The organism is Ancylobacter rudongensis (assembly GCF_900100155.1).
Classification (GTDB): domain Bacteria; phylum Pseudomonadota; class Alphaproteobacteria; order Rhizobiales; family Xanthobacteraceae; genus Ancylobacter; species Ancylobacter rudongensis.
In genome coordinates, this window is record NZ_FMTP01000001.1 from 733964 (window position 1) to 847824 (window position 113861).

A 113861-nucleotide genomic window follows, 5' to 3' on the forward strand; every position below is an offset into this window, starting at 1 on the left:
CTCACGGCTGAGCTGCCCGATCTCGATCTGGTGCTGCCGACCCTGCCGGGCCGGCGGGCGCAGGTCGAGGAGATGGTGGCGTCCTGGCCGGTCAAATCCCGCATTCTGGTCGAGGATGAGGACAAGCGTGCCGCCTTCCGGGTGGCACGGGCGGCGCTGGCCGCCTCCGGCACTGTAACGCTGGAACTGGCGCTGGCCGGTGTTCCGACGGTGGCGGCCTATCGGGTGCCGTGGCTGGAAGGGCGCATCGCGCCCTTCTTCATCCGGGTGAAGACGGCGATCCTGCCCAATCTCATTCTCGATGAACCCGCGATGCCGGAATATCTGCAATGGCACATCGACCCGCCGGCGATGGCCGCGCAACTGGCGCGGCTGATCGTAGGCGGGCCGGAGCGCGAGGCCCAACTCTCCGCCTTCGCGCGGCTCGACGCTGTCATGGGCGAGGGTGAGCCGCCGAGCCGGCGGGCGGCGAGGGCGGTGCTGGAGACGCTGGCGGCAAGGCGCAGCGTCGCGTGAAGCGCGCAGCAAGCCTCAAATGAAAATCCCCGCCAATCCGGTCCGGATGGCGGGGATTTTGGTTTCTGGCGGTCTGCCGGCGCTCAGGCGCTCACTTGCGGCGGGCGATCGGCACGTAGTCGCGCTGGGTGGCGCCGGTGTAGAGCTGGCGCGGGCGGCCGATGCGCTGGCTCGGGTCCTCGATCATCTCCTTCCACTGGCCGATCCAGCCCACGGTGCGGGCGAGGGCGAACAGCACGGTGAACATGGAGGTGGGGAAGCCGAGGGCGCGCAGGGTGATGCCCGAATAGAAGTCGATATTCGGGTAAAGCTTGCGCTCGACGAAATACTCGTCCTGCAGCGCGATGCGCTCCAGCTCGATGGCGATGTCGAGCAGCGGATCGTCCTTGATGCCAAGCTCGCCGAGCACTTCGTGGCAGGTGCGCTGCATGATCTTGGCGCGCGGGTCGTAGTTCTTGTAGACGCGATGGCCGAAGCCCATCAGCCGGAACGGGTCGTTCTTGTCCTTGGCGCGGTTGATGAACTCGGGGATGCGGTCCACCGAGCCGATCTCGCCGAGCATCTTCAGGGCGGCCTCATTGGCGCCGCCATGGGCAGGGCCCCAGAGGCAGGCAATGCCGGCGGCGATGCAGGCGAAGGGGTTGGCGCCCGACGAGCCGGCGAGCCGCACGGTCGAGGTCGAGGCGTTCTGCTCGTGGTCAGCGTGCAGGATGAAGATGCGGTCGATGGCGCGCGAGAGGATCGGGTTGACCTTGTACTCCTCGCAGGGCACCGAGAAGCACATGCGCAGGAAATTCGAGGCGTAGTCGAGATCGTTCTTCGGGTACACGAAGGGCTGGCCGATCGAGTACTTATAGGCCATCGCCGCCAGGGTCGGGATCTTCGCGATCATGCGGATCGAGGCGATCATGCGTTGCTGCGGGTCGGAAATGTCGGTGCTGTCGTGGTAGAACGCCGACAGCGCGCCGACCGAGGCGACCAGCACGGACATGGGATGCGCGTCGCGACGGAAGCCGTGGAAGAAGCGGCTCATCTGCTCATGCACCATGGTGTGGCGCGTGACGCGGTAGTCGAAATCGGCCTTCTGGGCGGCGGTCGGCAGTTCGCCGTAGAGCAGCAGGTAACAGGTCTCGAGGAAGTCGCTTTCGGCCAGCTGTTCGATCGGGTAGCCGCGATACAGAAGGACGCCCTCGTCGCCGTCGATATAGGTGATCTGGCTTTCGCAGGAGGCGGTGGAGGTGAAGCCGGGATCGTAGGTGAACTTGCCGGTCTGGCCGTAGAGCTTGGCGATGTCGATGACATCCGGCCCGATCGTGCCGTTCAGGATCGGAAGCTCCCAGCTTTCATCGCCAATGGTGAGCGTAGCGGATTTTGGCGCGTTGCTTTGGCTGGCGTCCATGCGGGGTCTCCCTAAACCTTGAGAACCGGATCTGAAACGGATCGCGTCTTTTGCGGGGGCCGCGCCTGCCTTGCGGCAATGTGCAGCGGAGACCGGGGGGGTCCCACGGCGGCCCATGGTCAAAGTCGTAGCGGTTTCGATCCGCCCTCGCAAGCGCAGCGAAACCGCTCCCGCATTGCGGCCGGCAGGCCGGGCAGCCGCCTTTTCCGGCGGGCTCGGCTACCTCGGGGAAGGCGTCACGCCGGCGCGGAAGCACCCGTCTGGTCGGCGATCCGTGCCAGCGATTCCTCCCGACCCAGCACGGCGAGGACATCGAAAATGCCGGGCGAGGTGGTCTTGCCGGTCACGGCGGCACGCAGCGGCTGGGCCAGCATGCCGAGCTTCACCCCCTGCGCCTCCGCCACCGCCCGCACGGCCGCCTCGGTCTCGGACGCGCTCCATTCCGCTACCTCGGCAAGCGCCGCCGCCGCCGCCGCGAGCAGGCGGCGCGCCTCGTCGGTCAGCAGGGCCTGCGCCTTCTCCTCCAGCGGCAGAGGCCGCTCCCGCCAGATATAGGCCGAACTTTCAATGAGTTCGAGAAGGGTCTTAGCGCGCTCCTTCAGTCCCGGCATGGCGGCGAGCAGCTGGGCGCGGCGCTCGGGCGTCAGCGCGGCGGCGATGGCGGCGCCGTCGGGAATATGCGGCAGCAGGGCGTCGATGGCCTCGATCAGCTCGGCATCGGGGGCCGAGCGGATATACAGGCCGTTGATGTTCTCCAGCTTGGCGAAGTCGAAGCGTGCCGCCGAGCGGCCGACCCGGTCGAGATCGAACAGGCGGGTCATCTCTTCGGTGGAGAAGATCTCCTGGTCGCCATGGCTCCAGCCAAGGCGCACGAGGTAGTTGCGCAGCGCCGCGGGCAGGTAGCCCATGGCGCGATAAGCATCGACGCCCAGCGCGCCGTGGCGCTTGGAGAGCTTCGCCCCGTCCGGCCCATGGATCAGCGGGATGTGCGCCATCTTCGGCACCCCCCAGCCCAACGCATGGTAGATCTGCGTCTGGCGCGCAGCATTGGTGAGGTGATCGTCGCCCCGGATGATGTGGGTGACGTTCATGTCGTGGTCGTCCACCACCACCGAGAGCATGTAGGTGGGGGTGCCATCGGAGCGAAGCAGGACGAGGTCGTCGAGGTCCTTATTGGGAATCACCACGCGGCCCTGGACGAGATCGTCGATGACGGTCTCGCCCTCGGTCGGCGCCTTCAGCCGGAACACCGGCTTGCGGTCGGCCGGTGCCTCCGCCGGGTCGCGGTCGCGCCAGCGCCCATCATAGCGCGGCGGGCGGCCTTCCTTGCGGGCGGTCTCGCGCATCTCCTCAAGCTCCGCCGCGCTGGCGTAGCAGGGATAGGCGCGGCCGGCGGCGATCATCTGCTCCACCGCCTCGCGGTGCCGCTCGGCCCTGGCGAACTGGTAGATGACCTCGCCGGACCAGTCGATGCCGAGCCATTTCAGCCCGTCGATGATGGCGTCGATCGCCTCCGGGGTGGAGCGCTGGCGGTCGGTGTCCTCGATGCGCAGCAGCATGGTGCCGCCCTTGGCGCGGGCATAGAGCCAGTTGAACAGCGCGGTACGGGCGCCGCCAATGTGCAGGAAGCCGGTGGGCGAGGGGGCGAAGCGGGTAACGACGGTCTCGGACATATCTCTTCCGTCTGCGCCGGAGGGACGGCGGCGAAGCGTGGCGGGCGCGGAGCGTGCGTGTACCATAGGTGTGCGACGCGGGAAAAGCGGGCCTTCCGCCGGGGCCGGACCGCAAGGGGCCGCGCGCCGCACGACAAGGCAGCAGGGCAGGGCAGCGAAACACGCGCAAGGGGCATCGGGGGATGCACGAGCCGCCGCAGCTGGGGCCGGGAGACGCGCCGCGTCCGCGCGCGCGGACGGTTGTGCTCGGCCAGCGACAGGCGAGGGGGCATCCGGACAAGTGGCGCCTGCCGGATCTGTCTCTGGCAGGGCTCTGGCAGGGCGCGGCGACGGCGCTGACGCGCGAGCTCGACGACCGGCGCGGCTTCCTGTTCCTGCCGATCGGCTTCGCCGCCGGGGCCGCGCTCTATTTCGCCGCGCCGCAGGAGCCGCTGCCCTCTGCCGGCTTCGTGCCGGCCCTCGCCTTTGCCGGTCTCGCCCTTCTGGCGCGGGCGCGGCCCTTCGCCTTCCACCTGCTGGCGCTACTGGCGGTGATCGCGGCCGGTTTCGCCGTGGCGGCGCTGCAGGTTCAGCTCATGGCGCATCCGGTGCTCGGCACGACGCTGAACGCGGTCGAGGTGCGCGGCTATGTCGAGGCGGCGGAACTGCGCCCGCGCGGCAGCCGCATCACCCTGGCCGTCACCGGGATGGAGCGTGCCCGGGAGGTGCCGACGCGCGTTCGTGTGACGCTCGCCGGGCGCGAACCGCCCGCGGTGGGCAGCCATGTGACGCTGCGCGCCACGCTCGGTCCCCCGCCCGGGCCGTCCTATCCCGGCGGCTTCGATTTCGGCCGGGCGATCTGGCTCGATGGCATCGGCGCCACCGGCTATGCGCTCGGCCGGCCGCAGCTGCGCCCCGCATCTGTCGCGCCGCCGCCAGGGTTGGCCCTGACCACCTGGCTCGACGGTACGCGGCGCGCCATCGCGGCGCGCATCCGCGCGGCGCTGCCGGGGGAGGAGGGCGGCGTCGCGGTCGCCCTCGTAACCGGCCTGCGCGATGCAGTGCCGGAATCGATCGAGGAGAGCATGCGGATCTCCGGCCTGTCCCATGTGCTGTCGATCTCCGGCCTGCACATGGCGCTGGTGGCGAGCACCGTGTTCTTCCTGGCGCGGGCGCTGCTGGCGTTGATGCCCGATCTCGCGCTCCACCGCCCGATCAAGGCCTGGGCCGCGCTGCCGGCCATGTTGTCCGCCAGTTTCTACCTCCTGCTCTCCGGGGCCGAGGTGCCGACCCAGCGTGCCTATCTGATGACTTTGCTGGTGCTCGCCGGCATTGTGCTCGGCCGGCCGGCGCTGACGCTGCGGACGCTGGCGGTGGCGGCGCTGGTGCTGCTGGCGCTGTCGCCCCGGGCGGTGCTCGATCCCGGCGCGCAGATGTCGTTCGCCGCGACGCTCGGGCTGATCGCGGCCTATGAGCGCTTCGGCTTCCTCATCACCCTGCCCTCCGCCAGGGCGGGGCGCTGGCTCGGGATGCCGGCGCGCTATGTCATGGCGCTGGTGCTGGCCTCGCTGGCGGCGGGCCTGGCGACGGCGCCCTATGCCGCCTACCATTTCCAGCGGCTGGCGCCGCTCAGCCTACTGGCCAATCTCGCGGCCATGCCGGTGGTGTCGTTCATCGTCATGCCGGCGGGACTTGCCGGCTCGATCCTGATGCCGTTCGGCTGGGACGATCCGGCTTGGCGGCTGATGGGCTGGGGCCTCGCCCGCATGCGCGACATTTCCGACCTGGTCGCCGCGCTGCCCGGCGCCGACCGCGGCGTGCCGGCCATGCCGGCGGCGAGCCTGGTGCTGGTCAGTCTCGGGCTCATCGTGCTGTGCCTCGCGCGGACAAGGCTGGTCCTCGTCGCGCCGTTGCTGGCGCTCGCCGGCATCGTCACGGCCGCGACAGCGCCGCGTCCCGACCTTCTGGTCGATGCCGAGGCGCGTACGGTGGCGGTGCGGGGCAGGGACGGCGCGCTCGCCTTCATGGGCGACCGCGACACGGGGGTGGCCGGGCGCTTCGCGGTCGAGCAATGGCTGAGCGCGGACGGGCAGCGAGGGCGTTTCGGCGCCAGGGACCTGACCGCAGCGGCCGCCTGCGATCCGCTCGGCTGCACGCTTCCCCTGCCCGATGGGCGGCTGGTGGCTCTGTCCCGCGATCGGGATTCGCTGGAGGATGATTGCCGCCTGGCAGCGGTGCTGGTGACGCCCTTCGCGCCGCCGCTCGACTGCGCGGCGACGGTGGTCCACCGCGATGCGCGCACCGCCATTGGCGGCGTGGCCGGCACATTGATGCCGGATGGCAGCCTCGCTCTCGCCAGCGCCCGCCCAGTGCAGGGAACGCGGCCCTGGGAGCCGAAAGCCCCGCGTCCGCCGCCGCTCACTTCCGAGCCGGGCGTAGGTGCCTTCTCGTCGCCCGGGAGCAAAAAACCATCCTGGCAAGTCGCTACGCCGCCACCCGGAGCCTCTGGCCTTGCCGAGGCGAATGCCGCACCGCCCTTGTCCTCGTCCGAAACGGCGCCGGCCGACGACGATGCTCAGTAACGGCGGAACAGGCCGACCAGCTTGCCCTGGATGCGCACCCGGTCCGGTCCGAAAATGCGGGTCTCATAGGCCGGGTTGGCGGCCTCAAGCGCCACCGAGGCGCCCTTGCGGCGCAGGCGCTTGAGCGTGGCTTCCTCGTCATCGATCAACGCGACGACGATCTCGCCGGTGCTGGCGGCGTCGCATTTGCGGATCAGCGCCAGATCGCCATCGAGAATGCCGGCCTCGATCATCGAATCGCCGCGCACTTCCAGCGCGTAATGCTCACCGCCCGACAGCATTTCCGGCGGCATGCCGATGGTGTGGTCGCGCGACTGGATGGCGGAAATCGGTGTGCCGGCGGCGATACGGCCCATAACCGGGATCGATACCACGCGGCGGTCCCCATCATCGTCCGAGGACGGGCGCACCTTGCCGAGATTGCCCTCGATGACATTGGGGGAAAAGCTGCGGGCAGGCTTTGGCGGCTGCGCATCCTCGGGCAGGCGGACCACTTCCAGGGCGCGGGCCCGGTTCGGCAGGCGGCGGATAAAGCCGCGCTCTTCCAGTGCCGTGATCAGCCGGTGGATGCCGGACTTCGAGCGCAGGTCCAGTGCTTCCTTCATTTCCTCGAATGAAGGGGGCACGCCGTCCTGCTGGAGGCGTTCATTGATGAACAGGAGCAGCTCATGCTGTTTGCGGGTGAGCATCAAGAGAACCCCGTCTGCCGGCCGATGCCGGAACGAAACAAATCACGAACAAAGACTAGCCGTTCTTATTGTGTTCCACAATGGGTAAAGGGAGGCTAAACGCCCGCCGGAGCGCTGCAATCACGCAGCTGGCTGACGAATCGCGGCGTCGGAGGCGCACTTCGAGCCGCTGGCAGGTTCGATGCGAGGGGCTAGCCAGTGCAGGGCGAATCGGTGGGGGCTGTCACAGCGTCTGGGCGTATTGCTCATAGGCGTCGTGGACGATGGCGATGTGGTCGCGCATCGCGGCGGCCGCACCGTCGCGATCGCCGCGCAGGATCGCCGTCGTCACCCGCTCATGCTCAGAATGCGAGAGTGCCAGCCGTCCCAGCGCGCGGAACTGGGCCCGGCGGAAGGGCGAGAGCCGGCGGCGCGTGCCGAGCGTCAGCTCGATCAGATAGTCATTGTGGCTACCGGCATAGATCGAGGTGTGAAAAAGCTCATTGGCCTCGCGATAGGCTGAGAAATCGCCCAGTCGCATGAGTTCGCCCATGTCGGCGTGCAGGCGTTCCAGTTGCTGGCGCTCCGGCGGGGTCATGTTGAGCGCGCTGAGGCCGGCGCACAGGGCTTCCAGCTCGGCCATCACCTCGAACATGTTCTGCAGACGCGCCACGCTGGGGCGTGCCACCACGGCGCCGCGATGGGGGCGGGCATCGACCAGGCCGGAGGCGACCAACTCGCGCAGCGCTTCGCGCACGGGGGTGCGCGAGACGCCGAAGCGGGCGGCGAGGGCGGTCTCGTCGAGGGCGGTGCCGGGTGGCAGCGTGCCGCGCGTGATCTCGTCGGCCAGCTGCATGCGCAGCTCCTCGGCGCGCGTCATGCGCAAGGGGCGTGCGCCGGTGGGTCGTGCGCCGGTGGTTGGCCGATTTAGGGGCAGGCGGACAGGCAGCACCGACATGAGCAACACACGGATAGTCGGGCGCGCCCGAACACCGGACGGCCGGTGGCATCTTTAGCCGCCGCGCCGGTCATCACCAAGAGGTCATAGGGGATCGTCAATCACGCTGACATGGGCGGCGACGACCTTCCAGCCGTCGGGGGTCCGCATCCAGGTCTGCATCTGCCGGCCGACACGGCCGGGCGCCCGCCGGAACAGGGTGGAGGCCACCGCCATGTCACGGCCATAGGTGGTGATGACGGTACCGTCCAGCGCGCGCTCCAGCCCGGCGGGCGAGCGCGCGGCGCGAAAGGCGCGGATGGCCTCAATGCCATAGAGGTTCTCAGCCCCGCCATAGCGGATGGTGCGGGCATCGTCCCAGAACAGCGCGTCGAGTTCGGCCACATCATTGCCGACCAGCGCCCGCTCATAGCGTTCGAAGGCGGCGCCTACCTCGGCCATCACCTCGGGAAGATCGATCTCCATGCGCGGCCCCTTGTCTCGCTGGCGAAGGCCTGAGCACACAGGCGCGCAGTGGCCGCGTCAATCCTCCAGCCGCAGAATCTCACACATCTCGCCAGCCGCGGCCGCCGGGGCGTGCGGGCGGCGGACGAGGAGGACATCGGCGCGGGCGAGATTGCGCAGCATGGAGCTGTCCTGCACCGGCAGCGCCCGCACCAGCGGCACGCCCTCGGCATGGCCGACGATCTCCGCGCGCTGGAAGTCCATGCGCTGCTCGTTCGCCTTCACATCTCCCGCCAGCCGCGCCGGCTCCAGCTCGGGATGCGCCGGCACCTCCAGCCCCTGCAGCGCCTTGATGAGCGGCACCAGGAACAGCAGCGCGCAGACATGCGCCGAGACCGGGTTGCCGGGAAGCCCGAGCACCTGCGTGCGCGTCGCGGCAGAGCGGCCGAACATCAGCGGCTTGCCGGGACGCAGCGCGATGCGGTGGACCGCGAGGTCGACCCCTTGGGCGGTCAGGGCCGGGGCGATCAGGTCATGGTCGCCGACCGAGGCGCCGCCCGTCGTCACCAGCACGTCGAAGCCGCCATCGAGGGCGGCGCGCACGCCCGCCTGCGTGGCCTCCATCGTGTCGGGCAAGATGCCGAGATCCGTCACCTCAGCCCCGGCGGCGCGGGCTAGCGCGGCGACCGAATAGAGATTGGAGACGATGACCTGGTGGGCGGCGGCGCCTGTGCCCGGTCGCACCAGCTCGTCGCCGGTGGAGAGCATGGCGACGCGCGGGCGGCGGGCGACACTTACCGTGTCGACATCGCCAGCCGCGACCAGAGCGAGATCGCGGGCGCGCAGGCGGTGTCCGGGCGCCAGCAGCACCTCACCGGCGGCGAAGTCGCCCCCGGCGCGGCGGATGTGGCGGCCGGGCGTGGCGGCCTCGGTGAGGGTGATGGCATTGCCCTCGCGGCGCGTATCTTCCTGGATGATGATGGAATCGGCGCCCTCGGGCAGCACGGCGCCGGTGAAGATGCGGACCGTGGTGCCGGGCGCGACGCGGCCGGCATAGGGCCGACCGGCGGCGGATTCGCCAATAAGCTCAAGAGTGGCGGGCACGCTCGATGCGTCCAGTGCCCGTAGGGCGTAGCCGTCCATGGCGGAGACATCGGCGCCCGGCGTGGTGCGGCGGGCAATCACCGGGGCGGCCAGCACCCGACCGTCGGCCTGCTCCAGCAGGACGGTCTCACTGCCCAGTGGCGCGGCGGTGGAGAGCAGGAGGGCCAGCGCCTCCTCGACCGGGATCAGCGCCATGGCTTTCTCCTCAGTCCGCCTGCCAATGGCCGGAGCGTCCACCGGATTTTTCCAGCAGCCGCACCTTCTCGATCCGCATGAAGCGATCGACCGCCTTGGCCATGTCGTAGACGGTGAGGCAGGCGACGGTGACGGCGGTCAGTGCTTCCATCTCGACGCCGGTCTGGCCGCTGGTGCGGACCGTGGCGCGGACGACGAGGCCGGGCAGGGCCGGGGCGGGCTCGATCTCCACTGCGACCTTGGAGAGCAGGAGGGCGTGGCAGAGCGGGATCAGTTCATGGGTACGCTTGGCCGCCATGATGCCGGCAAGGCGCGCGGTGCCGATCACGTCGCCCTTTTTGGCATTGCCGGAGAGGATGAGGTCGAGCGTCTCCGCCCGCATCACCACCTCGCCCTCGGCAACCGCAACGCGATCCGTGACCTGCTTGTCGGCGACATCGACCATGTTGGCGGCGCCGGCGGCGTCGAGATGGGTCAGGCGGGGCGCGTCGGACATGGATCAGCCGGCCGCGCGCGCGGGCAAGGTGGGGGCGAGCAGGGTGCGCGTCGCGTCCGCCACATCCGCCTGCCGCATCAGGCTCTCGCCGACAAGGATGCAGTTGATGTTCACCTGCGCCAGCCGGGCGATATCGTCCGGCGTGAAGATGCCGCTTTCGCCGACGATGATGCGGTCGGCGGGGATGCGCGGGGCGAGGCGCTCGGACGTTTCCAGCGTCACCTCGAAATTGCGCAGGTTGCGGTTGTTGATGCCGACGAGCCGCGCCGGCAGCTTCAAGGCCCGGTCGAGCTCGGCGTCGTCATGCACCTCCACCAGCGCGTCCATGCCGAGGCCGTGCGCGGTCTCGACGAGGTCGAGCGCCAGCGCATCTTCGACCGAGGCCATGATGACGAGGATGCAATCGGCGCCCCAGCTGCGCGCCTCGAACACCTGGTAGGTGTCGTAGAGGAAATCCTTGCGCAGCGCCGGCAGCGAACAGGCGGCCCGGGCGGCGACGAGGAACTCCGGCGCGCCCTGGAAGGAGGGGCGGTCGGTAAGCACGGACAGACACGCCGCCCCGCCTTCCTCATAGGCCCGGGCCAGAGAGGGCGGGGCGAAATCGGCGCGGATCAGCCCCTTGGAGGGGCTGGCTTTCTTGATCTCGGCGATCAGCGCGGTGGTGCCGGCGGCGATCTTCGCCTCGATCGCCTTGAGGAATCCACGCGCCGGGGGCTGCGCCTCGGCAGCAGCGCGCACGCCGGCGAAAGGCCGCTCGCGTTTGGCGGTGGCGATCTCCTCGCGCTTATAGGCGCCGATCTTCTCCAGAATGTCGGCCATGCCGCGCTCCTATTCCGCCGCTGCGAGGGCGGAGGCCGCGACCAGCCGGTCGAGCGCCGCCGCCGCATGGCCGCCCGTCAGGCTGGCGCGCGCCAGTTCCAGTCCGGCGCCGAGTTCGTCGACCTTGCCGGCAACGACCAGCGCGGCGGCGGCGTTGAGCAGGGCGACATCGGCATAGGCGCTCGGCTCGCCATTGAGCACCGCGCGCAATGCCAGCGCATTGGCGGCGCCGTCGCCGCCCTTCAGCGCTTCCGGCGTGGCGCGGGTGAGGCCGAACGTCTCCGGCGCGATCTCAAAGCTGCGAATGGCGCCGTCCTTCAGTTCGGCGACATGGGTCGGGCCTGTGGTGGTGATCTCGTCGAGGCCGTCGGAGCCGTGGACCACCCAGGCGCGGGTCGAGCCGAGCGTGCGCAGCACCTCGGCGATGGGCTCGACCCAGCCTCGGGCGAACACGCCGACCATCTGCCGGGTGACGCCAGCGGGGTTGGACAGCGGGCCGATCAGGTTGAAGATGGTGCGCGTGCCCATTTCCACCCGGGTCGGGCCGACATGCTTCATCGCCGGGTGATGGGCGGGGGCGAACATGAAGCCGATGCCGGCCTCGCTGATGCACCGGGAGATGGCGGCTGGCGACAGGTCGATCGTCACGCCAAGCGCCATCAGTACGTCGGCGGCGCCGGACTTCGAGGAGAGCGCGCGGTTGCCATGCTTGGCCACCGGCACGCCCGCGCCGGCGACGATGAAGGCGGCGCAGGTGGAGATGTTGTAGGAGCCGGAGGCGTCGCCCCCGGTGCCGACCACGTCCACAGCGTCGGCCGGCGCGTCCACCCGCAGCATCTTGGCGCGCATGGTGGAAACGGCGCCGGCGATTTCCTCGATCGCCTCGCCCCGCACCCTGAGCGCCATGAGGATGGCGCCGATCTGCGAGGGCGTCGCCTCGCCCGACATCATCACGTCGAAGGCGGCGGCGGCTTCCGCCCGCGTCAGAGTGGTGCCGGTCGCCAGCTTGCCGATGATGGGCTTGAGGTTGTCCATGTGGCCCTGCGTCCCCGCCTGTTGTGCCGCGCTCACGCCGCCCGCTTCCGGCCGGGGCCGGCATTCCAGGCGCGCGCGAGGTCGAGGAAGTTCTTGAGGATGGTCCGGCCGTGCTCGGAGGCGATGCTCTCCGGGTGGAACTGCACCCCGTGCACGGGCAGCGTCTTGTGCGAAAGACCCATGATGAGCCCGTCATCGGTCTGGGCGGTGACGGCGAGCGCGTCGGGCAGCGTGTCGCGCTTCACCACCAGCGAGTGGTAGCGCGTTGCCCGCAGCGTGCCGTTGATGCCGTGGAAGACGCCCTCATTGCTGTGGCTGATGTTGGAGAGCTTGCCGTGAATGGGCTGCGGCGCGCGCACCACGTCGCCGCCGAACACCTGACCGATGGCCTGGTGGCCCAGGCACACGCCGAACACCGGCACGCCCTCGGCCGCCGCCCGCGCAATCAGCGCGCAGGAAATGCCGGCCTCGTTCGGCGTCGCCGGTCCCGGCGAGATGACGATGGCCTCGGGCTTCAGCGCCATGGCCTCATCGACGGTGAGGGTGTCGTTGCGGCGTACCTCGACCTCGGCGCCGAGGCCACCGATATAGTGGACGAGGTTCCAGGTGAAGCTGTCGTAATTGTCGATGAGCAGGATCATCGTGCGTCCATCCGCCGGCCTGATGCGGCTGTGAAAAGGTCTAGGTTGTGTTCCGGCGCAGGGTCAAGCCGCACCGTCCGGCGATCGTCTCTATCGCCAGCCCCGCCATCGCGCGTGACGCCGCTCCCCGCCCATGGCCTTACTGCCCACGTCCGGCCCGGGCGGCGAAGCGCACGGCTTCCTCGCCGGCGCGGAACAGCGCCTTGGCCTTGTTGACGCATTCCTGCAATTCGCTCTCGGGCACGGAATCATAGACGATGCCCGCGCCCGCCTGCACATACATCCGCCCGTCCTTCACCACGGCGGTGCGCAGCACGATGCAGGTGTCCATTTCGCCATCGGCGCCGAAATAGCCGATGGCCCCGGCATAGATGCCGCGCTTGTCGCGCTCCAGCTCGTCGATGATCTCCATCGCCCTCACCTTCGGCGCGCCCGAGACGGTGCCGGCAGGAAAACCGGCGGCGAGGGCGTCGAGCGCGTCGCGGCGCGGGTCGAGCGTGCCCTCGACATTGGAGACGATGTGCATGACCTGGCTGTAGCGCTCGACGAAGAAGCTGTCGGTAACATGCACCGAGCCAATGGTGGCGACGCGGCCGACATCGTTGCGCCCGAGGTCAAGCAGCATCAGGTGCTCTGCGCGCTCCTTCGGGTCGGCGAGGAGTTCCTCCTCCAGCGCCTTGTCCTCATGCGGGGTTGCGCCCCGCCGACGGGTGCCGGCGATGGGACGGATGGTGACGGTGTCGGCGCGCAGCCGCACCAGAATCTCCGGGCTGGAGCAGACCAGCGAGAAGCCGCCGAAGTTGAAATAGACCAGGAACGGCGCCGGGTTGATCCGCCGCAGCGCCCGGTAGAGCGAGAAGGGCGGCAGGTTGAACGGTGCCTCGAAGCGCTGCGACAGCACCACCTGGAAGATGTCGCCGGCGCGGATGTACTCCTTGGCCCGCTCGACCATGTCGAGATAGGCCGCCGGCTCGGTGTTGGACTGCGGCTCCACCGCCTGGTGGAAGGCATCCTCGGAGGGCAGGTTGGGCAGCGCGCTGTCGAGCGCCGCCACCACCTTCTCCAGCCGCACGCGCGCCGCCTCATAGGCCGCGGCCGCCGGCACGCCGGCATCGGGACGCACCGGGGTGACGACGGTGATCTCGTCGCGCACGGCGTCGAACACCACCATGACCGTCGGGCGGATGAAGATCGCGTCCGGCACGCCGAACACGTCCGGCTTGGGCGCCGGCAGGCGCTCCATCTGCCGCACCATGTCGTAGCCGAGATAGCCGAACACGCCGGCCGCCATCGGCGGGGCGCCTTCCGGCAGGTGGATGCGCGATTCCTCGACAAGCGCGCGCAGCGCCAGCAGCGGCGGCTGCGCGCAGGGCTCGAAGGCCTCGGCGTCGGTGGCGGCGCGGCGGTTGATCTCGGCGCGGTCGCCATGGCAGCGCCAGATCACGTCCGGGTCGATGCCGATCATCGAGTAGCGCCCGCGCGTGGCGCCGCCCTCGACCGATTCGAGCAGGAAGCTGTTGGGCCGCTCGCCGGCGATCTTGAGGAAGGCCGAGACCGGGGTTTCGAGATCGGCGATCAGCGTGGTGGTGACGACCTGCGCCTCGCCGCGCTGATAGGTGGCGGCGAAGGCGTCCGCTTCAGGAGTGAGGCTCATGACCCGCGTTCCGCCTCAGTTCACCGCGTCGGTGCCGACGATCTGGTCGAGCGCGGCGCGGTTGATGCGGGCGCCGAGGCGCGCCTGCAGCTCGACCAGATATTCGGTCATCAGGTCGTTCTGCAGGTTCTGGCGCAGGTCTGAGACCAGCTTCTCGTCAGTGGCGGCCGTCGTGCTGGGCACGCTGGCGCGCAGCACCTGGAACAGCAGGCGGCTCTCGCCGGCCTCCGCCATCGCGCTGCCGACCCCGCCCTCGGGCGTCTCGAACACGGCGGCCATGATGTCCTGCGGCACGCCATCGGCGGTGCGGCCACGGCGCAGGCCATTGGCGGCGCGCAGTTCGAGCCCGGCCTCGCTCACGGCCTGGTCGAAGGGCGTGCCGGCGGCGATCTTCGCTTTGATCTCCTCAACCCGGGCGTCGAGCGCCTGGGCGGCCTGGTCCTGCTTCCAGCGGTCGAGAACCTGGGCGCGGGCCTCCTCGAAGGAACGCTCGCGCGGCGGGGTGATCTCGTCGACCTGGTACCAGACATAGCCGCCATTCTGCGGCAGCTGGACCGGGTCGTTCTCCGCCCCGACCTCGGAGGAGAAGGCGCCGCGCAGGACCTCCGAGCGGGCCGGGAAGGTGGCGATCGCCGTGCCGCCGGGCGCCTGGCCCTGGATGCTGGTGTCAAAATTCTGCAGCTTCAGCCCGACCTTGCCGGCGATCTCGGCCAGCTGGGCGCCGCCGGCGCGCTCATCCTCGATGCTGTCATAGGTGGTCAGCATCGCCCGCCGGGCGGCGTTGACCTGCAGCGCGGCGCGAATCGCCGGCGCCACCTCCGCCAGCGGCTGGACGCTGCCCGGGGTGATGGCGCCGATATGGACGATGACCGGGCCGAAGCGGCCGGCGATGACGCCGCTGGTGCCCTCGGCCGGGAGCGAGAAGGCGGCATCTGCGACCTGGCGGTCGATGATGTCGGCGCGGGAGACGTTGCCGAGATCGACATCTTTGGCGCTCAGCTTGCGCTCGGTGACGATGTCGGTGAAGGGCGTGCCGGCGGCAATGCGCGCGGCGGCAGCCTCGGCCTCATCCTGCGAGGGGAAGACGAGCTGCTGGACGACGCGCTTCTCCGGCGTGCCGTAGGTGGAAAGGTTGGCGTTGTAGGCGGCCTCGACCTCGGCGTCGGAAACCGACTCGCTCGACGCCAGTGCTTCCGGCGTCAGCACCAGCACGCCGATCGTGCGGAATTCCGGCGCGCGGAAGGCGACCTTGCGCGCCTCGAAGAACTTCTGCAGCTCCTCGTCCGAGGGGGCGGCCGGGGCGGTAAGGGCGGCCGGTGTCAGCATCGCGTAATTGACCGAGCGCTCCTCGCCCTCATAGCGGGCGAGGGCGTCCTTCAACACCTGCGGCACCTCGATGCCGCCACCCAGCGACTGGATCAGCTGCTGGCGCAGGGCGAGCCCGCGTTCCGCCGCGACGAAACGGGCCTCTGTGAAGCCGTTGGAGCGCAGGAGCTGATTGAAATAGGCGGGATCGAAGCTGCCGCTCGGGCCGTGGAACGCCGGGTTGGCCTGCACCCGCCGCGCGATCTCCTCATCGGAGAGCGCCAGGCCAAGCGACTTCGCCTGGTCGTTGAGCGCTGCCTCGGCGAGCTGTTCGTTCAGGAGCTGGTCGGGAATGCCGAAGGCGCGGGCCTGGCCGGGCGTGATGCCGCGCTTGAGCTGCTGGCTGATCTGCTGGAGCCGCTCCTGATAGGCCTGGCGGAATTCCGGCACGGTGATCTCGCTGTCGCCGATCGTCGCCAGCGTCTGGCCGCCGAAGCCGCGAAACACATCGGCGATGCCCCAGACCGCGAAGCTGAGGATGAGGAGACCCATCAGGATCTTGGCGACAATTCCGGTAGAGCTCTTGCGCAGCGACTCAAGCATTTCATTCTCGTCTGGCGTCGGACGGGCAACGGCCCGGGGCGCGAAAGGCGCGCATAATAGGGAGGCGTCCCCGCCGCCGCAACGGCACTGATGCGTCCTTTCTGCAGCGAAAGCCGCTGCGCCGGCCCACCCGGTCTGTTATGAGGCGATGGCGCGGAGCTTTACAGTGCAGGAGCTTGGAACGGTATGAAGATGCGTCGTCCGCTGGTCGCCGGCAATTGGAAGATGAACGGTCTGACGGCCTCGCTCGCCGAGTTCGATCGGATCGTCGAAGGATATGACGGCGCGCTGAAGGCGAAGACCGACCTGCTCGTGTGCCCGCCGGCGACGCTGCTCGCCGCCTTTGCCGCCGGCCGGGGCGATGTCGGCATCGGCGGGCAGGACTGCCATGCCAAGCCGTTCGGTGCCCATACCGGCGATATCGCCGCCGAGATGCTGGCCGATGCGGGTGCCAGCGCCGTGATCGTCGGCCATTCCGAGCGGCGGCAGGACCATCGCGAGAGCAATGGCCAGGTGCGGGCCAAGGCCGAGGCGGCTCGCCGTGCCGGGCTCGTCGCCATCCTCTGCGTCGGCGAGACGCGGGCCGAGCGCGAGGCGGGGCAGGCGCTGGATGTGGTGCGCGGCCAGCTGGAGGGATCGATTCCCGACGGCGCCACGGCGGCCGACCTCGTGGTCGCCTATGAGCCGGTCTGGGCGATCGGCACCGGCCTGACGCCGACCATTGAGGACATCGCCGAAATGCACTCGGCGCTGCGGGCCGCGCTCAAGGCGCGCTTCGGCGCGGAGGGCGACGGGTTCCGGCTGCTTTATGGCGGCTCGGTGAAGCCGGACAATGCCACGGAGATTCTCGCCGTGGCCGATGTGGACGGCGCTCTGGTCGGCGGGGCGAGCCTCAAGGCCGAGTCTTTTCTCGCCATCGCCCGCGCCTATCTCTAGGCGCAGCGCGTCCTTCCGGTGCGCGGCGAGGGGTGTTCGTCCTCCGGCGTAGGCGCGGTGGCTGGAAACCCCGGCCGCAATCGTGTAGGAACGCGCCCAAAGATGGCGGCGCGTCGAGTCCGGGACAGGGCTCGTGTGCCGCTGCATGAGCATTTTGAAGGCGTCAGATGCAAACCGTACTCATCGTCATCCATCTCATGGTCGTGCTGGCCCTGATCGGCGTGGTGCTGATTCAGCGTTCCGAAGGGGGCGGCCTCGGCATCGGTGGTGGCGGCGGGGGAGGCGGCGGTGGCGGCTTCTTCAGCGCGCGCGGCACGGCCAATGTGCTGACCCGCGCCACAGCGGTGCTCGCCGGGATGTTCTTCATCACCAGCCTGTCGCTCACCATTCTGGCTGGCTGGGGCCGTGGCCCGACCACCATCTTCAATGCGCCGACGGCGGTGCCGGGCGTGCCGTCGGCCCCCGCACCGGGCAGCTCGGTGCTCGACCAGCTCAATGCCGCCCAGCCCGCGCCGCCGGCCGCCCCGGCCGCGCCGCAGGCTCCGCAGTCGCAGTGACATCGGCGCCGCGTCGGACCTTCCCGGCGCGGCATTCGGTTTAGCCACAGGCGAGCGCCCGTTCGGCAAGGCGGGCCCTCGTCGAATCGCGTTTTTGCCGGTAGAAACCAAATTCCATGGCGCGCTATATCTTCATCACCGGCGGCGTCGTGTCCTCGCTTGGCAAGGGCCTCGCCTCCGCCGCACTCGGTGCATTGCTGCAGGCCCGTGGGTACAAGACCCGGCTGCGCAAGCTCGACCCCTATCTGAACGTCGATCCGGGTACGATGAGCCCGTATCAGCACGGCGAGGTCTTCGTCACCGATGACGGCGCCGAGACCGATCTCGACCTCGGCCACTATGAGCGCTTCACCGGCCGTCCCGCGACCAAGCAGGACAACATCACCACCGGGCGCATCTACCAGGACATTCTCACCAAGGAGCGGCGCGGCGATTATCTCGGCGCCACCATCCAGGTGATTCCGCACGTCACCAACGCCATCAAGGACTTCGTGCTGTCCGGCAATGAGGGCTACGACTTCGTGCTGGTGGAGATCGGCGGCACGGTCGGCGACATCGAGGCGATGCCGTTCCTGGAGGCGATCCGCCAGATCGGCAACGACCTGCCGCGCAAGCACTGCATCTATATCCACCTCACCTTGCTGCCGTTCATCCCTTCCGCCGGCGAATTGAAGACCAAGCCGACGCAGCATTCGGTGAAGGAGCTGCGCTCGATTGGTATCGCGCCGGACATTCTGCTCTGCCGCACCGACCGCGAGATTCCGCGCGAGGAGCGCCGCAAGCTCGGCCTGTTCTGCAATGTGCGCGAGAGCGCCGTGATCGAGGCCCGCGACGCCGACAGCATCTATGCCGTGCCCTCCGCCTATCACGAGGCCGGGCTCGACACGGAAGTGCTGGCTGCCTTCGGCATCGAGCCGGCGCCGGAGCCGGACCTGACGCGCTGGAAGCGGGTCGAGGCGGGTATCCGTAACCCGGAAGGCTCCGTCACCATTGCTATCGTCGGCAAGTATACGGGGATGAAGGACGCCTATAAATCCCTGATCGAAGCGCTGACCCATGGCGGGCTCGCCAACAATATGCGGGTCAATCTCGACTGGATCGAGAGCGAGATCTTCGAGCGCGAGGACCCTTCGCCCTTCCTCGAACATGTGCATGGCATTCTGGTGCCGGGCGGCTTCGGCCAGCGTGGCGCCGAGGGCAAGATCCGCGCGGCGCAGTTCGCCCGCGAGCGGCGCGTTCCCTATCTCGGCATCTGCTTCGGCATGCAGATGGCTGTGATCGAGGCGAGCCGTAATCTCGCCGGTGTCGACAAGGCCAATTCGACCGAGTTCGGCCCCACCGACGAGCCGGTGGTCGGCCTGCTCACCGAATGGCTGCGCGGCAATGAGCTGGAGCGGCGCGGCCTCAGCGGCGATCTCGGCGGCACCATGCGGCTCGGCGCCTATCCCGCGGCTCTGGCCGAGGGCAGCCGTGTGGCCGAGATCTATGGCGACACCACGATTTCCGAGCGTCACCGCCACCGCTACGAGGTCAACATGGCCTATCGCGAGCGGCTGGAAGCCTGCGGCATGCTGTTCTCCGGCCTGTCGCCGGACGGGCTGCTGCCGGAAATCATCGAATATCCCGACCATCCCTGGTTCGTCGGCGTGCAGTTCCATCCCGAGCTGAAGTCGCGTCCGTTCGAGCCGCACCCGCTCTTCGCCTCCTTCATCGGCGCGGCGGCGGTGCAGAGCCGGCTGTTCTGAGCCTGCGGGCGCGCCGGCGGCGCGCCCGGCCGTCTGGACTCTGTCTTTCCGATCAAGCGGTTGGGCGGCTGTGCTGGCAGGTTGATTCCGCCGGTCGCGGGCGGGCGTGCTGGGAGTGGCCGCCGCTGGCGTCAGTCGAGGCTGGATTAACCTGCTGCCGCCGTGCTCTCATGGCGCTGTGGGGAAACCAGGCCGGGGCCTCGCGTGCCGGCCGAACGGGGAGAGGTGCTGGTGGAGCGCGGTCTTGATCACGTCGTCCATGTCGTCCGCGATCTGGAGGCGGCCGGCGAACTCTACGACATGCTGGGCTTCACGGTCGGCACCCGCAATCGGCATCCCTGGGGGACCGACAACCGGATCATCCAGCTGCCGGGCTTCTTCGTCGAACTGCTTGAGATCGCCGAGCCGGACCGTATCCCGCCGCCGGGCGAGGCGAGCTTTTCCTTCGGCGCCTTCAACCGCGATTTCCTGGCCGATGTCGGGCCCGGCCTGTCCATGCTGGTGCTAGAGGGGCGCGACCCCGCCGGCGACAAGGCGGAATTCGACGCTGCCGGCTTCGGCGGGCTCGATCTGTTCGATTTCGAGCGCGAGGGCAAGCGGCTGGACGGGACCGACGTCAAGGTCGCCTTCTCGCTGGCCTATGCCCGCGACCCGGGCTCGCCGCATGCCGGCTTCTTCACCTGCCAGCAGCGCTACCCCGAGAATTTCTGGTCCCCGGACCTGCAGCGCCACATGAACGGTACCGATGGCGTGGTCGGCGTGGTGTTCACCGCCGCCGATCCGGCCGCCCATACCGGCTTTCTCAGCGCCTTCGCCGGCAGCGAGGCGCGCCGGGCGGTGGATGGCTGGTACATCGTCAAGACCCCGCGCGGCGACATCGACGTGATGAGCGACGCGCTGTTCACCCAGCGCTTCGGCGCGGCGGCACCGGCCGGGCCGGGGCTGCGCCTTGCCGCCGTGCGCTTCGCGGTCGGCGATATGGACCGGCTGCGCCGGCGGGTCTCCTCCTCCCGCATGTCGGTGGAGGATATCGAGGGCGTGGTGGTGGTCGGCCCGAAGTCCGCGCTCGGGGCAACGCTGGTGTTCGAGGCGGCGCGCTGAGGGCGAGGCCCGGCTGCAAACGGCAGAAAACAAAAGCCCCGGAATCGCTTCCGGGGCTTTTTTCATGTCGCCTGCGAAGCGGCAGCCGGGCGAGGCCTCAGCCGATCTTCTCCGGAATCGCCTGCGGCTGCGCGGTACGGCCCGGCAGAAGCGCCAGCGCGCGGCCGCGCAGGGCGCTCCAGGTGGCGAAGGAATTGAGGGTCGATCCCTCAAGCCAGCCAATGCCGGCTGCCGCCAGGAAGGGCAGGCTCTGGATGGCGAGGGCGATGGCGAACAGGTCGACCTCTACCACGGCGTGCCAGTTGGTCAGGCGCAGGCCCACTGCCGAGAGCATCAGCCCGGCACCGATGATCGCCTCCGGCAGGGCCGGGAAGGCCCGGGCGGCGTCGGCCAGCCAGGAGCCCTTGGCGGTGCGAGCGAAGGCGAGGTCCTTGTAGCGGAAGCTGTCATACACCGCCTTGGCGACGGTGAACTGCACCGCCATCGCCGCAAAGGCCGCCCCCAGCATGCGCACCGGCGTGGTCGCCACCCGCAGCCGGTAGAGGGCGATGAAGTGCAGGAGATAGATGCCGAAGCAGAACACGATCGGGATGGTGAGGATGCGCTGCGGCACGGCGATGCCGAGGCCGAGCACGAAGGGCACCCAGAGCAGCGACAGGATCGCCACCAGCGCGCCGACGCTCTCCGAGCCGAGCCAGCTGACCCAGCCGATGCTGAATTCGCGGCGCTGCGCCGGGGTGAGGCGGGTGCCGGCGTTGGGCAGCATGCGGCGCCAGTGCTTCTTGATGATCTGCATGCCGCCATAGGCCCAGCGGTGGCGCTGCTTCTTGAACGAGGCGAAGTCGTCCGGCAGCAGGCCCCAGCCATAGCGGGTGCTGGTGTAGTGGCTCTTCCAGCCGCGCTCGACGATGGCGAGGCCGAGATCGGTGTCCTCGCAGATTGTGTCGCTCGACCAGTCGCCGGCTTCGACCATGGCGGCGCGGCGCATCAGGCACATGGTGCCGTGCACGACGATGGCGTCATGCTCGTTGCGCTGGACCATGCCGATGTCGAAGAAGCCGGCATATTCGGTGTTCATCGCCTCGTGTAGCAGGCTGCGGTCGGCGTCGCGGTGGTCCTGCGGCGCCTGCACGATGCCCACTGTCGGGTCTTCGAAGGTGGGGACGAGGTCCATCAGCCAGTTGGCATCGACGACATAGTCGGCGTCGATGATGCCGATGATCTCGGCATCCGGCGCGGTCTGCAGCATGGCGGCGCGCAGGGCACCGGCCTTGAAGCCCGCCACCTTGGGCAGGTTGATGAACTTGAAGCGCTCGCCGAGCGTGCGGCAGTGAGCCTCGATCGGCTCCCAGAATGCCGGGTCCGGCGTGTTGTTGATGATGACTAGGCACTCGAAATTCGGCCAGTTGAGCCGCGCGACGCTGTCGAGCGTCTGCTTCAGCATCTCCGGCGGTTCCTTGTAGGCCGGAATGTGAATCGAGACCTTGGGCGTGCGTGAGGGAGCGGTCACAGTGTCGCGGCGCAGCAGGCGGCTCGGGGTGCGGCCGAAGGCGATGGTGGCCAGTTCCTCCACCCGGTAGAGCATCACCACCACGAGCGGCACCAGCAGCACTAGGCACACCACCATGGTCACCATGTTGCCGCCGACGACGTAATGGGTCAGCCAGTGATCGGTGACGGTGGCGATCCAGGCGCCGACGAGGTTTGCCGCGCCGACCATCACCAGCGCCTGCGTCAGGGTCAGGCGGGCGAAGCGGAATACCGGCAGCGAGAAGGCGATGCCAAGTAGCAGGGCGATGGCGGCGGTGGCGTTGTAGGTCGAGGGCGTGATCGGGCCGGCGAGCGGGAACTTCGCCACCCGGTCGGCATCGAGAATGCCCCAGTACTGGCCTACGCTGCCCTCGAAGCTCTTCCACGGCGCGTCGAACGCCTCGATGAGGTTGTATTCGATGCCGAGCGCGTCGGCGCGGGCGGCGAAGCTGCGGATGATCTGGGCCTGGGTGAGTTCGCCGGGCACTGCGTTGTCGCGGTTGTAGCCCTGGCTCGGCCAGCCGAATTCGGCGATGACGATGCGCTTGCCGGGATAGGTGGCGCGCAGACGGTCATAGATGGCGATGGTGTGGTCGACCACCTGCTCGGGCGAGACGCCTTCCCAATAGGGCAGCATGTGGGCGGCAATGTAGTCGACGGCGGAGACCAGCTCGGGATGGTCCAGCCACACGTCCCAGGTCTCGCCGGTCGTTACCGGCACGTTGGTCTCGCGCTTCACCCGGCGAATGGTCTCGATCAACTGCTCGGGCGTGCGCTCGGCGCGCAGGATCGACTCATTGCCGACCACGATGCCGACGACGTTGGAGTTCTTTTTCGCGACGTCGATGGCGTTGGTGATTTCGCGCTCGTTGCGCGCCTCATCCTCGTCCAGCCAGGCGCCAACCGTGGTCTTCAGCCCCTTTTCGCCGGCGAGCCGGGCGACGAGGTCGAGATTGCCGGTCGAGGCATAGGTGCGGACGGCGCGCGTATAGGGCGCCACCGCCTCCACATCGGCGCGGATCTGCGCCTCGGTGGTGGGCTCGCCCTTGTCAGGGTTGGCGTCCCGGCCATAGGGCGCGAACGACATGCTCTGGAATCGGTCGGGTGCGGCGGGAGCGGAAACCTCCTGACGCAGAGCCAGCCAGACAAAGACATGGACGCACGTCACAACCGCAACAGCTGCGGCGGCGACACGAATGGCGGGGCGCATGAGACAAACCCACGATAAAAGGGAGGCTGACGGACGGATTATAATACAGTTTCCACGCATGTGCAGCACGATCTTTGCCGCACCGCGCCACAGCGCGCCACGTCTGTCGATAATGCCGCTATGCCGCGGAAAATGCGTCAGAACGAGAATGGTTCCGCACTATGGCGGCCCCATGACGCGCCGATGACGCGGGAGGGGCCGGGGCGCGGATTCATTGCGCGGGGGCAGCGGCAGGGGCGGGCGTCGCGACCGCCGGCGGTGCGTCCGGGTTGACCCAGCAGGCATGCACGCGCTCGGACAGCCGCTCCTGTGCCTTGCTGTCGATATTGCCCTGCCGGACCAGGCAGCGGAACGCGATCTTCAGGTGCTCGGTCGGGCAGCCGAAGCGCTCATAGAGCTCCAGATGCCGGCGCGCCGTGTCGATGTCGTCGCGCCAGAGCAGCATGGCGATGCGGCGTCCGCTCCACACGCATTCCGGCAGGCCGGCATTGCCCGGCAGCTTGGCCGCCTCGGCATATTCCTCGACAGAGCGGCGCAGCGCCTCTTCCTTCGCCTGCTCCTCCGGCGACTTCTGCTCGGCGGGCTTCTGTTCCTGCGTGGCGCTCTGGGCCCACGCGCCGCCGGGGGCGACGGTCATCAGCATCATGCCGCCGAACAGGGCGGCGGCGAGGGGACGTACGGAGCACAACATGGGGGAAACGTCACACGCAAAAGAGGAAACACCGGACCGGCCAGGACAGTAGGAGAAGCAATCGAATTTGTCAGCATGACGGCACGTCTCCCGGGGGCCCGCCGGCGCAAAATTCCGCCGCTTTGCACACGCCTCTTGCCGTGGCGGCCAAGCCCCGTTACCCGGCAGGGTGAAACCCATCAGACTGCCCCTCGCGACCGAGCCCTCGGCGACCGACCCCTGGCGGAGATTCCTCGCATGCGACTGCCCCTCGCTCTCGCCGCCCTCGTCTGCGCGGCGATCGTCGCTGTCTGGGCATGGCTCGGCCAGCCGGTGCCGGCGCCGTTCGCGCCGATGGCGGCCGGCGAGAAGCTGCCCTGCGTCTCCTATGCGCCGTTTCGTCCCGGCCAGAGCCCGTTCAGCGAGGATGTGGCTTTCTCGCAGGCGCAGATCGACGACGATCTCGCCCGGTTGTCCAAGATCACCCATTGCGTGCGGACCTACTCCTCGATCCAGGCCGGGCTCGCCGCCGTGCCGGAACTCGCCCGCAAGCATGGGCTGACCGTGCTCCAGGGCATCTGGATCGCCGCCGACCCGGTGCGCAACCGGGCGGAGATCGAGGGCGGCATCAAGGCGGCGCAGGAAAACCCCGATGTCGTCACGGCGGTCATCGTCGGCAATGAGGTGCTGCTGCGCGGTGAGCAGTCGGCCAATGACATTGCCGGCTTTCTGAAAGAGGTGAAGGCCAAGGTCCCGCCCAGCGTCGATGTCACCTATGCCGATGTGTGGGAGTTCTGGGAGCGCAACCGCTCGCTGGCGGATTCGGTGGATTTCGTCACCGTGCACATCCTGCCCTTCTGGGAGGACATGCCGGTCCCGGCCGAGGATTCGGTCGCCCATCTCGGCGAGATCCGCGAGCATGTCGGCGAGATCTTCGCCGGCAAGGAGATCCTCATTGGCGAAACCGGATGGCCGAGCGAGGGGCGCATGCGCGAGGGCGCGCTGCCCTCGCCCTCCAACCAGGCCAATGTGATTCAGGAACTACTCACGCTCGCCAAGGCGAAGAACTACCGGCTTAATGTCATCGAGGCGTTCGACCAGCCGTGGAAGCGGGTGCTGGAAGGCACCGTCGGCGGCCATTGGGGCTTCCTCGACGCCTATACGAGGGACTTCAAGTTCCGCTGGGGCGAGCCGGTGTCCGACCATCCCTTTTGGATGGCGCAGGCGCTGGCCGGCAGTCTCTTCGCCGTTGCCGTCTTCGCGGTGGCGGGGTGGGCCGGCCGGCGGGCCGGCGGGCGCCCGCTGGGGATGCGGGAATGGTTGGCGGTGGGCGGCATCGCCTTTTTCGCCGGGCTGATGATCGGCCGGCTTCTCGCCTCGGTGCCGGTGGAGAGCCTCGGCATCGGCGGCTGGATACGCGGCGGCGCGCTGGTCGGGCTGGCGCTGCTGGTGCCGCTCGCCTGCGCGGCGGCGATCGGCCGGCGCACCAGGCTGGTGACGCTGACGCTGGCGCTTAACAGCGAGGCGACGCCGGGGGCGCCGTTCTTCGACCGCTGCCTCGCTTTGCTGCTCGCCGCGTCGATCGTGCTGGTGGCGCAGATCGGCTTCGGGCTGGTGTTCGATCCGCGCTACAAGGATTTCCAGTTCGCCGGGCTGACGCCGATCATCACCGCCTTCGCCTTCTACGCGGCGGTGGCCAGCCCGGGGCGCTTCACCGAGGGGCGGCAGGCGGAGACCATCGCCGCCGGCCTGTTCCTCGCCGCCGGGGCCTATGTGGCGTTGAACGAGACGATGGCGAACTGGCAGGCGCTGTGGACCGGCAGCCTGTTCGTGGTGCTGGCCTTCACCCTCTGGCGCCTCGCCACGGCCGGGCGAAGGATATGAGCAGCAGGCCGCCGGCCACGCCGGCAAGGCTGTTATTGTAGATTACCAGCCCCATGCAGGTGGCCATCAGCGCCAGTGTGAACATCACGAGCGAGGGCCGGATCAACTGGACCAGCGCGGTGACGAGGGCGACGATGCCGAATGCCGACTGGCTGAACAGCGCGATCACCAGCGCCCGCGTTTCGCAGGTCATGGTTTCCAGCGTCCGGCAGGCGAGGCCGACGGAGGACTGCTCCAGCAGTGCATAGCGCACATAGATCGCCCAGCCGAGGGCGAAGGCCCCGAGCGCGATGATGACATTGGCGGCGCGGGCGCCGGGCAGGAAGCTGCGATGGGCCAAAGGGGCGGTCCTTGTTCGATGGGGTTGCCCTGATGGCGCTGCATCGCACGCCGCGACGGGACGATCAATCCGCCGGGCGGGCGAGCGGTTCCCGCCGGCGGGTGGCGAGGATGACGCCGCCGAGGATCAGCACGAAGCCGACGCCATGATAGAGGTGCAGTTCCTCGCCGAGCAGCAGCACCGCCAGCAGCACGCCATAGACCGGCATGAGATAGAGGAAGTTCGCCGTCACCGGCGCGCCGGCGGCCTTGATGGCGAACTGGAACAGGCCGAAGGCGAGCACCGAGGGGAAGATCGCCAGGAAGGCGATGGCGCCCCAGGCTTCCAGCGTCGCCGGGGTGGTGGCCCCGCTCGCCGCCTCCCAGAGCGCCAGCGGCGCGAGGAGCAGCGTGCCGGCAAGGGCATTGGCGGCAAACGCCGTCTGCCCGCCGAGCTGAGTCAGCGGCTCCTGCCGCAGCAGCAGCGAATAGGCCGCCCAGGCGATCGCCGCCACCAATATGCCGAGATCGCCGCTGTTGAATTCGAGGCCAAGCAGCCGGCCCGGCTCGCCATGCACGGTGATCAGCGCGATGCCGGCAAAACCCGCCAGCGAGCCGATGAGCTGGATCTTCGGCAGCCGCCGCCGCTTCAGCAGCGCGTCGAGCACCACGACCATCAGGGTCGACGTGGTGTAGATCAGCGTCGCATTGGTGGCAGTGGTATGTCCGAGGGCGACATAGACATTGCCCCCGCACAGCACCATGCCGAGACAGCCGAGCAGCAGGATGCGCGCCCACTCCCGGCGCAGCAGCGCGCGATGACGCACCAGCGCGCCAGCGGTGAGTGGTAGCAGCACCGCCACCGCCAGCAGCCAGCGCCAGAAGGCGAGCGACCAGGGCGGCACCAGGTCGACCACCGCCCGGCCGACGATCAGGTTGGTCGAGAAGAACAGCGGCATCGCCAGCAGCGCCGCCAGCGCCCACGGGTCGTGCAGAAGGCCGGGCTGGGAATCGTGGCTGACGTCTTGGCGGTGCTCCATGGCGCGGGGTGATACACGCTTTGCCGATCGGCGTCGCGCCGTCGCACCGCCGGCTCGGGCCGCCCGCCCGCTCTTTTCGCCCCGCCCGTGGCAGGCTAGAACGCGGCGTCCCTGGGCGGGCCCGTCCCGGGCCGTTCCTTGCGTCCAGATTCGGGAGTCCGCCGATGCGCCAGCTTCTCGTCATCGTCCTCGCCGCCGGGGAGGGGACACGCATGCGCTCCGCCCTGCCGAAGGTGCTGCACGCGGTGGCCGGCCGGCCGATGGTCGCGCATGTGCTCGACGCGGCGCTGGCCGCGGGCGCGGCGCAGATCGCTGTTGTGATCGGCCCCGACCACGACAAGGTGGCCGCCGAGGTGCGCCGTGTGGCGCCGCAGGCCGAAGTGTTCGTGCAGGCCGAGCGACGCGGCACCGCCCATGCGGTGCTGGCGGCGCGGGCGGCGCTGGAGCGTGGCTATGACGATGTGGTTGTCATGTATGGCGACACGCCGCTGGTGCGGCCGGACACTCTCGCCGCGCTGCGCGTGCCGCTCGCTGAGGGCGCGGGCGTCGCCGTTCTCGGCTTCCGCCCGGCCGATCCCACCGGCTATGGCCGCCTCGTGACCGAGGGCGGCGAGCTTCTCGCCATTCGCGAGGAGAAGGAGGCGAGTGCCGAGGAGCGGGCGATCGGCCTGTGCAATGCCGGGCTGATGGCACTGGACGGGCGGGCGGCGCTCGATCTGCTCGATCGTGTCGACGACGCTAACGCCAAGAAGGAATTCTACCTCACCGACGTGGTGGCGATCGCCCGCACGCTCGGCCGCACGGCGGGCGTGTGCGAGGTGGCGGCGGAGGATGTGGCCGGCGTCAACAGCCGCGCCCAGCTTGCCGAGGCCGAGGCGATTCTTCAGCAGCGCCTGCGCGCCAGGGCGCTGGAAGCCGGGGTGACGCTGGTGGCGCCGGAGACGGTGTTCCTCTCGGCCGATACAAGCTTCGGCCGCGATGTCGTTGTGGAACCGAATGTGTTCTTCGGCGCCGGGGTGCGGGTGGAGGAGGGCGCCACCATCCGCGCTTTCAGCCATGTCGAGGGTGCCCATGTCGGGCCGGGCGCCATTGTCGGGCCCTTCGCCCGGCTGCGTCCGGGCGCGGCGCTGGGGCAGGGGGTGCATGTCGGCAATTTCGTTGAGATCAAGGCCTCCGACCTCGCCTCGGGGGTGAAGGTGAACCACCTTTCCTATGTCGGGGATTCGAGCGTCGGGGCGAACACCAATATCGGCGCCGGCACCATCACCTGCAATTATGACGGCTTCCGCAAGCACCGCACCACCATCGGCGCCAATGCCTTCATCGGCACAAATAGCCTGCTGGTCGCGCCGGTGAGTGTCGGCGACGGCGCCTATCTCGCCACCGGCTCGGTCATCACCGACGACGTGCCGGCGGATGCGCTGGCCATCGGCCGGGCGCGGCAGGTCAACAAGCCGGGGCTAGCGGCGCGGCTGCGGGCCCGGCTCTCGTCCGGGGTGGCGCCCAAGGCGTGATGCCGCACTGCGATACGAAGCGACACCGGAATTGATTTCGACACTTCGGTTACGGGCGGTTAAACCCGCCTGCGTAGCCTCGCGGATCGTCGCTTCACGAAAGGGCCCGGCTCATGTGTGGAATCATCGGCATCGTCGGTACGGCACCTGTCGCCGAGCGGCTGGTCGACTCGCTGCGGCGGCTGGAATATCGCGGCTATGATTCCGCCGGCATCGCCGCGTTGGAAGGGGGCCACATCGCCCGCCGCCGCGCCGAGGGCAAGCTGCGCAATCTGGAAGAGGTGCTGCGCCAGTCGCCGCTCATCGGGAATATCGGCATCGGCCACACGCGCTGGGCCACCCATGGCCGGCCGAGCGTCGCCAATGCCCACCCCCACGCGACGACGGAAGTGGCGGTGGTGCACAACGGCATCATCGAGAATTTCCGCCAGCTGCGCGACGAACTGCTGGCGTCAGGCGCCAATTTCGAGAGCGAGACCGACACCGAAGTCGTCGCTCATCTGGTGACGCGCGAACTGCGCGCCGGCCTCAGCCCGACGGATGCGGTGGCGGCTGCGCTGCCGCGCCTGCAGGGTGCCTTCGCGCTGGCCTTCCTGTTCGACGGCGACGAGGACCTGCTGATCGGCGCCCGCAAGGGCAGCCCGCTGGCCATCGGCTATGGCAAGGGCGAGATGTATCTCGGCTCGGACGCCATCGCGCTGGCGCCGTTCACCGACACCATCGCCTATCTCGACGATGGCGACTGGGCGGTGCTGCGCGCCAAGGGCATCGAAATCCGCGATGCCGCCAATCATCGGGTCGAGCGCGCGGTGCAGAAGACCACCGCCACCGCCTTCCTGGTCGAGAAGGGCAATTTCCGCCACTTCATGGCCAAGGAGATGCACGAGCAGCCCGAAGTCGTGGCGCACACGCTGGCGCATTATCTCGACATGGCCAACGAGACCGTGCAGCTGCCGGAACTGCCATTCGACCTCGCCAAGCTGGAGCGCGTCTCCATCGCCGCCTGCGGCACCGCCTATTATGCCGGGCTGATCGCCAAATACTGGTTCGAGCGCTATGCGCGCCTCTCGGTGGAAATCGACGTGGCGTCCGAGTTCCGTTACCGTGAGGCGCCGCTGCCGGCCGATGGCCTTGCCATCGTCATCTCGCAATCGGGCGAGACCGCCGACACCCTCGCCTCGCTGCGTTATGCCGGGCAGGAGAAGCAGCATTTGCTCGCGGTGGTGAACGTGCCGACCTCGACCATCGCCCGCGAGGCGCATGCGGTGCTGCCGACGCTGGCTGGGCCGGAAATCGGCGTCGCCTCGACCAAGGCATTCACCTGCCAGCTGGCGACGCTGGCCGCTCTCGCCGTGGCGGCGGGGCGCGCGCGCGGCGTGATCTCCGCCGAGGAGGAGCGCGGCCTCGTCCACGCTCTGGTGGAAGTGCCGCGCCTGATGAACCGGGCGCTCGATCTCGGCCCGGAAATCGAGCACCTCGCCCGTTCCTTCGCCAAGACCAAGGACGTGCTCTATCTCGGCCGCGGCACCTCCTTCCCGCTGGCAATGGAAGGCGCGCTGAAGCTCAAGGAGATTTCCTATATCCACGCCGAGGGCTACGCCGCCGGCGAGCTGAAGCACGGGCCGATCGCGCTGATCGACGAGAACATGCCTGTTGTGGTGATCGCTCCCCATGATGCCGTGTTCGAGAAGACCATGTCGAACATGCAGGAGGTGGCGGCGCGCGGCGGGCGCATCATCCTGATCACCGACGAGACCGGCGCCAAGCACGCGGCGCTGGAGACCGAGGCGACGCTGGTGATGCCGGACATGAACCCGTTCATCACGCCGCTGGTCTACGCCATCCCGATCCAGCTGCTCGCCTACCACACGGCGGTGGTGATGGGCACGGATGTGGACCAGCCGCGCAATCTCGCCAAATCCGTCACCGTGGAATAGGGCGATACTCTCCGTGTGTCCCGGACGAGCTGCGCGAAGCGCCGCGACGATCCGGGATCCAGAATCGACTCGCGAAGCGCCGAACCCTTTGAGTGGTGCCTCCGGCAGAGTCTTGCGCTGGTCCCCGCTCTGCGCTCCGCCTGCGGCTCCGCTTGTCGGGGACACGGTTACTCACCCCCGGCCACGATAGGGCGCCACGCCCTGGTCCGGCAGCCACACGCCGTCCAGCGGGGCGCCGCTCTGCCAGAACACGTCGATCGGGATGCCGCCGCGCGGGTACCAGTAGCCGCCGATGCGCAGCCAGCGCGGGCTGAGCAGTTCGTGCAGCCGCAGGCCGATGGCGACCGTGCAGTCCTCATGGAAGGCGCCATGGTTGCGGAAGCTGCCGAGATAGAGCTTCAGCGATTTCGATTCGACCAGCCAGCCGTCGGGCACATAGTCGATCACCAGTTGGGCGAAGTCCGGCTGGCCGGTCACCGGGCACAGCGAGGTGAATTCCGGGGCGGTGAAGCGGGCGACATAGTTCGTGCCGGGATGCGGGTTCGGCACCCGCTCCAGCACCGCTTCTTCCGGGCTGGCGGGCAGGGCGGTGGCGCGGCCGAGCTGGGTCGTGCCGTCGGCAATATCGTTCATGGCGGGCTCCTGAGGGGCGGGGAGGTCGGGCGATATGTCGCTGGCACCTCTTTCGCATGTCACATGGCCGGAGTAGAAGCGCCTCGACCATCCTGACCGAGTTGAGCATTGGGGAAACGCATGACCGCCATCGTCGATATTGTTGGGCGTGAAATCCTGGACAGCCGCGGCAATCCCACCGTCGAGGTGGATGTGATGCTGGAAGACGGCTCGCAGGGCCGCGCCGCCGTTCCCTCCGGCGCCTCCACCGGCGCGCATGAGGCGGTCGAGCTGCGCGACGGCGACAAGTCGCGTTATCTCGGCAAGGGCGTCCTCAAGGCGGTCGAGGCGGTGAATGGCGAGATCTTCGACGCCATTGGCGGCATGGACGCCGAGGATCAGCCGGCGCTGGACCAGATCCTGATCGAGCTGGACGGCACGCCGAACAAGGCCCGCCTCGGCGCCAACGCCATTCTCGGCGTCTCGCTAGCCATCGCCAAGGCCGCCGCCGCCGCCCGCGACCTGCCGCTCTACCGCTATGTCGGCGGCGTCAATGCCCGCACCCTGCCGGTGCCGATGATGAACATCATCAATGGTGGCGCCCATGCCGACAACCCGATCGACTTCCAGGAATTCATGATCCTGCCCGTCGGCGCCCCCAGCTTCGCCGAAGGCCTGCGCACCGGCGCGGAGATCTTCCACACGCTGAAGAAGGCGCTGAAGGATGCCGGCCACAACACCAATGTCGGCGACGAGGGCGGCTTCGCCCCGAACCTGCCCTCCGCCGATGCCGCGCTCGCCTTCGTGGTGAAGGCGATCGAGACCGCCGGCTACACGCCGGGCGAGGACGTGTTCATTGGCCTCGACTGCGCCTCGACCGAGTTCTTCAAGAACGGCAAGTACGACTATGAGGGCGAAGGCGCCGTGCGCGATATCGAGGCGCAGGTGAAGTACCTCGCCGACCTTGTCGGCCGCTACCCGATCTGCACCATCGAGGACGGCATGGGCGAGGATGACTGGGAGGGCTGGAAGCTGCTCACCGACACCATCGGCTCCAAGTGCCAGCTGGTGGGCGACGACCTGTTCGTCACCAACGTCACCCGTCTGTCGACCGGCATCAAGCAGGGCGTCGCCAACTCGATCCTGGTCAAGGTCAACCAGATCGGCTCGCTGACCGAGACGCTGAACGCGGTCGAGATGGCGCACAAGGCCGGCTACACCGCCGTCATGTCGCACCGCTCGGGCGAGACCGAGGATTCGACCATCGCCGACCTCGCGGTGGCGACCAATTGCGGGCAGATCAAGACCGGCTCGCTGGCCCGTTCGGACCGCACCGCCAAGTACAACCAGCTGCTGCGCATCGAGCAGGAGCTGGGCCCGCAGGCGATCTATGCCGGCCGTTCGGCGATCAAGTCGCTCGCCTGAACCTGGGTCCTGAGCCCCAATTAGAGAGGCCCCCGTCGTCGCGGCGGGGGCCTTTTTTATGCGACGTGTCGGTCGCCGGAGGGGGATGGTTCAGCGCGCGCCGAGATGTCCCCCACCTCAGCGCTTCAGGCGCTCATATTCGGCGGCGAGGCGCGGCAGGTCCGGCACCTGCGGCGTGTCGGGCTCCATCAGGCCGCCGCTGATCTCCAGCGCGGCGACGGGCCAGAGTCGCTCCACCAGGGCAGGAATCTGCGCCGGAGGCACGTCCGCCATGCGCGCATCGACGGCGCACAGGGCGCGGGCGCGCTCCTCGATATTTCTGTTCATGCGTCGGCCTCCGTGTGTCCGGCGGGACGCCGGAACCACCGGGGAAGCTGCTCCGGTTCAGAGCGCGGCACCGAGCCACGCCGGCTTCAGGGCAAGACGATAGCACCGGCCGCCGGCGCACATTGTCCACAACAGTACATTGGGCCGTGACGTTGGCGGCTCGTCAGCCTCACATTCGCGCGACCGCGCTACCTTTGCCCGCCAGGCCTGCAGCCTCCCGAAAGGCGCGTGCGCTGCGGTATCGGGGAATGTTGGCGTTAGCGTTAACCGCGCCTCAACCGGCGGGCTCTAGGCTGTGCCCATGATCATTCGCACGCGCTGGCGCTCCTTTCTCCAGACCGTCACCCTGCATCTCGGGGCGGCGGCCCTCGTCGGCTATTTCGCCTTCCAGGGCTATAATGGCCAATATGGCCTGCTGGCCCGTCGCACCTTCGAGCAGCAGCATGCCGAGCTCACCCAGGAGCGGGACAGGCTGCAGGCCCAGCGCAAGGCGCTGCAGGCCAAGGTGGCGCTGATGTCGCCCGACCTCGTCGACGCCGACATGCTCGACGAGCAGGCGCGTGCCCTGCTGAACCTCGTTCATCCCAAGGATCTGGTGCTGCTCAGGGTTCCGGGCGGTCCGCAGGCCAATTGAACGAAAATTCATTCGGACAGCGAATCCGTGGCATGCCAGACGGGTTCCGATAGGAAACCACGTTATTCCAGAGCCTTAACTTGATTTGAGCTAAATCAAGTTCTAAACTGAAATCCGGTTGATCGGCGGAAACCATTGCGCCGGCAACATGTTGTGCGTCGCAGCATTGCGTCCAGCGCGTAGCGCGGCGGGGAAAGGTGCGTTATTAACGTGCCGACTTTGTCCCCGAGCTGAGGATGCGCCATGGTAGTCGCCGCCAACAAATCGGCCGTCGGAAGAGCCCCCACCGCGAAAGCGCCGGCACGGGCCGCGGCCAAGAGTCCGGCCCGGCGTTCGGACAGGATGGCGGCGGTTCCCGAGTTCACCAAGGCCGAAGAACTCGACGCCTATCGTCGGATGCTGGAGATTCGCCGCTTCGAGGAGAAGGCCGGCCAGCTCTACGGCATGGGCCTCATCGGCGGCTTCTGTCATCTCTATATCGGCCAGGAGGCGGTCGTCGTCGGCATGCAGGCCGCTCTGAAGCAGGGCGACCAGGTCATCACCGGCTACCGCGACCATGGCCACATGCTGGCCTGCGGCATGGACCCCAAGGGCGTCATGGCCGAGCTTACCGGCCGACGCGGGGGCTACTCCAAGGGCAAGGGCGGCTCGATGCACATGTTCAGCACCGAGAAGGGCTTCTTCGGTGGTCATGGCATTGTCGGCGCCCAGGTGTCGCTTGGCACCGGCCTCGCCTTCGCCAACCACTACCGTGACAATGGCAATGTCACCCTGGCCTATTTCGGCGACGGCGCCGCCAATCAGGGGCAGGTCTATGAGAGCTTCAACATGGCGGAGCTCTGGAAGCTGCCGGTCGTCTACATCATCGAGAACAACAAATACGCCATGGGCACCGCGGTGAACCGCGCCTCCGCCCAGACCGATTTCTCCAAGCGCGGCTCCTCGTTCAACATTCCCGGCGAGCAGGTCGACGGCATGGATGTGCGGGCGGTGAAGGCCGCCGGCGAGCGCGCCGTCGAATTCGCCCGCTCCGGCAAGGGCCCCTACATCCTCGAAATGCTCACCTACCGCTATCGCGGCCACTCCATGTCCGATCCGGCCAAGTATCGGTCGAAGGAGGAGGTGCAGAAGATGCGGACCGAGCACGACCCGATCGAGCAGGTGCGCAACCGCCTGCTGGAAAAGAAGTGGGCCACCGAGGAAGAGCTGAAGGCGATCGACGCTGAGCTGCGCGACCAGATGAACGCGGCAGCCGATTTCGCCAGTGCCGACCCGGAGCCGGACCCGTCCGAGCTCTACACCGACATCCTGCGCTGAGCGCGGGCTGATGCTGGTCGAATTTTTCTGGGTCGCGGTCGTCGCAGGCGCCTCTGCGGCGGCGGTCATCTGGGTCCTCGCGACCCGGACCGCGCTGGGCATCCTGCGCGCCACGAATGCGGGCGGGCTGCGTTATCTGCTCGCCCTGCTGTGGCCGTTCGGCACCCGTCTGGTGCCGGGCGCCGCGCCGGCCGAGGCGACCCGGCTCAACAAGATGCTGGTCGGCTTCTTTGCCGCCCTCCTCATCGCCATCGCCTCGATGGCCGTCTACAGCAATCTGACGTTCGTGCTTCCGGCACCGACGCCGTGACGCGCGATCTTAGACGCACGTTTCTCTGGGGAACGCCGCCATGCCGACCGAAGTTCTGATGCCTGCCCTGTCTCCCACCATGGAGAAGGGAAACCTCGCCAAGTGGCTCAAGAAAGAGGGCGACCAGGTCAGGTCCGGCGACGTCATCGCCGAGATCGAGACCGACAAGGCCACGATGGAAGTCGAGGCCATTGACGAGGGCACGCTCGGCAAGATCCTGGTGCCCGAGGGCACGCAGGACGTCGCGGTGAACACGCCGATCGCCGTCATTCTCGCCGAGGGCGAGGACGCGAGCGCGGTCAGCGCGTCGCGCCCGCAGGCGGCCGAATCGGCCCCGCCGGTTGCTGCCGCGCCGATGGAGCCCTCGCCGGTGGCGGCCTCTGCGCCGGCCACGCCGGCAGTGGTCAATTCCGCCGTCGCCGCCCCGCCCCAGCCCGAGACGGTGCCCGAGCCGGACGTTCCCGAGGGCACGGAATTCGTCAGCCAGACCATGCGCGAGGCGCTGCGCGACGCCATGGCCGAGGAAATGCGCCGCGACGGCGATGTCTTCGTCATGGGCGAGGAAGTCGCCGAGTATCAGGGCGCCTACAAGATCACCCAGGGGCTGCTGCAGGAGTTCGGCGCGCGCCGCGTGATCGATACGCCGATCACCGAGCACGGCTTTGCCGGCGTCGGCGTCGGCGCTGCCATGGCGGGGCTGAAGCCCATCGTCGAGTTCATGACCTTCAACTTCGCCATGCAGGCGATCGACCAGATCATCAACTCCGCCGCCAAGACGCTCTATATGTCCGGCGGGCAGATCACCTCCTCCATCGTGTTCCGTGGCCCCAACGGCGCCGCCGCCCGCGTCGCCGCCCAGCACAGCCAGGACTACACCTCCTGGTACAGCCACATTCCCGGCCTCAAGGTGGTGGCGCCCTACACGGCGGCCGATGCCAAGGGCCTGCTGAAGTCGGCGATCCGCGATCCCAACCCGATCATCTTCCTTGAGAACGAGATCCTGTACGGCCACTCCTCGCCGGTGCCGAAGCTCGACGATTTCACCGTGCCGATCGGCAAGGCGAAGATCGCCCGCCCGGGCAAGGACGTGACGCTGGTGGCGTGGTCGATCGGCATGAACTACGCGCTGAAGGCGGCCGAGGAGCTCTCCAAGCTCGGCATCGAGGCCGAGGTGATCGACCTGCGCACCATCCGCCCGATGGACGTTCCCGCCATCGTCGCCTCGGTGCAGAAGACCGGGCGCTGCGTGACGGTGGAAGAAGGCTGGCACCAGTCCGGCGTCGGCGCGGAAATCGTCGCCCAGCTGATGGAGAAGGCGTTCGACTATCTCGACGCCCCGGTGCTGCGCGTGACCGGCAAGGATGTGCCCATGCCCTACGCCGCCAATCTCGAAAAGCTGGCCTTGCCGTCGGTGCAGGACGTCATCGACGCCGCCCGCGCCGTCACCTATCGCTGAGGTCGGAGAAGCGCCATGCCCGTCGAAATCCTGATGCCGGCCCTGTCTCCCACCATGGAGAAGGGCAATCTGGCGAAATGGCTGAAGAAGGAGGGCGACAAGGTCGCCCCCGGCGACGTCATCGCCGAAATCGAGACCGACAAGGCCACGATGGAAGTCGAGGCCATCGACGAGGGCACGCTGGCGAAGATCCTGGTGCCTGAGGGCACCGCCGACGTGCCGGTGAACCAGCTTATCGCTATCCTCGCTACCGAGGGCGAGGATGTAAAGGCGGTCGCCGCCGGTGGCGGGGCCGCTCCCGCCCAGACGGAGGCGCCGAAGGAGGCGCCCAAGGCTGAGGCCGCTCCGGCGGAGCCTGCCAAGGCCGAAGCTCCCAAGGCCGAGACCGCGCCGGCGCCGGCCGCGTCTGCGCCCGCCGCCGCTCCCGCCGCGTCCGGCGAGCGGGTGTTCGCCTCGCCGCTGGCGCGTCGCCTCGCTAAGGAAAAGGGCGTCGATCTCTCCAGCGTGAAGGGTTCAGGCCCGCATGGCCGCGTCGTCGCCGCCGATGTCGAATCCGCTCCCGCCGGCGGCGCCGCCAAGGCGCCGGCGCCCGCTTCCGCTGCCAAGCCGGCCCCCGCTGCCGCGCCGGCTGCCGCCCCGGTGTCGAACGCCGCGCTGCTGGAGCAGGTGAAGGCCTTCTACGAGCCCGGCACCTATGAGGAAATCCCGCTCGACGGCATGCGCCGCGTCATCGCCCAGCGCATGGCGGAGGCCCGCCAGACGGTGCCGACCTTCTACCTCACGGTGGATTGCGACGTCGACGCGCTGCTCAAGCTGCGCGAGGAGCTGAACAAGGCCGCTCCCGAAAAGGACGGCAAGGCCGCCTACAAGCTCTCGGTCAACGATTTCATCATCAAGGCCTATGCGCTGGCCTTCCAGCAGGTGCCGGACGCCAACCAGGTGTGGGGCGGCGACCGCTACCTCAAGCTGAAGCACTCCGATATCGGCGTCGCGGTGGCGATCGACGGCGGCAAGGGCCTGTTGACCCCGATCATCCGCAAGGCGGAGACCAAGACGCTGTCGGCCATCTCCAACGAGACCCGCGAACTCGCCACCCGCGCCCGCAACAAGAAGCTGGCGCCGGCCGAATATCAGGGCGGCTCGTCGGCGATCTCCAATCTCGGGATGTTCGGGATCAAGGATTTCACCGCCATCATCAACCCGCCGCACGCCACCATTCTCGCGGTCGGCGCCAGCGAGCAGCGGGCAGTGGTGAAGAAGGGCGAGCTGGCGGTGGCCACGGTCATGACCGTCACCATCTCCTGCGACCACCGGGTGATGGACGGCGCCATGGGCGCGCAGCTCATCGGCGCCTTCAAGCAGATCATCGAAAAGCCGATGTCGATGCTGGTCTGAGGAACGATCATGGCGAATAACTACGACGTTCTCTTCATCGGTTCCGGCCCCGGCGGCTATGTCGGCGCCATCCGCGCCGCCCAGCTCGGCCTCAAGGTCGGGGTGGTGGAGCGCCAGTATATGGGCGGCATCTGCCCGAACTGGGGCTGCATCCCGGCCAAGGCGCTGCTGCGCTCGGCCGAGATCTTCCACTATATTGAGCACGCCAAGGATTATGGCCTGATCGCCGAGAAGGCCGGGGTGGACATAGCGGGCGTGGTCAAGCGCTCGCGCGGCATCTCCGCCCAGATGAGCAACGGCGTCGCTTTCCTGCTGAAGAAAAACAAGGTCGATGTGATCTGGGGGCAGGCGACCCTCACCGCCCCCGGCAAGGTCACGGTTGCGGCCGCCGCCGAACCGGCGCCGAAGGGCGCGCTCGCCCCGGGCGAGTACACCGCCAAGAACATCGTCATCGCCACCGGCGCCCGCCCGCGCGCTCTGCCGGGCATCGAGCCGGACAAGAAGCTGATCTGGACCTATTTCGAGGCGCTGGCCCCGGCCAGCGTGCCGAAATCGCTGCTCATCATGGGCTCGGGCGCCATCGGCGTCGAATTCGCCACCTTCTACAAGACGATGGGTTCGGACGTCACCATCGTCGAGCTGCTGCCGCAGATCCTGCCCGTCGAGGATGCCGAGATCGCCGAGCATGCCCGCAAGCGCTTCGAGAAGCAGGGCATCAAGATCCTCACCGGCGCCAAGGTCTCCAAGGTGGTGAAGGGGGCGGACAATGTCACCGCCACCGTCGAGACGGCGGACGGCAAGGTGCAGACCCTGACCGCCGACCGGCTGATCTCCGCCGTCGGCGTGGTCGGCAATATCGAGAATCTCGGCCTTGAGGCGCTCGGCGTGAAGACCGATCGCGGCTGCGTGGTAGTGGATGGCCTGTGCCGCACCAATGTGCCCGGCGTCTGGGCCATCGGCGACGTTGCCGGCCCGCCCATGCTCGCCCACAAGGCCGAGCATGAGGGCGTGATCGCCGCCGAGGCCATCGCCGGCAAGCATGCCCATGCGATGGACAAGCTGATGATCCCCGGCTGCACCTACTGCATGCCGCAGATCGCCTCCGTCGGCCTCACCGAGGCCAAGGCGAAGGAAGCCGGGTTCGAGCTCAAGGTCGGCCGGTTCTCCTTCATCGGCAATGGCAAGGCGGTGGCGCTGGGCGAGCCCGACGGCATGGTCAAGACCATCTTCGATGCCAAGACCGGACGCCTGCTCGGCGCGCATCTGGTCGGCGCGGAAGTCACCGAACTCATCCAGGGCTTCGTGCTGGCGATGAATCTGGAGACCACCGAGGAAGAGCTGATCAACGCGGTCTTCCCGCACCCCACCGTTTCTGAAACGATGCATGAGAGCGTGCTCAGCGCCTATGGGCGCGCGATTCACATGTAGCCCGGGCCTGCGCCCGGCGGCTGGAGCCTGCCATGGAAGCGGATACCTATGCGACCCTGAACCAGCCGGGCGTTGGCTGGTTCACCATGATCATCATCGGCCTTCTCGCCGGCTACATCGCCGAGAAGGTGACGGACAGCGATCACGGGCTCTTTGCCAACCTTCTGTTCGGCCTGATCGGCGCCTTTCTCGGCAAGTATCTGGCCGAGATGGCGGCGATCCCGGTCTTCGGCTTCTTCCGCACCCTGATCGCCGCCACGGTCGGCGCCATCATCGTGCTGTTCCTGTGGCGGAAGATTCGCGGGCGGTAGACGCCCCCTTCGCCCCCGCCATGCAGGTGGCACAGGGCGGATGCCTGCGCGTCCCCCCTTTCGCCCGTCGGCCGTGAGGCTTAACTGTGGAACAGGCGGCCTGTGCCGCGTGTCTCGAATGCAGCCAGCGGAACACCAATGGTCGTCGTTCTCAACACTCTCAACCGCGCTCTCGAGAAGCCCCGCCACCCGGAAAAGGCGAAGCGGGCGGAAACGCCTGTTCTGAAGAAGCCGGACTGGATCCGCGTCCGCGCCCCCGGCACGCCCGGTTGGCAGGAGACGGCTGATATCGTGCGCGCCAACGGCCTCGTCACCGTGTGCGAGGAGGCGAGCTGCCCCAATATCGGCGAGTGCTGGCAGAAGAAGCACGCCACCTTCATGATCATGGGCGACACCTGCACCCGCGCCTGTGCCTTCTGCAATGTCCGCACCGGCATGCCCGGCCCGCTGGACCGCGACGAGCCGCAGAAAGTGGCGGACGCGGTGGCGAAGCTCGGTCTTGAGCATGTGGTCGTCACCTCGGTCGACCGCGACGACCTCGACGATGGCGGCGCCGCGCATTTCGCCCGCACCATTGCCGCCATCCGCGCCACCAGCCCTAAGACGACCATCGAGATCCTCACCCCCGATTTCCTGCGCAAGGAGGGGGCTCTGGAAGTGGTGGTGGCGGCGCGGCCGGACGTGTTCAACCACAATCTCGAATGTGTGCCCTCGCTCTATCTCAAGGTGCGGCCGGGCGCCCGCTATTTCCATTCGCTGCGTCTGCTGCAGCGGGTGAAGGAGCTGGATCCGACCATCTTCACCAAGTCCGGCATCATGGTGGGGCTGGGCGAGGTGCGGCACGAGGTGCTGCAGCTGATGGACGATCTGCGCTCGGCGGAGATCGACTTCATGACCATCGGCCAGTATCTGCAGCCGACCCGCAAGCACCACCCGGTGATGTCCTTCGTGACGCCGGAGGACTTCAAGTCCTACGAGACGGTGGCTTATGCCAAGGGCTTCCTGATGGTGTCGTCGAGCCCGCTGACCCGCTCCTCCCACCATGCCGGCGAGGATTTCGCTCGGCTGCGCGCGGCGCGGGCCGGCAAGGCCGCTGCCGTTCCGGCCGTGGCGGCGCCGGTTTCCGCCTGACCATGCCGTCCTTCACCAACAAGCGTCGCGTGCGCCACTCCGCCACCGACATGTTCGACCTGGTGGCGGATGTGGAGCGCTACCCCGAATTCGTGCCGCTGTGCGAGAGCCTGCATGTGCGCCGCCGTGTGGCGAGCGGGGAGGGGGTGGACATCCTCGTCGCCGATATGAGCGTCGCCTACAAGATGTTCCGCGAGAGCTTCACCAGCCGGGTGACGCTCGACCGGCCACGGCTCTCCATCGTGGTCGAATATCTCGACGGGCCGTTCAGCCGGCTTGAGAACCGCTGGACCTTCCGCCCGCTGGATGCGGGCGGCTGCGACGTCGAGTTCTTCATCTCCTACGAATTCCGCTCGCGCACGCTCGGCCTGCTGATGGGCGCGATGTTCGACGCCGCCTTCCGCCGCTTCGCCCAGGCCTTCGAGGAGCGTGCCGACGAGGTTTATGGCCGCCGGGCCGTGGCGGGGGAGAGCGCGGTCGGATCGGATTGAAGCACTCTGATCGGCCCATTGCGCTCTCACTCTAGGAGAGAGGCCGCTTATGCCGATCCGCTGTCATCGCCCTCATCCGTCTATCAGATCCTCCAGCGCCGCCCGTTGCCGCAGGTTCCAGCCCTGCGCCGAGGCGCGGGCCTGTTCTCCCGCACGGGCGCAGCGCTCCGGGTCGAGTGTCAGCTCGCACAGCGCGTCGGCATAGGCGGTCCAGTCGCCGTCGGGCAGGATGCGGAGCGCTTCGCCGGCCAGCGAGCCGAGGCCGCGGGCGCCGGTTTCAGTCGCGATCACAGGTGCGCCTGATGCCAGCGATTCCAGCGTCTTCACCGAGATTCCGGAGCCGCTCAGCACCGGGTTGAGTGAGATCGGCGCGCGGGCGAACACGTCACCCAGCGTCTCGAAGCGGCCGAACTTGTCCATGGCGGGATGATCGGGCACCCACTCGCAGATGGCGCCGGCCAAAACCAGGCGGAACTCAGGGTCGCGCTGCAGCACCTCGGGCAGTCCCCGCTCCAGAAACAGCGTCAGCGCCTGTACATTGGCGCTGTTGTAGGAGGCGACGAAGGCCGCGCGATGGGTGATTTCTCGGGCGGGGAAGGGATCCTGCGCGGGCAGGAAATGGCTGACCACCCGAACCATCGGCGGGTGAGGGTGCCCCTCCAGCATGCGGAGAAAGGCCTGCGCCTCGTCCTCCTGGATGGCGAGAACGCCATCGGCGCGCGCCAACCCGCGCGCCTCCGCGCCCGGCCGCAGCGACACCCAATAGGCATTGCCAATGCCGTTGGCGGCGTAGCCGACATGGCGGTCGGTGAACAGGTCATGGGTGTCGATCAGCTTGCGGACATTGGCCGGCAAGCCCACCAGCACGCCCGAATGAAAGACATATTCGACGATGCAAATCTCACAGCCGCGCGCGCGGATGATCTTCTGCACGGCGCGAACGGTTTCGCGGGAGATATGGGAATCGAGCGGGCGCCAGTAGCGCCACTCGGTCTTGATGCCCAGGCTTTTCGATAGCCGTGACAACGCCCGCACCGGGAAGACCTTCAGCCATTTGGCCCAGCGGGCCGGTGCGGATAGGTGGCGCAGGTCGTAATAATTGCCCGCGCCGACAAGGGCTTCATGGCGGGCGGCGCTTTCGGGGGCGTCGTAGGGGCCGCTGGGAATCTGGATGAAGATCAGCTCATGGCCGAGCTCCTGCAGCGCCTGCAGCAAGCCGAGTACCCGCGCCCGGTTGCCGGCCGTGGTGGGGTAGACGGGTATGTGCGAGACCACAGCGAGCCGCTTCGGCATCCTTGCCATCCTACTCCGGTAGGGTGATGTTGCCTGTCCTTTTCGCGAACGCAAGGCGCATTCCCGAACGGCGGGCAGCGGCGGGGCTAGCAGGACGGCGGATGTGCGGAGGGCTCGCGGACGGGCTCCTGCCCGGCAAGTTCCGCCAGCATGGCCAGCGCGGTGAGGACGGAAAGGCGGCGCACGCCGGCGCGGTCCTGGCCGGCGAACACCTCGCGGCGGGTGATCACCTTGCCGGTCGCGGTGCCGGCGGCGAAATACACCAGCCCCACCGGCTTGCCGGCCGAGCCGCCGCCGGGGCCGGCAATGCCGGTTATGGAGACACCGAGCGAGGTCTTGGCTGCCCGCAGCAGGCCGGCGACCATCTCGCGCGCCGTCTCCTCGCTCACCGCGCCATGCGCGTCCAGCGTCGCCGGTGCGACGCCCAGCATTTCCTGTTTGGCGGCGTTGGAATAGGTCACGAAGCCGCGGTCCACCACGTCGGAGGAGCCGGCGATCTCGGTCAGCGCGCCGGCGACGAGGCCGCCGGTGCAGGATTCGGCGGTGGAAACCGTCAGCCCGCGCGCCCGGCACAGATCGAGCACCCGCATCGCTTCGAGTTGAATGGCGTCGTGCGCCGTGTCCATGGCCTTCTCCTCAGTCGATCCAGGGTAGGCGGACCGTGGCGGCGGCAAGTGCGGCGATGCCTTCGCGCCGCCCGGTAAAGCCCAGGCGCTCGCTGGTCGTTGCCTTCACGCTGACGCGGGCCACCGCGATGTCGACGATGGCGGCGATCCGCTCGCGCATCGCCTCGCGGTGCGGGCCGATCTTCGGCGCCTCGCAGATGACCGTGGCATCGAGATGGGCGATGCGCCCACCGGCGGCGCGCACCAGGGCGGCGGCATGGGCGAGGAACTGGTCGGAGGCCGCGCCCTTCCATTGCGGGTCGGAGGGCGGGAAATGGTGGCCGATATCGCCGGCGCCGATCGTGCCGAGCAACGCATCGGTCAGGGCGTGCAGCACGACGTCGGCATCGGAGTGGCCGGCGAGGCCGAAATCATGCGGGATGCGCAGGCCGCCCAGCACCAAATGGTCGCCCGGCCCGAAGGCGTGCACGTCGAAGCCGGTGGCGGTGCGGACATCGGCAAGCTCGGCCAGCAGGCGGCGTTCGGCGGTCACGAAATCCTCCGGCGTGGTCAGCTTGAAATTGGCGGTGTCGCCGGGGAAGGCGGCGACGGCGTGCCCGGCGGCCTCGGCCACGGCCGCGTCGTCGGTCAGGTCATCGGCGCCCGCCTGCGCGCGGTGCGCCGCCAGAATAAGGTCGTAGCGAAAGGCCTGCGGCGTCTGGACGCTGCGGACGGCGTTGCGGTCGGGGCCGGTGGCGAGGAAGCCGGGCGCGGCCACCGCCTTCAGCGTGTCGACCAGCGCCAGCGCCGGCACGGCGGCACCCGCCGTCGCGGCGGTGGCGATGGCCTCCGCCACCAGCCGGGTCGAGACGAAAGGCCGCGCCGCATCGTGGATCAGCACCAGCTCGGGCGGGTCCTGCGCCAGCGCCTCCAGCCCGGCGCGCACCGAGGCCTGGCGCGTGGAACCGCCCGCCACCGGCGGCAGCACGCCGTCAAGGCCGGCCAGTGCCTGGGCGCAGAGTTCGGCATGTTCGGGTGAAATGACCGGCAGGACGTGGCGGATACCCGCCCGGCCGAGAAAACCGCGCAGGGTGTGGCGCAGCACCGGCACCCCGCCCAGCGGGCGGTATTGCTTGGGCAATCCCTCGCCCGCGCGCAGGCCGTTGCCTGCCGCCACCACGATCACGTCGGTCCGCATCGCCTAACGCATCCGCCCTTCCGCTGACTGCCGCTTCATCAGCGCAGACTTGCCCTGCCGGCTCGTTTAGCGCAAAAGCGGCACATATTTGCAAAAGATTTGACTTAAGCCCTTCGCATGGGTTGATGACGCGCTCGGCATGGCTATTATCTAGGCACCGCTGGTCGGGCTTATTTAATGTGCATCGAGTGATCGCCGCTTGACCCTTTGTTTTTCTCCCGTCGGCAACCTGCAGATCGGCACCGTGACGGTGCCGGGAGCAGTGCTGCTCGCGCCGATGGCCGGCATTACCGATGCGCCGCTGCGGCGCATGGCATTGCGCTATGGCGCCTCGCTGGCGGTTTCGGAAATGGTTGCCGCCGGTGCCTTCGAGACCGGGCATGAGGAAACCGTGCTGCGGGCGGAAGGGGCAGGGGTGGCGCTGCATGCCGTCCAGCTCGCCGGCAACGAGCCCGAATCGCTGGCCCGCGCCGCTCGCCTGGCGGAAGCTGCCGGGGCGGCGCTGATCGACATCAATATGGGGTGCCCGGCCAAGCGTGTGACCACCGGGCTGGCCGGCTCGGCGCTGCTGCGCGACCTCGACCTCGCCACCCGCCTCATCGCGGCGGTGGTGGGGGCGGTGAGCGTGCCGGTGACGCTGAAGACGCGGCTGGGCTGGGACGACGCCGCCACCGTGGCGCCGGAGCTCGCCCGCCGGGCCGAGGCGATCGGCGTGCAGATGATCACCATTCACGGCCGCACCCGCTGCCAGTTCTATACCGGCCGCGCCGACTGGGCGGCGATCCGCGCGGTGAAGGACGCCGTCTCCATCCCCGTGCTCGCCAATGGCGATCTGGTGGCGATCGAGGACGCGACCGCGATGCTCGCCGCGTCCGGCGCCGACGGGGTGATGATCGGCCGCGGTGCCCAAGGGCGGCCGTGGTTTCCCGGCCAGGTCGTCAGCTTCCTGCGCACGGGCCGGGCGCCGGAAGACCCGCCGCTCGCCGAGCAGCGCGACGTGCTGATTGAGCTCTATGAGGGCTGGCTGGGCCATTACGGGCGCGAGCTCGGCATGCGCTGCGCCCGCAAGCATGTCGGCTGGTCGTTGGCCTCGGCCGCGGCAAGCGCTGGCAGCGCGCCGGAAATCGCCGCCATGTGGCGCAAGCGCCTGCTTACCCTTGAGGATCCGGCGCGCGTCGTCACCGGAATCCGCGACGCCTATGACGACATTGGATGGAGAGAAGCTGCATGAGTTCGGTTTCCTCGCAACGGCCTGGCCCGCGCGCGGGCAGCGCGACTGCGGAGGCCGTCGTGAATGCGCTGCCGCATCCAGTCATCACGGTGGCGGAAGACAATCGCCTGATCGACGCCAATGTGGCGGCGGAGGCCTTCTTCGAGGCCTCGCTGGCGGTTCTGGTTCGTCATCGCCTGCAGGAATTCGTGCCCTTCGGCAGCCCGATCCTGTCGCTGGTGGATCAGGTGCGCGCGCGCGGCGCGGCGGTCAACGAGTACCGGGTCGATCTCGGCACTCCGCGCAATGGCGGCGAGCGCATCGTCGACATTCATGTCGCGCCGCTGTCGGAAGCGGCGGGCCATGTCGTCATCATGCTGCAGGAACGCACCATTGCCGACAAGATGGACCGCCAGCTGACCCATCGCGGCGCCGCCCGCTCGGTGACTGCGCTGGCCTCGATGCTGGCGCATGAGATCAAGAACCCGCTCTCCGGCATTCGCGGCGCGGCGCAGCTGCTGGAACTGTCGGCCAGCGACGACGACCGCTCGCTGACCCGGCTGATCACCGACGAGGCCGACCGCATCGTCAAGCTGGTCGACCGCATGGAAGTGTTCTCCGACGAGCGGCCGATCGAGCGCGAGCCGGTCAACATCCACGCGGTGCTGGAGCATGTGCGCACGCTGGCCAGCACGGGATTCGCCCGCAACATCCGCTTCGTCGAGGAGTACGATCCCTCGCTGCCGCCGGTGCTGGCCAATCGCGACCAGCTGATCCAGGTGTTCCTCAATCTGGTGAAGAACGCCGCCGAAGCCATTGGCGATTCGCCCGATGGGGAGATCCAGCTCACCACCGCCTTCCGCCCCGGCGTGCGGCTGATGATGCCCGGCGCCCCGGCCCGGGTCAGCCTGCCGCTGGAGTTCTGCGTGCGGGACAACGGCCCCGGCGTGCCGGAAGACCTGATGCCGCATCTGTTCGACCCGTTCGTCACCACCAAGCCGACTGGCACGGGCCTTGGCCTGGCGCTGGTGGCCAAGATCGTCGGCGACCATGGCGGCATCATCGAATGCGACAGCCAACCGCGCCGCACCACCTTCCGTGTCCTCATGCCCATGTACCGCGCCAGTCGCGGTGACGAGAAGAGTTGAGAACCGCCATGCCGACGGGAAGTATCCTGGTTGCCGATGATGACGCTGCCATCCGCACCGTGCTCAATCAGGCGCTGTCGCGGGCAGGCTATGAGGTGCGCTCCTGCGGCAATGCGGCGACGCTGTGGCGCTGGGTGAGCCAGGGCGATGGCGACCTCGTCATCACCGATGTGGTGATGCCGGATGAGAACGCCTTCGACCTGCTGCCGCGGATCAAGAAGGTGCGCCCGGACCTGCCGGTCATCGTCATGAGCGCGCAGAACACCTTCATGACCGCGATCCGGGCGTCGGAGAAGGGTGCCTATGAGTACCTGCCCAAGCCCTTCGACCTGAAGGAGCTGATCTCCATCGTCGGCCGCGCCTTGTCGGAGCCGAAGAAGCCGGAAAACGCGCTCAAAGGTCTGGGCGAGGACGCCGACAACATCCCGCTGGTCGGCCGCTCGCCGGCGATGCAGGATATTTACCGCGTGCTGGCGCGGCTGATGCAGACCGACCTCACGGTCATGATCGCCGGCGAGAGCGGCACCGGCAAGGAACTGGTGGCGCGGGCGCTGCATGATTACGGCAAGCGCCGCAACGGGCCGTTCGTCGCCATCAACATGGCGGCGATCCCGCGCGACCTGATCGAATCCGAGCTGTTCGGCCATGAGAAGGGGGCCTTCACCGGCGCCAATGCCCGCTCGGCCGGACGTTTCGAGCAGGCGGAGAGCGGCACGCTGTTCCTCGACGAGATCGGCGACATGCCGATGGAAGCACAGACCCGGCTGCTGCGCGTGCTGCAGCAGGGCGAATACACCACGGTCGGCGGGCGCACCGCGATCAAGACCGATGTGCGCATCGTCGCCGCCACCAACAAGGATCTGCGCATCCTCATCCAGCAGGGCCTGTTCCGCGAGGACCTGTTCTTCCGCCTCAACGTCGTGCCGCTGCGGCTGCCGCCGCTGCGCGAGCGCGCCGAGGACGTGCCGGACCTTGCCCGCCACTTCTTCCTTCAGGCCGAGCGCGAGGGGCTGCCGCGTAAGCAGATCGACGCCGCCGCGCTCGACCGGCTGAAGCGCTACCGCTGGCCGGGCAATGTGCGCGAGCTGGAAAACTTGATCCGCCGCCTCGCCGCGCTCTACCCGCAGGAGGTCATCACCGGCTCGATCATCGAGGCCGAGCTGTCGACGCCGATCTCGCCGCCGACGCCGGAGGAAAACGGCCAGGACGAGACGCTCTCCGCCTCGGTGGAGCGCCATCTCAACGCCTATTTCGGTGGCTTCGGCGAGAACCTGCCCCCGCCCGGCCTCTATCACCGCATCCTGAAGGATGTGGAATATCCGCTGCTCTCCGCCGCGCTGGCGGCGACGCGCGGCAACCAGATCAAGGCGGCCGAATTGCTGGGCCTCAACCGCAACACGCTGCGCAAGAAAATCCGCGATCTGGACATCCAAATAATCCGCACCAGTCGGTGAGCACCTACACGCCCTCGCAAATTAAGGCGGGGGCGGCTCGCCAATGTCACATTTTTGCACCAGTGTCGTATCACTGCATCAGTAGGGCGGGCTGATTCCCGCCGCCGACATGGTGATGGATGAGCGATACTTCGACCGGCGGAACCGACAGGCACGAAACGCTCGACCTCGGCGGGATGGGATTCCGGTTCTCGCTCTGGGGTCTGGCGCCGCTGGCGGTGCTGCTGGCGCTGCTGATCGCGCTGGCGAGCTTCATCATCCTCATCGGCATCACCCCGCTGGTGCCCTCGCAGGATGTGATCATCGTCGTCCTGTGCCTCAACGGGCTGATGTCGCTGGTGCTGCTCGGGATCATCGGCCGCGAGGTGTGGCGCATCGTCAAGGCGCGCAAGCGCGGCCGAGCGGCGGCGCGGCTGCATGTGCGCGTCGTCGGCCTGTTCGGCGTGGTGGCGGTGGTGCCGGCGCTGCTGGTGGCGATCCTCGCCAGCATCACCCTCGACAAGGGGCTCGACCGCTGGTTCTCGGTCCGCACCCGCTCCATCGTCGACAATGCGGTGTCGGTCGCGCAGACCTATGTGCGCGAGCACGCCTATTCCATTCGCGGCGATGTGCTCGGCATGTCGCGCGATCTCCAGCGCATCCGCCCGCTCTGGGACCAGGACCGCAGCCGCTTCCGCCAGGCACTGACCGCGCAGGCGGTGGTGCGCGGCCTGCCCGCCGCCATGATCATCGACAAGGACCTCCAGGTCGTCGACCGCGCCACCATCCGGGTCGGCCGCGAATTCGTGGTGCCGGCCAATCTGGCGCTGAAGGACGCGACCGAGGAGCAGCCGCTGATCTATCTGCCGAGCGATGCCGACTATGTCGGCGCGGTGATCCCGCTCAAGGATTTCGGCGACCTCTATCTTTATGTCGCGCGGTCGGTCGACCCGCGGGTGATCGAATATCTCAAGGAGACGCAGGCCGCCGTCGTCGACTACCGCAACCTGGAACAGCAGCGCGTGGGCGTGCAGGTGGCGTTCGCGGTGCTCTATGCGGTGATTTCGCTCACCGTGCTGCTGTGCGCCGTGTGGCTGGGCATCAATTTCGCCAACCGGCTGGTGGCGCCGATCCGCCGCCTGATCGGCGCCGCCGATCTTGTCGCCGCCGGCAATCTCTATGTCGAAGTGCCGGTGCGCCGCACCGAGGGCGACCTGTCGAGCCTGGCCGAGACCTTCAACAAGATGACGCAGGAACTGCGGACCCAGCGCGACGACCTCGTGCAGGCCCGCGACCAGATCGACACCCGCCGACGCTTCACCGAGGCGGTGCTCTCCGGCGTCGGTGCCGGCGTCATCGGCCTCGACCCGCAGGGGCGCATCTCGATCATCAACCGCCCGGCGGAGAAACTGCTCGGGGTGGTGGAGGCGGACGTGCTCGGGGCCGAGCTCGGCGCCGTGCTGCCGGAAGTGGCGCCGCTCCTCGCCCAGGCGATGGAGGTGGGCGAGCGCAGCGTGCAGGCCAATACGACGCTCACCCGCAACGGCCGGGACCGAGTGATCGCGGTGCGCGTCACCACCGAGCAGTCGCGCGAGGCCGAGCATGGCTGGGTGGTCACGCTGGACGACATCACCGAGCTGGTGGTGGCGCAGCGCAGTTCGGCCTGGGCGGATGTCGCTCGGCGCATCGCCCATGAGATCAAGAACCCGCTCACCCCGATCCAGCTTTCCGCCGAGCGGCTGCGCCGGCGCTACGGCAAGGTGATCGGCGAGGACCGCGAGGTGTTCGACCAGTGCACGGAAACCATCATCCGCCAGGTCGGCGATATCGGCCGCATGGTGGACGAGTTCTCCTCCTTCGCCCGCATGCCCAAGCCCGTCGCCGAGGCGCAGGACATTGGCGAGACGGCGCGGCAGGTGGTCTTTCTCATGCGCGTCGGCAATCCCGACATAACCCTCGACCTCGAACTGCCCGAGCAGCCGGTGATCGCCCGCTTCGACCGCCGCCTCATGTCGCAGGCGCTGACCAACATCATCAAGAACGCCACCGAGGCGCTGGCGGCGGTGCCGCCGGAAGAGCGCACGGATCCGCCGCGCATCCAGGTCGCGGTGCACGCCAATGAGCGGATGGTGACGATCGACGTCATCGACAATGGCAAGGGCCTGCCGACCGAGAACCGGGCGCGGCTGCTGGAGCCTTATGTGACGACGCGCGAGAAGGGCACCGGTCTCGGCCTCGCGATCGTCGGCAAGATCATGGAAGAGCATGGCGGCGGCATCGAGCTCGACGATGCGCCCCATGGGCGTGGCGCGTGGGTCCGCCTGCGTTTCGCGCGCGATGGCGGCCCAACCGCCACCAATGACGGAAAAAGCAACGGCGGGGCCTCCGCGGCCCGGCTGGTCGGCTGAAGGAGAACTGACTTATGGCGACGGACATCCTGATCGTCGACGACGAAGCCGATATTCGCGGGCTGGTCGCGGGCATTCTGGAAGATGAGGGCTATGGCGCCCGCACCGCCAAGGACAGCGACGAGGCGCTGGCCGCCATCGAGGCGCGCCGCCCGCATCTGGTCTTCCTCGACATCTGGCTGGAGCGCTCCAAGCTCGACGGGCTGCAACTGCTCGAACGGATCAAGAAAAGCCATCCGGACGTGCCTGTTGTGATGATTTCCGGTCACGGCACCATCGAGACGGCGGTGGCGGCGATCAAGCAGGGCGCCTACGACTTCATCGAGAAGCCGTTCAATTCCGACCGCCTGATCCTCGTTGCCGATCGGGCGCTGGAAACGCTGCGGCTCAAGCGCGAGGTGCGCGACCTCAAGCAGCGCACCGCCGTGACCCAGCTGCTGGTCGGCAAGTCCTCGGTGATGAACCAGCTGCGCCAGGGAATCGAGCGCGTGGCGCCGACCAACAGCCGGATCATGATCGTCGGCCCCTCCGGCTCCGGCAAGGAGCTGACCGCCCGCATGATCCATTCCGCCTCGCAGCGGGCGAATGGTCCCTTCGTGGTCATCAATGCCGCCGCCATTACCCCCGAGCGGATGGAGGTCGAGCTTTTCGGCGTCGAGATCGGGGAAGGGCAGGGCCGGCAGGTCGGCGCGCTGGAAGAGGCGCATGGCGGCACGCTGTTCATCGACGAGATCGCCGACATGCCGCGCGAGACCCAGAACCGCATCCTGCGGGTTCTGGTCGACCAGAACTTCCTGCGGGTCGGCGGCGCCACCCGCGTCTCCGTGGATGTCCGCATCATCTCCTCCACTGCGCGCAATCTGGAGAAGGAGATCGCCGAAGGGCGTTTCCGCGAGGACCTCTATCACCGCCTCGGCGTGGTGCCGGTGCGCGTGCCGCCGCTGGCCGAACGGCGCGAGGACGTGCCGGAGCTGGTCGAGTTCTTCCTCGACCAGATTTCCCAGTCCACCGGCCTGCCGCGCCGGCGCGTTGCCGACGACGCCCTTGCCGTGCTGCAGTCGCATGACTGGCCGGGCAATGTCCGCCAGCTGCGCAACAATATCGAGCGCCTGCTGATCCTCGCCTCGGGAGAAGCGGACGCGCCTGTTACCGCCGACATGCTGCCGCCCGATGTCGGCGCGCTGGTGCCGAGCCTGCCGAGCGGGACCGGCGGCGAGCACCTGATGGGCCTGCCGCTGCGCGAGGCGCGCGAAGTGTTCGAACGCGAATATCTGGTGGCGCAGATCAGCCGGTTCGGCGGCAACATTTCCCGCACCGCCGAGTTCGTCGGCATGGAGCGCTCGGCGCTGCACCGCAAGCTGAAGGCGCTCGGCATCGGCTGAGCGCCCGTTTCGCCCGGCTGGCGTGAGGAAGATGTGCGGCCCGCCGCGCGGACGTCTCCGGCGGCGTGCGAACCTGCTATAGAGTGACTCGCGAGATGAGAGCCGGGGGGCGCCGCAGGCGGCACCTTCCGATACCAGCGGGGTCGCCATGAAGGTCGTCATTTGCGGGGCGGGGCAGGTGGGGTTCGGTATTGCCGAGCGTCTGGCCGCGGAGCAGAACGACGTCTCGATCATCGACACCTCGCCGCGCCTCATCCAGGCCGTCACCGACACGCTCGACGTGCGCGGCTTCGTCGGCCACGGCTCGCATCCCGATGTGCTGGCCCGGGCCGGGCTGGAAGCGGCGGACATGCTGATCGCCGTCACCCTGCACGACGAAGTCAACATGATCGCCTGCCAGGTCGGCCACGCGCTGTTCGACGTGCCGACCAAGATCGCCCGGGTGCGGGCGCAGAGCTATCTCCAGGGCCATTGGCGCGACCTGTTCTCGCGCGACCACCTGCCGATCGACGTGGTGATCTCGCCGGAGCTCGAAGTGGGCGAGATGGTGCTGCGCCGCCTGTCGCTGCCCGGCGCCGTCGATACGGTGAGCTTCAACGACAGCAATGTCGTGGTGGTGGGCGTGCGCTGCCAGGAGGACTGCCCGGTCCTCGACACGCCGCTGCGCCAGTTGACCGACCTGTTCCCGGATCTGCGCGCCGTCGTCGTGGCGGTCTATCGCAACGGCAAGACCTTCGTGCCGCGTTCGACCGATTCGCTGCTGGCCGGCGATCTCGCCTATTTCGTCGCCCATACCGACCAGGTCAGCCGCACCCTGTCGATCTTCGGCCACGACGAGCCGCCGGCGCAGCGCATCGTCATTGGCGGCGGCGGCAATATCGGGCTCTATGTCGCCCGCGAATTGGAGCTGCGCAACCCGAAGGCCCGGGTGAAGATCATCGAGGAAAACCTTGGCCGCGCCGAGGAAATCGCCCAGCAGCTGTCGCGGACCGTGGTGCTGCGCGGCAGCGCGCTGGACCGGGCGATCCTGGAGGAGGCGGCCGTCGGCGATGCCGACACGATGATCGCCGTCACCAATGACGACCGGGTCAACATCCTCTCCTGCCTGCTGTCGCGCGAGCTTGGCGCCAAGCGCATGCTGTCGCTGCTGAACGACCCGGCCTATCCCGCTTTTGCCCGCGGGCTCGGCATCGACGCCTATGTGAATCCGCGCCAGATCACCGTGTCGAAAATCCTGCAATATGTCCGCAAGGGCCGCATTCGCGGGGTTCACTCCCTGCTGAACGGCGCCGGCGAGGTCATCGAGGCCGAGGCGCTGGAGACCTCGCCGCTGGTCGGCAAGCCGCTGCGCCAGCTCGACATCTTCGATGGCATGCGCATCGGGGCCGTCATCCGCGGCGGCCGGGTGATGCTGCCGCGCGGCGATACCGTGATCCAGGCGCGCGACCGGGTGGTGATGTTCGCGCTCGCCGACAAGGTGAAGCGGGTCGAGCAGCTGTTCCGGGTCAGCCTTGAGTTCTTCTGAGAGAGGCCGACGCCCATGATCGCGGTCGCCCGCCACAGCGCACAGACGGCCGGGGTCATGGCCGGCTTCCTGCTGCTCTCGGCGCTGGTGTCGCTGTTCCGCCGTGAGCCGGGGGCGGACATCTTCCTGATGACGGCGCTGCTGACCGTGTTCGGCGCCGGCGCGGTCTCTCTCGCCGTGCGCAACCGCCCCGGCCGGCTCGACCGGCTGGCGGCCTATGGCCTGCTGCTGGTGCTCTGGGTCGGCGTGCCGATCATCGCCGCCGTGCCGATCGCGGCAACGACGACGCTGACGCCGATGCATGCCTGGCTGGAGGCCGTGTCGGCCTTCACCACCACTGGTCCGGTGCAGATCCATGACCTTGAGAACGTGCCGCGGGCGACGCTGGGCTGGCTGCTGACCCTGCAATGGGCCGGCGGCCTGCTCACGCTGATCGGCTTCGTCGCGGTGCTCGGCCCCGCCGGCATGGGCGGCCTGCCGGACCGCAGCGCCCGCGCCAATCTGCTGGCGGCTACCCAGCAGACCACGCTGGACGACGCGCTGCGGCTGGTGCTGCCGGTCTATCTCGGCGCCACCCTGCTGTGCACCTTCATTCTGTTCCTGCTTGGCATGCGGCTGTTCGAGGCGCTCGGTTTCGCCGGCGCGGCCGTGTCCACCGGCGGCCTGCTGCCCGATGCCGATGGCATTGCCGGCTATGGCCATCTCGGCACCAAGGCAGTGCTCATCCTGTTCATGTTGATCGGGGGCACCAGCATATTGTGGCAGCGCATGCTGCTCACGCGCCGCTTTCGCCTTGCGGTGGGACAGTATGAAAACATTGTGCTTTTTGTACTTTGCCTTGGTCTCGGTCTCGCCGCTGCGGCGATTGGATTCCGCACCCTTGGCGGCGGTCTCTCGCTGCCGATCGCGCTGGAGGACGGGCTGTTCACCGCCGTCTCCCTCGTCACCACGACCGGCATTGAACCGCATGCGGGCGCCTTTGCCAGCCTGCCGGTGACGCTGGTGCTGGGGGTGATCTTCATCGGCGGCGCCAGTTTCTCCACCACCGGCGGCATCAAGATCTACCGCGCCGGGGTGATGGTGCTGCAGAGCCTGCGCGAACTGGAGCGGCTGGTGCATCCCAGCGCCGTGCACCCGCGCCGGCTCGGACAGCAGAATGTGTCGCTGCAGATGATGAAGGCGATCTGGATCATGTTCGGCGTCGCCTGCACGGTGATCGGCGCGCTGACCGTGGCGCTCGCCCCGGCCATGCCGAGCTTCGAGGCGGCGTTCGTCGCGGTGCTCACCGCGCTCAGCAATGTCGGCCCGGTCTATGCCGCGAACTGGCAGCCGGAGGTGAACTGGCCGGAATGGGGCGCGCTGCCGGCCTATGCCCAGCTTATACTGGCGCTCGCCATGATTCTCGGCCGGCTGGAGATCCTCGTCGTGCTGGGACTGGCGAATTTCGCCCTGTGGCGACGTTAGCGTGTAAAAGAATTATATATCAAAGCGGTGATGCCGTTTCCTCGCGCGAAAGGCGAGCGGGCATCAGCCGGAATGAGCAGGCCCACGGGGACGGACGATGTCGCGCATTGCCTATGTGAACGGATCTTATGTGGCGCATGCCGAGGCCGGCGTGCATGTCGAGGATCGTGGCTACCAGTTCGGTGATGGCGTCTACGAGGTGTGCGAGGTGCGCGGCGGCCACATGGTGGACGAGCGCCGCCACATGGCGCGGCTGGTGCGCTCGCTCGGCGAACTGCGCATCCGCCTTCCGATGTCGCTCGCCGCGCTCGGCGTGGTGCTGCGCCAGACCATCGCCCGCAACCGGGTGCGCGACGGTCTGGTCTATCTGCAGGTGACGCGCGGCGTCGCCCGCCGCGACCATTATTTCCCTGATGCGGCGACGCCGCCCTCGCTGGTGGTGACGGCCCGCTCGGTCGACCCGGCCAAGGGCGAGGCGGTGGCAGGGCAGGGGATCGCCGTCATCACCGTGCCGGATAATCGCTGGGAGCGGGTCGACATCAAGACCATCGGCCTGCTGCCCAATGTGCTGGCCAAGGAGGCGGCCAAGCAGGCCGGCGCGCGCGAGGCGTGGTTCGTCGACGCCTCCGGCCATGTCACCGAGGGCGGCTCGACCAATGCCTGGATCGTCACCCCGGAGGGTCGGCTCATCACCCGGCCGGCGGAAAGCGGGATCCTGCGCGGCATCACCCGCACCGTCATGATGGAGGTGGCGGAAAAGCTGCAATTGCGGGTAGAGGAGCGCCCCTTCACGGTGGCGGAAGCGCTGGGCGCGCGCGAGGCCTTCGTCACCTCCGCCACCAATTTCGCCACGCCGGTGGTGCGGATCGACGGGCAGACCATAGGTGACGGCCGTCCCGGCCCTGTCGTGCGCGCGCTGCGCGAGAACTTCCACCAGGTTGCCGAGATCGCCCGCTGAAGCGGGAAATTGTGCCCGGTAGGCACTCGGCCGGCGTGCGGGCGCGCACGGAAAGACCTTGCCAAGCGCGGCCAACTTGGCGAAAGCATCTTGCGCGCCAGTCATGCTATGCCATGTTTGGGGCGCACGTCTTCATGCTCGCCCGCTCCCGGACGGGGTGCAGAGCTGAAGGCGACCGCGCCGACCTACGAGCAACAACAAACAAACGGATCAAAAAACCATGGCCGCGGAACGTTCGCAGAACCTCCAGGACACCTTTCTCAACCACGTCCGCAAGAACAAGACGCCGCTCACCATCTTCCTGGTCAATGGCGTGAAGCTGCAGGGAGTCGTCACCTGGTTCGATAATTTCTGCGTGCTGCTGCGCCGCGACGGCCATTCGCAGCTGGTCTACAAGCACGCGATCTCGACCATCATGCCCGGCCATCCGGTTCAGCTGTTCGAGCCGGACGAGACCGGCGAGAAGGGTTGACCTTGGAGCTTAAGACCTCCCGCATGTCGCCCGCCGGCCGCGCCGCCGGCCTGCCTGTCGAGAACGAAACCGCCGGCGATGCCACCCGCGTGGTGGTGATCGTCCCGCACCTGACCCGTCGCGGGGGCGGGGAGGAGGGGCTGCGCCGCTCGCCCGAGGCGCGGCTCGACGAGGCGATCGGCCTCGTCCTCGCCATCGATCTGAAGCTCGTCGGCAGCGCGCTGGTGGGCCTGTCGCAGGTGCGCCCCGCGACCTATCTTGGCAGCGGCAAGGTCGAGGAGATCGCCGAGCTGGTGAAGGCGGAGGAGGCGGGGCTGGTCTTCGTCGACGCGCCGCTCAGCCCGGTGCAGCAGCGCAACCTCGAAAAGGCGTTCGCCGCCAAAGTGATCGACCGCACCGCTCTCATTCTGGAAATCTTCGGCCAGCGCGCCCGCACCAAGGAAGGCGTGCTGCAGGTCGAGCTGGCCCATCTGAACTACCAGCGCAGCCGGCTGGTCCGCTCCTGGACCCATCTGGAACGCCAGCGCGGCGGCTTCGGCTTCCTCGGCGGTCCCGGCGAAACCCAGATCGAGGCCGACCGCCGGCTGATCGGCGAGCGCATCGTCAAGATCGAGCGCGAGCTGGAGCAGGTGAAGCGCACCCGCGCCTTGCACCGCGCCAGCCGCAAGAAGGTGCCGTATCCCGTCGTGGCGCTGGTGGGCTACACCAATGCCGGCAAGTCGACCCTGTTCAACCGGCTGACCCGCGCCGACGTCATGGCGCAGGACCTGCTGTTTGCCACGCTCGACCCGACTTTGCGGGCGGTGCAGCTTCCCACCGGCGACAAGGTGATCCTGTCCGACACGGTCGGCTTCATCTCTGATCTGCCGACCCAGCTGGTCGCCGCCTTCCGCGCCACGCTGGAAGAGGTGATCGAGGCTGATTTGATCCTGCATGTGCGGGATATGTCGCATGAGGATGCCGACGCGCAGGCGCATGACGTGAAGGGCGTGCTCAGCGATCTGGACATCGACCCCGAGGACGATCACCGCGTCATCGAGGTCTGGAACAAGATCGACCGCCTGGACGAAGAGAGCCGGGCCGGCCTGTTCAACACCGCCGCCCGCCGCGAGGGCGATGCGCGACCCATTCCCGTCTCGGCGCTGACCGGCGAGGGCATGGAACCGCTGCTCGCCACCATTTCGCAGCGGCTTTCGCGTGAACGGGTCAGCCTCGCCATCGATCTCGACGCCGCCGATGGCGGCAATCTGAGCTGGCTCTACCGGCACAGCGAGGTGCTGGAGCGCCGTCAGGACGGGGAGGGGCGCCTGCATCTGGCGGTGCGCGTGCCGCCCGACCGCGCCGAGCAGATCGAGCGCCGCTTCGGCGCCCGGCGGATCAAGGGAACCGGCGAGGGCGGCTGAACGCGCCGCACTATGCCGCGACCGGAACGTCATCCCGGACGGCCAAAGGCCGATCCGGGATGACGTCGAGAAGGGAGCCATCGCGGCTCTGCGCGGCGCTTCGGCCGGGATGACGAACCGAGCACCTGCCAGGGCAGGGCACCCCACCGCCCTACTCCTTCGGCGCCACCGTCTTCGCCTCCTGCCAGAGCGCTTCCATTTCATCCAGGCTGGCGCCATAAGGCGTGCGCCCGGCCTGCGCCAGCCGGTCCTCGATATGGGCAAAGCGGCGGACGAATTTCTGGTTGGTGCCGCGCAGCGCCGCCTCCGGGTCGACATCGAGATGGCGGGCGAGATTGGCCAGCGCGAACAGCAGGTCGCCGACCTCTTCCGCTGCCGCTTTGCGGTCGCCGGAGACGATCTCGGCTTCCACCTCGTCGATCTCCTCGCGGATCTTGGCCAGCACCGGCCGCACATCTGGCCAGTCAAAGCCAACCTTGGCCGCCTTGTCCTGCAGCTTCACCGCGCGGGTGAGGGCAGGGGCGCCGGCGGGCACCCCGTCCAGCGTGCGACCCTGCCCCGGTTCCGGCGGCAATCCCCGCGCCTGCCGGCGCTGCGCCCGCTGCGCCTTCTCCTGCGCCTTGATCTCGTCCCACGCCACATTCACCGCCGCGACGTCGCGCCCACGCGCGTCGCCGAACACATGCGGATGGCGGCGGATCATCTTCGCGGTGATCGCCTCGACCACGGCGCCGAAATCGAAGGCGCCGCGCTCCTGCGCCAGCCGGGCGTGGAACACCACCTGCAGCAGCAGGTCGCCGAGTTCGTCACAGAGATCGTCGAGGTCGCCGCGGGCGATGGCATCCGCCACCTCATAGGCTTCCTCGATCGTGTAGGGCGCGATCGTGGCGAAGTCCTGCGCCAGGTCCCAGGGGCAGCCGGTGTCCGGCGTGCGCAGCGTCGCCATGATCTCCAGCAGCCGCTCAATGTCGCGGGAGGGCGTCAAATCCGCCTCAAGATGATTCGCAGAAGACATATTATGGAAAACACTTTGATGATTTCGAATGGGAGAACGTATGAGCGTCGATCCATAACCTATTGATCTAGAGCTATCTTCAGTCCGTCATGGGCGGCGGTCACGCCGTCCGGCAGCTCGCGCATCAGCGTGGCGTAGTCGAGGTCGGTGTGCAGGTTGGTCAGCACCGCCCGGCGCGGCTTCATCCGCTCGATCCAGGCCAGCGCCTCGCTCAGCGACAGATGCGTCGGGTGCGGCTTGGGCCGCAGCGCGTCGAGGATCCAGACATCGAGATCGCCGAGATAGGCCAGGCTCTCGTCCGGCAGGTCGTGCAGGTCGCTGGAATAAGCCAGCCCGCCAATGCGGAAGCCATAGGAGATGATGCTGCCGTGATACTGCCGGAAGGCGGTCGCCTCGATCGGTCCGCCGGGCCCGTCGACACGGATGGTATCGCCGGCGTGGAAGCGGTGCTCGGTGAGGATCGGCGGGTAGTCGCTGCCCGGCGGCGTCTCGAAGCAGTAGCCGAAGCGCTGGTGCAGCATCGCCGACGTCTCGGGATCGACATGCACGTCGATGCGGCGCCGGTGCAGGATGGTCAGCGGCCGCAGGTCGTCGATGCCGTGGGTGTGGTCGGCATGCTCATGGGTGAACAGCACCGCGTCGAGCCGGTCGACCCCGGCGTCGATCAGCTGCTCGCGCAAATCCGGCGAGGTGTCGATCAGCACCCGGGTCGGCTGGTCGACGCCCGGCGCGAAGCGCTCCACCAGCATGGAACAGCGGCGGCGGCGGTTGCGCGGCTCGTTGGGGTCGCACACCCCCCATCCCTGCCCGACTCGCGGCACCCCGCCGGAGGAACCGCAGCCGAGAATGGTGAAGGTGAACGCCATGGCGCGGGGGAAGCCTCTAGGATGCGCGGGAGAACAGTCGGAAGAAGTTCTGCGTCGTCAGCGCCGCGATCTCGTCGAAGGAAACGCCGCGCGCCTCACCCAGTATATGGGCGGTTTCCACGACATAGGAAGGCTCGTTGCGCTTGCCGCGATGGCTGTTGGGCGCGAGATAGGGCGCGTCCGTCTCCACCAGCACCCGGTCGGCCGGCAGGCTGGCGGCGATCTCGCGCAGCGGCGCGCCCGACTTGAAGGTGAGGATGCCGGAGAAGGAGACATAGCCGCCCAGCGCTACCGCCCGGCGGGCCAGTTCCGGCCCGGCGGTGAAGCAGTGCAGCACGAAGCCGAAGGCGCCCTTCCCGCTTTCGTCCTCCAGAATCGCCGCCACATCCTCGTCCGCGTCGCGGGCGTGGATCACCAGCGGCAGGCCGGTGCGGCGCGCCGCCTCGATATGCAGGCGGAAGCCGGCAGCCTGCGCGTCGCGCGGGGCGGTGTCGTAGTGATAATCGAGCCCGGCCTCGCCGATGGCGACCACCTTGGGGTGATCGGCCGCCGCGAGCAGCTCGTCCAGCGTGACGTCTGCTTCCTCGCCAGCATTGTGCGGGTGGGTGCCGACCGAGCAGAACACGTCCTCGAAACGCTCCGCGATCGCCCTCACCTGCCCGGAGCGGCGCACGCGGGTGCCGATGGTGACAAGGCGGCCGACGCCAGCCGCGCGGGCGCGCGCGACCACGTGGTCAAGCTCGGCGGCGAAGTCCGGAAAGTCGAGATGGCAGTGGCTGTCGACGATCATGAGGCGGCCGGCGCCTCGGGCTCGACATAACGCGGGAACACCCCGACCGGCGCCGGCAGCGCCGTGCCGCCGGCGAGCCGACCGGCCTCGCCAAGGCTGGCCAAGCTGCGCGAACCTTCCGGAATCGCGAGCAGGTCCAGCAGCTTGCCGGCACTTGTGGGAATGAACGGCTGGGCGAGCAGGGCCACCTGGCGCACCACTTCGGCCGTCGTCCACAGCACGGTGCCGAAGCGCTCCGGGTCGGATTTGCGCAGTTCCCAGGGGGCAGCACCGGCGAAATAGCGGTTGGCGTCCGCCACCACCGCCCAGATGGCGGCGAGCGCGTTGTGGATCTGCTGGCCCTCCATCGCCTCGCGCACCTTGGCGCCCATGGCGTCGGCGCTGGCGAGGATCGCCGCGTCATCGTCCGAGAGCGGGCCGGGGGCCGGCAGCGCGCCACCGAGATTCTTGGCGATCATCGACAGCGAGCGCTGGGCGAGGTTGCCCAGATCATTGGCGAGGTCGGCATTGGTGCGGGCGACAATCGCCTCGTGGCTGTAGGAGCCATCCTGGCCGAAGGGAATCTCGCGCAGCAGGAAATAGCGCAGCGCGTCGACGCCATAGGCGCGGGCGAGGTCGAACGGGTCGATCACATTGCCGACCGACTTCGACATCTTCTCCCCGCGATTATGGATGAAGCCATGCGCGAAGACGGTCTTCGGCGGCTCGATGCCCGCCGACATCAGGAAGGCTGGCCAGTACACCGCGTGGAAGCGGATGATGTCCTTGCCGATGATGTGGAGATTGGCCGGCCAGTAGTGCTGGAAGCTCGCGCTCGCCGTGTCGGGATAGCCGACGCCGGTGATGTAGTTGGTGAGCGCGTCCACCCACACATACATCACATGGTCCGGGTCGCCCGGCACCGGAATGCCCCAGGTGAAGGTGGTGCGGCTGATCGAGAGATCCTGCAGCCCGCCGCGCACGAAGCTCGTCACCTCGTTGCGCCGCACCTCGGGGCGGATGAAATCCGGGTGGGCGTCATAATAGTCGAGCAGCTTCTGCTGATAGGCGGAGAGGCGGAAGAAATAGCTCTTCTCCTCGGTCCACTCCACCGGCGTGCCCTGCGGGCCGAGGCGAACCCCGTCCGGGTTAACCGTGGTCTCGTCCTCGGCGTAATAGGCCTCGTCGCGGACCGAATACCAGCCGGAATAGGCGCCGAGATAGATGTCGCCGCTCTCCACCATGCGCTGCCAGATCGCCTGGGTCGAGGCGATGTGGTCGGCGTCGGTGGTGCGGATGAAGCGGTCATAATCGACGCCGAGCAGCGCATCCATTTCCTGGAAGCGGGTGGCGTTCTTCGTCGCCCAGTCCAGCGGCGTCAGACCCTGCTTTTCCGCCGTCTGCGCCATCTTCAGCCCGTGCTCGTCGGTGCCGGTCAGGAAGAAGACGTCAAAGCCGTCGAGCTTCTTGAAGCGCGCCAGCGCGTCCGAGGCGATCTTCTCATAGGCGTGGCCGATATGCGGCGCGCCATTGGGGTAGTCGATCGCGGTGGTGATGTAGAAGGCGGGTCTCACGGCGGTATCCTGCGGAGCGACCAGCGCGCGATCAGGGGCGCAGGGCCTCGTTGAGCGACGCGAAGATCCGGAAGACGAGGGTCTTGCGGTCGAGGTTGTAGACATCGGCGTCGACCGCAGCGCGGCGAACCTTCTCCCACACCTCCGGGAGGCGTGCAAGACGAACGCGCGCCGTCTGGCGGCGGCCGGTGGCGTGGTCGCTGATCCACGCCTCCACCGTGCCGACAAAGGCGTCGAGCGCCCCTCCCCGGTCGCCGGCCAGCTTTTCGCCGAGCGTGTGCAGCGACTTGGGGTCGACATCGGGCAGCGCGTCGAGCAGGACGGTGGTGGCGTTGCGCACAGCGAGGCCGTCGCCCTCCAGCAGGCCCAGCGCCTCACGCACGCTGCCGCCGGCCGCTGCCGCCGCCTCGGTGAAGCGGCTGCGGTCGAGTCCCGGCAGGCTGGCGCTCAGCGTCTCCAGCGCCTCCACCACCTGCCCGTCCGACAGCGCCCGCAGCGACACCATGCGGCAGCGCGAGCGGATGGTGGGCAGCAGCCGGCCCGGTGCATGGCTCACCAGCAGGAACAGCGCGCGGTTGGGCGGCTCCTCCAGCGTCTTCAGCAGCGCATTGGCGCCCTGGGCGTTCATCTCGTCCAGCGTGTCGACGACGCAGACCCGCCAGCCGCCGAGCGCCGCCGTCGAGCCGAAGAAGCTGCGCACCCGGCGCACCGTCTCGGCGGGAATCATCGAGGGCAGCTTGCCGGCATCATTCGGGGTGCGGCGCAGCACGAGGAGGTCGGGATGGGAGAGCGCCGCCACCTGCCGCGCCGTGGGGTGATCGGGATCGATCGCGATCGAATGCGTCGGCGCGGCGCCGCCCGACAGCACGAAGCGGGCGATGGCATAGGCCAGCGTCGCCTTGCCGATGCCCTCCGCCCCGCCGATCAGCAGCGCATGCGGCAGGCGCCCGGCGTCCCAGGCGGCGCGGACCATCGCCTGCGCCTCTTCATGGCCGATGAGGTGCTGCGTCTCGCGCGGGGCCGGCGCGGCGCCGAAGCGGTCGCCTTCGAGCGGGGCGGCGTCCTTCATGTGCGGCGTCTCCGGCGCGGGGCGGGCAGCTTCAGGCGGGTGGAGACCGCCTGCCAGATCGCCTCCTCCACAGTATCGGCCGTGCCGCTGGCGTCGATCAGCAGGCAGCGCTCAGGCTCGCTCGTCGCCAGCGCGCGAAACGCCTCGCGCAGTGCCCGGTGGAAGCTCAGCCCCTCGCTCTCGAAGCGGTCGGCATCGCGGCCGGAGCGGGCGGCGGCGCGCGCCAGACCCTCCTCGGCGGGAAGGTCGAGAATCAGCGTGAGGTCGGGGCGGGTCTCGCCCACCGTCACCTCTTCCAGCGCCGCGATGAGGCGCGGATCGACATTGCCGAGCGCGCCCTGATAGACGCGGGTCGAATCGGCGAAACGGTCGCACACCACCCAGGCCCCGCGTGCCAGCGCCGGGCGGATGGTGGCGTCGAGATGGTCGGCGCGGGCGGCGGCGAACAGCGTCGCCTCGGCCAGCGGCCCGAGCGGCTTGGCGGCGCCGGAGAGAATGAGGTGGCGCATGATCTCGGCCCCGGTGGAGCCGCCGGGCTCGCGCGTGCCGACGGCGTCGATCCCCGCCGCCTGCAGCCGCGCCAGCAGCCGGCGCAGCTGGGTCGACTTGCCCGCCCCCTCCCCGCCTTCCAGCGTGATGAAGCGGCCGGGCGCAGCCGGCTTCGCGGCGGCTCGGGTTGCCGGCGTGCCGGCCGCCTTGGACGCCGCCTTGGATGCGGGGCTCTTCTTCGCCTTGGCCGGTGGCTTGGCGGGCGGTTTGGCGGGCGGTTTGGCTTTCGCCTTCACCCCGGCCTTTGCCGACCGCTTTGCCGGGGGCTTGCCGGGACTTTTGGCGGGAACGGGAGCGTCTGAGGGCGGCGTCGTGCGGGTGGGCATGCGCACTCAGCCGGTCAGCTTGGCGTAGCCCTGGCGCAGCAGGCTCACCACCAGCTCATAGGCGCCATCCATTGCCCGGCGCCAGAGCGGCCCGGCCGGCACGGTCTCGGCCGCCACCAGCGGCACCTCAAGCGCCAGCTGCTCGCCACGATAAACCGTCAGCCGCGCCAGTTCGGCGCCCTTCTCCACCGGGGCGGGAATCGGCCCCTCGAAACGGATGCGGGCGACCAGTTTCTCGTCGCCTTGGCGCGGGATCAGCACCCGGATCGGCCCCTCGCTGGTCAGCGGCGCCCCGTTGCGCGCGCCGCCATAGAGCGTCGCCTCGCCGACGATCTGGCCGGGCTCGAACAGGGTGCGCGATTCGAAGGAGCGGAAGCCCCATTCGAGCAGCCGGCGGGCATCGTCGGCGCGTTCCTTCTCGCTCTTGGAGCCCATGATGACGACGATCAGCCGCTGCCCGTTCTGGATCGCCGAGCCGACGAGGTTGAAACCGGCATCCTTCTGGTAGCCGGTCATGAAGCCATCGGCGCCCAGACTCATGCCCAGCAGCGGGTTACGGTTGTTCTGCCGGATCTTGTTCCACAGGAAGTCCGGCTCGCTGTAGATTTTGTAGAGGTCGGGATAGTCGCGAATGATGTGCGCGGCGACCTTGGCCATGTCGCGCGGCGTCGTCTTCTGGTCGGGGTCGGCGAGGCCGCTCACATTGACGAACATCGAGCCGGTCAGGCCGAGGCGCTTGGCCTCCTGGTTCATCTTCACCGTGAAGGCCAGCTCGTTGCCGGAAATGCCCTCGGCCAGCACGATGGCGCCGTCATTGCCCGAGGGGATGATGGCGCCGCGCAGGAGATCGCTGACCTTGATGGTGCTGTTGACGGCGGCGAACATGGTGGAGCCGCCCGAGGGGGCCCCTCCCCGCCGCCAGGCATATTCGCTGACCTTGAATTCGGCGTCCTGGGAAAGCCGCCCCGAGGTGATCTCGCCGAACACCACCGCCATCGTCATCAGCTTGGCAATGCTGGCGGGCGGGCTGGACGTGTCGGCGGCGCGCTCGAACAGCACCGAGCCGCTGTCGAAATCGAGCAGGATCGCCTGCGGCGAGGCGATGTCAGGCGCGGTCTGCGCCCGGGCCGGCGCCATGCCGGCGGCCAGGATGAGGGCGGCCGCACAAGCGAGGACCGCGCGCGCTCCATCGGCGAAACGGCGGCCCGGGAACATGATGCGCAACAGGCTCACGGTCGATCCTCCCCGGCTCCGGGCAGAGTTAACAGCCGGAGGCCGCCGCCGCAATGCGACCGCGACGCCGGCCTTGCCAGAACGCAGGCCGTCGGAAGACCTCAGTACAGCCCGCGACCCATATCGGCCGCGCCCTCGGCGCCGGTCGGGGCATAGCCCATCACCGGCTGCGGACCGACGATCCAGCCGGTCGGCGCGCTGGCCGCCTGGGCGGGGGCGGTGCGGATGGGGGGCTGTAGGCTCGCCACCTGCACGGCCGCCGTCGCGGCCTTGGCGCGCTTGGGGGGCGGCGTCGGTTGCGACGTCGCCTGGCGCGGGGCCGGCAGCGCGGCGGCCACCACGGCCGGGCGCGGCGCGCTGGTCACGCGAGCGGGCGCGACAGGAGCGACGGCCGGTTCGGCATACGCCACCTGCTGGTCATCGGCGGGTTCGCCAAGATCGAACGGCCGGCTCGGCGGCAGCGGCACATTGGCGGCGGTCAGGCCGCGCATCGAACCGGCGGAGGCGACCATGACGGCAGGCGCTTCGGCCGGCTTGCCGTTCATGCGCAGGGTGGAGGCGAGCTGGATGTCGTCGGAGCCTTCCAGCGGCGCCTTGCCGATATAGTCGACGCGCACCCGGGCGGTGCCGCTGGACTTGAAGCCCAGCATGTCGGCGGCGCGGTGCGAGACGTCGATGACGCGGTTGCCGTGATAGGGGCCGCGGTCGTTCACCCGCACCACCATGGAGCGGTTATTCGCCAGGTTGGTGACGCGGACATAGGACGGCATCGGCAGCGTCGGATGCGCGGCGGCGATGGAATGCATGTCGAAGACTTCGCCATTGGCGGTCAGCCGGCCGTGGAAATCGTCGCCATACCAGGAGGCGAGTCCTTCGGCCCGGTAGCTCTTCGGCTCTTTCGGAACATAGGTCTTGCCGGCAACCACATAAGGCTTGCCGACGCGGTAGGTGCCGCCGCCCTTGGGCACGGGCTGGCCGGCCGCGACGACGCGCGGGCTGGCGGAAACGCCGTATTTCGGGTCAATCTTGCTCGTCAGCTTGTTGCCGCCGCTGCAGTTGGCGACCAGAAGGCCGATGCCGCACAGGGCCGCGATCCGGCTGAACCGGACAAATGCCCCACCTGCCGCGAGGCGGCCGGAAGCATTGGCAAGAGCAGGATATTTCCCCATTCACCCCGAACCGTCTGTGAGCGCCGTCCGACCCGGAAAACCGGGAGATGGACCGACGCACCGCACTCAAGATCTCCGACAAGATACCGGCTATCCGACTTCGTGTCTCTCAGGAGGCTGTCCGAGTGAGGCGAAAATGCGGCGCATCGCTCGGCATGGTGAACGAAGTGTAAGTGACGAAGCGGCAAGGACATTCCCGCGCAAGCCCGATCGGTGCCAAGGCACCCCTGCCCGATTTCGGCCGCGTCCCGGTGCGGGCGCCGTCACATCATCCGCATCCGGCCGGTGGTGCCGACCGGCGAGGTGGAGAGGTACTGGATCGAGCAGCGCACCAGCTCGGGCAGGCTGGTGGCGCCGAGCTTGGCCTTCAGCGCCGAGCAGGTATTGGCGACCGTCTTGTAGCTGATGCCCAGCTCGTCGGCGATGTGGGTGTAGTCCTTGCCCTCGGCCAGCAGCGACAGCGTCTGCAGCTCGCGCGGGGTGATGTCGGCGAGCGGCGCGGTCTTGCGCGAGCCGAGCATGGCCACCTGCAAGGCGAGGTCGTGGCTCATATAGGGCTGGCCCTTCCGCACCCGCTCGAAGGCTTCCAGCAGCGCGCCCGATGAGGTGTCCTTGAGCACATAGCCATTGGCGCCGGCCTCCAGCGCGCGGCTGGCGATCACCGGGTCGCCATGCATGGAGAAGACGAGAATGGGGGTGCGGGCATCCTGCATGCGCAGGCGGCGCACCAGCACCAGCCCGCTCAGGCCGTTGCCCTGCAAGGCGAGGTCGACGATGACCACGTCCGGCTTCTCGCGGCGGAACAGGCGGTAGCCCGCCAGCACGGTGGAGGCCTCCAGCACCCGCTCCACGCCCGCATCCTCCAGCAGCCGGCGGCAGCCCTGGAGCACGATGGGGTGGTCGTCGATCACGAGGGCGCAGGTCATTGGGCGGCAAGCCTTTCCGGAGCGGCCGCGAGGCCGAATTCATAGGGGTGGGCGGGAATGGCCACGTCGATTCGCGTCCCGCTCGGCACGGCGGGCAGGATACGCCAGGTGCCGCCGAGGGCGCCGATGCGTTCTTCCATGCCGATCAGCCCGAAGCCATGCGGTGCATCGGCGGCAATGCCGGTGCCGTCATCCTCGATCACGAGGTCGATCCGGCCCTCGCGGCGGCTGGCATGCAGGGAGATGGCGATGTTGCGGGCGTCGCCATGGCGCAGCGCGTTGGTCACGGCTTCCTGGATGCAGCGATAGACGGTGATGTCGACACTGTCGCCATAGCGCTCGGCCAGGCCCTCGGTGGCCAGGGTGATGCGTCGGCCGGGCGAATGGCTCTCGAAATCGGCCACCAGGTCGGCGAGCACCGCCGCCAGCGGCACATGGCCGAGCGCCATCGGACGGATCTTGCGCAGCAGGCGCCGGTTCAGGCCCTGAATGCGGTCGAGAATATCGGTCATGGTGGCGATTCGCTCGCCCATGCGCTGGCCGAGCGCCGGTTCGGCGCGCGCGGTGAGGCGCTCGATCGATTCGAGATTGGCCCGCAGCCCGAACACGCAGGGACCCAGCTCATCGTGGAGATCGGAGGCGATCTGCCGGCGCTCGTCGTCCTGCACGCTCACCAGCCGTTCATTGAGCCGGCCATTGTCGTCCCGCGCTGCCTTCAGCGCCGCGCCGAGCGCGTTGAAGCGGTCGGCGATCAGGGCGAGTTCGCGCACCCGGGGCGGGGCGAGCCTGTGCTCGAAGCGTCCCGCCTCCAGCTCATGCATGCCGGCCGAAAGCGTGCGCAGCGGCATCAGCAACCGGCCGAGCACGAGGTAGAGCGCGACCAGAATGGCGATGTTCACCGCCACCGCCAGCACAGCGAGGTCGGACATGTCCTCCCACACTTCTGCGATCTCGTCGGACGCTTCGCCGGCGACGCGCACCTGCCCCACCCGGGCGCCGTTCTCGACAATCGGGATGACGCTTTCCTGGCCCTCCACCGAGACCAGACGGGTGAACCAGGCGGGGACGTCGCCCTCATGTTCCTCCTCGGCGTCCGCCGGGGCGATGTCCAGCGCGTTGCCGGCCTGGTCCTCGATCCGGATGCGGACATGGCGCAGCCCGCTGATGTGGAGCGGCAGCTGCGCCAGCGAGCCGCCGGCCGCCGCATCCACACTGGCAAGGCGCTCCACCGTCTCCTGCACGAAGCGTTCGGCCACGGCGAGCGAGGACAGCATCTCGGCTTCGGTGGCGCGGCGGGCATTGGCGATGATGACGACCACGGCCAGCAGCGCGGCGCACAGATTGATGGCGACCACGGCGGCCAGCACCTGGGCCCGCAGCGAGTGGCGCTGCCACCAGCCGAACGAGGCCGGGCGGGCGGGCGCTCCGGGCGAAGCAGCGTTGCTGGCAGGGCTCACGGCGTGGGCTTCCCCGATTTCAGGGCCGGCTCGTCGGCCAGCGCGGCCAGCGCGGCGGTGCGGTCGAGGCCCTGGGTCCGCAGATTATAATAATGCTGGCACAGATCGCTGAAGCCGGCGCGGGAGCCCTTCCCCGCCAGGGTGGAGAAATCGGCGATGATCTCGCGGGCCGTCTCGCGGATGCCGATCTCCCCCAGCATGGTTTCCAGCTGAACGGCGCGGTTGGCGATCATCCGGCTGGTCTCGCCGAAGCGGTCGTCAGCCTCGTCGAGCACGCCGTGCCAGTCCTTGGCGGCCGGTGCATTGGCCGGCACATCGGCACCGGCGTCGCGGCTGGCGAGCCACACATCCGGGTCGGTGCTGTCGGTGGGCTGAAGCCAGGTCTTGCGCGCAATGGCATCGCTTTCCGGCGCGGTGACACGCTCGCGCTTTTCCGGCTCGCTCTCGCCCGGACAGCCGGCGAGAGCGAGGGCGAGGGCGGCGCTCAGGGCGAGACGCGCAAGCGATGAAGGCGATGTGTTCATTTATACTTATGAACTTCTTATGAGTTTGATCGCAACAACGATCCACAACAGTACCGCTGCGGCGATGCCGGCGCCAGCGCCATCGTGGGAACCTCTGCCCGGATTGGCGCGAACCGCGTCAACCCGCTGGCAGGGAACCATTTTTGGTGGATTTGGGCAAGGGTTCCGGGAGGTCTGGGCGAATTATCTGTGGGATCGGGAAGAAGTTCCCGCCTCGAATTTCCATTCTGCCTAAAGACAATAAATCCGCAGACAGCGAACAATACTCCCAGAACAGCCAATGTTCTTAGAAAATCATAAGAATTCTCCGCCGATCCCAAAGACAAGCTCATGGAACCGCCCACCCATGAGAGGGCACGGCGAGGGATAAAAGAGACCCGCACGTCGACGGCAAAGCCGGGGCGCAGCGGGACGGCCTGGGAAGTAGGAAACGCGAGGGAAGACCCAATGAGCCGACTGCACACTTCGGTGTCCGCGCTCTCCGTCGCCGCCGTCATGGCGGCCGCGGTGAGCCTCGGCGCCTCGGCGCCGGCGGTTGCCAACGACAAGCTCGTCGAGCTGTCGAAGAGCACCGACAATTGGCCGATGACCGGCAAGAACTACAACGCCAACAATTACAGCGAGGCGAACCAAGTCACCAAGGAGAACGTCAAGCAGCTGCGTCCTGCCTGGTCGTTCTCCACCGGCGTGCTGTCGGGCCATGAGGGTACCCCTCTCGTCGTCGACGGCGTGATGTACATCCACTCGCCCTTCCCCAACACGACCTTCGCGGTCGGGCTGGACGATCCGGGCAAGATCCTGTGGCAGCACAAGCCGAAGCAGAACCCGACCGCCCGCGCGGTGGCCTGCTGCGACGTCGTCAACCGCGGCCTCGCCTATTGGCCCGGCAACGGCACGGTCGGCCCGCTGATCATCAAGACCCAGCTTGACGGCCATGTGGTCGCGCTCGACGCCAAGACCGGCGAGGAGTTCTGGAAGCTCGAGAACTCCGACATCAAGGTCGGCTCGACGCTCACCATCGCTCCCTATGTGGTCAAGGACCTGGTGCTGATCGGCTCCTCGGGCGCCGAGCTCGGCGTGCGCGGCTACGTCACCGCCTATGACATCGCCACCGGCGCCCAGAAGTGGCGCGCCTATGCCACCGGCCCGGACGAGGAAGTGCGCCTCTCCGACGACTTCAACAGCGCCAACCCGCATTACGGCCAGAAGGGCCTGGGCAAGGCGACCTGGGAAGGCGAGGCTTGGAAGATCGGCGGCGGCACCAATTGGGGCTGGTACGCCTTCGACCCGGACACCAACCTCTTCTACTACGGCTCGGGCAACCCGGCGCCGTGGAACGAGACGATGCGTCCGGGCGACAACAAGTGGACGATGACCATCTGGGGTCGCGACATCGACACGGGTAACGCCAAGTTCGGCTACCAGAAGACCCCGCACGACGAATGGGACTATGCCGGCGTCAACGTCATGATGCTCTCCGAGCAGCAGGACAAGGAAGGGAAGATGCGCAAGCTTCTGACCCATCCGGATCGTAACGGCATCGTCTACACGCTCGACCGCACCAATGGCGACCTCGTCTCGGCCGACAAGATCGACGACACGGTCAACTGGGTGAAGAAGGTCGACCTGAAGACCGGCCTGCCCGAGCGCGACCCGGAATTCGGGACCCGCATGGACCACAAGGGCCGCGACATCTGCCCCTCGGCGATGGGCTACCACAACCAGGGACATGACTCCTACGATCCGGAGCGCAAGTCCTTCTTCATGGGCATCAACCACATCTGCATGGACTGGGAGCCCTTCATGCTCCCCTACCGTGCCGGCCAGTTCTTCGTCGGTGCGACCCTGTGGATGTATCCCGGCCCGAAGGGTGATCGCCAGACCTATGAAGGTCTCGGTCAGGTGAAGGCCTATGATGCCATCAACAACAAGTTCAAGTGGCAGGTGATGGAACGCTTCGCGGCCTGGGGCGGCACGCTCGCCACCGCTGGCGGCGTGATGTTCTACGGGACGCTGGACGGCTTCATCAAGGCGCGCGACAGCGACACCGGCGAGCTGCTGTGGAAGTTCAAGCTTCCCTCCGGCGTGATCGGCCACCCGATGACCTACACCCATAACGGCAAGCAGTACGTCGCCATCTATTACGGCGTCGGTGGCTGGCCGGGTGTCGGCCTGGTGTTCGACCTCAACGACCCGACCGCCGGCCTCGGCTCGGTGGGCGCCTTCAAGCAGCTCCAGCACTACACCCAGATGGGTGGCGGCGTGATGGTGTTCTCGCTCAATGGCGACGGCCCCTACAGCGACCCGAACGTTGGCGAGTACTCGACCAACGTGATCCAGGGCGGCGGCTGATCCCGCCAGACAAAGCCGCCTGCCACGCCTGGCGTGGCGGGCGGCGATGTCGCCGAAAGGTGCAGCGTCCGAAAGGGCTCTTCGTCTGCTGCTGCCTGACGTGACGAGGACGGGGTGGCGGGTGCCGCAAGCGACCCGCCTCCCCTGTCCCGCAGGATCTCTCGACCTCGAAAAATTCGTCCAGGAGGACTCCCCATGTCCACGCGACAGGTCGTCAGCCGGCTCGCCATTGCCGCCGGTCTCGCCTTTTCCGGTTTTGCCATTGCCGGGCTTGCCGACGCCGCGACCGTCGAGGCCGACAAGGCCGCGGGCCGCAATCCCCATGAGCTGCGCATCTGCGCGTCGAATGTCGAGGCGCCCTTCTCCGCCCCCGATTCCAGCGGATTTGAAGACCGCATCGCCGTGGTGCTCGCCCAGGCCATGGGCCGCAAGCCGGTGTTCGTGCGCAACGACCAGCCGGGCATCTATCTGGTGCGCGACCAGCTCGACAAGAATAACTGCGATGTGGTGATGGGCGTTGATGTCGGCGACGAGCGCGTGCTGGCCTCCAAGCCCTATTACCGCACCGGCTATGTGCTGGTGACCAAGGCCGACCGCAACATCACCACCGGTGACTGGGAAGACCAGCAGATCAAGGACCAGACCCGCTTCGCGGTGCGCTTCTATTCGCCCGCCGAGACCATGCTCAAGCGCATCGGCCGTTTCGAGGACAACGCGGCCTACATGTACTCGTTGGTCAACTTCAAGTCGCGCCGCAACCAGTGGATCCAGGTGCCGGGCGACCGCATCGTCACCGAGGTCGCCAGCGGCGAGGCCGATGTCGGCATCGCCTTCGCCCCGGAAGTGGCGCGCTATGTGAAATCCTCGTCGACGCCGCTGCGGATCACCGTGATCACCAAGGACATCGACCGGCCGAACGATACGCCGATCCCGATGCACTACGACCAGGCGATCGGCGTGCGCAAGAACGATCCGGAACTGCTCAAGGAGATCAACGCGGCGCTGGATAAGGCGCGCCCGCAGATCGAGCAGATTCTGACCCAGGAAGGCATTCCGCTGCTTGAGCCGAATACCTGACGGCCGCTTCCGACGCACCGCGTGTCTGCCGGGCCGCGGTGCGCCCCTGATCTCTTGCTGTGAACAAGGTTCGATGACGAAGACGATTTTCACCAAGAAAGCGGCCGCGCTGCTGCTCGCCGGGGCCCTCGGGGCCGGTCTGGTCGGGTTCGGTGCCCGCGCCGCGATCATGCTGAGCAACACCGTCACTGGCCAGCCCCTCGATCTTTCCGAAGCGCCGGAAGAGGGCCGCGACACCAAGGCGGTGAAGGTCTTCCTGGAGACAGGCAAGAACATCTACAACGAGGACCCCGTCTGCCTGCCCAAGGCACACGAGATCTTCCTGTCGATGTGCTCGGGCTGCCATGGCCATTATGGCGAGGGCAAGATCGGCCCCGGCCTCAACGATTCCTACTGGACCTATCCCAAGAACGAGACCGACCAGGGCTTGTTCGAGACGGTGTTCGGCGGCGCCAACGGCCAGATGGGTCCGATGTATGGCGCGCTGAACATGAACGAGATGCTGCTCGCCATGTCCTGGGTCCGGCATCTCTACAAGGACGATCCGAAGGGCGCGGTGTGGCTCACCGACGAGCAGCGCAGCAAGTTCAAGCCCTTCGACGCGAACGCCAAGCACGTAGAGCCAGCCGAAGAGCTGCCCGAAGCGTGCGGCGGGCCGGCGGGCTGAACCGCGCCGGTCGAAGACGGGTGGAACACGACCAGGAGACTGAACATGAGCATCATCGACCGTAGCGTTGCCTTCGCCTTGACTCTCGCCGGCGCCGGTGCGCTGAGCCTCGCCATGATTGGCGGGGCGAGCGCCTATGACGGCACCAACTGCAAGGCCCCCGGCAATTGCTGGGAACCCAAGCCCGGCTTTCCCGACAAGGTGGCTGGCTCCAAGTACGACCCCAAGCATGATCCCAAGGAGCTGAACAAGCAGTCGGAATCGATCAAGGCGATGGAAGCGCGCAACGCCCAGCGGGTCGCCAATTTCGAGAAGACCGGCAAGTTCGTCTACGACGTGAACAAGATTCCGAACTGACGGTTTCGGGCACGGCTTTGCTTTTCGAGAACCCACTTGCGGGCGGACGCCATTCTCCTGTCCGCCCCGCGATCCTCCGGGCAAGCCGCCCGGTTTGTGGGCAACTGGCGCGGCCGACGCCGAACGGGTGCCCCCCGTCCGGCGTGGGCCGCGCCCTTTTCCGGCACATGCGGCCCCTGCGCCCGGCCGCCTGAAAGGCTTCCCGATGCATCTCGTCCGCGATCCCGACTCCGTGCTGTCGGACTGGCATGGCCATGCGCTGCGTTTCGAACGCGAGATCGGCAAGGTCGTGCTGGGTCAGGAGCGGGTGATCCGCCTGCTGACGATCGCCACCTTCGCCCGTGGCCATGTGCTGCTGGAAGGCGATGTCGGCGTCGGCAAGACCACGCTGCTGCGGGCGATGGCCCGGGCCATTGGCGGGGCTTTCGAGCGCATCGAGGGCACGATCGACCTGATGCCGGGCGATCTCGTCTACCACGCCCATCTCGGCGAGGATGGAAAGCCCCGCATCGATCCCGGCCCGCTGCTGCGGCAGGGCGAGGACCTGTCCATCTTCTTCTTCAACGAGATCAACCGCGCCCGCCCGCAGGTGCACGCGCTGCTGCTGCGGCTGATGGCGGAGCGCTCGGTCTCGGCCTTCAACCGCGAATACCGCTTCCCGCATGTGCAGGTCTTCGCCGATCGCAACCGGGTGGAGCGCGAGGAGACGTTCGAACTGCCCGCCGCCGCCCGCGACCGCTTCCTGATGGAGGTGCAGGTGGTGATGCCGCAGGCCGACGAGGCCCGCCGCAGCCTGGTGTTCGATCCGCGCTTCCATGATGTCGATGCGCTGCTGATGGATGTCGAGAGCGGCGTGCTCGACCCGGAGGCGCTCGGCACCGTGGCGCGCGCCATCCAGATCGGCGTGCAGGCCAGCCCGGCGCTGGAGGCCTATACGCTGGCGCTCTGGGATGGGGTGCGCCGGCCGCAGGCGCTGGGCCTTTCGATTGACGGCGTCGACATCAACCGGCTGGTGCAGGGCGGCGCCAGCCCGCGCGGCATGAGCTATCTCGTGCGCGCCGCCCGCGTCCGCGCCTGGATCGAAGGGCGCGACATGGTGGTGCCGGAGGATCTGCGCGCCGTGTTCCCCGAGGTGATGGCGCACCGCATCTTCATCGATCCGGTCTATGAGATGCGGCGCGAGCCGATCGTCGCCGCCCTCATCGCCGGCGTGTTCGAGCGAGTGCCGGCGCCATGAAGCCGCCCGCCGGCGCCCATCCGTCTCCCGAGGTGCGGCCCGTCGACCTGCGGCCTCTGCCCTATCGCCTGCGCTGGCGGCCCGAGGGCATCTTCCCCGGCGCCCATCCCGGGCGCGGCGAGGGCTCGGAGGGCGAGTTCCGCCGGCATGTCTCGCTGCTGCGCCAGCCCGATCCGCGCCGTATCGACCTGCGCGTCTCGCTGCGCGATCCCCATGGCGAGCTGCATGTGCGCCAGTTCGCGCCGCGCCGTTCGGTGCCGGTGGCGACGCTGGTCGATCTGTCCGGCTCGATGCGCTTTGGCGAGGCGGTGGCGGGACGGGTGGCGGATCTGTGCGCGCTGCTGGCGCTCTCCGCCGTGCGCTCGGGCGACAATTTCGTGCTGTTCGGCTGCGATGCCGGGGTGAACGAGGCGGCGAGCCTGCCGCTGTCGCGCCGGCGCGGGCTGGAGGAGGAGGTGCGCGCGTGCCTCATCGCCGCAAAGCCGCGCGGCACCGGCGCGAGCGGCCTGTTCGAGGCCGCCGGGCGCCTGCCGGGCCGCCGCTCGCTGGTGTTCCTGGTGTCGGATTTCCTGATGCCCGTGGCCGAGATCGAACGCCTGCTCGACGCGCTGTGGCGGCACGATGTCATCCCGGTGGTGGTGCGCGACGGCGCGGTGGAAGAGGGCCTGCCGCGGTGGGGGCTGATTGAGCTCGGGGATCTGGAGACCGGCGCCGCCCGGCTGGTGTTCATGCGCCCCGGCCTGCGGACGCGCTGGCTGCGCGCGGCGCGTGAGCGGCAGGCGGCGCTGGCGGCGCTGTTCACCCGCCGTGGCCTGCGCCCGGTCGATCTCAAGGACGCGCTCGATACGGACGCGCTGGCCCAACGACTGATGGAGGGCTGAATGGGGTGGCGCGCGCGCATCCTTGCCACGCTGGTTCTGCTGGTGCTGACCGTCTCCCCTGCCCTGGCGCAGCTGCGGGCGGTGGAGCTGTACGCGCCGCGCGCCTTCGGCCATGTCATCGGCGACACGCTTACCCTCACCGCCGAGATCGCGCTGGACGCGCCCTTCGTGCTCGACCCCGCCTCGCTGCCGCCGCCACGGGCGCTCAATTACTGGCTCGACCTGCGCGAGGCGCGGCTTGAGGACCATGGCGTGCGCGACGGCGTGCACCGCTACACGCTCGATCTGGTCTACCAGACCTTCTATGCCCCGCTGGAGCCGCGCCGGCTGACCATTCCCGCCGTGGCGCTGTTCGCCATCGAGGGCGAGCGGCGGGTGCCGGTCGAGGTGCCGGCCTGGTCGTTCCTGATGTCGCCGCTGCGCGAGATCGTCGCCACCGGGCCGGGCCCGGCGATGCAGCTGCGGCCCGATATCGCACCGCGCCCGCTGCCCACGACCCCGCTCATTCGCGGGCTTGCTCTCGCGCTCGGCGTGGCCCTGCTGGCGCTGCTTCTGCTCGCCTGGCAGATGGGCTGGGGCCCCTTCGGCCGGCGGTGCTCGCGGCCCTTCGCCCGGGCGGCGCGGGCGATCCCGTCGACGCTCGCCACCGCGCCGGGCGATCCGACGCTGGCGGCCTCGCGCTATGCCCGCGCGCTGCAGGCGCTGCACCGCGCCTTTGACGCCACCGACGGCAAGGGCGTCTTCGCCGAGGACCTGCCGGGCTTCTTCGAGCGGCATGCCGCCTTCCGGGCGGCAGAGGCTGAAGTGCGGCGCCTGTTCGAGGCCTCCCGCCGGGCGTTCTTCGGCGCCGATCCCGCCGGGGCACAGCGGGAGCTGCCGCCGGAGGAACTGGTGGCGCTGTCGCGCCGGCTGCGCGCCGTCGAGCGGGGCACGGCATGAACGCCGCCAGCGCCTTCTGGGACGGGCTGACGCGCGGCTGGGGCGTCGATCAACCCGCCGTGCTGGCGCTGCTTGTCCTCGCGCTGCTGCCGCTGGTGGCCTCGGCCTTCCGCCGGCGCGGCATCGCCTCGACCCGCCTGATCCCGGACGATCCGCTGTCGGTTGCGGTGGGCGCCGGCCTGCGGCTGGCCGGCGCGGTGGCGATCATTGCGCTGGTGCTGGGGCTTGCCGGCCTGCACCGGCGCGAGCAGAGCGTCGAGCGCGAGGGCACCGGCGCCCATCTGGTGCTGCTGCTCGACCGCTCCTCCAGCATGGACAACAGTTTCGCCGACCGCGCACCGACCGGCGACCAGGAATCGAAGTCGGCCGCCGCCAAGCGGCTGCTGGCGGAATTCGTCGCCCGCCGCCCGCATGACCGCATCGCGGTGGCCGCCTTTTCCACCTCGCCGATGCCGGTGCTGCCGCTGACCGACCATCACGAGGTGGTGGACGCGGCGATCGACGCCATCGACCGGCCGGGCCTTGCCTTCACCGATGTCGGGCGCGGGCTGGCGCTGGCCTTCTCCTATTTCGCCGACGATACGGATGAGTCCTCGCGGGCGGTGCTGCTGGTGTCCGACGGCGCGGCGCTAATCGACCGGCGGGTGCAGGAGGCGCTGCGCGACGCCGCCGCGCGCACGCCGGTGCATCTCTACTGGCTGTTCCTGCGCTCGCGCGGCGCCCAGGGCATTTACGACGTGCCGGCTTCCGGCGACGATTCCGCCCAGGCCAATCCCGAGCGCCATCTGCATCTGTTCCTGCAGAGCCTCGGCGTGCCCTACCGCGCCTTCGAGGCGACCAGCCCGCAGGCGGTGGCGCAGGCGATCACCGAGATCGACCGGCAGGAGACGCGGCCGATCCGCTATGTCGAACGCATTCCGCGCCGCGATCTGGTTCGCCCCGCCTTTTTCGTCGCCGCCCTCGCCACCGCCCTGCTGCTCGCGGCCAAGCTGGCCGAGCGGCAGCTGCGTCCCGCCGGACGGGGCGCCAAGGAGGGCACCGACGCCATCGACCTGAGGAGAGCGGCATGAGGACACGGCGCCTGGCGCTCACCGCCACCTTTGCCCTGCTGGTCGCCAGCCTGCTCGCCGCCGCCTGGCTGGCCGCGCGGCTGTTCGTGGTCGAGCGCGACAACGGCCTGATCGCCTCGCTCGCCGCCGGCCATGATCTTGCGATCAGCGCCGAGGACCCGCCGGCGCTGCTGTTCGCCCGGCTGCATTTCCTCATCACCCGCGACCGGCTGGACGAGGCGCAGCCGCTGCTCAACCGGCTCGCCGCCGGCGAGGACCGGGACCTTGCGGTCGCCGCCCTGTACGACATTGCCAATGCCCGGCTCCGGGTCGCCTTCAACCATCTTGAATCGAACCGGATCGACCCGGCGATCCCCTTGGTGCGGCTCGCCAAGGACAATTACCGCCGCGCGCTGGTGCTCGCTCCCGGCTTCTGGGACGGCAAGTACAATCTCGACATCGCCATGCGGCTGGTGCGCGATTTTCCGCAGATCGACCTTGAGGGCGAGGAGCTTCCGCCCGACGCGGTGAAGAAGCTGTGGACCGACCTGCCCGGCCTGCCGAGGGGGCTGCCATGAGCACGGCGGCCGGCGAGGGGAGCGGGCGAATGGGCAGCGGTCCGCGACGCGACTGGCGGTTCTGGCTGCTGCTGGCGGCGCTGCTCGCCATCGTCGCCGCGCTGTTCGCCCCGCGCATCGTCCAGACCGGCAATGTGCGCGAGGCGCTGCTGGTGATCGACGTCACCGGCAGCATGAATGTGCGCGACGCGCAGAGCCAGGGGGCGCCGGCCACCCGTCTCGACGCCGCCAAGCGCAGCGCCCGCGATATTCTGGCCGGCCTGCCCTGCGGCTCGCGGCTGGGCCTCGCGATCTTCACAGAGCGCCGCAGCTTCCTGCTCTTCGAGCCGGCCGAGGTGTGCGAGAACTTCGCCGCCATTGCCGGCTCGATCGACGATCTCGACTGGCGCATGGCCTGGGAGGGCGACAGCTATGTCGCGCGCGGCGTCCATTCCGGCCTCGCCATGGCCGCCAGCCTGAAGGCCGATCTCATCTTCATGACCGACGGGCATGAAGCCCCTCCCCTGCCCGGCGGCGCCCTGCCGGCCTTCGAGGGCGAGCCGGGCGAGGTCGCCGGGCTGCTGGTCGGCATCGGCGGCGTCGACCCCTCGCCGATCCCGAAATTCGATCAGGACGGGCGCGAGACCGGCTTCTATGCCGAGGAAGACGTGCCGCAGGAAAACCGCATGGGGCCGCCGCCGGAGGATGCCGCCTCGCGCGCCGGCTGGAATCCGCGCAACGCCCCCTGGGGCGGCGAGCCGGCCACCGGCACCGAGCATCTGAGCGCCCTGCGCGAGGAACATCTGCGCGCGCTCGCCGCCCAGACCGGGCTTGGCTACATCGCGCTCGGCAATGAAAGCGGGCTCCTCGCCGCCGTCGAGGCCGACACAAGGCCCCGGCCGGTCGAGATGCGTCTCGACACCGCCGCCATCCCCGCCGCGCTGGCGCTGTTCTGCCTAGCGCTGCTGTTCGGGCTCGGCGCCACCACCTCACGGCGACCCGAGCGACTTCCCACTCGATAAAGGAAAAAGACGATGCTTCAACGACTTGCGCTCGCGCTCGGCTTGCTGCTGCTGGCCCCTGCCCTGGCCCTCGCCCATGGACCGACGCCCCAGCGCGCCGATGAGACGCTGGTGATCGCCGCCCCGCCGGAAGCGGTATGGGCGGTGCTGTCCCGCTTCGGCGGCATTGGCGAGTGGCATCCGATGGTGAAGAAGGTGGAGGCGACCGGCGGCGACGCGGCCGGCGCCGAGCGGGTGCTGACGCTGGAGAAGGGCGAGATCAAGGAAGGGCTGGACGAGGTCGATCCCGCCGCCTACCGCCTCTCCTACCGCCTGCTGACGGAGAATGCCGAGGCGATCCCGGTCAGTTTCTATACCCAGACCATCGAGGTGAAGCCGGATGGCGCCGGCAGCGAAGTCAGCTGGGGCGCCCGCTTCTACCGCGCCGACACCACCAATGAGCCGCCGGAAGACCGCAACGACGCGGCCGCCATCGCCGCGATGACCGACTTCATCCAGCAGGGGCTGAAGGGGTTGCAGGCCAAGGTGACGGGCAAGTGAGTGGCCAAGCGAGCGGCGGGGCGGGCGCGCATGTGGGGTCGGGAGACGGCGCGGTGAGCGCCGCCCTCCCCCCGTTCATGCGGGCGCGCAAGGCACTAGTGCGCCTCGCTCTGGCGCGCCTCGCTCTCGCGCTGCTCGCTCTCGCGCTGCTCGCTCTCGCGCTGCTCGCCCTCGCTCCGCTCGCCGCTTCGCAGCCGGCACCGGCGGACACGCCCGCGCCGCTGGTCGCCGTGGTGTCGCAGAAGGCGGCGCAGCTGTCGCTGGTCGACATCGACGCGCGTGAGGTGCGGGCGGTGATCGGCCTCGCCGCCGTTCCCGCCGGCCTTGCCGCCAGCCCGGACGGGGCGCGCGTCTATGTCACCCATCCCGACCTCAGCCGGGTCAGCCGCATCGACCTCGCCTCCCGCACCGTGACCGCGACCTTCAAGGTCGGGCTGGAGCCGTTCGGCATCGCGGTGAGCGCGGATGGCCGCGACCTTCTGGTCAGCGACTGGAGCGCAAATGCGCTGATCCGGCTCGACGCTGCCACCGGCGCCGAAACTGGCCGCGTCGCGGTCGGCCACGCCCCGGCCGGGCTGGTGGTGGATGAGAAAGCCGGCCTTGCCTATGTCGCCGATCGCGAGAGCGATCAGGTCAGCGTGGTGCGCCTGGCCGATATGGATCGCATCGCCACCGTGCCGGTCGGGCGGGCGCCCTTCGCGCTGGCGCTGTCACCGGGCGGGGATCGGCTCTATGTCGCCAATGTGCAGAGCGGCGACCTCTCGGTGATCGCGACCGACGCCGCGCCGCGCGAGATCGCCCGCCCGAAGGTCGGGCTCATGCCCTATGGGGTGGCGGTGACGCCGGACGGGCGCACGGTGCTGGTCAGCAACCAGCAGAGCGGCAAGCTCGCCCTCGTCGATGCCGAGACGCTCACTCTGGCGCCGGCGCAGCCAAGGCTCGGCACCTTTCCGGAAGGCATTACGGTGGTGTCGCCCAGCCGCGCGGCGGCGGTCGACTGGGCCGAGGACGAGGTGGTGGTGATCGATATCGAGGCTCGCGCGATCCTCGGCCGGATCACGGTCGGCAACAGCCCGCGCAATCTGGTGGCCCTGCCGATGGGCGGGCACTAGAGCTAGCCGCCGCGTGGGTTGGCGTGGCTGTCCTGTCCGCCCCAGTCGATCCGCGGCATTTCACGCTGAACCGCCTCGATGGCCGCGCGCAGCTGATCCAGCCGCCATTGCTTGTAGGCGTGCCCGCCGCCGGCCTGCCGGGCGATCCGCGCGGTCCAGTTGGGCTCGTCGCCGCGCGCCTCGACCGGATAGATGCCGACCTCCTGCGCGTCGATGCGGCCCAGACGGGGCTGCACCGCCTCGGCGATCCGTCGTATCACCTCGAATGCCGTTATCATTGCCGCGCTCCACACCTCGAACGAGGATGGTCGGACATGCAGTGGCAATGTGCGCTCATGATGACCGACCTTTGACGCCGGCATGACACTTCGCGCCCCCGGCCGAACTTCCGCAGCCATCGCGGGTTAGTCCCGAGATCAAGGAGGTGATCATGACGCTGCATCATTCGGCCAAGCCGCCCGAGGACATCAACGACCGCAAAGCCATCCGCTTCTTCTTCCGGGGCGACGAGGACATCGTCGAATGCCTCGTCGGCTGGGATGCGCTCGAAAGGCTGGAGAACAGCCCGCTGGACAGCCGCGCCGACCGCATGGCCCGGTTCGAGCAGCACCGGCTGCTGATCGAGGCGGCGGCCCTTCGCAAGATGGAAAAGGCCAGCACTGACGAGCGGCCGCTCACCCTCGACGCGCAGGACGTGCTGGAGGGGCCGGTGGCCTGAGGCCCCGTCCAGAAGCGCGCCCCGCCACCCTTTCCCGGGTGGCGGGGTTTTCTGCGCGGCGTTAGCCATCAATGAGCTTTTCCGCCTGGTCCAGCGCCGTGCCGCAGGCGGCGGCGTCGCCGCTCGCATCGGCCTGGCGGGCGCGCGCAAGGGCGTTCGAGAGCTCGTCGGCGGTGGAGGCGCCGCCCTCCGCCGCCGTCTTCTGGCCCGAGGTCTGGGCGCGGACATCGGCGGGCGACGCCGCCTTGCCGGCCAGCGTCTCGTTCATGCCGGCGGTGCCGCCGGTGCCGGGCGCCTCGCCGGCGCGGGGCGTGGCCGTATCGGGGGTGGTGGTGCCGGCCGCCGGCAGCTGGGTCGGCCCCGATCCGGCATCGGTGGCGGCGACCTTCTTCTCCACCTGCGCGAGGCGGTCGGTGCACGGCCCGGCCAGGGCGCTGCCGGCCGCGAGGCTTAGCGCGGCACCGAGGGCGAGTGCGGTGGCGGTTTTCCGAGTGGTTGTCATTGGCGTTCCTCCTGCCAGGGTTTTGGCTGCGGGAAGAACTTCCCGGCCAACCACTCGTTCCCCGACCGGCCTTCCCGCCCTGTTTCCCGCGCGCGGCGGCGCCTCGGTGGAAGAGGTTTAAAAAGTCAAACAGTATGACTAGTCAGCCCTTCCAGACTGTGGCATAGATTCCCCGCCGGAAAGCACCCGCAAGTGGCGCGACGGCGACATCTCACGGGAGAAACGCCAATGAATCTCAGGGCATTGCTGCTTGCGTCCGCCGTTTCCGGCGCGCTGTTCTCGTTCGGCGCGCAGGCCGCCGACATGACCATCGGCTTTTCGCAGATCGGCTCGGAATCGGGCTGGCGCGCTGCCGAGACCACCGTTTCCAAGGCCGAGGCCGCGAAGCGGAACATTACTTTCAAGATCGCCGACGCCCAGCAGAAGCAGGAGAACCAGATCAAGGCGATCCGCTCCTTCGTGGCCCAGGGCGTGGATGCGATCTTCCTCGCGCCCGTCGTCGCCACCGGCTGGGATTCGGTGCTGAAGGAAGCGCAGGAGGCCAAGATCCCGGTCGTGCTGCTCGACCGCGACATCGACCCCGCCGGCAAGGACCTGTACCTGACCGCCGTCACCTCCGACAGCGTGCATGAAGGCAAGGTCGCCGGCGAGTGGCTGGTGAAGACCGTCGCCGGCAAGCCCTGCAATGTGGTGGAGCTTCAGGGCACGGTCGGCGCGTCCGTCGCCACCAACCGCAAGAAGGGCTTCGAGGACGGCATCGCCGGCGCTTCCAACGTCAAGATCGTGCGCAGCCAGACCGGCGACTTCACCCGCGCCAAGGGCAAGGAAGTGATGGAGAGCTTCATCAAGGCCGAAGGCGGCGGCAAGAACATCTGCGCCGTCTACGCCCATAATGACGACATGATGGTCGGCGCCATCCAGGCGATGAAGGAAGCCGGGCTGAAGCCGGGCACCGAGGTGCTCACCGTCTCGATCGACGCCGTGCCCGACATCTTCAAGGCCATGGCGGCCGGCGAAGCCAACGCGACGGTGGAGCTCACCCCGAACATGGCCGGTCCCGCCTTCGACGCGATCATCGCCTTCAAGGAAAAGGGCACCGTGCCGCCGAAGTGGATCCAGACGGAATCGAAGCTCTACACCCAGGCCGACAACCCGATGGCGGTCTACGAATCCAAGAAGGACCTCGGTTACTGAGAGGGCGCGGCTGCGGTCCTCGCCCGCAGCCCCTGCCCCGCGCGAGCCGGCTCGTCCTCCGGCCGGCTCGCGCCGCTTTCCCGCCGCTTCCGAGGCCGTCATGCACGCCACCGAAACGTTCCCGCCGCCGCTTCTGGCGCTTGCCGGCTTCTCCAAGTCCTTCGCCGGCTTCAAGGCGCTCGACCGCGTCGACTTCAGCCTGCGGGCCGGCGAGATCCACGCCCTGCTGGGCGAGAACGGCGCCGGCAAATCGACGCTCATCAAGGCAATGACCGGCGTCGTCCAGCGCGATGCCGGCTCGCTGCGGCTCGACGGCGTCGAGATCGCCCCCCGCTCGGCCGAGGAAGCGGTCCGGGCCGGCATTGCCACGGTCTACCAGGAGGTCAATCTCGCGCCCAATCTCTCGGTGGCGCAGAACCTTTTCCTCGGCCGCCAGCCGACCCGGTTCGGGCTGGTGCGCGAGGGCGAGATGCGCCGGCGCGCCCGCGCGCTGCTCAGCGAATTCGGCCTTGCCATTGATGTGAGCGCGCCGCTGGAAAGCTATTCCGTCGCCGTCCAGCACATCGTCGCCATCGCCCGCGCGGTCGACCAGTCGGCGCGCGTGCTCATTCTCGACGAGCCCACCGCCAGCCTCGACGCCCATGAGGTGGAGGTGCTGTTCGCCGTCATGCGCCAGCTCAGCGCGCGCGGCATCGGCATCGTCTTCGTCACCCATTTCCTCGATCAGGTCTACGCCATCTGCGACCGCATCACCGTGCTGCGCAATGGCCGCCTCGCCGGCAGCGCGCCGGTGGACGAGCTCCCCCGCCTCGACCTCGTGCGCCTGATGCTGGGGCGCGAGCTGAGCGAGGCGACGTCGCGGCGCCCGCCCGCGAGCGAGGGCGAGGCACCGGCCGATGTCGCCCGCTTCCGCGGGGTCGGCAAGGCGGGCACCATCGCCCCCTTCGACCTCACCTTGCGCGCCGGCCATGTCGTCGGCCTCGCCGGGCTTCTGGGTTCCGGGCGGACGGAGACGGTGCGGCTGGTCTTCGGCGCCGACCGCGCCGATTGCGGCGCGGTGGAGGTCGCCGGTCGCGCCGTGTCGATCGGCTCGCCGCGCGAGGCGATGGCGCTCGGCTTCGGCTATTGCCCGGAGGAGCGCAAGACCGAGGGCATCGTCGCCGAGCTCACCGTGCGCGAGAACATCGCGCTGGCGCTGCAGGCCCGGCGCGGCGCCCTCTCCCCGCTCTCCCGCCGTGAGCAGGACGCGCTGGCGGCGAAGTTCATCGGCCTGCTCGACATCCGCCCGCCTGATCCCGAGCGCCCGGTCGGCCTGCTCTCCGGCGGCAACCAGCAGAAGGTGCTGCTGGCGCGCTGGCTCGCCACCGCCCCGCGGCTGCTGATCCTCGACGAGCCGACGCGCGGCATTGATGTCGGCGCCCATGCCGAGATCATCGGGTTGATCCGCGACCTCTGCCGCGAGGGCATGGCGCTGCTCGTCGTCTCCTCCGAGCTGGAAGAGCTCGTCACCTATGCCGACGAGGTCGTGGTGCTGCGCGACCGCGCCCATGTCGCCCGGCTGAGCGGGGCTGAGATCGAGGTGTCGACCATTCTCGCCACCATCGCTGATGCGCCGGCATCGCTGGCGGCGGCGTGAGGGGGCGGGCCATGGCAGTGCGTCTTCCCCGCATCGGCACCGCGCAGATCGTCGCGCTGGGGCTCATCCTGGTCGCCAACTGGATCGTCTCGCCGCAGTTCTTCGACATAAGGGTGCAGGACGGGCGGCTGTTCGGCAGCCTGATCGACGTGTTCAACCGCGGCGCGCCGGTGGCGCTGTTGTCCATCGGCATGGTGCTTGTCATCGCCATGCGCGGCATCGACCTCTCCGTTGGCGCTGTGATGGCGATCTGCGGCGCCATCGCCGCCAGCCTCGCCGACAGCCATTCTCTGCCAGTGGTGCTGGCGGCGGCGCTCGGCGCCGGCCTGCTCTGCGGGCTGTGGAACGGGCTGCTGGTCGCCGTGCTCGGCATCCAGCCCATTGTCGCGACGCTGATCCTGATGGTCGCCGGCCGCGGCATCGCCCAGCTGATCACCGAGGGGCGGATCGTCACCTTCACCTCGCCCGATCTCGCCTTTCTCGGCGGCGGCTCGGTGCTCGGCCTGCCGACGCCCGTGGTGCTGACGCTCGGCATGATGGCGCTGACGCTGCTGCTGGTGCGTGGCACCGCGCTCGGCCTGATGATCGAGGCGACGGGCGGCAATCCCCGCGCCAGCGCGCTGGCGGGCATCGGCACACGGCTCATCACGGTCGCGGTCTATGTCTGGAGCGGCCTGTGCGCGGCGCTGGCCGGCATCGTCGCCAGCGCCGACATTCTCGGCGCCGACGCCAACAATGCCGGGCTGTGGCTGGAGCTCGACGCCATCCTCGCCGTGGTGATTGGCGGCACCTCGCTGTTCGGCGGGCGGTTCTCGATTCTTCTCGCCGTGGTCGGCGCCTTCATCATCCAGGCGATGAACACCGGCATCCTGCTCTCCGGCTTTCCGCCCGAGACCAATCTGGTGGTGAAGGCGGTGGTGGTGCTCACCGTGCTGCTCGCCCAGTCGCCGCGCCTCGGTGGCCATCTCGCCGGGCTCGGCGTGCTGTTCAGCCGCTCGAAATCGGGAGGCAAGCGCCGATGATCCGTTCCCTGAGCCGGCTGTCGCCGGTGCTCGCCACGGCTGCGGTATTCCTTGCCGGCTTCGTGGTCTGTTCGCTGATCTACCCCAATTTCGCCTCGCTGCGGGTGGTGATGAACCTGCTGACCGACAATGCCTTCCTGGTCATTGTCGCGGTGGGCATGACCTTCGTCATCATCTCAGGCGGCATCGACCTCTCGGTCGGCTCGGTCATCGGCTTCACCACCGTGTTCCTGGCTCTCGCCATCGAGCGCTGGGGCGTGCCGCCGCTCGCTGCCTTCGTGCTGATCCTCGTCATCTGCGCCGCCTTCGGCGCGGGCATGGGGGCGATCATCCAGTATTTCGAGCTGCCCCCCTTCATCGTCACCCTGGCCGGCATGTTCCTGGCGCGCGGGGTGAGCTTCCTCCTGTCGACGGAATCGCTGCCGATCACCGCCGATCTCTACGCCCACCTGTCCGACCATGCCTTCCGCTTCGACGGCGGGGCGCGCCTCACCGTGCCGGCGATGATCATGCTGGTCGTGGTGGTCGGCGGCATGGTGCTGCTGCACCTCACCCGCTTCGGTGCCAATGTCTATGCGCTGGGCGGCTCGCGCACCGCCACCGGGCTGATGGGCATCAATGTCGCCCGCACCACGGTGCTGATCTACACCCTCTCCAGCGTGCTCGCCGGCCTCGCGGGCATCGTGTTCTCGCTCTACACCTCGTCGGGCTATTCGCTCTCGGCGGTGGGCGTCGAGCTGGACGCCATTGCCGCGGTGGTGATCGGCGGCACGCTGCTCTCGGGCGGCTACGGCTTCATCTTCGGCTCCTTCCTCGGTGTGATGATCCAGGGGCTGATCCAGACCTACATCAGCTTCGACGGCATGCTGTCGAGCTGGTGGGCGAAGATCGCCACCGGGCTGCTGCTGTTCGCCTTCATCGCATTCCAGCAGCTCACATTGCACCTCGCCCGCCGCTCCCGGCGCGCCCCGGCCGGAGTTCATCCATGAGCGCGCCCAACGCCTCGCAGATCATCGTCATCCCGGCCCGGCGCTCGCATTCCAACCATGCGGAAGTGGCGCGCACCATCGGCATCGACATCATCGCCGGCCGCTATGGCGAGGGCGCCAAGCTGCCGGGCGATGCGGAGCTAACGCTGATCTTCGGCGTCTCGCGGCCGGTGCTGCGCGAGAGCGTGAAGACGCTGGTGGCCAAGGGCCTGCTCTCCACCAAAGCGCGGGTCGGCACGGTGGTGCGCGAGCGCGCCGCCTGGAACATGTTCGACGCCGATGTGCTGGCCTGGCATCTCGACGCCGGCATCGACAAGCGCTTCCTGCGCGATCTCTCCGAGATCCGCCTCGCGGTGGAGCCGCGCGCCGCCGCGCTGGCGGCCGAGCGGCGCAGCGCCGACGACCTCGCGCTGATGCGCCAGGCGGTGGCGCGGATGAAGGACCAGCCCGGCGCCTCGGAGAGCTTCGCCGAGGCCGACCTGACGCTGCATGTGGCGGTCGCCACCGCCTCGGGAAACCCGTTCATGCGCTCGATCGGCGCGGTCATCGAGGCGGCGCTGCGCGCCTCCTTCGTGCTCTCCGCCCCGGGCGACGCGCGCGAGCACGACATCGCGGTCGCCGCCCATGAGCGCATCGTCGAGGCCATCGCCGATGCCGACGCGGAAGCGGCGGCCGCCGCCATGACCAATGTGATTTTCAACGGCCTGCGCCGCCACGGCGCGGCCGGCTGACCAGGTGCCGACATGAGCGATGACGGATCGACCAACGACAACAAGAAGCCTTTGCGTAGCCAGGCCTGGTTCGGCCGGCAGGACAAGATGGGGTTCTATTACCGCTCCTTCCTGAAGAATTCCGGCCAGCCGCAGGACCGTTTCGACGGCCGCCCGGTGATCGGCATCTGCAACACCTGGTCGGAACTGACCCCCTGCAACATCCATTTCCGCGACCTCGCCGAACATGTGCGGCGCGGCGTGCTGGACGCGGGCGGCTATCCGCTGGAGTTTCCGGTCTCCTCGCTCGGCGAGGTGACGATGCGTCCCACCGCCATGCTGTTCCGCAACCTCGCCTCGATGGATGTGGAAGAGGCGATCCGCGCCCACCCGCTCGACGGCGTGGTGCTGCTGATGGGCTGCGACAAGACCACGCCGGCGCTGCTGATGGGCGCGGCTTCCGCCGACCTGCCGGCCATCGGCGTCTCCGGCGGGCCGCAGCTGCGCGGCAATTACCGCGGCCAGATCATCGGCTCGGGCACCAACATCATCTCGATGAGCGAGCAGCTGCGCGCCGGCGAGATCACCATGGCCGAGTTCCACGAGGCGGAAGCGGGCATGAACCGCTCGTCGGGCTCCTGCATGACCATGGGCACCGCCTCCACCATGGCCTCGATGGTGGAAGCGCTCGGCATCGGCCTGCCGGAGAACGCCGCCATTCCCGCCGTCGACGCCCGCCGCAATTTGCTGGCCCGCATGGCCGGTCGGCGCATCGTCGACATGGTGCATGAGGACCTGAAGCCCTCCGACATCCTGACGCGGGAAGCCTTCGAGAACGCCATCCGGGCGCTAGCCGCCATTGGCGGCTCGACCAATGCGGTGGTGCATCTGCTCGCCCTCGCCGGCCGCGTCGGTGTCGACCTCACGCTGGCGGATTTCGACCGGCTCGGCCGCGACATTCACTGCCTTGTCGACCTGATGCCGTCGGGCCGTTTCCTGATGGAGGATTTCTACTATGCCGGCGGCCTGCCGGCGGTGCTGCGGGCGCTGGGCGAGCGCGGCCTGCTGAACAAGGACGCCGTCACCGCCAATGGGCGGACGATCTGGGAGAATGTCGCCACGGCGCCGAACTGGAACGCCGAGGTCATCACGCCGTTCGAAACGCCGTTCAAGCCGGAGGCCGGCATCGCCATTCTCACCGGCAACCTCGCGCCGGATGGTGCCGTCATCAAGCCCTCCGCCGCCTCGCCGGAACTGATGGTGCACACCGGCCGCGCCGTGGTGTTCGAGAGCGTCGAGGAGATGCATCACGCGGTGAACGACGAGGCGCTGGATATCGACGCCTCCTGCATCATGGTGCTGAAGCATTGCGGCCCGAAGGGCTATCCCGGCATGGCCGAGGTCGGCAACATGCCCCTTCCCGCCAAGCTGCTGCGCGAGGGCGTGCGCGACATGATCCGCATTTCCGATGCCCGCATGTCCGGCACCGCCTATGGCACCGTGGTGCTCCACGTCGCCCCCGAGGCGACCGCCGGCGGCCCGCTGGCATTGGTGCGCAACGGCGACCTGATCACGCTCGACGTGCCCGCCCGCTCGCTGCACCTGCATGTGAGCGAGGAGGAAATGGCCGCCCGCCGCGCCGCCTGGGTGGCCCCCGCCCCGCACGCCACGCGCGGCTATCAGCGTCTCTACATCGACCACGTGCTGCAGGCCGACCGCGGCGCCGATTTCGACTTTCTGGTCGGGCGTTCGGGTTCGCCCGTTCCCCGCGACAATCACTGAGGTACAGGATGACCCGCCTTTCCGCCGCCGGCCCGTATAAGGGCGTGTTCCCGGTCGCCCCGACCGTGTTCGACGCCGAAGGCCGGCTCGATCTCGACGGCCAGAAGCGCTGCATCGACTTCATGATCGATGCCGGCTCGCACGGCCTGTGCATCCTCGCCAATTTCTCCGAGCAGTTCGTGCTGGCCGATGACGAGCGCGATCTTGTCATGACCACGGTGCTGGAACATGTGGCGGGCCGGGTGCCTGTTATCGTCACCACCACCCATTTCGCCACCCATATCTGCGCCGAGCGCTCGAAGCGCGCGCAGGAGGCGGGGGCGGCGATGGTGATGGTGATGCCGCCCTATCACGGCGCGACCTTCCGCGTGCCGGAAGCCTCCATCTATGCGTTCTACAAGGCGGTGTCCGACGCCATCGACATCCCGATCATGGTGCAGGACGCGCCCGTCGCCGGCACGCCGCTCTCCGTGCCGTTCCTGGCCAAAATGGCAAGCGAGATCGAGAACCTCGCCTATTTCAAGATCGAGGTGCCGCAGGCGGCGAACAAGCTGCGGGCGCTGATCGAGGCCGGCGGCGATGCCATCATCGGCCCGTGGGACGGCGAGGAGGCGATCACCCTGATGGCCGATCTCGATGCGGGGGCCACCGGCGCCATGACCGGCGGCGGCTTTCCCGACGGCATCCGTGAGATCATCGACCCCTATTTCGCGGGGAATCGCGAGGCGGCGCTCGACGCCTATCAGCGCTGGCTGCCGCTGATCAATTACGAGAACCGCCAGGCCGGCTTCGCCACGGCGAAGATCCTGATGCAGGAGGGCGGGGTCATCAAGCATGACACGCTGCGCGCGCCGCTGCCGCCGGTCCACCCCGCCACCCGCGCCGGGCTGATCGAGCTCGCGCGTCGGCTTGACCCTATGGTACTGAGGTGGGGTAAGTGAGCGCTATGGCCATGACCGAACTCACCGGCGCTACCCTTCTCGGCTCCCGCGACCTCGCCGGCGCCGCGACCTTTCGTGCCGTCGATCCCGCCACCGGCATCGAGCTGGAGCCCGCCTTCACCGAGGCCGGACCGGCCGAGGTGGCGGAAGCGGCGGCGCTCGCCGCTGCCGCCTTCCCGCTCTACCGCGCCACCACGCCGGAGGCGCGTGCCGCCTTTCTCGACGCCATCGCCGCCAATATCGAGGCGCTGGGCGACGCGCTGATCGCCCGTGCCGCGCGCGAGACCGGCCTGCCCGTCGCCCGGCTCACCGGCGAGCGGGCCCGCACAATGGGCCAGCTGCGTCTGTTCGCCAGCTGGGTTCGGGCCGGCGGGGCGGACGAGCCGCGCCTCGACAGCCCGCTGCCCGCCCGCACGCCGCTGCCGCGCGCCGATCTGCGCCTGCGCCATATCGGCATCGGCCCGGTGGCAGTGTTCGGCGCCTCGAACTTCCCCCTCGCCTTCTCGGTGGCGGGCGGCGACACCGCCTCGGCGCTGGCGGCGGGCTGCCCGGTCATCGTCAAGGGCCACCCTGCCCATCCCGGCACCTCGGAACTGGTCGGCCGCGCCATCCGCGCGGCGGTCCGCGAGGCCGGGCTGCCGGAGGGCGTGTTCTCGCTGCTCACCGGCACCGCGCATGAGCTGGGCGGCGCGCTGGTGGCCGATCCCCGCGTCAAGGCGGTGGGCTTCACCGGCTCGCGCGCCGGGGGGCTGGCTTTGTGCCGCATCGCCGCCAACCGGCCCGAGCCTATCCCGGTCTTTGCCGAGATGAGCAGCATCAACCCCGTTTTCCTGCTGCCCGCCGCGCTGGAGGCGCGGGCCGAGGCGCTGGCCACCGGCTTCGTCGGCTCGCTGACCATGGGCGCCGGCCAGTTCTGCACCAATCCCGGCCTGGTCATCGCCCTCAGCGGCGCGGCGCTGGACCGCTTCATCGCCAGCGCCGCCACGGCGGTGGCCGCCGCCCCGGCCGCGACCATGCTCACCCCGGGCATTGCCGGCGCCTATGCCAAGGGCGTCGCCGCGCTGGAGGGCAGCGCTGACGTCACCGAGGTCGCCCACGGCGCGGAGGGCGGCGCCAATGCCTGCCGGCCGGCGCTGTTCGTCACTGAGGCGGCCGCCTTCCTGCGCGAGCCGGTGCTGTCGCATGAAGTGTTCGGCGCCTCGTCTGTGGTGATCCGCTGCGCCAATGCCGACGAGATGCGGGCGGTGGCCGGCGGGCTGGAGGGCCAGCTCACCGCGACGCTGCATCTCGATCCCGCCGACCACCTCCTCGCCGCCGCCCTGCTGCCGGTGCTGGAAGACAAGGCCGGCCGCATCCTCGCCAATGGCTGGCCGACCGGTGTGGAAGTCTGCCACGCCATGGTGCATGGCGGGCCATTCCCGGCGACGTCGGACCCGCGCTCGACCTCGGTCGGCACGCTCGCCATACGCCGCTTCCTGCGCCCGGTCTGCTACCAGGATCTGCCGGAGGCGCTGCTGCCCGCCGTGCTGCGGACGAAAAACCCGCTCGGCCTGCCCCGCCTCGTCGACGGCACGCCCGTACGCACCGGGGAGGCGCAGTGATGAGCCCGATCCGTCTCGCCCTGGTCGGCCTCGGCAAGATCGCCCGCGACCAGCACCTTCCCGCCATCGCCGCGACAGAGGGCATCGAACTCGTGGCGGTGGCCAGCCGCAATGCCAGCCTCGACGGCGTCGCCCATTTCGCCACGCTGGCCGATCTGCTGGCGAGCGGCGAGGCGATCGACGCGGTGGCGCTGTGCACCCCGCCGCAGGGCCGCCACGACCTCGCGGCGCAGGCCTTGAACGCGGGCAAGCATGTGCTGCTGGAGAAGCCGCCCGGCGCCACGGTGAGCGAACTCGGCCCGCTGGTCGCGGCGGCGCAGGCCTCCAGCCGTACCCTGTTCGCCACCTGGCATTCGCGCTTCGCCCCGGCGGTGGAGCCGGCCCGCGCCTTCCTCAGCGAAGTGCCGGCCCGCGCGGTGACGATCACCTGGAAGGAAGATGTCCGCGTCTGGCATCCCGGCCAGCGCTGGATCTGGGAGCCCGGCGGGCTCGGCGTGTTCGATCCTGCCATCAACGCGCTGTCGATCCTCACCGCCATCCTGCCGCGCCCGGTTTTCGTGACCGGGGCGGAACTGGCCTTTCCTTCCAATTGCGCCGCCCCCATCGCCGCCACGGTGGATCTGGCGGATGCGGCCGGGCTGAAGGTAGAGGCCGATCTCGATTTCCTGCAGACCGGCCCGCAGAGCTGGGACATCGCGGTTGAAACCGACCGGGGCACGCTGCTGCTCTCGCAGGGCGGGGCAAGGCTGACGCTGGACGGGCAGGTGCTGAGCGCCCAGCCGGAGGCCGAATACAGGAACATCTACAAGCACTTCGTCGCGCTTGTTGAAGCGGGACGGTCGGATGTCGACCTCGCCCCGCTGCAGCTGGTCGCCGACGCCTTCCTGCTGGGCCGCCGCGTCGACGTTGCGCCGTTCCACGACTGAGCCTGAGGAGACACGCATGGACGGCAAAGCCAGCAAGAGCGACGCACCCCTTCGCGACCGGCCCCTGCGGTCCCGCGCCTGGTTCGATAACCCCGACAATATCGACATGACCGCGCTCTATCTCGAGCGCTACCTCAATTTCGGCCTGAGCCAGGAGGAGCTGCAGAGCGGGCGGCCGATCATCGGCATCGCCCAGACCGGCTCGGACCTCTCGCCCTGCAACCGCCACCACCTTGAGCTGGCCAAGCGCACCCGCGACGGCATTCGCGAGGCCGGCGGCATCGCCATCGAATTCCCGGTGCATCCGATCCAGGAGACCGGCAAGCGCCCCACCGCCGGGCTCGACCGCAACCTCGCCTATCTCGGCCTGGTCGAGGTTCTGTACGGCTACCCGCTCGACGGCGTGGTGCTCACCATCGGCTGCGACAAGACTACCCCGGCCCTGCTGATGGCGGCGGCGACCGTGAACATTCCCGCCATCGCCCTCTCGGTCGGGCCGATGCTGAACGGCTGGTACAAGGGCGAGCGCACCGGCTCCGGCACCATCGTCTGGAAAGCGCGCGAATTGCTGGCGGCCGGCGAGATCGACCATGCCGGCTTCGTCAAGCTGGTGGCGTCCTCCGCCCCCTCCACCGGCTACTGCAACACCATGGGCACGGCGACGACGATGAACTCGCTCGCCGAGGCGCTGGGCATGCAGCTGCCCGGTTCTGCCGCCATCCCCGCGCCCTATCGCGACCGGCAGGAAATCGCCTACCGCACCGGCCTGCGCATCGTCGAGATGGTGCATGAAGACCTCAAGCCCTCCGACATCCTCACCCGCGACGCCTTCCTCAACGCCATCCGGGTGAATTCGGCCATTGGCGGCTCGACCAATGCGCCGATCCATCTCAACGCGCTGGCCCGCCATGTCGGGGTGGAGCTGTCCATCGACGACTGGCAGACCTATGGCGAGCATGTGCCGCTGCTGGTGAACCTGCAGCCGGCCGGGGAATATCTCGGCGAGGATTATTACCATGCCGGCGGCGTGCCGGCGGTGGTGAACCAGCTGATGGGCCAAGGCCTGATCGCCGAGGACGCGCTCACCGCCAATGGCCGCACCCTCGGCGCCAACTGCGGCGGCGCCCGCATCGAGGACGAGGCGGTGATCCGCCCCTATGACCAGCCGCTGAAGGCGAATGCCGGCTTCCGCGTGCTGCGCGGTAACCTGTTCTCCTCCGCCATCATGAAGATGAGCGTGATCAGCGCCGAATTCCGCGTCCGCTACCTCTCCAACCCCGACGACCCGGACGCCTTCGAGGGCCGCGCCATCGTGTTCGACGGGCCGGAGGACTACCACGCCCGCATCGACGACCCGGCGCTGGCGATTGACGACATGTGCATCCTGTTCATGCGCGGCGCCGGCCCGGTCGGCTATCCCGGCGCGGCGGAAGTGGTGAACATGCGGGCGCCGGATTACCTCATCAAGGCCGGCGTCCATGCCCTGCCCTGCATCGGCGATGGCCGACAGTCCGGCACCTCAGGCTCGCCCTCCATCCTCAACGCTTCGCCCGAGGCGGCGGTCGGCGGCGGCCTCGCCTTGCTGCGCACCGGCGACCGCGTGCGCATCGATTTGAAGCGCAACAGCGCCAACATGCTGGTGCCGGAGGAGGAGCTTGCCCGCCGCCGCGCCGAGCTGGAGGCCGCGGGCGGCTATGCCTACCCCGCCAGCCAGACCCCCTGGCAGGAAATCCAGCGCGGGCTGGTCGGCCAGCTGGAAACCGGCGCCGTGCTGGAAGGGGCCGTGCGCTACCAGCGCATCGCCCAGACCAAGGGGATGCCGCGTGACAACCATTAGCGCGCCCACCCCCGAGACGGCCTCCGTCACCCTCATCTGCGCCGAGCGCTGCCATCTCGGCGAGGGCCCGGCCTATGACGCCGCCAGCGACACCGCCTGGTGGTTCGACATCGTGGAGAAGCGCCTTTACGAGGCGCGGCTCGCCACGGGCGCGATCACCGTGCACGCGCTGCCGGTCATGGCCAGCGCGCTGGCCATGGTCGATGCCGAGCGCCAGCTGCTCGTCACCGAAAGCGGGCTGATGCTGCGCGACATCGCCAGCGGCCGGCTGGAAACGCTCGCCACTGTGGAGGCCGACACGTCAGGCACCCGCTCCAACGATGCCCGCGTCCACCCCTCCGGCACCTTCTGGTTCAGCACCATGGGCCGCAACGCGGAGACCGGCGCCGGCACCGTCTATGCCTTCCATGCCGGGGCGGTCATCCCGCTTTTCCCCGCCGTCACCATTCCCAACGCCATCTGCTTTTCGCCCGATGGAACGCTCGGCTATTTCGCCGATACCGCCATTGGCGAACTCTACCGGGTGCGGCTCGATCCCGGTTCCGGCCTGCCGCTAGAAGCCCCCACCCTTCTGCACCGGCACGGCGGCGAAGGCGGGCTGGATGGCGCCGTCACCGATGCCGAGGGGCTGATCTGGTGCGCCATCTGGGGCGGGGCGCGGCTCAATGCCTATTCCCCGGCCGGCGATCTCGTCCGCAGCGTTCCCACCCCGGCCCTTCAGACCAGCTGCCCGGTCTTCGTCGGCAAGGGGTTTGACCGCGTGCTCGTCACCTCGGCCTGGGAGCATATGGATGCGGACGCCCGCGCGGCGGACCCGGAACATGGCCGCACCTTCCTTCTCGACATCGGCGTAACCGGCCGCGCCGAGCCGCGCGTCCGGCTCGGGGGGCTGTGATGGCTGGCGTCTCCCACATCGTCGTCGACTGGGGCACGTCGAGCTTCCGCTTGTGGGCGCTCGACCGCGCCGGCGCCGTGCTGGCCGAGCGGCGCAGCCCGCAGGGGCTTGCCGCCTCGGGCGCCGAGGGCTTCGAGACGGTGCTGGAATCCCATCTCGCGGCGCTGGCCCTTCCCGAGAGCGTGCCGGTCATGATGTGCGGCATGGTCGGCTCGCGCGCCGGCTGGGTGGAGGCGGCCTATGTCGCCACCCCCGCCGGGCTCGACGGTCTGACGGAGAAGGCCGCGCATGTGCCCTCCGCGCGGCGGCTCATCCGCATCCTGCCCGGCATCGCCCAGCGCGGCGCGGCGGGCGCCGACGTGATGCGCGGCGAGGAAACCCAGCTGCTGCCGCTGATCCGCGACGGCTTCAAGGGGCTCGCCTGCCTGCCGGGCACCCATTCCAAATGGGTCCGGGTCGAGGGCGGCGAGGTGAGCGGCTTCGCCACCTTCATGACCGGCGAGCTGTTCCATCTGCTGCGCAGCGCCTCGATCCTTGTCCCGGCCGTGGAGGGCGCGGCAATGGTGGACCCCGCCTCGGACGCCTTCGCCCAGGGCGTGAAGGACGGCCTTGCCGCGCCTGAGATGCTCGGCAACCAGCTGTTTCGCCTGCGCGCCGCCTGGCTGCTGGAGGGCGAGGGCCCGCAGGCGGCGCTGGCGCGGCTGTCCGGCCTGCTGCTCGGCACGGAACTGGCGGGCGCGGCGCGGTTCGGCGGCCGGGGGCCGGTCGCGCTCATCGCCTCCGGCCCGGCGGCGGCGCTCTACCAGGTGGCGCTGGCGCTGGCCGGCGTCGCGGACATCACCACGCATGACGCCGAGGAGTGCGTGCGGGCCGGGCTGCACGCTGCCGCCGTCACCGCCTTCCGGCTGGAAAGGACCTGCGCATGACCGGCCCCTCCTCTTCCCACATCCCCTGGCCGCCGATGCGGCGCGGGCTGGTCGCCATCCTGCGCGGCATCCGCCCGGACGAGGCGGAGGCCATCGTCGCCGCGCTGATCGAGGAAGGGCTGGAGGCGATCGAGATCCCGCTCAACTCGCCGGACCCCTTCGTCTCGATCGAGGCCGCCGCCCGCCTCGCCCCAAAGGGCGTGCTGATCGGCGCCGGCACGGTGCTCACAGTGGAGGAGGTCGATCTGCTCAACTATGCCGGCGGCCGGCTGATGGTGAGCCCGAATGTCCACGCGGTGGTGATCGCTCGCGCCGGCGCCCACGGCATGGTGACGATGCCCGGCGTGCTGACCCCCACCGAAGCGCTGGCGGCGGTGAAGGCGGGGGCGTCGGGGCTCAAGTTCTTTCCGGCCAATCTGCTCGGCCCCTCGATCATCCAGGCGATTTCTGTGGTGCTGCCGCCGGGCACGGTGATCGGCGCGGTCGGCGGGGTCGGCGAGAGCGAATTCGCCGCCTATGCGGCCGTCGGCATCCGCACCTTCGGCCTCGGCTCCAGCCTCTACCGGCCCGGCGCCACCGCCGCCGAGGTGCGGGCGAAGGCACGCGCGGTGGTCGCCGCCTATGACGCCGCCTTTCCACCCATCGAGACACGGCACGCCGCCCAGTGAGGCGCGCGCCCTCGCGCGGGAGTCCCCGCCAAGAACCCGGAACGCCAAAGGCGACCGCTGCAAAGACGAAACGTGAAACGCTCAAGGAGCTGACGATGAAACGCCTGACGACGCTTTTCTCCGCTACCGCCTTCGCGCTCGGCGCGCTGGCCCTCGCCCTCCCCGCCTCGGCGGCGGACAAGGGCACGGTCGGCATCGCCATGCCCACCAAGTCCTCCGCCCGCTGGATCGCCGATGGCGACAACATGGTGAAGGTGCTGCAGGAGCGCGGCTACACCACCGACCTGCAATATGCCGAGGACGACATCCCGAACCAGCTCTCGCAGATCGAGAACATGGTGACCAAGGGCGCCAAGGTGCTTGTCATCGCCTCGATCGACGGCACCACCCTGTCGGACGTGCTGAAGCAGGCGCATGACAAGGGCATCAAGGTCATCGCCTATGACCGCCTGATCCGCGAGACGCCGAATGTCGACTATTACGCGACCTTCGACAATTTCCAGGTCGGCGTGCTGCAGGCGCAGTCGCTGCTCAAGGGCCTCGGCTATCCCGAGAACAAGGGCCCGTTCAACATCGAGCTGTTCGGCGGCTCGCCGGACGATAACAACGCCTATTTCTTCTATGACGGCGCCATGTCGGTGCTGAAGCCGCTGATCGACAACGGCACGCTCAAGGTCGCTTCCGGCCAGATGGGCATGGACAAGGTCTCGACCCTGCGCTGGGACGGCGCCACCGCCCAGGCCCGCATGGACAATTTGCTCAGCGCCTACTACTCCGACAAGACCCTCAATGGCGTGCTCTCGCCCTATGACGGGCTGTCGATCGGCATCCTGTCCTCGCTCAAGGGCGTCGGCTATGGCTCGGGCAAGATGAAGATGCCCGTCGTCACCGGCCAGGACGCCGAAGTGCCGTCGATGAAGTCGATCCTCGCCGGCGAGCAGTACTCGACCATCTTCAAGGACACGCGCGAGCTGGCCAAGGTGACGGCCGACATGGTCGACGCCTCGCTCAGCGGCAAGGAAGTCACGGTCAACGACACCAAGACCTACAATAATGGCGTCAAGGTCGTGCCGTCCTACCTGCTGAAGCCGGTCGTGGTCGACAAGGACAATTGGGAAGCCGTGCTCATCGGCTCCGGCTACTACAAGCCGGGCGAGATCAACTGACCCTATCCGCACCCGCCGATCCCCGCGCCGGACTGGTTCCGGCGCGGGCCCGGCCATTGGAGCGAGCCATGAACGCTCTTCTCGAAATGCAGGGCATCAGCAAGCACTTCGCCGGGGTGAAGGCGCTGAGCGATGTCACCTTCGCCGTCCGACCTGGCGAGATCCATGCCCTTGTCGGCGAGAACGGGGCGGGCAAGTCCACCCTGATGAAGGTGCTGAGCGGGGTCTACCCGCACGGCTCCTATGACGGCGCCATCGTCTTCGACGGCGAGGAGCGCCGCTTCAGCGACATCAACGCCTCGGAATCGCTGGGGATCATCATCATCCACCAGGAACTCGCCCTGGTGCCGTTGCTGTCGATCGCCGAGAACATCTTCATCGCCAACCCGCCCGGCCGCTTCGGCATCATCGACCGCGGGGCGGTGCACCAGCGGACCAAGGAACTGCTGGCGAAGGTGGGCCTCGACGAATCCCCGGACACGCTGGTGACCAATATCGGGGTCGGCAAGCAGCAGCTGGTCGAGATCGCCAAGGCGCTGTCGAAGAAGGTGCGCCTGCTCATCCTCGACGAGCCGACCGCCAGCCTGTCGGAGAAGGACAGCGCGGCGCTGCTCGACCTGCTGCTGGAGTTCAAGGCGCAGGGCATCGCCTCCATCCTCATCTCGCACAAGCTGAACGAGGTTTCCAAGGTCGCCGACCGCATCACCGTGCTGCGCGACGGGCGCACCGTCGACACGCTGGACTGCCATGACGGCGCGGTGGAAGAGGACCGCATCATCTCGAAGATGGTCGATCGCGACCTCGAACACCGCTATCCCAAGCGCGAGCCGAACATTGGCGGGCCGATCTTCAAGGTGACGAACTGGTCGGCCTATCACCCCCTGCATTCCGAGCGGCAGGTGATCCGAAACGTCGATTTCGAGGTCCGGCGCGGCGAGATCGTCGGCATTGCCGGGCTGATGGGCGCCGGGCGCACCGAATTCGCCATGAGCATCTTCGGCCGGTCCTGGGGCCAGAAGATCACCGGCCGGGCGGAGATGGAGGGGCGCCCGATCGATCTCTCCACCGTCCGCCGCGCCATCGACGCCGGCCTCGCCTATGTCACCGAGGACCGCAAGCAGCTCGGCCTCTTGCTGGCCGAGGACATCCGCAAGAACGTCACGCTGGCCAATCTGCCGGCGATCGCGCCGGGCCGGATCATCGACGACATGAAGGAACTGCGCGTCGCCTCCGACTATCGCGGGCGGATGCACATACGCTGCCACAGCGTGTTCCAGGAAACCGGCAAGCTCTCCGGCGGCAACCAGCAGAAGGTGGTGCTGTCGAAATGGCTGTTCACCGACCCCAAGGTGCTGATCCTCGATGAGCCGACACGCGGCATCGATGTCGGCGCCAAATATGAAATCTACTGCATCATCAACGAGCTGGCGGATGCCGGCAAAGGCGTGGTGGTGATCTCCTCCGAGATGCCGGAACTGCTCGGCATCTGCGACCGCATCTGCGTGATGAACGAGGGCGCCTTTGTCGGCGAGTTCACAGGCACGGAGGCCTCGCAGGAGAAGATCATGCGCGCCATCATGCGCAAGGGAGAGCAGCGCCCTATGGAGGCATTGGCATGAGCGATACCGCTCTCAAGGACAAGCCGCAGCATGCCGGCTTCCTGAAGAACAATCTGCGCGAATACGGGATGCTGATCTCGCTCTTCGCCATCATGATCTTCTTCGAGGTGGTGACGAACGGCACGCTGATGCGCCCGCTCAACCTCACCAATCTGGTGCTGCAGAACAGCTACATCGTCATCATGGCGCTGGGCATGCTGCTGGTCATCGTCACCGGCCATATCGACCTCTCGGTCGGCTCGGTGGCCGGCTTCATCGGCGCGGTGGCCGCCGTGCTGATGGTGAAGTTCGATGTCCACTACATCCCCGCCACGCTGATCTGCCTGGCGCTGGGCGGGCTGATCGGCGCCGCCCAGGGCTATTGGGTGGCCTATTTCAAGATCCCGTCCTTCATCGTGACGCTGGCCGGCATGCTGGTGTTCAAGGGGCTGGCGCTCGCCATCCTCGCCGGCCAGTCGGTCGGCCCGTTTCCGCCCACCTTCCAGAAGCTGTCCTCTGGCTTCATCCCGGAACTGGTGCCGGATGCCGGCGGTCTCTATCCCACCTCGCTGGCGGTCGGCGCCGTTCTGGCCCTCGGGCTGGTGTGGCTGAATTTTCGCGGCCGCGCCCGGCAGGAGGCGCACCATGTCGAGACCGAGCCCTATGGCTTCTTCGTCGCCAAGAATGTGGCGCTGTTCGGCATCATCACCTATTTCGCCTATCTGATCGCCTCGCATCGCGGCATGCCGAATGTGCTCGTCATCATGACGGCGCTGATCGCGCTCTATGCGTTTGTCACCACCCGCACCACCATCGGCCGGCAGATCTATGCCGTCGGCGGCAATGAGAAGGCGGCCAAGCTCTCAGGCATCAAGACCGAGCGGCTCACCTTCCTCACCTTCGTCAATATGGGCGTGCTGGCGGCGCTGGCGGGCCTCGTCTTCGCCGCCCGGCTGAACACGGCGACGCCGAAGGCGGGCCTTGGCTTCGAGCTCGACGTCATCGCCGCCTGCTTCATCGGCGGCGCCTCGGCCTATGGCGGCGTCGGCCGGGTCGGTGGCGCGGTGATCGGCGCGCTGATCATGGGCGTGATGAATAACGGCATGTCGATCCTCGGCATCGGCATCGACTACCAGCAGGTCATCAAGGGCCTCGTGCTGCTCGGCGCCGTCTGCCTCGACGTCTACAACCAGCGCCGCGCCTGAGGCGGCTGCGGCCCGGCGCTCCCGAGCGGGTGCCGGGTCCTGCGGGGCGCCCGGCTTGACAAGCGCGGCGCGCTGGCCGACCCCGGTTGTCCGCAACCCTCCCCGCACCCGGCGCGCCATGTTCCGCTTCCTGCATTCCAGCGACCTGCATCTGGGCAAGCGCTTCGGCAATTTTTCCGGCGACCTGCCCAGCCGCCTGCGCGAGGCGCGCCATGGCGTGATCGCCCGGCTGGCGCAGCACGCGCGCGAGCAGGGCGCCGCCACCATCCTTCTCGCCGGCGACACCTTCGACACCGAAACCCCGGCCCCCGATGTGCGCCGTCAGGCGCTGGCGGAAATGCGCCACCATGCGCCGCTGCGCTGGGTCTTGCTGCCGGGCAACCATGATTCGCTGCAGGCGACCCAGCTCTGGGCGACGCTGACGGCGGAGGCGCCTGACAATGTGATCCTCGCCACCCAGGCCCGGCCGCTCGATCTCGCCCCCGGCGTGGTGCTGCTGCCCGCCCCCTGCACCACCCGCCGGCCCGGCCGCGACCTCACGGAGTGGATGGACGCCCAACCGACTCCCGAGGGCACGCTGCGCCTCGGCCTCGCCCATGGCGCCATTCGCAGCTTTTCCGAGGACGCGGTGGCCGGCGACGTGATCGCGCCCGACCGTGCCCGCCGGGCCGGCCTTGCCTATCTCGCGCTCGGCGACTGGCACGGCGCGGTCGAGATCGACCCGCGCACTCGCTACAGCGGCACGCCCGAGCCGGACCGCTTCAAGCACGAGGCGCCGGGCACGGCGCTGCTGGTCAGCCTTGCCGGGGCGAGCGCCCTGCCCGAGGTGACGGCGCTGCCGACGGCGAGCTTCGCCTGGCGCGACCTCGACCTGCACCTGCTGGAAGGCGACGACCCCCTTTTGGCGCTGGCGGCGGTGCTGCCGGAGGCGCGGGCGCGCCGGCAGACGCTGGCCCGCCTCATCGCCACCGGGCGCACCCGGCTGGCCGGACAGGCAGCGCTGGCGGGCGCCGTCGCCGAGGCGGCGCCGGACTTCGCCTTTCTGGAGCTGGTCGAGGCGGGCCTCGTCACCGCCTGCGAAGCGGATGATCTCGACCTGATCGACCGCGGCGGCGCGCTGCGCGAGGCGGCCAATGCGCTGCTGGCGGAGGCGGGCGACGCCTCCCGCTCTGCCGCCGAGCGCGAGGTCGCCCGCGCGGCGCTGGCGCGGCTCTACTCCTACGCGCAAGGTGCCGCGCCATGAAAATTTCGGCGCTGCGCCTGTTCAATGTGAAGCGCTTCGCCCAACGCGGCGTGGCGATCGAGGGCATCGGCAACGGCGTCAACGTGCTGTGCGCCGTCAACGAATTCGGCAAGTCGACCAGCTTCGAGGCGCTGCACGCGCTGTTCTTCCAGCCGCATTCCGGCACGCCGGGCGATGTGCAGCGGCTGCGGCCCTATAGCGGCGGCAGCCCGCTGGTCGAGGCTGACATCGCCACCGAAGAGGGCCGCTACCGCCTCACCAAGCAATATTATGGCGGCCGCTTCGCCCGCGTCACCGATCTGGCGACCGGCCGGCTGGTGGCGCAGGCGGATGAGGCGGAGGCCTTCATCGCCGGCCTCATCCGTGGCGGCACCGCCGGCCCGGCCGGGCTGCTCTGGGTGCGGCAGGGCCTCACCGGCATCGAGAAGCGCAGCAAGTCGGAAGAGGACAGCGAGAAGCAGGTGCGCGCCAGCCTGCTGGAATCGGTGCAGGGCGAGGTCGAGGCCGTCACTGGCGGCCGGCGCATGGCGGAGATCATGGCAGCGGCGCAGGAAGCGCTGGCCGAACTCGTCACCCCCAGCGGGAAGCCCAAGGCGAATGGGCGCTACGCCGCCGCAATCGACGCCCGCGACCGGCTGACGGCGCAGGAACAGCGGCTGGCCGAGGATGTCCGCGTCCTGCGCGAGGCGCTGGACCGCCGCGCCGTCGCGGTGAAGCGGCTCGCCGAACTGGACGATGCCGGCGAGCGTCAGGCCCGGCGCAAGGCGGTGGAGACCGCGCAGGCTTCCTTCGATGCGGCCAAGGCGCAGGGCGAGGCGCTGCGCACCGCCGAGGCGGAATGGAAGCTGGCCCGCGAGCGCCGCACCGCCGCCGAGCGGGAACTCACCGCCTTTCGCACCGTCCTTGCCACCTCGGACGCGCATTGGGCCGCGCTACAGGGCGCCGAGCAGCGGCGCGACGAGGCGGTGGCCAGGCGTCACGCGGCCAGTGCCGGGGTGGAGCAGGCCCATGCCGAGGTTGCGGCGGCGGAAGCCGCCGAGCAGGAGGCGCGCCAGCGCCTCGCCCGCGTCGAGGCCGCGCTCAAGGCGCGCGAGACGCTGGCGCGGCACGCGGCGTTGAGCGAGCGGCTGGCCGGCGCCGAGGCCGCCCGGCAGGCGCTGGAGGGGGCGCAGGCCCGGCTCGCCGTCGAGACGCTCCCGGCAGGCGCGGTGGAAGAACTCCAGGCGCTGGAAATCGACATCGCCAAGCTTCGCGCGGTCGAGGAGGCGGCGCGCCCCTCGGTGGCGATCGCCTATCAACCCGGCGCTGCCTCGCCCGTGCTGATGGACGCCACGCCGCTGCGCGAGGGCGAGGAACGCGGCTATGAGGGCCAGGCGCAGCTGGTCATCCCTGGCCTCGGCACCCTCACTTTGCGCTCCAACCGGCCGCCGCAGGACAATAGCCGGCTGGAAAAGGCGCTGGCCCGCCATCGCGCGCTGCTGGCCGCCATGGGCGTGGCGACCCTCGCCGCCGCCCGCGCCCGGCAGATACGGGCGCAGCAGATCGAGTCCGAAGCGCGCGAGCTGCAGGGCCGGCTGGCTTTGCTCGCCCCGGAAGGGCTGGCGCGGCTGCGCGAGGCGGCGGCGATGCCCGGCGCGGTCGAGGCCGAGGCACCGGGTCCGGACGAGGACCCCGCGCCGCTCCGCGCCTCCCTCGCCGCCACCGAGGCCCGGCGCACCCTCGCCCGGCAGGCGCTGCGGGCAGCCGAGCCGCTGCGGGCCCGCGCCGACGAGGCCTTTGTCGAGGCCGAGACCGCTTTGGCGGCGCTCCGGGCCGAGCGAACCCAGATCGAGGCCATTCTCGGCCCGGCGGAGGCGCGCGGCGCCCGGCTGCAGGAACTCTCCGAGCGCTTCGCGGAACGCGACCGACACAGCGCGGCCGCCGAGGCGCAGCTGCAGCGCCTGCGCGCTACGGTCATCGATCTCGAATCGGCCGAGGCGGCGCTGAGGCGCTCCCGTTCGGTCGAGGACGCCGCCGACAAGGAAGCCGCCACTTTGCGCGAGGCCATTGCCGGCCTCAACGCTCAGATCGGTACCCGCTCCGACGAGGCGGTGGAGGAAATGTGGGGCGAGGCGAAGGAGGCGCTTGCCGCCGCCAGCGCCCGCGTCGAGGGTTTCGCCGCCGAAATCCGCGTGCTGCAGCGGCTCGCCTCGGCGCTGGAAGCGGCGCGGGCGCAGGCGCGCGATCTCTATCTCAAGCCTGTGATGGCCGAGCTGACGCCGCTGCTCGGCCTGCTGTTCGACGATGCCGCCATCACCTTCGACGACAAGACGCTGCTGCCGCAGACCCTGCGCCGCAACGGTCATGAGGAAGATGTCGAGCGCCTCAGCGGCGGCATGCGCGAACAGCTCTCGGTGCTCACCCGCCTCGCCTTCGCCCGCCTGCTCGCCCGCGACGGCCGGCCGGCGCCGGTTATTCTCGACGATGCGCTGGTCTATTCCGACGACGACCGCATCGAGCGCATGTTCGACGCGCTGCACCGCCAGTCGCGCGACCAGCAGATCATCGTCTTTTCCTGCCGCCAGCGCGCCTTCCAGAAGCTCGGCGGCAACGTGCTGACCATGACCGACTGGCAGCCCTGAGGCCGGCGCTGCGCTCTAGCCCCGCACCACCTTGCCGGGGTTCATGATGTTGGCGGGGTCGAGCGCGGCTTTCAGCGCCCGCATCATGTGGAGCTTGGCCTTGTCGCCATAGCGGTCCAGCAGGTCGAGCTTGACGATGCCGATGCCATATTCCGCGCCGAAGGAGCCGCCCATCGCCACCGCAAGGTCATAGATGCGCGGCGACACCTCGCGCTCGAACCATGGCTTGTAAACGGCCGGCTCCGCCCCCACCGGGGCGACCACGTTGAAATGGACATTGCCGTCGCCGACATGGCCGTAAATGGAGAGCCGCCCGCCGGCGCCGTGCGCGTCCACCAGCGCGCTGGCCTTGGTGATGAAGGCCGGCAAAGCCGAGGTCGGCACCGAGACGTCGTGCTTCACCGAGCCGCCATTGGCGACTTCCGCCTCGGGAATATGCTCGCGCAAATACCATAGCTGGTCGCGCTGCTGGCCCCCATTGGCGAGCGTGCCGTCGCTGACCAGCCCCTCGCCCATCAGTTCCTCCAGCAAGGTCCCCACCGCCTCCTCCAGCGCCAGCACCGGCGAGCAGGTCTGCGCCTCCATCAGCACATAGTGCTGCGCCGGCGTCTCCAGCGGATGGCGCAGGCCGGGCTGCGCGGCCAGCAGCAGGCTGAGCGAATGCTGCGAGACATATTCGAACGAGGTGATGTTCTCGCCGGTCAGTGTTTGCGCCCGGGCCAGCAGCGTGGTCAGCGCGTCGATCTCCGCCACGGCGAGGAAGGCGGTCACGGTCTGCGCCGGCTTGCGCGCCAGCTTCAGCGAGGCGGCGGTGATGATGCCGAGCGTGCCCTCGGCGCCGAGCAGCATCTGCTTGACGTCGTAGCCGGTGTTGTTCTTGCGCAGTGGCTGCAGCACGTTGAGCAATTGCCCGTCCGGCAGCACCGCCTCCAGCCCCAGCACGAGGTCGCGGGCCATGCCGTATTTCAGCACCGAGATGCCGCCGGCATTGGTGGAAAGCGCGCCGCCGAGCTGGCAGGACTGGCGCGAACCGAGATCGAGCGGCAGCATCAGGCCGGCCGCGTCGGCCGCCTCCTGCAGCACGCTCAGCACGCAGCCGGCTTCCGCCGTGAGCGAGAGATTGGCGGCGTCGAGCGCCCGCACCGCGTTCAGCCGCTCCAGGCTCAGCACCAGTTCGCCGCCATCCGGCGAGGGGGTGGCGGCGGCGCAATAGGAGGTGTTGCCGCCCTGCGGCACCAGCGGCACGCCATGGGCGGCGCAAAGGGTGACGATGGCCTGCACCTCCACTGTGGAGCGCGGGCGCAGCACGGCGCGCGCGGCGCCGGTGCGGAAGTGGCGGAAATCGGTGAGATAGCGCGCCACCACATCCGGGTCGGTGGCGGTGATCTCCGGCGGCAGGCGGCCGAGAACGGTGCTGATCGGGTCCATCTCTGCCATGTCGTTCCTCGCCGCTCGCATCCACCCTATGCGGGCCGGCCGAGATAGCCGGTGCGCGGCGCGGCTGGCAAGCCGGGGCGATACGCGGCGGCGGGTCAGATCCGGCTGAGAATGGCGCCGGCGAGTCCGGCCACCGTCGCCACATGGGCGCGGCTGGCCTCATAGGCGCCCGCCCCGTCCCGCCGCAGCAGCGCCGCGTGCAGCAGCCGCATCTCGGCGATGGCGGCCCTGTGCCGCCCTTCCTGCGCGATGGTCATCGAGCGCAGATGGTTGATGCGGGCATTGAGCGAGCGCACCACGTCCCACGCCACTTCCTTGCCGGCGGCGACGAACAGCTTCTCGTAGAATTCCGTGGTCCGGCGCAGCACTTCGCGCGGGCTGCCGGTCTGGAAAGCGGCGTCGATCTCGTCGATCACCCGGCCGAGCTCGGCGATGGCGGCCTCGGAAGCGTTCAGCGCGCAGGCCCGCGCCGCCTCGCTCTCCAGCAGGCCGCGGATCTCGTAGATCTGTGCCGCCTGCGCCGGGTCCGGCTTGGTCACGGCCGGGCCCTGATGGGGAATGGTTTCCACCAGCCCCTCGGCCTCCAGATGCCGCAGCACCTCGCGCACCACGCTGCGGCTTACCCCCAGCCGCTCGCACAGCGTGCGCTCGACCAGCCGCTCGCCGGGCTTGAAGCGGAAATCGAGAATGGCGTCGCGCATCTTTTCCAGCGTCAGGCTGCGCAGCGTGGTGACGCTGCGCTCGACCTTCATCTCTTCATTCGCCGTGTTCGATTCCGTCGTCGCGACCATGGCCGTCTCCGTTCCCGCCTCTTGTCGCCCGAGCGGCGCGGGATGACAATTGACTCGATTGTCTTATGGTATACCATCATACGTAACGTGAGAACACCCGCCCTGAACACCGCTTCGGGCGGCGATCCAGCCCTTCTGTCGTGGAACCCATCATGCCGTTGCAGCTGCGCAAGCTCGTTACCTATTCCGAGACCACGCTGATCGAGGGCGGCCGCGCCGCCGCCACACCGCTGCGCCTGTATGCGGCGGCGGCCGTGCTGACCAACCCGTGGGCCGGGCGCGGCTTCGTCGAGGATCTCAAGCCCGAGATTCACGACATCGCCCCCCAGCTCGGCGCGCTGCTGACCGAGGAAATCCTGCGCATGGCCGGCTCGGGCGAGGCGGTGGAAGGCTATGGCAAGGCGGCGATCGTCGGCACCTCGGGCGAGGTGGAGCACGCCTCGGCGCTGATCCACACGCTGCGTTTCGGCAATCACTACCGCAAGGCGGTCGGCGCCAAGAGCTATCTCGCCTTCACCAATACGCGCGGCGGGCCGAACGCTTCCATCGCCATTCCGCTGATGGACAAGCTGGATGAGGGGCGCCGCTCGCATTACCTCACCATCCAGTTCGCGATTCCCGACGCCCCGGCGCCCGACGAGATCGTGGTCGCGCTCGGCGCCTCCATCGGTGGCCGCCCGCATCACCGCATCGGCGACCGCTATCAGGACCTGAAGGACCTCGGCTCCACTCAGGGGCTGGACACCGCCCCGGCGGACGCCTCGCATGGCTGAGCTTCGCACCCTCCGCTATTCCGGCCGCGATGGCGCCCCGGCGCAGGTCGCCTATCGCCGGGCCGGCGTGGCGGGCGCGCCTGTTGTGGTGCTGATCCATGGCGTCGGCATGGCGAGCGAGGTGTGGGGCCCGCAGATCGTGGCGCTGTCCGTCGGCCATGACGTGATCGCCCTCGACATGCCCGGCCATGGCGGCTCCAGCCTGCCGCCGGAAGACGCCCGCCTGTCCGATTACGCCGATCAGGTCGTCGCGCTGTTGGACGGGCTAGGCCTGCCCTCCGCCGCTCTGGTCGGCCATTCCATGGGCGCGCTGGTGGCGCTGGAGACGGCGCTGTCGCATCCCGCCCGGGTGCGCGCCGTCGCCGCGCTCAACGCCGTGTTCTGCCGCACGCCGGAACAGCGCGCCATCGTCACCGCCCGCGCCGGTTCGCTGGAGGCGGAAGGCCGCGCCGCCTCGCACGCCGCCGCCGTGGCGCGCTGGTTCGGCGCGCCGGTGCCGGTGGAGCTTGAGGCGAGCGCGGCGCAGGTCGCGGCTCTGCTCGCTTCCGGCGACCCCGTCGGCTATGCCCGCACCTATGCGCTGTTCGCCGCCTCCGACGACGCCCATCGCGACCGGCTCGCCAGCCTTGCCGTGCCGGCCCTGTTCATGACCGCCGACGGCGATGCCAATTCGACCCCGGCCATGTCGCAGGCGATGGCGGCGCTCGCCCCGCAGGGCCGCGCCGAGGTGCTGCAAGGCGCCCGCCACATGATGACGCTGACCCATCCGGGCGAGGTGAACGCAAGGCTGCTCGCCTTTCTCGACGCGCGGGCCGCCGCCCCCGCTTTCGATCCCAAAGCCTTCCGCCAGGCGCTCGGCGCCTTCCTCACCGGCGTGACCGTGGTGACGACCCGCAACGCTGACGGCGAGATGCGCGGCTTTACCGCCAATTCCTTCTCCTCCGTCTCGCTCGATCCGCCGTTGATCCTCGTCTGCCTGGCGAAAACCGCGTCGAGCTTCCCGGTGTTCTCAGCGGCGGCGAATTTCGCCGTCTCGGTGCTGGCGGCGGAGCAGAAGGACGTCTCGGCGCTGTTCGCCTCGAAGTCGCCGGACAAGTTTTCCGGCGCGCCCTGGCAACTAGGTCCCGCCGGCAGCCCGGTCATGTCTGGCGCGGCGGCGTGGTTCGATTGCACGCGCCACGAGGTGGTGGAAGCCGGCGACCATGTGATCCTGATCGGCCATGTCAGGGGCTTCGGCGCGCGCGATGTCGCCCCGCTCGGCTATTGCCGCGGCGCCTATGTCGATGTCTCGCTCGGCCTGCAGGCGTTGGCCAGGCGCGACGAACCCGCCCGCGTCGGTGCCATTCTGGAAGCGGACGGCGCGCTGCTGCTGGTCGAGGACGGCAAGGGCGGCCTGTCGCTGCCCACCGGCTCCTGCCTGGAGCCCGCCGCCAACCCGCGCAGCCTGCGCGGCGCGCTCAGCAAGCTCGGCGTCGAGGGACGGCTCGGCTTCCTGTTCGCGGTGTTCGAGACGCCAGCCGCCGGCGACGGCCCGCCCACCGTCTCGCTCTATTATCGCGGCAGCTTTGAAGGCACACCCGCCGCGTCGGTGGGCGCTGTCCTCGTGCCGCTCGACGCGGTCGACCTCGCCCGCCTGCCTGATGAAGCCACCCGCTCCATGCTCGCGCGCTATCTGCGCGAGCGCCGCGAGGATGCGTTCGGCATCTATGTCGGCGATGCCGCGCAGGGCGTCGTCCATCCCCTCGCCACCCCCGCGCCGCACGGCTGAGACACCGGGATCACCGCCATGAAGTTCTCCCTCTTCGTCCATATGGAGCGCACCGATCCCGCCATTCCCCACGCAAGGCTGTTCGCCGAGCTGGAGGAACTGGCGCTCACCGCCGAGGGCGCGGGCTTCGAGACGGTGTGGATCGGCGAACACCACGCGATGGATTTCACCATCGCCCCCAACCCCTTCATCCAGCTCGCCCATCTGGCGGCCAAGACCTCGACCATCCGCCTCGGCACCGGCAATGTCATCGCCCCGTTCTGGCACCCGATCCGGCTGGCCGGTGAGGCAGCGATGATGGACATCGCCTGTGAGGGCCGGCTCGATCTCGGCGTGGCGCGCGGCGCCTACAGTTTTGAGTATGAGCGCCTGCTGCCCGGCCTCGACGCCATGGGCGCCGGGCTGCGCATGCGCGAGCTGGTGCCGGCGGTGCAGAAGCTCTGGGCCGGCGACTACGCCCATGAGGGCCAGTTCTGGAGCTTCCCCACCTCCACCGCTTCGCCCAAGCCCGTGCAAGAAGGCGGCCCGCCGATCTGGATCGCCGCGCGCGACCCCAACAGCCATGCCTTCGCCGTCGCCAATGGCTGCAATGTGCAGGTAACGCCGCTCGCCTCGGGCGATGGCGAGGTGGCGAGCCTGATGGAGCGCTTCAATACCGCGGTCGCCGACCACCCCGCCGTGCCGCGCCCGAAGATCATGTTGCTTCAGCACTGTTTTGTCGCGGATTCGCCCGACGAGGCCGACCAGCTCGCCGAGGATCTCTCCGCCTGGTACGGGCTGTTCGGCGCCTGGTTCGCCAATAAGCGGCCGATCCATCAGGCGATCATGGCGCCGCTGACAGCCGAAGAGCGCGCCGCCGTCCCGCACTTCGCCCCGGAGGTTGTGCGGAAAAATCTCGTCATCGGCGAGCCCGACGAGGTGATCGCCCGGCTGAAGGGTTATGAGGCGCTTGGCTTCGACCAGTTCTCGCTCTGGATCGACGCCGGCATCAGCCACGCGCGCAAGGCGAAGTCGCTCGACCGCTTCATCCGCCATGTGATGCCGGCCTTTGCCGGGTCGGCCACAGCGGCGGCGTGAGGGGGGAACCATGCAGATCATCCCGGCATCGGCCTTCTGCGTCCTTCGAGGCCCGAGCGGCGCTCGGGCACCTCAGGATGACGACCGAACCCTTTTGGCATCGCGCCTCGTCATGCTGAGGTGCCGGCCGCAGGCCGGCCTCGAAGCACGCAGGCCCGCCTCCCATCTGGCGCCGAAGGAGTCCCGATGACCGCCCTGCGCGACGATTTCCGGCTCTATATCGATGGCGCCTTCGTGACCGGCGGCGCCAGCTTCGAGAGCTATGACCCCGCCACCGGTCAGCCCTGGGCGGTGATGCCCGCTGCGACCGCCGACGACGTGAACCGCGCGGTGGAAGCCGCCCACCGCGCTTTTGAGGCGCCCGAATGGGCCGGCCTTACCGCCACCCAGCGCGGCAAGCTGCTTATGCGGCTCGGCGATCTTGTTGCCGCGCAGGCGCAGGAACTGGCCGAACTGGAGACCCGCGACACCGGCAAGATCATCCGCGAGACCCGGGCGCAGATCGGCTATGTCGCGGAATATTATCGCTATTTCGGCGGCCTTGCCGACAAGGTCGAGGGCTCGCATCTGCCCGTCGACAAGCCTGACATGGAAGCCTGGCTGCGCCGTGAGCCGATCGGTGTCGTTGCCGCCGTCGTGCCGTGGAATTCGCAGCTGTTCCTCTCGGCGGTGAAGCTCGGCCCGGCGCTGGCGGCGGGCTGCACCGTCGTGCTGAAAGCGTCGGAGGAAGGCCCCGCCCCGCTGCTCGCCTTCGCAAGGCTGGTGCATGAGGCCGGCTTTCCCCCCGGCGTCGTCAACATCCTCACCGGCTTCGGCGAGGAGTGCGGGAAGACGCTCACCGCACACAGGCTCGTCTCCCGCGTCGCCTTCACCGGCGGGCCGGCGACCGCGCGGCATGTGGTGCGCAACACGGCGGAAAACCTCGCTTTCACGACGCTGGAACTTGGCGGCAAATCGCCGGTGCTGGTCTTCGCCGATGCCGATCTGGAGAGCGCGGCCAATGCCGTGGTGGCCGGCATCTTCGCCGCCTCCGGCCAGAGCTGCGTCGCTGGCTCCCGCCTCTTCGTCGAGGAGAGCGTGCGCGACAAGCTGCTCGCCATCCTCACGCAGAAGGCCCGCCGTATCCGCATCGGCGACCCGCAGGACCCGGCGACCGAGATGGGCCCGCTCGCCACCGCGCGCCAGCTCGCCCATATCGAGCAGGTCGTCGCCGCAAGCCTCGAAGCCGGTGCCGCGCTGGTGACCGGCGGACAGCGGGCGGAGGGGTTCACAGCCGGCAATTATTACGCCCCGACCATCCTCGCCTGCGCCGGCAATGAAGTGCCCTGCGCGGCGGAGGAACTGTTCGGCCCGGTGCTCAGTGTCATCAGCTTCGAGGGCGAGGCCGACGCCGTTGCCAAGGCCAATGACAGCCCGTTCGGCCTCGCCGCCGGTGTGTTCACCCGCGATCTCACTCGCGCCCACCGGCTCATCCGGCGGCTGCGCGCCGGCATCGTCTGGGTGAACACCTATCGCGCCGTCTCGCCCATCGTGCCCTTCGGCGGCTACGGCCTGTCCGGCCTCGGCCGCGAGGGCGGGGCGGAATCGATCCGCGACTACACCCGCACCAAGTCGGTCTGGCTGCGCACATCAGACGAGCCGATCGCCGATCCCTTTGTGATGCGCTGAGGCCAAGCCATGCTCTACGAGATGCGTACCTACCGCCTGAAGACCGGCACCGTCCCGGCCTATGTGAAGCTGGTCGCCGAGGAAGGCATCGCTTTGCAGAAGAGCCATCTCGGCCAGCTGGTCGGCTATTTCACCAGCGAGATCGGCCCGCTGAACGAGATCGTCCACATCTGGGCCTATGCCAGCCTGGACGACCGCGCCGCCCGCCGCGCCCGGCTGAATGCCGATCCCGCCTGGCTCGCCTTCCTGCCGAAGATCCAGGCGCTGATCGAGACCATGGAGAACAAGATTCTCCTGCCCACCGCTTTCTCGCCGCTGGACTGACGAGGGAACGGGCTGGTCGACAGCCCGCCCTCGCCCCGACGCACGAAATCAGAGCGCCCAACGCGCCGCCTTCCACACCGAACGCCAACCAAAGGGGACTAACATGTCGCGCACATCACGAGCCCTCGGGGTCGCCGCCCTCGCCCTCGCCGCCGGCCTCGCCGGCGCCGCCATGGCGCAGTCGGGCTCCATCGTCTTCACCAGCTGGGGCGGCACCACCCAGGACGCCCAGAAGAAGAGCTGGGCCGTGCCCTTCACCAAGGAAACCGGCATCACCGTCAAGCAGGACGGCCCGACCGACTATGGCAAGCTGAAAGCCATGGTCGAGAGCGGCAACGTCTCCTGGGACGTGGTCGACGTGGAGGCCGATTTCGCCGCCGCTGCCGCCAAGGACGGGCTGATCGAGCCGATCGACTTTTCCATCGTCAAGCGCGGCGAGATCGACCCGCGCTTCGTCACCGACCATGCGGTCGGCAGCTTCTATTATTCCTTCGTGCTCGGCTTCAACCCGGCGAGCCTCAAGGGCAAGACGCCGAAGAGCTGGGCGGATGTGTTCGACACCACGGCCTTTCCCGGCAAGCGCACCTTCTACAAATGGTCGGCGCCGGGCGTGCTGGAAATCGCCCTGCTGGCGGATGGCGTGCCGGCCGACAAGCTCTACCCGCTCGACCTCGACCGCGCCTTCAAGAAGCTCGACAGCATCAAGAAGGACATTGTCTGGTGGGGC

General features: G+C 68.8%; 102 protein-coding genes (2 of these 102 running past the window's edge). 66 read left to right on the forward strand and 36 right to left on the reverse strand.

What is annotated here, in order from left to right; genetic code table 11:
* Positions 1-516, forward strand: the 3' portion of a protein-coding gene (gene lpxB / locus BLO63_RS03335) for a lipid-A-disaccharide synthase (RefSeq protein ID WP_091436738.1). The gene continues 660 nt to the left of window position 1, outside the view; the window shows 516 of its 1176 coding nt (coding positions 661-1176); its start codon lies beyond the left edge, outside the window; it ends in the stop codon at positions 514-516.
* 91 nt (positions 517-607) lie between these two features.
* Here lpxB and gltA read toward each other — a convergent pair whose 3' ends face one another.
* A complete protein-coding gene (gltA, locus tag BLO63_RS03340; protein ID WP_091436740.1) occupies positions 608-1915 on the reverse strand; it encodes a citrate synthase in 1308 nt (435 codons plus the stop codon).
* Between the two features lie 236 nt (positions 1916-2151).
* Complete coding sequence (gene gltX, locus BLO63_RS03345) at positions 2152-3588, reverse strand: glutamate--tRNA ligase (RefSeq protein ID WP_091436742.1); 1437 nt, start codon at positions 3586-3588, stop codon at positions 2152-2154.
* A gap of 182 nt (positions 3589-3770) precedes the next feature.
* On the opposite strand from gltX, the gene BLO63_RS03350 reads away from it, so the two are divergent.
* Positions 3771-6149: a ComEC/Rec2 family competence protein gene (locus tag BLO63_RS03350; protein ID WP_091436744.1), complete on the forward strand. Its 2379-nt coding sequence runs from the start codon at positions 3771-3773 to the stop codon at positions 6147-6149.
* Here the strand turns inward: BLO63_RS03350 and lexA are convergent.
* The 10 genes from lexA to BLO63_RS03400 all read right to left on the reverse strand — a co-directional run bounded on the left by lexA (position 6143) and on the right by BLO63_RS03400 (position 16071).
* Positions 6143-6838: a transcriptional repressor LexA gene (lexA, locus tag BLO63_RS03355; protein ID WP_091436746.1), complete on the reverse strand. Its 696-nt coding sequence runs from the start codon at positions 6836-6838 to the stop codon at positions 6143-6145. The two genes, BLO63_RS03350 and lexA, sit on opposite strands and share 7 nt — an antisense overlap.
* 223 nt (positions 6839-7061) lie before the next feature.
* Complete coding sequence (locus BLO63_RS03360; RefSeq protein WP_205409243.1) at positions 7062-7775, reverse strand: GntR family transcriptional regulator; 714 nt, start codon at positions 7773-7775, stop codon at positions 7062-7064.
* 84 nt (positions 7776-7859) lie between these two features.
* A complete protein-coding gene (hpxZ, locus tag BLO63_RS03365) occupies positions 7860-8240 on the reverse strand; it encodes an oxalurate catabolism protein HpxZ (protein ID WP_091436750.1) in 381 nt (126 codons plus the stop codon).
* Positions 8241-8297: 57 nt separating this feature from the next.
* Positions 8298-9518: a molybdopterin molybdotransferase MoeA gene (locus tag BLO63_RS03370; RefSeq protein ID WP_091436752.1), complete on the reverse strand. Its 1221-nt coding sequence runs from the start codon at positions 9516-9518 to the stop codon at positions 8298-8300.
* Between the two features lie 10 nt (positions 9519-9528).
* The gene (gene moaC / locus BLO63_RS03375; protein WP_091436754.1) at positions 9529-10014 is read right to left on the reverse strand and encodes a cyclic pyranopterin monophosphate synthase MoaC; all 486 of its coding nucleotides are present in this window, start codon (positions 10012-10014) and stop codon (positions 9529-9531) included.
* Between the two features lie 3 nt (positions 10015-10017).
* A complete protein-coding gene (gene trpC / locus BLO63_RS03380) occupies positions 10018-10833 on the reverse strand; it encodes an indole-3-glycerol phosphate synthase TrpC (protein ID WP_091436756.1) in 816 nt (271 codons plus the stop codon).
* 9 nt (positions 10834-10842) lie between these two features.
* Positions 10843-11868: an anthranilate phosphoribosyltransferase gene (gene trpD, locus BLO63_RS03385; protein WP_091436758.1), complete on the reverse strand. Its 1026-nt coding sequence runs from the start codon at positions 11866-11868 to the stop codon at positions 10843-10845.
* Positions 11869-11900: 32 nt separating this feature from the next.
* Positions 11901-12509 carry an anthranilate synthase component II gene (locus tag BLO63_RS03390; protein ID WP_091436759.1) on the reverse strand — a complete coding sequence of 203 codons (609 nt, stop codon included), beginning with the start codon at positions 12507-12509 and terminating at the stop codon, positions 11901-11903.
* Between the two features lie 139 nt (positions 12510-12648).
* Complete coding sequence (gene trpE / locus BLO63_RS03395) at positions 12649-14163, reverse strand: anthranilate synthase component I (RefSeq protein ID WP_091436761.1); 1515 nt, start codon at positions 14161-14163, stop codon at positions 12649-12651.
* Between the two features lie 15 nt (positions 14164-14178).
* Positions 14179-16071: a peptidylprolyl isomerase gene (locus tag BLO63_RS03400; protein WP_091436763.1), complete on the reverse strand. Its 1893-nt coding sequence runs from the start codon at positions 16069-16071 to the stop codon at positions 14179-14181.
* 186 nt (positions 16072-16257) lie between these two features.
* Here BLO63_RS03400 and tpiA point away from each other — a divergent pair, with 186 nt between their 5' ends.
* The 4 genes from tpiA to BLO63_RS03420 all read left to right on the forward strand — a co-directional run bounded on the left by tpiA (position 16258) and on the right by BLO63_RS03420 (position 20410).
* Positions 16258-17007 (forward strand): triose-phosphate isomerase, encoded by a 750-nt coding sequence (gene tpiA, locus BLO63_RS03405; RefSeq protein WP_091436765.1) that lies wholly within the window; start codon positions 16258-16260, stop codon positions 17005-17007.
* 167 nt (positions 17008-17174) lie between these two features.
* On the forward strand, positions 17175-17564 hold the full coding sequence (gene secG / locus BLO63_RS03410; protein WP_091436766.1) for a preprotein translocase subunit SecG: 390 nt from the start codon (positions 17175-17177) through the stop codon (positions 17562-17564).
* Positions 17565-17680: 116 nt separating this feature from the next.
* Positions 17681-19309 carry a CTP synthase gene (locus BLO63_RS03415; RefSeq protein ID WP_091436768.1) on the forward strand — a complete coding sequence of 543 codons (1629 nt, stop codon included), beginning with the start codon at positions 17681-17683 and terminating at the stop codon, positions 19307-19309.
* Between the two features lie 204 nt (positions 19310-19513).
* Complete coding sequence (locus BLO63_RS03420) at positions 19514-20410, forward strand: VOC family protein (protein ID WP_425284313.1); 897 nt, start codon at positions 19514-19516, stop codon at positions 20408-20410.
* Between the two features lie 97 nt (positions 20411-20507).
* Here BLO63_RS03420 and BLO63_RS03425 read toward each other — a convergent pair whose 3' ends face one another.
* Positions 20508-23027: a glycosyltransferase gene (locus tag BLO63_RS03425; RefSeq protein WP_091436771.1), complete on the reverse strand. Its 2520-nt coding sequence runs from the start codon at positions 23025-23027 to the stop codon at positions 20508-20510.
* 334 nt (positions 23028-23361) lie between these two features.
* The gene (locus BLO63_RS03430) at positions 23362-23841 is read right to left on the reverse strand and encodes a hypothetical protein (protein WP_091436773.1); all 480 of its coding nucleotides are present in this window, start codon (positions 23839-23841) and stop codon (positions 23362-23364) included.
* Positions 23842-24078: 237 nt separating this feature from the next.
* On the opposite strand from BLO63_RS03430, the gene BLO63_RS03435 reads away from it, so the two are divergent.
* Positions 24079-25704: a glycoside hydrolase family 17 protein gene (locus BLO63_RS03435; protein WP_091436775.1), complete on the forward strand. Its 1626-nt coding sequence runs from the start codon at positions 24079-24081 to the stop codon at positions 25702-25704.
* Here the strand turns inward: BLO63_RS03435 and BLO63_RS03440 are convergent.
* Positions 25664-26044 carry a hypothetical protein gene (locus tag BLO63_RS03440; protein ID WP_091436777.1) on the reverse strand — a complete coding sequence of 127 codons (381 nt, stop codon included), beginning with the start codon at positions 26042-26044 and terminating at the stop codon, positions 25664-25666. The two genes, BLO63_RS03435 and BLO63_RS03440, sit on opposite strands and share 41 nt — an antisense overlap.
* Before the next feature lie 64 nt (positions 26045-26108).
* Positions 26109-27062 (reverse strand): DMT family transporter, encoded by a 954-nt coding sequence (locus BLO63_RS03445; protein WP_091436779.1) that lies wholly within the window; start codon positions 27060-27062, stop codon positions 26109-26111.
* A 164-nt stretch (positions 27063-27226) separates the two neighbouring features.
* On the opposite strand from BLO63_RS03445, the gene glmU reads away from it, so the two are divergent.
* Both glmU and glmS read left to right on the forward strand, forming a co-directional pair.
* Positions 27227-28576 carry a bifunctional UDP-N-acetylglucosamine diphosphorylase/glucosamine-1-phosphate N-acetyltransferase GlmU gene (glmU, locus tag BLO63_RS03450; RefSeq protein WP_091436781.1) on the forward strand — a complete coding sequence of 450 codons (1350 nt, stop codon included), beginning with the start codon at positions 27227-27229 and terminating at the stop codon, positions 28574-28576.
* 113 nt (positions 28577-28689) lie between these two features.
* Positions 28690-30513 (forward strand): glutamine--fructose-6-phosphate transaminase (isomerizing), encoded by a 1824-nt coding sequence (gene glmS / locus BLO63_RS03455; protein WP_091436782.1) that lies wholly within the window; start codon positions 28690-28692, stop codon positions 30511-30513.
* A gap of 171 nt (positions 30514-30684) precedes the next feature.
* On the opposite strand, the gene queF is transcribed toward glmS, so the two are convergent.
* Positions 30685-31146, reverse strand: coding sequence for a preQ(1) synthase (gene queF, locus BLO63_RS03460; RefSeq protein ID WP_091436783.1), 462 nt, complete (start codon positions 31144-31146; stop codon positions 30685-30687).
* 120 nt (positions 31147-31266) lie between these two features.
* Between queF and eno the strand changes: the two genes are divergently transcribed.
* On the forward strand, positions 31267-32550 hold the full coding sequence (eno, locus tag BLO63_RS03465) for a phosphopyruvate hydratase (protein ID WP_091436785.1): 1284 nt from the start codon (positions 31267-31269) through the stop codon (positions 32548-32550).
* Positions 32551-32667: 117 nt separating this feature from the next.
* Here eno and BLO63_RS03470 read toward each other — a convergent pair whose 3' ends face one another.
* Positions 32668-32877, reverse strand: a complete 210-nt coding sequence (locus BLO63_RS03470; protein ID WP_091436786.1) for a hypothetical protein — start codon at positions 32875-32877, stop codon at positions 32668-32670.
* Positions 32878-33178: 301 nt separating this feature from the next.
* Here BLO63_RS03470 and BLO63_RS03475 point away from each other — a divergent pair, with 301 nt between their 5' ends.
* From BLO63_RS03475 to BLO63_RS03515, 9 genes are all read left to right on the forward strand, one after another.
* Positions 33179-33511 carry an FtsB family cell division protein gene (locus BLO63_RS03475; protein ID WP_091436787.1) on the forward strand — a complete coding sequence of 111 codons (333 nt, stop codon included), beginning with the start codon at positions 33179-33181 and terminating at the stop codon, positions 33509-33511.
* Between the two features lie 342 nt (positions 33512-33853).
* Complete coding sequence (gene pdhA / locus BLO63_RS03480; protein ID WP_091436789.1) at positions 33854-34828, forward strand: pyruvate dehydrogenase (acetyl-transferring) E1 component subunit alpha; 975 nt, start codon at positions 33854-33856, stop codon at positions 34826-34828.
* 10 nt (positions 34829-34838) lie between these two features.
* Entirely contained in the window at positions 34839-35138 is a 300-nt protein-coding gene (locus BLO63_RS03485; protein WP_091436790.1) for a hypothetical protein, read from the forward strand.
* Positions 35139-35178: 40 nt separating this feature from the next.
* The gene (locus BLO63_RS03490) at positions 35179-36594 is read left to right on the forward strand and encodes a pyruvate dehydrogenase complex E1 component subunit beta (protein WP_091436791.1); all 1416 of its coding nucleotides are present in this window, start codon (positions 35179-35181) and stop codon (positions 36592-36594) included.
* Between the two features lie 15 nt (positions 36595-36609).
* Positions 36610-37989, forward strand: a complete 1380-nt coding sequence (locus tag BLO63_RS03495; protein ID WP_091436792.1) for a pyruvate dehydrogenase complex dihydrolipoamide acetyltransferase — start codon at positions 36610-36612, stop codon at positions 37987-37989.
* Positions 37990-37998: 9 nt separating this feature from the next.
* On the forward strand, positions 37999-39417 hold the full coding sequence (lpdA, locus tag BLO63_RS03500; protein WP_091436793.1) for a dihydrolipoyl dehydrogenase: 1419 nt from the start codon (positions 37999-38001) through the stop codon (positions 39415-39417).
* Between the two features lie 32 nt (positions 39418-39449).
* The gene (locus BLO63_RS03505; protein ID WP_091436794.1) at positions 39450-39728 is read left to right on the forward strand and encodes a GlsB/YeaQ/YmgE family stress response membrane protein; all 279 of its coding nucleotides are present in this window, start codon (positions 39450-39452) and stop codon (positions 39726-39728) included.
* A 138-nt stretch (positions 39729-39866) separates the two neighbouring features.
* The gene (gene lipA, locus BLO63_RS03510; protein WP_091436795.1) at positions 39867-40859 is read left to right on the forward strand and encodes a lipoyl synthase; all 993 of its coding nucleotides are present in this window, start codon (positions 39867-39869) and stop codon (positions 40857-40859) included.
* Positions 40860-40861: 2 nt separating this feature from the next.
* Entirely contained in the window at positions 40862-41350 is a 489-nt protein-coding gene (locus BLO63_RS03515; protein WP_091436796.1) for a type II toxin-antitoxin system RatA family toxin, read from the forward strand.
* Positions 41351-41422: 72 nt separating this feature from the next.
* Here BLO63_RS03515 and BLO63_RS03520 read toward each other — a convergent pair whose 3' ends face one another.
* The 3 genes from BLO63_RS03520 to BLO63_RS03530 all read right to left on the reverse strand — a co-directional run bounded on the left by BLO63_RS03520 (position 41423) and on the right by BLO63_RS03530 (position 44446).
* The gene (locus tag BLO63_RS03520) at positions 41423-42643 is read right to left on the reverse strand and encodes a glycosyltransferase (protein ID WP_162841752.1); all 1221 of its coding nucleotides are present in this window, start codon (positions 42641-42643) and stop codon (positions 41423-41425) included.
* Positions 42644-42729: 86 nt separating this feature from the next.
* Entirely contained in the window at positions 42730-43269 is a 540-nt protein-coding gene (locus BLO63_RS03525) for a CinA family protein (protein ID WP_091436798.1), read from the reverse strand.
* Positions 43270-43279: 10 nt separating this feature from the next.
* Positions 43280-44446 carry a bifunctional 2-C-methyl-D-erythritol 4-phosphate cytidylyltransferase/2-C-methyl-D-erythritol 2,4-cyclodiphosphate synthase gene (locus BLO63_RS03530; protein WP_091436799.1) on the reverse strand — a complete coding sequence of 389 codons (1167 nt, stop codon included), beginning with the start codon at positions 44444-44446 and terminating at the stop codon, positions 43280-43282.
* 199 nt (positions 44447-44645) lie between these two features.
* Here BLO63_RS03530 and dusB point away from each other — a divergent pair, with 199 nt between their 5' ends.
* From dusB to hflX, 10 genes are all read left to right on the forward strand, one after another.
* On the forward strand, positions 44646-45677 hold the full coding sequence (gene dusB, locus BLO63_RS03535; protein WP_091436800.1) for a tRNA dihydrouridine synthase DusB: 1032 nt from the start codon (positions 44646-44648) through the stop codon (positions 45675-45677).
* Positions 45674-46804, forward strand: a complete 1131-nt coding sequence (locus BLO63_RS03540) for a two-component system sensor histidine kinase NtrB (RefSeq protein ID WP_091436801.1) — start codon at positions 45674-45676, stop codon at positions 46802-46804. Before dusB ends, BLO63_RS03540 begins: the two co-directional genes overlap by 4 nt.
* A gap of 8 nt (positions 46805-46812) precedes the next feature.
* Positions 46813-48258, forward strand: coding sequence for a nitrogen regulation protein NR(I) (ntrC, locus tag BLO63_RS03545; RefSeq protein ID WP_018391142.1), 1446 nt, complete (start codon positions 46813-46815; stop codon positions 48256-48258).
* A 119-nt stretch (positions 48259-48377) separates the two neighbouring features.
* A complete protein-coding gene (locus BLO63_RS03550) occupies positions 48378-50645 on the forward strand; it encodes a sensor histidine kinase NtrY-like (protein WP_091436802.1) in 2268 nt (755 codons plus the stop codon).
* Between the two features lie 14 nt (positions 50646-50659).
* A complete protein-coding gene (gene ntrX, locus BLO63_RS03555) occupies positions 50660-52027 on the forward strand; it encodes a nitrogen assimilation response regulator NtrX (RefSeq protein WP_091436803.1) in 1368 nt (455 codons plus the stop codon).
* A 148-nt stretch (positions 52028-52175) separates the two neighbouring features.
* A complete protein-coding gene (gene trkA, locus BLO63_RS03560; protein WP_091436804.1) occupies positions 52176-53552 on the forward strand; it encodes a Trk system potassium transporter TrkA in 1377 nt (458 codons plus the stop codon).
* 15 nt (positions 53553-53567) lie between these two features.
* Entirely contained in the window at positions 53568-55016 is a 1449-nt protein-coding gene (locus BLO63_RS03565) for a TrkH family potassium uptake protein (RefSeq protein ID WP_091436805.1), read from the forward strand.
* Positions 55017-55113: 97 nt separating this feature from the next.
* The gene (locus BLO63_RS03570) at positions 55114-55974 is read left to right on the forward strand and encodes a D-amino-acid transaminase (protein WP_091436806.1); all 861 of its coding nucleotides are present in this window, start codon (positions 55114-55116) and stop codon (positions 55972-55974) included.
* A 220-nt stretch (positions 55975-56194) separates the two neighbouring features.
* Entirely contained in the window at positions 56195-56446 is a 252-nt protein-coding gene (gene hfq / locus BLO63_RS03575; protein ID WP_013166585.1) for an RNA chaperone Hfq, read from the forward strand.
* Positions 56447-56469: 23 nt separating this feature from the next.
* Positions 56470-57849, forward strand: a complete 1380-nt coding sequence (gene hflX, locus BLO63_RS03580) for a GTPase HflX (protein ID WP_244517584.1) — start codon at positions 56470-56472, stop codon at positions 57847-57849.
* Between the two features lie 151 nt (positions 57850-58000).
* Here hflX and mazG read toward each other — a convergent pair whose 3' ends face one another.
* The 11 genes from mazG to BLO63_RS03635 all read right to left on the reverse strand — a co-directional run bounded on the left by mazG (position 58001) and on the right by BLO63_RS03635 (position 69326).
* Positions 58001-58834 (reverse strand): nucleoside triphosphate pyrophosphohydrolase, encoded by an 834-nt coding sequence (gene mazG, locus BLO63_RS03585; protein WP_091436808.1) that lies wholly within the window; start codon positions 58832-58834, stop codon positions 58001-58003.
* 89 nt (positions 58835-58923) lie between these two features.
* Positions 58924-59730, reverse strand: a complete 807-nt coding sequence (locus tag BLO63_RS03590; RefSeq protein ID WP_091436809.1) for an MBL fold metallo-hydrolase — start codon at positions 59728-59730, stop codon at positions 58924-58926.
* Between the two features lie 16 nt (positions 59731-59746).
* Positions 59747-60520, reverse strand: a complete 774-nt coding sequence (locus BLO63_RS03595) for a TatD family hydrolase (RefSeq protein ID WP_091436810.1) — start codon at positions 60518-60520, stop codon at positions 59747-59749.
* Positions 60517-62073 carry a methionine--tRNA ligase gene (gene metG, locus BLO63_RS03600; RefSeq protein WP_091436811.1) on the reverse strand — a complete coding sequence of 519 codons (1557 nt, stop codon included), beginning with the start codon at positions 62071-62073 and terminating at the stop codon, positions 60517-60519. Before metG ends, BLO63_RS03595 begins: the two co-directional genes overlap by 4 nt.
* A gap of 31 nt (positions 62074-62104) precedes the next feature.
* On the reverse strand, positions 62105-63142 hold the full coding sequence (locus tag BLO63_RS03605) for a DNA polymerase III subunit delta' (RefSeq protein ID WP_091436812.1): 1038 nt from the start codon (positions 63140-63142) through the stop codon (positions 62105-62107).
* Complete coding sequence (gene tmk, locus BLO63_RS03610; protein ID WP_205409262.1) at positions 63139-63780, reverse strand: dTMP kinase; 642 nt, start codon at positions 63778-63780, stop codon at positions 63139-63141. The genes BLO63_RS03605 and tmk overlap by 4 nt, the downstream gene beginning before the upstream one ends.
* 243 nt (positions 63781-64023) lie before the next feature.
* A complete protein-coding gene (locus BLO63_RS03615) occupies positions 64024-65250 on the reverse strand; it encodes a D-alanyl-D-alanine carboxypeptidase family protein (RefSeq protein ID WP_091436814.1) in 1227 nt (408 codons plus the stop codon).
* 101 nt (positions 65251-65351) lie between these two features.
* On the reverse strand, positions 65352-66419 hold the full coding sequence (locus tag BLO63_RS03620) for a septal ring lytic transglycosylase RlpA family protein (RefSeq protein WP_091436815.1): 1068 nt from the start codon (positions 66417-66419) through the stop codon (positions 65352-65354).
* 263 nt (positions 66420-66682) lie between these two features.
* A complete protein-coding gene (locus BLO63_RS03625; protein WP_091436816.1) occupies positions 66683-67345 on the reverse strand; it encodes a response regulator transcription factor in 663 nt (220 codons plus the stop codon).
* Positions 67342-68802, reverse strand: coding sequence for an ATP-binding protein (locus tag BLO63_RS03630; protein WP_205409245.1), 1461 nt, complete (start codon positions 68800-68802; stop codon positions 67342-67344). The genes BLO63_RS03625 and BLO63_RS03630 overlap by 4 nt, the downstream gene beginning before the upstream one ends.
* On the reverse strand, positions 68799-69326 hold the full coding sequence (locus BLO63_RS03635; protein ID WP_091436818.1) for a hypothetical protein: 528 nt from the start codon (positions 69324-69326) through the stop codon (positions 68799-68801). Before BLO63_RS03635 ends, BLO63_RS03630 begins: the two co-directional genes overlap by 4 nt.
* A gap of 447 nt (positions 69327-69773) precedes the next feature.
* On the opposite strand from BLO63_RS03635, the gene BLO63_RS03640 reads away from it, so the two are divergent.
* The 12 genes from BLO63_RS03640 to BLO63_RS03695 all read left to right on the forward strand — a co-directional run bounded on the left by BLO63_RS03640 (position 69774) and on the right by BLO63_RS03695 (position 81116).
* Positions 69774-71678, forward strand: a complete 1905-nt coding sequence (locus tag BLO63_RS03640; protein ID WP_091436819.1) for a methanol/ethanol family PQQ-dependent dehydrogenase — start codon at positions 69774-69776, stop codon at positions 71676-71678.
* Positions 71679-71873: 195 nt separating this feature from the next.
* Positions 71874-72755, forward strand: coding sequence for a methanol oxidation system protein MoxJ (gene moxJ / locus BLO63_RS03645; protein ID WP_091436820.1), 882 nt, complete (start codon positions 71874-71876; stop codon positions 72753-72755).
* A 73-nt stretch (positions 72756-72828) separates the two neighbouring features.
* The gene (gene moxG / locus BLO63_RS03650; RefSeq protein ID WP_091436821.1) at positions 72829-73422 is read left to right on the forward strand and encodes a cytochrome c(L), periplasmic; all 594 of its coding nucleotides are present in this window, start codon (positions 72829-72831) and stop codon (positions 73420-73422) included.
* A 45-nt stretch (positions 73423-73467) separates the two neighbouring features.
* Entirely contained in the window at positions 73468-73779 is a 312-nt protein-coding gene (locus BLO63_RS03655; protein ID WP_091436822.1) for a methanol dehydrogenase [cytochrome c] subunit, read from the forward strand.
* A 205-nt stretch (positions 73780-73984) separates the two neighbouring features.
* Positions 73985-75016 (forward strand): AAA family ATPase, encoded by a 1032-nt coding sequence (locus BLO63_RS03660; RefSeq protein ID WP_091436823.1) that lies wholly within the window; start codon positions 73985-73987, stop codon positions 75014-75016.
* Entirely contained in the window at positions 75013-75897 is an 885-nt protein-coding gene (locus tag BLO63_RS03665; RefSeq protein WP_091436824.1) for a DUF58 domain-containing protein, read from the forward strand. The genes BLO63_RS03660 and BLO63_RS03665 overlap by 4 nt, the downstream gene beginning before the upstream one ends.
* Positions 75898-76836 carry a nonribosomal peptide synthetase MxaA gene (locus BLO63_RS03670; protein WP_091436825.1) on the forward strand — a complete coding sequence of 313 codons (939 nt, stop codon included), beginning with the start codon at positions 75898-75900 and terminating at the stop codon, positions 76834-76836.
* Positions 76833-77906: a vWA domain-containing protein gene (locus BLO63_RS03675; protein ID WP_091436826.1), complete on the forward strand. Its 1074-nt coding sequence runs from the start codon at positions 76833-76835 to the stop codon at positions 77904-77906. The genes BLO63_RS03670 and BLO63_RS03675 overlap by 4 nt, the downstream gene beginning before the upstream one ends.
* Positions 77903-78463: a hypothetical protein gene (locus BLO63_RS03680; RefSeq protein ID WP_091436827.1), complete on the forward strand. Its 561-nt coding sequence runs from the start codon at positions 77903-77905 to the stop codon at positions 78461-78463. Before BLO63_RS03675 ends, BLO63_RS03680 begins: the two co-directional genes overlap by 4 nt.
* Positions 78460-79464: a vWA domain-containing protein gene (locus BLO63_RS03685; protein ID WP_091436828.1), complete on the forward strand. Its 1005-nt coding sequence runs from the start codon at positions 78460-78462 to the stop codon at positions 79462-79464. The genes BLO63_RS03680 and BLO63_RS03685 overlap by 4 nt, the downstream gene beginning before the upstream one ends.
* A 12-nt stretch (positions 79465-79476) precedes the next feature.
* Positions 79477-80004 (forward strand): SRPBCC family protein, encoded by a 528-nt coding sequence (locus tag BLO63_RS03690; protein WP_091436829.1) that lies wholly within the window; start codon positions 79477-79479, stop codon positions 80002-80004.
* A gap of 53 nt (positions 80005-80057) precedes the next feature.
* Positions 80058-81116 (forward strand): YncE family protein, encoded by a 1059-nt coding sequence (locus BLO63_RS03695; RefSeq protein WP_244517586.1) that lies wholly within the window; start codon positions 80058-80060, stop codon positions 81114-81116.
* Positions 81117-81118: 2 nt separating this feature from the next.
* Here the strand turns inward: BLO63_RS03695 and BLO63_RS03700 are convergent, their stop codons facing one another.
* Complete coding sequence (locus BLO63_RS03700) at positions 81119-81394, reverse strand: hypothetical protein (RefSeq protein ID WP_244517587.1); 276 nt, start codon at positions 81392-81394, stop codon at positions 81119-81121.
* Positions 81395-81546: 152 nt separating this feature from the next.
* Here BLO63_RS03700 and BLO63_RS03705 point away from each other — a divergent pair, with 152 nt between their 5' ends.
* The gene (locus BLO63_RS03705; protein ID WP_091436832.1) at positions 81547-81834 is read left to right on the forward strand and encodes a DUF1488 family protein; all 288 of its coding nucleotides are present in this window, start codon (positions 81547-81549) and stop codon (positions 81832-81834) included.
* 61 nt (positions 81835-81895) lie between these two features.
* On the opposite strand, the gene BLO63_RS03710 is transcribed toward BLO63_RS03705, so the two are convergent.
* Positions 81896-82336 (reverse strand): hypothetical protein, encoded by a 441-nt coding sequence (locus BLO63_RS03710; RefSeq protein WP_244517589.1) that lies wholly within the window; start codon positions 82334-82336, stop codon positions 81896-81898.
* 228 nt (positions 82337-82564) lie between these two features.
* Here BLO63_RS03710 and ytfQ point away from each other — a divergent pair, with 228 nt between their 5' ends.
* From ytfQ to BLO63_RS03800, 18 genes are all read left to right on the forward strand, one after another.
* Positions 82565-83530, forward strand: coding sequence for a galactofuranose ABC transporter, galactofuranose-binding protein YtfQ (gene ytfQ / locus BLO63_RS03715; RefSeq protein WP_091436833.1), 966 nt, complete (start codon positions 82565-82567; stop codon positions 83528-83530).
* A 100-nt stretch (positions 83531-83630) separates the two neighbouring features.
* Positions 83631-85166: a sugar ABC transporter ATP-binding protein gene (locus BLO63_RS03720; RefSeq protein WP_091436834.1), complete on the forward strand. Its 1536-nt coding sequence runs from the start codon at positions 83631-83633 to the stop codon at positions 85164-85166.
* An 11-nt stretch (positions 85167-85177) separates the two neighbouring features.
* Positions 85178-86188 (forward strand): ABC transporter permease, encoded by a 1011-nt coding sequence (locus BLO63_RS03725; RefSeq protein ID WP_091436835.1) that lies wholly within the window; start codon positions 85178-85180, stop codon positions 86186-86188.
* On the forward strand, positions 86185-87177 hold the full coding sequence (yjfF, locus tag BLO63_RS03730; protein ID WP_091436836.1) for a galactofuranose ABC transporter, permease protein YjfF: 993 nt from the start codon (positions 86185-86187) through the stop codon (positions 87175-87177). Before BLO63_RS03725 ends, yjfF begins: the two co-directional genes overlap by 4 nt.
* Positions 87174-87908, forward strand: coding sequence for a FadR/GntR family transcriptional regulator (locus tag BLO63_RS03735; RefSeq protein ID WP_018391104.1), 735 nt, complete (start codon positions 87174-87176; stop codon positions 87906-87908). The genes yjfF and BLO63_RS03735 overlap by 4 nt, the downstream gene beginning before the upstream one ends.
* Before the next feature lie 12 nt (positions 87909-87920).
* Positions 87921-89669 (forward strand): IlvD/Edd family dehydratase, encoded by a 1749-nt coding sequence (locus BLO63_RS03740; RefSeq protein WP_091436837.1) that lies wholly within the window; start codon positions 87921-87923, stop codon positions 89667-89669.
* Between the two features lie 8 nt (positions 89670-89677).
* Positions 89678-90610, forward strand: coding sequence for a dihydrodipicolinate synthase family protein (locus tag BLO63_RS03745; protein WP_091436838.1), 933 nt, complete (start codon positions 89678-89680; stop codon positions 90608-90610).
* Between the two features lie 5 nt (positions 90611-90615).
* A complete protein-coding gene (locus BLO63_RS03750) occupies positions 90616-92211 on the forward strand; it encodes an aldehyde dehydrogenase (NADP(+)) (protein ID WP_091436839.1) in 1596 nt (531 codons plus the stop codon).
* Positions 92211-93137, forward strand: a complete 927-nt coding sequence (locus BLO63_RS03755; RefSeq protein WP_091436840.1) for a Gfo/Idh/MocA family protein — start codon at positions 92211-92213, stop codon at positions 93135-93137. Before BLO63_RS03750 ends, BLO63_RS03755 begins: the two co-directional genes overlap by 1 nt.
* 16 nt (positions 93138-93153) lie before the next feature.
* Positions 93154-94974, forward strand: coding sequence for an IlvD/Edd family dehydratase (locus tag BLO63_RS03760; RefSeq protein WP_091436841.1), 1821 nt, complete (start codon positions 93154-93156; stop codon positions 94972-94974).
* Positions 94961-95869: an SMP-30/gluconolactonase/LRE family protein gene (locus BLO63_RS03765; RefSeq protein ID WP_091436842.1), complete on the forward strand. Its 909-nt coding sequence runs from the start codon at positions 94961-94963 to the stop codon at positions 95867-95869. The genes BLO63_RS03760 and BLO63_RS03765 overlap by 14 nt, the downstream gene beginning before the upstream one ends.
* Positions 95869-96795, forward strand: a complete 927-nt coding sequence (locus tag BLO63_RS03770) for a 2-dehydro-3-deoxygalactonokinase (protein WP_091436843.1) — start codon at positions 95869-95871, stop codon at positions 96793-96795. The genes BLO63_RS03765 and BLO63_RS03770 overlap by 1 nt, the downstream gene beginning before the upstream one ends.
* Positions 96792-97463, forward strand: coding sequence for a 2-dehydro-3-deoxy-6-phosphogalactonate aldolase (locus BLO63_RS03775; RefSeq protein WP_091436844.1), 672 nt, complete (start codon positions 96792-96794; stop codon positions 97461-97463). The genes BLO63_RS03770 and BLO63_RS03775 overlap by 4 nt, the downstream gene beginning before the upstream one ends.
* Before the next feature lie 95 nt (positions 97464-97558).
* Entirely contained in the window at positions 97559-98629 is a 1071-nt protein-coding gene (gene chvE, locus BLO63_RS03780) for a multiple monosaccharide ABC transporter substrate-binding protein (RefSeq protein WP_091436845.1), read from the forward strand.
* A 68-nt stretch (positions 98630-98697) separates the two neighbouring features.
* The gene (mmsA, locus tag BLO63_RS03785) at positions 98698-100248 is read left to right on the forward strand and encodes a multiple monosaccharide ABC transporter ATP-binding protein (RefSeq protein ID WP_091436846.1); all 1551 of its coding nucleotides are present in this window, start codon (positions 98698-98700) and stop codon (positions 100246-100248) included.
* Entirely contained in the window at positions 100245-101432 is a 1188-nt protein-coding gene (gene mmsB / locus BLO63_RS03790) for a multiple monosaccharide ABC transporter permease (RefSeq protein WP_091436847.1), read from the forward strand. Before mmsA ends, mmsB begins: the two co-directional genes overlap by 4 nt.
* Positions 101433-101550: 118 nt before the next feature.
* A complete protein-coding gene (locus tag BLO63_RS03795; RefSeq protein WP_091436848.1) occupies positions 101551-102675 on the forward strand; it encodes a metallophosphoesterase family protein in 1125 nt (374 codons plus the stop codon).
* Positions 102672-105296 (forward strand): AAA family ATPase, encoded by a 2625-nt coding sequence (locus tag BLO63_RS03800; RefSeq protein WP_091436849.1) that lies wholly within the window; start codon positions 102672-102674, stop codon positions 105294-105296. Before BLO63_RS03795 ends, BLO63_RS03800 begins: the two co-directional genes overlap by 4 nt.
* Positions 105297-105311: 15 nt before the next feature.
* On the opposite strand, the gene BLO63_RS03805 is transcribed toward BLO63_RS03800, so the two are convergent.
* Both BLO63_RS03805 and BLO63_RS03810 read right to left on the reverse strand, forming a co-directional pair.
* The gene (locus BLO63_RS03805) at positions 105312-106733 is read right to left on the reverse strand and encodes an FAD-binding oxidoreductase (RefSeq protein WP_091436850.1); all 1422 of its coding nucleotides are present in this window, start codon (positions 106731-106733) and stop codon (positions 105312-105314) included.
* A gap of 95 nt (positions 106734-106828) precedes the next feature.
* A complete protein-coding gene (locus BLO63_RS03810; protein WP_091436851.1) occupies positions 106829-107524 on the reverse strand; it encodes a GntR family transcriptional regulator in 696 nt (231 codons plus the stop codon).
* 152 nt (positions 107525-107676) lie between these two features.
* Between BLO63_RS03810 and BLO63_RS03815 the strand changes: the two genes are divergently transcribed.
* From BLO63_RS03815 to BLO63_RS03840, 6 genes are all read left to right on the forward strand, one after another.
* Positions 107677-108297 (forward strand): amino acid synthesis family protein, encoded by a 621-nt coding sequence (locus BLO63_RS03815; protein ID WP_091436852.1) that lies wholly within the window; start codon positions 107677-107679, stop codon positions 108295-108297.
* A complete protein-coding gene (locus BLO63_RS03820; RefSeq protein ID WP_091436853.1) occupies positions 108290-110065 on the forward strand; it encodes an alpha/beta fold hydrolase in 1776 nt (591 codons plus the stop codon). Before BLO63_RS03815 ends, BLO63_RS03820 begins: the two co-directional genes overlap by 8 nt.
* A gap of 18 nt (positions 110066-110083) precedes the next feature.
* Positions 110084-111142: an LLM class flavin-dependent oxidoreductase gene (locus BLO63_RS03825; protein WP_091436854.1), complete on the forward strand. Its 1059-nt coding sequence runs from the start codon at positions 110084-110086 to the stop codon at positions 111140-111142.
* 186 nt (positions 111143-111328) lie between these two features.
* Entirely contained in the window at positions 111329-112810 is a 1482-nt protein-coding gene (locus BLO63_RS03830; RefSeq protein WP_091436855.1) for an aldehyde dehydrogenase, read from the forward strand.
* A 9-nt stretch (positions 112811-112819) separates the two neighbouring features.
* A complete protein-coding gene (locus BLO63_RS03835; RefSeq protein ID WP_091436856.1) occupies positions 112820-113134 on the forward strand; it encodes an NIPSNAP family protein in 315 nt (104 codons plus the stop codon).
* Between the two features lie 103 nt (positions 113135-113237).
* On the forward strand, positions 113238-113861 hold the 5' portion of the coding sequence (locus tag BLO63_RS03840) for an ABC transporter substrate-binding protein (RefSeq protein WP_091436857.1). 405 nt of this gene lie beyond the right edge of the window; the window shows 624 of its 1029 coding nt (coding positions 1-624); it begins with the start codon at positions 113238-113240; the stop codon falls past the right edge of the window.

What these genes read in the sequence shown, in the direction of transcription:
- BLO63_RS03370 (WP_091436752.1), bottom strand. Translation starts at nt 9,518, where the DNA reads ATGGCGCTGATCCCGGTCGAGGAGGCGCTGGCCCTCCTGCTCTCCACC.
- BLO63_RS03495 (WP_091436792.1), top strand. Translation starts at nt 36,610, where the DNA reads ATGCCCGTCGAAATCCTGATGCCGGCCCTGTCTCCCACCATGGAGAAG.
- BLO63_RS03800 (WP_091436849.1), top strand. Translation starts at nt 102,672, where the DNA reads ATGAAAATTTCGGCGCTGCGCCTGTTCAATGTGAAGCGCTTCGCCCAA.
- glmU (WP_091436781.1), top strand. Translation starts at nt 27,227, where the DNA reads ATGCGCCAGCTTCTCGTCATCGTCCTCGCCGCCGGGGAGGGGACACGC.
- BLO63_RS03425 (WP_091436771.1), bottom strand. Translation starts at nt 23,027, where the DNA reads ATGTCGTTCGCGCCCTATGGCCGGGACGCCAACCCTGACAAGGGCGAG.
- BLO63_RS03665 (WP_091436824.1), top strand. Translation starts at nt 75,013, where the DNA reads ATGAAGCCGCCCGCCGGCGCCCATCCGTCTCCCGAGGTGCGGCCCGTC.
- lpdA (WP_091436793.1), top strand. Translation starts at nt 37,999, where the DNA reads ATGGCGAATAACTACGACGTTCTCTTCATCGGTTCCGGCCCCGGCGGC.
- pdhA (WP_091436789.1), top strand. Translation starts at nt 33,854, where the DNA reads ATGGCGGCGGTTCCCGAGTTCACCAAGGCCGAAGAACTCGACGCCTAT.
- BLO63_RS03515 (WP_091436796.1), top strand. Translation starts at nt 40,862, where the DNA reads ATGCCGTCCTTCACCAACAAGCGTCGCGTGCGCCACTCCGCCACCGAC.
- hflX (WP_244517584.1), top strand. Translation starts at nt 56,470, where the DNA reads ATGTCGCCCGCCGGCCGCGCCGCCGGCCTGCCTGTCGAGAACGAAACC.
- yjfF (WP_091436836.1), top strand. Translation starts at nt 86,185, where the DNA reads ATGATCCGTTCCCTGAGCCGGCTGTCGCCGGTGCTCGCCACGGCTGCG.
- BLO63_RS03770 (WP_091436843.1), top strand. Translation starts at nt 95,869, where the DNA reads ATGGCTGGCGTCTCCCACATCGTCGTCGACTGGGGCACGTCGAGCTTC.
- BLO63_RS03815 (WP_091436852.1), top strand. Translation starts at nt 107,677, where the DNA reads ATGCCGTTGCAGCTGCGCAAGCTCGTTACCTATTCCGAGACCACGCTG.
- BLO63_RS03700 (WP_244517587.1), bottom strand. Translation starts at nt 81,394, where the DNA reads ATGATAACGGCATTCGAGGTGATACGACGGATCGCCGAGGCGGTGCAG.
- BLO63_RS03795 (WP_091436848.1), top strand. Translation starts at nt 101,551, where the DNA reads ATGTTCCGCTTCCTGCATTCCAGCGACCTGCATCTGGGCAAGCGCTTC.
- BLO63_RS03740 (WP_091436837.1), top strand. Translation starts at nt 87,921, where the DNA reads ATGAGCGATGACGGATCGACCAACGACAACAAGAAGCCTTTGCGTAGC.
- BLO63_RS03485 (WP_091436790.1), top strand. Translation starts at nt 34,839, where the DNA reads ATGCTGGTCGAATTTTTCTGGGTCGCGGTCGTCGCAGGCGCCTCTGCG.
- BLO63_RS03350 (WP_091436744.1), top strand. Translation starts at nt 3,771, where the DNA reads ATGCACGAGCCGCCGCAGCTGGGGCCGGGAGACGCGCCGCGTCCGCGC.
- BLO63_RS03570 (WP_091436806.1), top strand. Translation starts at nt 55,114, where the DNA reads ATGTCGCGCATTGCCTATGTGAACGGATCTTATGTGGCGCATGCCGAG.
- BLO63_RS03820 (WP_091436853.1), top strand. Translation starts at nt 108,290, where the DNA reads ATGGCTGAGCTTCGCACCCTCCGCTATTCCGGCCGCGATGGCGCCCCG.
- trpC (WP_091436756.1), bottom strand. Translation starts at nt 10,833, where the DNA reads ATGGCCGACATTCTGGAGAAGATCGGCGCCTATAAGCGCGAGGAGATC.
- BLO63_RS03660 (WP_091436823.1), top strand. Translation starts at nt 73,985, where the DNA reads ATGCATCTCGTCCGCGATCCCGACTCCGTGCTGTCGGACTGGCATGGC.
- BLO63_RS03690 (WP_091436829.1), top strand. Translation starts at nt 79,477, where the DNA reads ATGCTTCAACGACTTGCGCTCGCGCTCGGCTTGCTGCTGCTGGCCCCT.
- BLO63_RS03605 (WP_091436812.1), bottom strand. Translation starts at nt 63,142, where the DNA reads ATGAAGGACGCCGCCCCGCTCGAAGGCGACCGCTTCGGCGCCGCGCCG.
- BLO63_RS03725 (WP_091436835.1), top strand. Translation starts at nt 85,178, where the DNA reads ATGGCAGTGCGTCTTCCCCGCATCGGCACCGCGCAGATCGTCGCGCTG.
- BLO63_RS03525 (WP_091436798.1), bottom strand. Translation starts at nt 43,269, where the DNA reads ATGGACACGGCGCACGACGCCATTCAACTCGAAGCGATGCGGGTGCTC.
- BLO63_RS03805 (WP_091436850.1), bottom strand. Translation starts at nt 106,733, where the DNA reads ATGGCAGAGATGGACCCGATCAGCACCGTTCTCGGCCGCCTGCCGCCG.
- BLO63_RS03680 (WP_091436827.1), top strand. Translation starts at nt 77,903, where the DNA reads ATGAGGACACGGCGCCTGGCGCTCACCGCCACCTTTGCCCTGCTGGTC.
- BLO63_RS03735 (WP_018391104.1), top strand. Translation starts at nt 87,174, where the DNA reads ATGAGCGCGCCCAACGCCTCGCAGATCATCGTCATCCCGGCCCGGCGC.
- BLO63_RS03640 (WP_091436819.1), top strand. Translation starts at nt 69,774, where the DNA reads ATGAGCCGACTGCACACTTCGGTGTCCGCGCTCTCCGTCGCCGCCGTC.
- BLO63_RS03825 (WP_091436854.1), top strand. Translation starts at nt 110,084, where the DNA reads ATGAAGTTCTCCCTCTTCGTCCATATGGAGCGCACCGATCCCGCCATT.
- BLO63_RS03760 (WP_091436841.1), top strand. Translation starts at nt 93,154, where the DNA reads ATGGACGGCAAAGCCAGCAAGAGCGACGCACCCCTTCGCGACCGGCCC.
- BLO63_RS03470 (WP_091436786.1), bottom strand. Translation starts at nt 32,877, where the DNA reads ATGAACAGAAATATCGAGGAGCGCGCCCGCGCCCTGTGCGCCGTCGAT.
- ntrX (WP_091436803.1), top strand. Translation starts at nt 50,660, where the DNA reads ATGGCGACGGACATCCTGATCGTCGACGACGAAGCCGATATTCGCGGG.
- BLO63_RS03490 (WP_091436791.1), top strand. Translation starts at nt 35,179, where the DNA reads ATGCCGACCGAAGTTCTGATGCCTGCCCTGTCTCCCACCATGGAGAAG.
- ytfQ (WP_091436833.1), top strand. Translation starts at nt 82,565, where the DNA reads ATGAATCTCAGGGCATTGCTGCTTGCGTCCGCCGTTTCCGGCGCGCTG.
- hfq (WP_013166585.1), top strand. Translation starts at nt 56,195, where the DNA reads ATGGCCGCGGAACGTTCGCAGAACCTCCAGGACACCTTTCTCAACCAC.
- BLO63_RS03530 (WP_091436799.1), bottom strand. Translation starts at nt 44,446, where the DNA reads ATGCGGACCGACGTGATCGTGGTGGCGGCAGGCAACGGCCTGCGCGCG.
- BLO63_RS03675 (WP_091436826.1), top strand. Translation starts at nt 76,833, where the DNA reads ATGAACGCCGCCAGCGCCTTCTGGGACGGGCTGACGCGCGGCTGGGGC.
- BLO63_RS03475 (WP_091436787.1), top strand. Translation starts at nt 33,179, where the DNA reads ATGATCATTCGCACGCGCTGGCGCTCCTTTCTCCAGACCGTCACCCTG.
- BLO63_RS03710 (WP_244517589.1), bottom strand. Translation starts at nt 82,336, where the DNA reads ATGACAACCACTCGGAAAACCGCCACCGCACTCGCCCTCGGTGCCGCG.
- chvE (WP_091436845.1), top strand. Translation starts at nt 97,559, where the DNA reads ATGAAACGCCTGACGACGCTTTTCTCCGCTACCGCCTTCGCGCTCGGC.
- BLO63_RS03720 (WP_091436834.1), top strand. Translation starts at nt 83,631, where the DNA reads ATGCACGCCACCGAAACGTTCCCGCCGCCGCTTCTGGCGCTTGCCGGC.
- BLO63_RS03430 (WP_091436773.1), bottom strand. Translation starts at nt 23,841, where the DNA reads ATGTTGTGCTCCGTACGTCCCCTCGCCGCCGCCCTGTTCGGCGGCATG.
- BLO63_RS03635 (WP_091436818.1), bottom strand. Translation starts at nt 69,326, where the DNA reads ATGAACACATCGCCTTCATCGCTTGCGCGTCTCGCCCTGAGCGCCGCC.
- moxJ (WP_091436820.1), top strand. Translation starts at nt 71,874, where the DNA reads ATGTCCACGCGACAGGTCGTCAGCCGGCTCGCCATTGCCGCCGGTCTC.
- BLO63_RS03745 (WP_091436838.1), top strand. Translation starts at nt 89,678, where the DNA reads ATGACCCGCCTTTCCGCCGCCGGCCCGTATAAGGGCGTGTTCCCGGTC.
- trpD (WP_091436758.1), bottom strand. Translation starts at nt 11,868, where the DNA reads ATGGACAACCTCAAGCCCATCATCGGCAAGCTGGCGACCGGCACCACT.
- ntrC (WP_018391142.1), top strand. Translation starts at nt 46,813, where the DNA reads ATGCCGACGGGAAGTATCCTGGTTGCCGATGATGACGCTGCCATCCGC.
- BLO63_RS03445 (WP_091436779.1), bottom strand. Translation starts at nt 27,062, where the DNA reads ATGGAGCACCGCCAAGACGTCAGCCACGATTCCCAGCCCGGCCTTCTG.
- BLO63_RS03595 (WP_091436810.1), bottom strand. Translation starts at nt 60,520, where the DNA reads ATGATCGTCGACAGCCACTGCCATCTCGACTTTCCGGACTTCGCCGCC.
- gltX (WP_091436742.1), bottom strand. Translation starts at nt 3,588, where the DNA reads ATGTCCGAGACCGTCGTTACCCGCTTCGCCCCCTCGCCCACCGGCTTC.
- BLO63_RS03505 (WP_091436794.1), top strand. Translation starts at nt 39,450, where the DNA reads ATGGAAGCGGATACCTATGCGACCCTGAACCAGCCGGGCGTTGGCTGG.
- BLO63_RS03705 (WP_091436832.1), top strand. Translation starts at nt 81,547, where the DNA reads ATGACGCTGCATCATTCGGCCAAGCCGCCCGAGGACATCAACGACCGC.
- hpxZ (WP_091436750.1), bottom strand. Translation starts at nt 8,240, where the DNA reads ATGGAGATCGATCTTCCCGAGGTGATGGCCGAGGTAGGCGCCGCCTTC.
- secG (WP_091436766.1), top strand. Translation starts at nt 17,175, where the DNA reads ATGCAAACCGTACTCATCGTCATCCATCTCATGGTCGTGCTGGCCCTG.
- BLO63_RS03590 (WP_091436809.1), bottom strand. Translation starts at nt 59,730, where the DNA reads ATGGCGTTCACCTTCACCATTCTCGGCTGCGGTTCCTCCGGCGGGGTG.
- BLO63_RS03565 (WP_091436805.1), top strand. Translation starts at nt 53,568, where the DNA reads ATGATCGCGGTCGCCCGCCACAGCGCACAGACGGCCGGGGTCATGGCC.
- BLO63_RS03550 (WP_091436802.1), top strand. Translation starts at nt 48,378, where the DNA reads ATGAGCGATACTTCGACCGGCGGAACCGACAGGCACGAAACGCTCGAC.
- BLO63_RS03415 (WP_091436768.1), top strand. Translation starts at nt 17,681, where the DNA reads ATGGCGCGCTATATCTTCATCACCGGCGGCGTCGTGTCCTCGCTTGGC.
- BLO63_RS03520 (WP_162841752.1), bottom strand. Translation starts at nt 42,643, where the DNA reads ATGCCGAAGCGGCTCGCTGTGGTCTCGCACATACCCGTCTACCCCACC.
- mmsA (WP_091436846.1), top strand. Translation starts at nt 98,698, where the DNA reads ATGAACGCTCTTCTCGAAATGCAGGGCATCAGCAAGCACTTCGCCGGG.
- queF (WP_091436783.1), bottom strand. Translation starts at nt 31,146, where the DNA reads ATGAACGATATTGCCGACGGCACGACCCAGCTCGGCCGCGCCACCGCC.
- BLO63_RS03360 (WP_205409243.1), bottom strand. Translation starts at nt 7,775, where the DNA reads ATGTCGGTGCTGCCTGTCCGCCTGCCCCTAAATCGGCCAACCACCGGC.
- moaC (WP_091436754.1), bottom strand. Translation starts at nt 10,014, where the DNA reads ATGTCCGACGCGCCCCGCCTGACCCATCTCGACGCCGCCGGCGCCGCC.
- tpiA (WP_091436765.1), top strand. Translation starts at nt 16,258, where the DNA reads ATGAAGATGCGTCGTCCGCTGGTCGCCGGCAATTGGAAGATGAACGGT.
- BLO63_RS03400 (WP_091436763.1), bottom strand. Translation starts at nt 16,071, where the DNA reads ATGCTTGAGTCGCTGCGCAAGAGCTCTACCGGAATTGTCGCCAAGATC.
- mmsB (WP_091436847.1), top strand. Translation starts at nt 100,245, where the DNA reads ATGAGCGATACCGCTCTCAAGGACAAGCCGCAGCATGCCGGCTTCCTG.
- BLO63_RS03435 (WP_091436775.1), top strand. Translation starts at nt 24,079, where the DNA reads ATGCGACTGCCCCTCGCTCTCGCCGCCCTCGTCTGCGCGGCGATCGTC.
- BLO63_RS03685 (WP_091436828.1), top strand. Translation starts at nt 78,460, where the DNA reads ATGAGCACGGCGGCCGGCGAGGGGAGCGGGCGAATGGGCAGCGGTCCG.
- BLO63_RS03540 (WP_091436801.1), top strand. Translation starts at nt 45,674, where the DNA reads ATGAGTTCGGTTTCCTCGCAACGGCCTGGCCCGCGCGCGGGCAGCGCG.
- BLO63_RS03670 (WP_091436825.1), top strand. Translation starts at nt 75,898, where the DNA reads ATGGGGTGGCGCGCGCGCATCCTTGCCACGCTGGTTCTGCTGGTGCTG.
- trpE (WP_091436761.1), bottom strand. Translation starts at nt 14,163, where the DNA reads ATGAGCCTCACTCCTGAAGCGGACGCCTTCGCCGCCACCTATCAGCGC.
- BLO63_RS03390 (WP_091436759.1), bottom strand. Translation starts at nt 12,509, where the DNA reads ATGATCCTGCTCATCGACAATTACGACAGCTTCACCTGGAACCTCGTC.
- gltA (WP_091436740.1), bottom strand. Translation starts at nt 1,915, where the DNA reads ATGGACGCCAGCCAAAGCAACGCGCCAAAATCCGCTACGCTCACCATT.
- BLO63_RS03755 (WP_091436840.1), top strand. Translation starts at nt 92,211, where the DNA reads ATGAGCCCGATCCGTCTCGCCCTGGTCGGCCTCGGCAAGATCGCCCGC.
- BLO63_RS03775 (WP_091436844.1), top strand. Translation starts at nt 96,792, where the DNA reads ATGACCGGCCCCTCCTCTTCCCACATCCCCTGGCCGCCGATGCGGCGC.
- eno (WP_091436785.1), top strand. Translation starts at nt 31,267, where the DNA reads ATGACCGCCATCGTCGATATTGTTGGGCGTGAAATCCTGGACAGCCGC.
- lipA (WP_091436795.1), top strand. Translation starts at nt 39,867, where the DNA reads ATGGTCGTCGTTCTCAACACTCTCAACCGCGCTCTCGAGAAGCCCCGC.
- BLO63_RS03810 (WP_091436851.1), bottom strand. Translation starts at nt 107,524, where the DNA reads ATGGTCGCGACGACGGAATCGAACACGGCGAATGAAGAGATGAAGGTC.
- BLO63_RS03625 (WP_091436816.1), bottom strand. Translation starts at nt 67,345, where the DNA reads ATGACCTGCGCCCTCGTGATCGACGACCACCCCATCGTGCTCCAGGGC.
- glmS (WP_091436782.1), top strand. Translation starts at nt 28,690, where the DNA reads ATGTGTGGAATCATCGGCATCGTCGGTACGGCACCTGTCGCCGAGCGG.
- BLO63_RS03620 (WP_091436815.1), bottom strand. Translation starts at nt 66,419, where the DNA reads ATGGGGAAATATCCTGCTCTTGCCAATGCTTCCGGCCGCCTCGCGGCA.
- moxG (WP_091436821.1), top strand. Translation starts at nt 72,829, where the DNA reads ATGACGAAGACGATTTTCACCAAGAAAGCGGCCGCGCTGCTGCTCGCC.
- BLO63_RS03750 (WP_091436839.1), top strand. Translation starts at nt 90,616, where the DNA reads ATGGCCATGACCGAACTCACCGGCGCTACCCTTCTCGGCTCCCGCGAC.
- lexA (WP_091436746.1), bottom strand. Translation starts at nt 6,838, where the DNA reads ATGCTCACCCGCAAACAGCATGAGCTGCTCCTGTTCATCAATGAACGC.
- BLO63_RS03835 (WP_091436856.1), top strand. Translation starts at nt 112,820, where the DNA reads ATGCTCTACGAGATGCGTACCTACCGCCTGAAGACCGGCACCGTCCCG.
- trkA (WP_091436804.1), top strand. Translation starts at nt 52,176, where the DNA reads ATGAAGGTCGTCATTTGCGGGGCGGGGCAGGTGGGGTTCGGTATTGCC.
- BLO63_RS03655 (WP_091436822.1), top strand. Translation starts at nt 73,468, where the DNA reads ATGAGCATCATCGACCGTAGCGTTGCCTTCGCCTTGACTCTCGCCGGC.
- BLO63_RS03830 (WP_091436855.1), top strand. Translation starts at nt 111,329, where the DNA reads ATGACCGCCCTGCGCGACGATTTCCGGCTCTATATCGATGGCGCCTTC.